Genomic DNA, 115343 nt, shown 5'->3' on the forward strand with positions numbered 1-115343 from the left:
GCACCGGGTGGTCGCGGCGACCCCGCTCTCGCATTGGGAACGCGTCCTCGGCCCGCCCGAGCAGGCGGTGCGCGCCGCCATGACCGAGGCCATGCGCGGCCCCATGTTCGCGGGCTGGGCCGATGCCGCACTGGCGCAACGTAATCAAGCCTGGGCGCGGGAACTCTTCGCCGCCTACGCCGCACAGGAGGAGGGCGGCTCGGCCGGCGAGACGCTGCGCGAACTCTTCGCCCTGCAACCCCTGGCGGATCAGATCCGGCATCTGTGCCGCCTGGACAGCAGCTGGCTCGCCGAGATCGAATCGCTGTTGCGCGCCATGCCGCATCCGTGGCCCGGTCCCATGGCCGAACATGTGCTGCGCCTGCTGCTGGAACGCGCCCAGCTCAGCGCGGATCGCCCGGGCACGCCCAATAGCCTGCGGCCCGCCTCCTATCGCACCCTGTTCCGCGCGGCCTCGGCGCATTTCCCGGTGGACACCGCCGACATGGTGACCGCGATCGCCCGCAAATGCGGAGATCCGTACTGGGAGCAGGCTTTCGATCAACTCACCTACGACCTCACCCAACGCAGAGCAATGCTCGAGGAGCTGAAGTGACCACGATTTCATCGCAGGACGCCCTGCTGCGCCCGCATGCCGAACAGGCCTTCGCCGACGAACTCACCGCGCTCGCCGCCGCCGATGACCGGCCGCGCCCGCCGTCCTGGAAATTGTCGCCGTGGGCGGTGGTCACCTATCTGCTGGGCGGCACCCTGTCCGACGGCACCGTGATCAGCCCGAAGTACGTGGGCCCGCGCCGCCTCATGGAGGTCGCGGTCGCCACCCTGGCCACCGATCGCGCCCTGCTGCTCATCGGCGTCCCCGGTACCGCGAAAACCTGGGTGTCCGAACATCTCGCGGCCGCCGTCTCGGGTCGTTCGACGCTGCTGGTGCAGGGCACCTCGGGCACCGCGGAGGAGTCCATTCGCTACGGCTGGAACTACGCGCGCCTGCTCGCCGAAGGCCCGAGTGATGCCGCGCTGGTGCCGTCCCCGATCATGACGGCCATGCGCGCGGGATCCATCGCGCGCCTGGAGGAACTCACCCGCATCCCGTCCGATGTGCAGGACGCGCTCATCACGGTGCTGTCGGAGAAGACGCTGCCGGTGCCCGAACTGGGTTCGGAAGTGCAGGCGGCCAAGGGTTTCAACCTGATCGCCACCGCCAATGACCGCGATCGCGGCGTGAACGAGCTCTCCTCGGCGCTGCGCCGCCGCTTCAATACCGTGGTGCTGCCGCTGCCCGCCGGGGAGGATGAGGAGGTGGCGATCGTCAGCCGCCGGGTCGAACAGCTCGGCGCCGCACTGGAATTGCCCGCCGTGCCCGCCGCCGCCGAGGAGGTGCGGCGCGTGGTGCGGGTATTCCGCGAACTGCGTTCGGGCATGACCGAGGACGGCCGCACCAAGCTCAAATCACCGTCCGGCACGCTCTCCACCGCCGAGGCGATCTCGGTGATCACCAATGGTCTGGCGCTGGCCGCGCATTTCGGCGACGGCATCCTGCGCCCCGCCGATATCGCGGGTGCGGTGCTCGGCGCGGTCATCAAGGATCCGGTCGCGGATTCGGTGGTGTGGACCGAATACCTGGAAGCCGTTGTGCGCCAGCGCGCCGATTGGGCCGACTTCTACCGGGCCTGCCGCGAGGTGAGCTGATGAGCACCGTCACCACCACCGTGACGGCGGAGACCCGGATCTTCGGCATCCGCCATCACGGACCGGGTTCGGCGCGTTCGCTGCGCCTGGCGCTGGAGAAGTTCTCCCCGGACACCATTCTCATCGAGGGCCCGGCCGATGCCGATCCACTGCTCGGCTTCGTCACCGCCGACGGGATGGAACCGCCGGTGGCCCTGCTCGGCTACCACCCGGATGAGCCCGCCAAGGCCGCGCTGTGGCCGTTCGCGGTGTTCTCCCCGGAATGGCAGGCGATGCGGTACGGGGCCGAGAACACCGTGCCCGTAGGGTTTTTCGATCTGCCCGCCGCCATGACGCTCGCCCTCGAGACCGAGCCGGGTGACAGCGGCGACCCCCTGGCCGAACTCGCCGCGGCGGGCGGTTACGACGATGCCGAGCGCTGGTGGGACGCGGTCGTCGAATCCTCCTCGGACGCCGACATTTTCGATGCCGTGAACGAGGCCATGACGGCGCTGCGGGAGAACGCCGATATCGATCAGCACACGCTGCGCCGCGAGGCGCATATGCGGCAGGTCATGCGAAAGTCGTTGAAGGACGGCGCACAACGCCTGGCCGTCGTGTGCGGGGCCTGGCACGGTCCGGCGCTGTCCGGCAAGCTCGGCCCGGCCGCCGCGGATGCCCGCGTGCTCAAGGGCCTGCCCAAGGGGAAGGCCACGCTGACCTGGGTGCCGTGGACACATTCCCGGCTGGCCTCGTCCTCCGGGTACGGCGCGGGCATCACCTCGCCGGGCTGGTATCACCACCTGTTCACCCAGACCGACCAGCCCATCGTGCGCTGGCTCACCAAGGTCGCGGGCATGCTGCGCACGCATGATCTGCCGGTGTCCAGTGCGCACATCATCGAATCGGTAAGGCTCGCCGAGACTCTCGCGATCCTGCGGGAACGGCCGCTGGCCGGGCTGTCGGAGGTGACCGAGGCGACCCGCGCGGTGCTGTGCGACGGTGACGAGACCATGCTGCGCCTGGTCAGCACCGAAATGGTGGTGGGTGAGGCGCTGGGCGCGGTTCCGGAGGGCACGCCGACCGTTCCGCTGGAGGCGGATCTGCGCGCGCAGATCAGGACCCTGCGCCTGAAGCAGCAGGCCCTGGAGCGCGTCATCGACCTGGATCTGCGCACCGAGCGGGATATGGCGAAATCCCGGCTGCTGCACCGGCTTCGGCTGCTCGGCATCGGCTGGGGTCAGCTCACCGACAGTCAGGTGCGCAATACCGGCACCTTCCGGGAGACCTGGACGCTGCGCTGGCGACCCGAGCTGTCCATCGCGATCGTGGAGGCGGCGCGCTGGGGCACCACGCTGCGCACCGCGGCCGAGGCGAAAGTCCTTGATACGGCGGCGAATCCGGAGGCCACGGTCGGCCAGATGTCGGCCGCGCTGGAATCGGCGCTGCTGGCGGATCTGAGCGGGGCCACCGACGGCCTCATCACCCGCCTGGAATCGGTCGCGGCCCTTGATCACGACATCACCCACCTGCTGGCCGCGCTGCCCGGCCTCTTGCGCACACTGCGCTACGGCGATGTGCGCGGCACCGATTCCGCCGCCCTGACCAGGGTGGCGGACGGCCTGCTCATCCGCGTCTGCGCGGGCCTGCCGAGCGCGGTCACCGGCCTGGACGCCGACGGCGCCGCCGAACTCCGCACCCTGATAGACGCTGTGCACCTGGCGCTTTCGGCCCGCGAGAACGAATGGGCGACCACCACCTGGCTGACCGCCCTGCGCATGCTGGCCGATCGCGACGATATCAACGGCACCCTGATCGGCCGCGCCGTCCGCCTGCTGGCCGACGCGGACATCATCGACGCCGCCGAATCCGCCCGCCGACTATCCGCGGCCCTGTCGGTGGGTCACAGCCCCGTCGAGAAAGCCGCCTGGATCGACGGCTTCCTCGGCGGTCGCGGCCTGCTCCTGGTACACGACCGAAACCTGTTGAGCCTCATCGACACCTGGCTCGCCGGACTGGACGACGACCAGTTCGTCGCCACGCTACCCCTGCTGCGCCGCACCTTCGGCGCGTTCGAATCCGGTGAGCGCCAAGCCATCGGCCAGGCGGTGCGCAATGGCGGGCCCGCCTCCTCCGTTTCCGGAGGTACCGAATACGACACCGTCCGTGGCGAACTCGCGCTCCGCGCCGTCGCCGAAATCCTGGGGGTAACGGGATGACCGAGCCGAAGACCGCCGATGACGCACAGTCCCGGCGCTGGCGATTGGTGCTCGGCGGGGCGGCCGAGGCGAGTGTGGGCGGGCTCGGCGGGGCCGAGGATGTGGCCATGGATCGGGCGCTGGGGGCGCTGTATGACGCGGATGCGCGCAACGGGGCGAGCGGGCGCAGATCCGGTGGGCTGGGTGGGTCCGCGCCGCAGGTGGCGCGGTGGCTGGGCGATATTCGGCGGTATTTTCCGTCGACGGTCGTGGAGGTCATGCAGCGCGATGCGGTGGATCGGCTGAATCTCACCGAATTGCTGCTGGAGCCCGAGCTTTTGGAGGCGGTCGAGCCGGATGTGCATCTGGTGGGCACGCTGTTGAGCCTGAATCGGGTGATGCCCGAGACCACCAAGGCCACCGCGCGCACGGTGGTGGAGAAGGTGGTGCGGGAGATCGAGCGCAGGATCGCGGCGCAGACCATCGCCGCGGTCGGCGGCGCGCTCAATCGCGCGGCGCGGGTGTCGCGGCCGAAACTGCGGGATATCGACTGGGACCGCACCATTCGCAAGAATCTCGCGCACTATCTGCCCGAACAGCGCACCGTGGTGCCGGAACGACTGGTCGGGTACGGGCGCAAGGCGCAGGCGGTGCGCCGGGACGTGGTGCTGGCCATCGATCAATCCGGGTCCATGGCGTCGAGCGTGGTGTACGCGTCGGTGTTCGGCGCGGTGCTGGCCTCCATGCGCTCGCTGAAGACCTCGCTGGTGGTCTTCGATACCGCCGTGGTGGATCTGACCGATAAGCTCGCCGATCCGGTCGATGTCCTGTTCGGCACCCAATTGGGCGGCGGCACCGATATCAATCGCGCCATCGCCTATTCGCAGTCGCTCATCACCCGCCCGGCCGATTCCCTGTTCGTGCTCATCTCCGATCTCTACGAGGGCGGGGTGCGCGCGGAGATGCTTCGCAGAATTCGCAGCATGAAGGAATCGGGCGTGCAGGTGGTGGTGCTGCTGGCCCTCTCCGATGAAGGCGCACCGTCCTACGACCGCGATAACGCCGCCGCGCTCACCGCGCTCGGCGTGCCCGCTTTCGCCTGTACGCCGGACCGTTTCCCGGATCTGCTCGCGGTCGCTCTCGATCGCGGTGACGTGCAGCGGTGGGCGCATGTGAACGCCGGGCAGGCGGGCTGAGATATACAGCCGTGGAATGTAGCGTCTGAGGCGGCCGCGACCCGCACGGTAGGCTGCCAACCTGATCTGACTCGGAAACGGGGGCTCGACTGTGCGCTCTGGTGATGTGTTCGCCGGTTTCGTCATCGAACGCGAACTGGGCCGCGGCGGTATGGGGTCGGTGTACCTGGCCCGGCATCCCCGCCTGCCGCGCAAGACGGCGTTGAAACTGCTGAATCAGGAAATGTTCACCGATGACGAGATTCGCGCCCGGTTCATCCGGGAGGCGGATCTGGTCGCCCAGCTGGATCATCCGAATATCGTCACGGTCTACGACCGCGGCACCGAGGGTGAACAGCTGTGGATCTCCATGCAGTACATCGACGGTGTCAACGCCTCCGCCGTCAAGGCCGCTTCCCTGCCGCCGCTGCGAGCCGCGCAGATCGTCTCCGAGACGGCCAAGGCCCTGGATTACGCGCACGGGCGCGGCGTCCTGCACCGGGATGTGAAGCCGGCGAATATCCTGCTGGCCCGCTCCTCGGGCGGTGCGGGCGGGGAACGGGTGTACCTCACCGATTTCGGCATCGCCCGCCTGCGCGATGACACCGGTCATCTCACCCAGACCGGCACCGTGACCGCGACCCTGGCGTACGCCTCACCCGAACAGTTGACCGGGGCCACCATCGACGGACGTTCGGATCAGTACGCGCTGGGCTGCACGCTGTTCCAATTGCTCACCGGCGTGGTGCCGTTCGAGGGCACCAGCCCGGCGGCGGTGATTCGCGGACATCTGCAGCAGACGCCCCCGCCCGCCAGTCCGCTGCGGCCCGAGCTGCCGCGCGCCATCGACGGGGTGCTGTCGCGGGCGCTGTCCAAGCGTCCGCAGGACCGCTTCCGGTCCTGTGCGGAATTCGCCGCCGCGGTCGATCACGCGCTGACCGCGCGCCCGGTGCCGCCGCGGCAGCCGACACCCGCGCGACCGCAGCCGATCGTCGCGCCGCCGCCGGTCGTCCCGCGGCAGCCGACACCGGTGCGGCCGCAGCCGGTGGTTCCGGCCCCGCAGCAGCAGCGGCCCATGTCGGGATCCAATCCCGTTCCGCTGTATCAGAATCCGGTGCAGCCGAATCCCAATCCGGCGTATCCGAATTCGGGTGCGGGATACCAGAATCCCGCACCGCCCTATCAGAATCCGGTCGTGGCCCCGACACCCAATCGGCAGAATCCGGTGTCCGGTCCGGCGTACCCGAATCAGCAGCACCAGCCGAATTTCGCCCCGCAGTCCACGGGGCAACCGGCCTACCGTGCGCCCGAACGCAATTCGAGCCAGATCGGCTGGATCATCGCCGCCACCACGGTAACCCTGGTGCTGATCATCGTGGTGGTAACGGTGATCCTGTACAACCGCTGACCCCTACACGTCCGCGATGGCCGCCAGCGGCGGCGTCCGGGCCGCGCGCACCGCGGGCCACAGCGCCGCCAGCACGCCGACCACGCCGGAACTCACCACCATGAGCACGATCTGACCCCACGGCACCGAAATGGTGGCCAGGCCGAGATCCTTGAGCGTGCGCAGGAATCCGACGCCGAGCACCAGCCCGAGCGCCACCCCGACCACACCGCCGAAGATCGCGATCAGCATGGATTCCAGGTAGATGGTGCGCCGCACCTGCGGCCGCTGCATACCGACCGCGCGCAGCATGCCGATCTCACGGCGTCGCTCCACCACCGACAGCGCCAGGGTGTTGACGATGCCGAGGATGGCGATCACCACCGCCAGGGCCAGCAGGCCGTACAGGATGGCGAGCATGGTGTTGATCTGCTTGCCCTGCGCGCCCTTGAAATCCTCACGGTCCTGCACCTGCACCACGGCCCACTGATCGACTGCCTTCTCCAGATCGGTGCGCATGGCCTTCAGATCCGCGCCGGGCTGCGCGGTGATGAGCACGATGAAGTTGGTGCGGAAGCTCACCGGCATCACCTGGTTGTACAGCGCCATCGGCGCGACCAGCGGGCCGAGCAGCTGGGTGTCCTTGTAGATGCCGACGACCTGGACCTGGTAGTTCTTCTTGTCCAGGCTGGTGATGTCGACCTGCTGTCCGACATGCCAACCGCGGTCGCCCGCTTCGGTTTCGGACAGCATGATGCCGTTCTCACCGAGATTGTCGCTGCCCTGCACGATGTCGTAGCTCAGCACCTTGTTCAGCGGCCCCTCGGGCACGGTGCCGAGCAGCTGATCGTCACCGGCCTTGAACGTGACGCCGTGGAACTGCACCACATCCGCTACGCCCGGCACCTTCTGCACGACCGGACCGGCCGCCAGCGGCACGCCGACCAGACTGTTGGTGGGCCCCTGCAGGATGTAGTCCGCCTTGACGCCCTTGTCCACGACCTCGCCGATACTGGCCTTGGCCGAAGCGCCGAGCATGCCGATGGCGGTCACCAGCATCAGTCCGAGGGTCAGCGCGAAAGCCGTTGCGGCGGTGCGCCTCGGATTGCGCAGCGCGTTATTGCGCGCCATCCGGCCGACCGGGCCGAACGGGCGCACCAGCACGCTGAGCACCTTCACCACCGGCTTGGACAGCGCCGGCGAGGCCAGCAGCACCGCGAAAATCAGTGCCAGCGCACCGATTCCGACGGTGAGCGCGGCATTGCCGCCGGTGTGCTGAGCGCCCAGCACCACCAGCACGATGCCGACGACGGCCAGCACCGCCCCGATAGCGGTGCGAATGCGATTGGATTCCGCGGCGGAACTGAATTCCGCGCGCATGGCCTCGACCGGCGGAATGGTCGCCGCCCGGCGGGCGGGCGCGTACGCGCTCAACACCGTCACCACGACGCCGACACCGAGCGCCACCAGCACGGTGCGCGGCTTCAGCGCCATCGATCCGGTGGGCAAGCCCAGGTCGAAGGCGTTGAGCAGCGCCGACAATCCGAACGCCAGGCCCACACCGGCCGCCAAACCCAATGCGCTGCCGATCAATCCGATGATCAACGCCTCGCCGACCACGGACTGCCCCACCTGCTGCCGGGACGCGCCGACCGCGCGCAGCAGCGCCAGCTCCCGAAGTCGCTGTGCGACAAGCATGGAGAAGGTGTTGTAGATGATGAAGGTGCCGACGATCAGCGCGATCGCGCCGAAGGCGAGCAGGAAGTAGTTGATGAACTTGAGGGCGTCGCCGATCTGCTTCTTCATGTCCTCGCGGACCTGATCGCCGTCCTGCACCTTGTAATCCGGGAAGGTTTTGGCGATCTGATCGCGCAGCGCGTCCGCGTTCACGCCGGGCTTGGCGGCGATATCGACGAAGGCCACATGCTGGCCGTCGGTGAACAGCTGGCGGGCCTGTGCGTCGTCGAAGTACAGCTGGATGAATCCGCCGGTATTGCCGGCCAGTTCGTAGATGCCGCTGACCGTGACGTCGATATTGCCCTTGGACGGGACGAGCACCTTGGTGGTGTCGCCGACGTGCAGACCGGCGCGATCCGCGCCGCTCTTGTTGATGGCGACCTGTCCGGTCTGGCTCGGCGGCACGCCCTCGATGAACTTGTCCGGTTCGGCGACCGACTTGTCCGGCGGCAGATACGAGATGCCGATCGTCGGCGCGCCACCGGTCTGCACGGCCTTGCCGTCCTTGAGCAGCACCACCGAACCGTTGACCGACGGCGCGACCGCGCGCACCTGATCCATGGCCGTGATCTTGTCCACGGCCTCGTTCGGAATGCCCAGGGACTGGCGCTCTTTCGGGCTCACCCGGACATCGACGCCCTTGGCCTGATTGGCGAAGATGCTGTCGAAACTGCTCTGCAGGGTGTCGGTGAAGACGAAAGAGCCCGCGATGAAGGCGGTTCCGAGCACCACCGACAGCACCGTCAGGAACAGCCGCACCTTATGCGCGGCGAGGTTGCGCAAGGCAACCTTGCGCATGGGACTACCGGACATCAGTTGGTCTCCAGCGACTTCATCTTGTCGAGCACGGAATCGGCAGTGGGCGAACGCAATTCATCGACGATCCGGCCATCGGCCAGGAACACGACGCGATCGGCGTACGAGGCCGCACGCGGATCATGGGTCACGATGACGACGGTCTGGCCGAATTCGTCCACGGCCGCACGCAGAATCGAGAGCACCTCGCCCGAGGAATGCGAATCCAAGTTGCCGGTCGGCTCGTCACCGAAGATGATTTCCGGCTTGCCCGCCAGGGCTCTGGCGCAGGCGACGCGCTGCTGCTGGCCGCCGGACAGCTCACTGGGCCGGTGGGTGAGGCGGTCATTGAGGCCGAGCCGCTTGACCACGGTCGAGAGCCACTCCGCATCGGGTTTGCGACCGGCGATATCCAGTGGGAGCGTGATGTTTTCCAGCGCGGTCAGGGTGGGCACCAGGTTGAACGCCTGGAAGACGAAACCGATGCGATCGCGGCGCAGCTGGGTCATGCCCTTATCGGACAGTTCGGTGAGGTTGGTATCGCCGATGTGCACGCTGCCCCCGGTCGCGGCGTCCAGCCCGGCCAGGCAGTGCATCAGGGTCGACTTACCGGAGCCCGAAGGCCCCATGATCGCGGTGAACTCCCCCTTGGCAAAATCTGCCGACACCCCGTCGAGTGCCCGGACCTGCGTATCGCCGGAACCGTAGATCTTCATCAGATCGGTCGCGCGCGCGGCGACCGCGCCCGTGCCCGTGTCGAGCCCGACGGAATCCGAGACATTCGAAGTCATGCCGTCCAGTGTGTCGGTCTTCGCAGGCAGATGCCATCCGGGAACACCCCGAGCCGTCTACCCTCAGTGATTCCTTAGACGGTCAAGCGACCGATCAGGGCCGGTAGAAGGACATTTCCGGCATCGCATGCCGCGGCGATGCCCACCGAACTCGGGGCACGCCACCGGAGCACACCTGGCGGCACTGCGCGGCACACCGGCGACACTGCCGGGAAAATACCCTCAGTGCTGCCAGAACGGGACCGCGGGCTGCGGCGTGTTGTATTCCGGCGTCGCGCTCGCGGTACCACCGGACGGTTCCGGCACCGATTCGGTGGTGGTGTCCTGGTAGTACTCCTCGGTGGTCGTGTACGCCGGGGCGGGCGGAGTGGTGAGACCCGGTGAACCACCGCCGCCCGTGCGCATCTGATCGATCGCCAGCAGCACTACCACCGCGATCAGCAGCGGAATCAGGATGAGGGCCAGCAACCACATCAGGCAGCCCCGCGCCCGTGACTTCTTCTTGGGCTTCTTGCGCGGCTGCGGAAACACCTGGGTTCCCGACTTCGGCATCGCCTTCGTGGCCGAGCGCGCCGCCGACGGCTTCACCGGTGGCCGGGTGGGTGACGGCGCGGCATAGGCGGCAGCGTACGGCGTGCCCTGTGCCACAGCGCCATTGGCCGAAGTCGCGACCGGCTTGCCCAGCGCGGCCGACGCGTGCTGCGGTGTGGCGGGCCGGCCGCCCTGCGTCATGAAGGGCCGCGGGGGCGTGTTCGAACCGGCCGCGCCGCCCGGGGTGAAACCGGGCTGACCGACCATCGGATTCCGCGGGCCGGAGTGCTGCCCCGCCACCTGCGTGGGCCCGCCGTCCAGGGCCTGCTGTGCGGCGGTGGCGAATTCGACGCAGGAGCCGAAGCGCGCGGGTGGCTGTTTGGCCATGGCGCGGGCCATCACGGCGTCCAGGGCGGGCGGGAGACCGGGGCGCAACGCGCTTACCGGGGGCGGCGGCTGTTGCAGATGGCCCTGCATGATGGCGACCGGATGCTGCGCGTCGAACGGGACGACACCGGTGAGCAGCCGGAACAGCGTGCAGGCCAGCGAATATTGGTCGCAGCGGTGATCCAGCGGCTGCCCGGAGAGCTGTTCGGGGGCCGCGTACGCCAGGGTGGCGGTGAACGAGCCGGTCTGGGTGAGTTTGGTGCCCTCATCGCGTAGTCGCGCGATGCCGAAGTCCGCCAGGAAGATTCGCTCCTCACCGTCGGAGCGTTCGATGAGAATATTGGCGGGCTTCACATCTCGGTGCAGCACACCCTTGCGATGCGCGAAATCCAGCGCCTTCGCGGTCTCGGAGATGATCCGGACGGCTTGCCGCGGTGGCAGATTCGCCGATTCCAGCGTGGACGCGTCCGGCCCGTCGATGTACCGCATGGCGATCCACAGCCGCTCGTCATCGAAACCGCGATCGAACAGCGGCACGATATTCGGGTGATCCAGCCGCGCGACCACATCACCCTCGCGCTCGAATCGCGCCCGAACCTCGCTGTCGCCGAACAACTCCCGATTCAGCAGCTTGATCGCCACCAACCGTGGCAATCGCGGATGCCGAGCCAGATATACCGACCCCATGCCACCACGGCCGAGCTCACGTTCGATCAGATATCCGGCGAACGTCTCCCCGCTGCGCAGCACAAGCACCCTTCCGTGTCCATTAGCCTCCGCTGCGCTGCGGCTGTTCGCGGCCCCAGGGAGTCGATCACCACCTCGGTGAGGCAGGCGGGAGCGAGCTTAGTTCAGGGGTGCGGAACGCCACCAGGTCAGCACTTCATCGATAGTGCCGACGACGCCGTCGGTGTACATGAGGTACTGGCCGCGGTTGGCGTCACCGGTGAAGGCGGTGACCATGCGCGGGCGATCGTCACCGGTGAACTGGTAGTTGGTGTACGCCTTGCCGCCGCTGGTGTCGGAGCTCTTCTTGTCCGGGTGCAGCGCGCTCGCCGCCGCCTGCGCCTTGGCCGCTGAGGAGTAGGCGTAGATGCGGTAGAACGGGTCGGCGTTATTGCCGCCGCCGAAGCAGCGCCATTGCACCGCCCAGTCGCCGAAATCGGGTTCGCCGTCGGACTTGTCCGGCGGGCTCTTGGGATCGGCCAGCCAGCAGGTCGCGCCGTTGTAGCCGGTATCGCCGGTCTTGTTGGCGGGCACCAGGCGCGGGAATTCCTTGCTGATCGCCGAGGAGTCGACCGGCTTATCGGAACCGCCCGGGTTCGCGGGCGGCGCCGAACCGCTGGGCTTACCGCTCGCGCCCGCGCTCGTGGTACCGCTCGAGGTGGTGCCGGTGTCACTGCTCTTGCTGCCGAGTGCGGCCAATCCGATGACCGCCACGACGACCAGCACGAGCACGCCCACGATGATGCCGACGATGAGTCCGGTGTTGGACTTCTTCGGCGGCTGTGGCGGGCGCTGTCCGCCCATCGGGCCGCCCATGCCCGGCGGCTGTCCCGGCGGCGGCCCGCCGTAGTTGTACTGCGGCGGACTCGTGTACTGATTCTGCGGCGGGCTGGTGTACTGGTTCGTCGGCCGGTTCGGGGTCTGGCCGTACAGCGGCTGCGGTGTGGGGGTCGCCGTATTCAACTGTGTCGCATACGGATTCGGCCCGACCGTGGGCGCGGGCGCGGCGGTGCGCGGACCCGAGGTGTACATCGGCCCGTTCACCGTCGGGGCCGGTCCGCCGGTCATGGGCATGCCTTGCTGGCCCATGGTGGGATGCGGTCCCTGGGTGTGCATGGGCTGACCCTGCTGCGTATGCACGGGCGACGGCGGCGTGGTGCGCGGATTCACCAGCGGCAGCGCGGGCGAACTCGGCGAGGCCAGCGCGTGCTTGGCGGCGGCCGCGAAATCGGCGCAGCTGGCGAAACGCTCCTCCGGGCGCTTGGCCATGGCCTTGTTCAACACCAGATCCAGCGTGGGCGGCAGGCCCGGGCGCGCGCCGCTCAGCGGGGGCGGCGGCTGCTGTAGATGGCCCTGGATGACCGCCGCCGGATTGGTCGCCGAGAACGGCCCGGAACCGGTGAGCAACCAGAACAGGGTGCAGGCCAGCGAATACTGATCCGAGGTGCCGTCCAGGGCGGAACCGGTGAGCTGTTCCGGCGAGGCGTAGGCCAGGGTCGCGGTGAAGGTGCCGGTCTGGGTCAGATGGCCGCTGTCATCGCGCAGGCGGGCGATGCCGAAGTCGGTGAGGTAGACGCGTTCGCCCTTACCGCCGGTGGAGCGGGCCAGCAGGATATTGGCGGGTTTGACGTCGCGGTGCAGCACCTCGTTGCGGTGCGCGTAGTCCAGCGCGTCGGCGGTCTCGGAGATGATCTGCACGGCCCGCTCGGGCGGCAGCGTCTGCGGATTCACGCTGGAGGCATCGACACCGTCGATGTACTGCATGGAGATCCAGAGCTGCCCGTCCTCGAGCCCGCGGTCGTAGACGGTGACGATATTGTGGTGGTCCAGCTGGGCGACCAGATCCGCCTCGCGCTCGAAGCGCGCGCGAACCTCCTTGTCGAACACCATTTCCCGGTTCAACAGCTTCAGGGCGGTCAGCCGGGGCAACCGGGGATGCTTGGCCAGATACACCGAGCCCATGCCCCCGCGCCCCAGCTGCCGCTCGATAACGTATTCCGCAAACACATCACCGCTGGACAGCATGTCTAGCTCCCACTTCCTACGTCTGCGCCGGGACCCACCAGCGCGCGACGTACCGCAAACGATCGGCATGATCGTGCTCGGGCCGATCCGGAAATCACCGAAACCATAGCGCAATCGAGTCCTACGGAACTATCTCTGCGAATCCCGCAAGCGCAACAAGAGTGAGCACGATCTCCTGTCGGAGGGCGGTTATATGGTGTTCGGCATGCGCATAGGAGCACACGTTCGGCAGGACGGCGATCCCATCGGCTTCGGGGAGAAGCTGGGGGCCGACGTCATCCAGATGTTCGTGGTCGATCCGCAGAGTTGGGACAAACCCGCGCCGCATCCGCTGGCGGCGGAGATCAAGGCCAGTCCCATCGATGTGGTGGTGCACTCGTCGTATCAGATCAATGTGGCCAGCCTGAACAATCGGCTGCGCATGCCCTCGCGCGGCGCGGTGGCGGCGCAGGCGAAGGCGGCCGCGGATCTCGGCGCGTTCGGGCTGGTCGTGCACGGCGGGCACGTCCGCAAGGACGAGGAGATGGTCGAGGGAATCCTCAACTGGCGCAAGCTCTTCGAACGCCAGCAGGACAAGGGCGGGTTCGCGGTGCCGATTCTCATCGAGAACACCGCGGGCGGAAATCACGCCATGGCACGGCATTTCGACGATATCGGCCGATTGTGGGACGCGGTCGGCGATTTCGGCGCGGGGTTCTGCCTGGACACCTGCCACGCCTGGGCGGGCGGTGAGGAATTGCTCGGCATCGTGGATCGGATCAAGGCGATCACCGGGCGCATCGACCTGGTGCACCTGAATTCCTCGCGGGACGACTTCAATTCGGGCGCGGACCGGCACGCCAACCTGGCCGACGGCACCATCGACACGCAGCTATTGGTCGAGGTCTGCAAGGCCGTGGATGCCCCGATCATCCTGGAGACGCCCGCCGAGGGCGTCGCCGAGGATCTGGCCTTCCTCCGTGAACAAGTCGGATAGGCATACGCCTGCGCTTAGCCCGGGTAACGGCTTTCGATCCGGCTGCGCCTAAACCTGTTTCGGACGCTGGGCCGATGGTGTGCTCGAACCACGCAATCGTTCGAGCGAAAGGCCCAGTATGTCCGTCGATTACGCCACCTCCACCGCCACCGTGGTGAAGCTCGGCAGCAAGATCGGTGCCCGTATCGACGGCGTCCGGCTGAGCGGCGAGCTGGATTCCGAGACCGTCAAGGTGATCCAGGATGCCCTGCACGCGCACAAGGTGATCTTCTTCCGCGGCCAGGAGCATCTGACCGAGGACGGTCAGTACGAATTCGCGCAGCTGCTCGGTCAGCCCACCACCCCGCATCCGACCGTCACCTCGCGGGGCGTGAAGTCGCTGCCCATCGATTCGGAATACGGCCGCGCCAATAGCTGGCACACCGATGTCACCTTCGTGGATCGCATTCCGAAGGCGTCCATCCTGCGTGCGGTACACCTGCCCTCCTACGGCGGCTCCACCACCTGGGCCTCGACCACCGCCGCGTACGAATCGCTGCCGGAGCCGCTCAAGGCGCTGGTGGAGAACCTGCGCGCCCGGCACACCAACGCCTACGACTACGCGGCCGATCGCAGTGACACCCACGCCCCGAACGAGCAGGGTAAGGCATACCGCGCGGAGTTCGAGTCCACCTACTACGAGACCGAGCACCCGGTGGTCCGCGTGCACCCGGTCACCGGTGAGCGCACCCTGTTGCTCGGCCATTTCGTGAAGAACTTCGTCGGGCTGTCCGCCGCCGAATCCGCCGCGCTGTTCCAGCTACTGCAGAACCGGGTCACCAAGCTGGAGAACACCACTCGCTGGAACTGGCAGCTCGGCGATGTCGCGATCTGGGACAACCGCGCCACCCAGCACTACGCCGTCGACGATTACGACGGCCAGCCGCGCCGCCTGACCCGCATCACCCTCGCCGGCGATGTCCCGGTCGACATCCACGGCAATCCGAGCACCATCATCACCGGCAATGCCGAGCACTACTCGGTCATCGAACAGGTCGCCCCGCGCGCTGCCTGACGAAAACCCTTCCCGGCGTGATGTTCTTGCGTGCGCCATGCCCGGGAAGCCCGGCCGATGCGACCTCCCATCTCTCGAGGGTCGCATCGGCCTTTCGCGTATCCGGGGTTCGCACGGGTCGTCGCACGACCGGAGCCGACCGCCCGGTCGCGGGCTCGAGGCAGAATTGCGCGCATGGAGATTCGGCCGCTCGACGGTGTGCGGGTTCTGGAGCTGGGTAATTACGTGGCCGCGCCGACAGCGGGCCGGATCCTGGGGGACTTCGGGGCCGAGGTGATCAAGGTCGAGCGGCCGAAAACCGGTGACGAGCTCCGCAATTGGCGGCTCTACGGCGGCGACACCTCCATGCTCTATCGCACGGTCAACCGGAGTAAGAAGTCGATCACGCTGGATCTGCGGACCGAGGCGGGGCGCCGGATCGTGCTGGATCTGGTGAAGCGGTGCGATGTGCTGCTGGAGAACTTCCGCCCCGGCATGCTGGAGAAGTGGGGGCTGGGGCCGGACGCGCTCAACGCCGCCAATCCGGATCTGGTGATCACCCGAATCTCCGCCTACGGGCAGACCGGGCCGCTGGCACAGCGGCCGGGATTCGCGGCGGTGGCCGAAGCCGTCGGCGGATTGCGGGAACTCGTCGGTGATCCGGATCGGCCGCCGGTGCGAGTCGGGGTGTCGATCGGCGATTCCATCGCGGGGATCTACGCCGCGTTCGGGACCGTCATGGCGCTGTTCCAGCGCGAGCGCCGCAATGATCGGGTTCCCTTGGAACAGCGCATCATCGATGTCGCGCTCAATGAATCCATCCTGTCGGTGATGGAATCGCTGGTGCCCGATTACCTGGCCTACGGCATCAATCGGGAACGCGTGGGCGGGCGCATGGAGGGCATCGCGCCCAGCAATGCCTATCCGTGCGCCGATGGGTACAGCATCATCATCGGCGGTAATGGCGACGCGATCTTCCAGCGCTATATGCAGGTGATCGAGCGGCCGGATCTCGCGAGTGATCCCGAGCTCCAGGACAATGCGGGTCGCTGGCGAAATCGCGAGCGGCTGGACGCCTCCATCGCGGAGTGGACTCGATTGCGCACGCGCGATGAGGCGCTCGCGCTGCTCGAGGCGGCCGCCATTCCGTGCGGGCCCATTTACACCGCCGCCGATATCGTCGCCGACGAGCAGTACCGGGCGCGCAATATGATTCAGAACTTCGCCGTCGATGTGGGCGAGGCCGAACCCAAGCAGGTCGGGTTCACCGGCATCGTCCCGGTGATCGGGGAACAGTCCCTGGATATTCGCAATGTCGGCCCCGATCTGGGTGAGCACACGCACGAGGTGCTCTCCGGACTGCTCGGCATGTCCGATCTCGAAATCGACGCTCTGGAGGGCCGATGACCGCACTGGCGAACGGCATACTGCGCGATGTGACGCTGCGCGACGGATTGCAGCTGACCGGGAAGGTGCTGCCCACCGAGCGCAAGGTGGAGATCGTGCGCGAGCTGCTGGCGCTGGGGGTGCCGGAATTGGAGATCGGTTCCATGGCGCGCCCGGATCTGGTGCCGCCCATGGCCAATACCCTCGAACTGGTGGCCGCGCTGACCCCGGAGGAGCTGGAACGCTGCTGGGTGTGGGTGGCGACGCCGCGGCATGTGGAGAAGGCCGCCGCGGCGGGGGTGCGCAATTTCCAGTACTGCTTCTCGGTCTCGGATTCGCATAACAAGGCGAATATCGGGCGCACCACCGAGGAGAGTCTGGCCGCGATGCCCGCTGCCGTGGAGTTCGCGCGGGCGGCGGGCGGGCGGATTCAGCTCTGTCTGGCAACGACTTTCACATGCCCGTTCGAGGGTCCGGTGGATCCGGAGCGGGTACTGGCCATCGCGCGGGACCCGCGTGCGGAGGGGTCGGCCGATATCGTGCTGGCCGACACCCTCGGGCAGGCGCATCCCAGGCAGGTGACGGCACTGGTGAGCGCGGTTGTCGCACAGGGGCACTGGGGCACCGACGCGCATCGAATCGTCTTCCACGGGCACGACACCTGGGGTATGGGCGTGGCCAATTCGCTGGCGGCGCTCGGTGCGGGCGCAAGCGTCCTTGACGGGTCACTGGGCGGGCTCGGCGGCTGCCCGTTCGCACCGGGGGCGTCGGGAAATACCTCGAGTGAGGATCTGCTTTTCGCGACCCGGCCGGAATGGTTCACACCGGCGGCATTGGCGGCACTCGTGCCGATCTCGGAGCGCCTGCTCGCCGAACTCGGGGAGCCGAATAGGTCGCGAACGGCCGAGGGCAGCCGGTCGGAGGCCGCCGCATTCGAATGGGTTATTCGCAGGCAGCCTTGAGCTTCAGCGCAATTGCGAGTTCGGAGAATGCGTCTGCGAGTTCCGCGGAATGCGTCAGTGTTTATCGGCGGCCGCGGCCGCGGCGTCGGCACGCAGTTTGAGCAGAATCAATCCGGCGGTACAGGCGAGAATCAGCCCGGCGACCGTGACTTCGACGCGTAGACCGGCAATCCCGAGCACCGCGCCGACAACTCCCCCGAGGAAGATCACCCAGGCGGTGGTGCGAGCCAGAATTGTCCACCAGCGCGACGATTCCGAGGCCGCAGGCTCCCCCGTACGCGCTATCGCGCGCTGCGGGGATGTCGAGAATGCACCCATCATCCACTCCTCGATGACGCCCGCCGAGTTCGGCGAACCAGGTGCGCGTCTCTCGGCAAATTTCGGGCGTCTCACGTGTAACTTTGGACACACATTACGGCTCGGCAACGAAATGTCCATGCGACACGTGCGCAGAACACGCGGACTTTATTGATTCGATATGTGAATCATTGCTGTTTGAGATATTGTTGTGCCTTGCGCTTTCGCCGGGGTTGTCGTTGAAACGGACCGACCACCCGCCTGGCACCGCGGTACCTCCTCCGTTAGGGTGAGCCCACTCGAGACGAATCAGGAGTGCTCCCCATGGCAGGCAGCAACGTCGGCGCGGACCCGCGCGACGCCACCCCGTGGCGGCGGCTACCCGCTCCCGTGGCGGGCGTCGCGGCCGCCGTCGGCGCGGTCTCGCTCGGCCTGGTACTCATCGGCGCGTGCGGCCTGGGCGGCCAGGACACCTACGTCGCGCCCCCGCCCTTGAACGCGGATCTGCAAGCGGCGCCCGTGGTTTCAGCCACCAAGAACGGCACCACCACCCCGGCCGTCGTGATCCCGCCCTCCCCCACCTGGCGGGTGGCGGCCGACCAACCCCCGCGTCACTCCCCGATCTCCTCGCTCCCCACGACGGACCCCAAGGACGCGAACCCGGACGCGGAATCCCCGACCACGGCGTCCCGCACCACGCCGCTGCATCCCAGCACCACCCGCCCGACCACCACGCGGCCGCGTCCCACCACCGATAACCCCGCTCCCACAACGGAATACACCCGCACCACCCCACCCGCCACGACGGAACCCGCGATCGCGGTCCCGACGACGGAGGACGATTCACCCGCCAGCGGGTAGACCACGCCAACGAATTCGCGCCCCGCATCAGTGCCGATGCGGGGCGCGAATTCGTTTGCGGTGAGCTAGAACTCGACCAGGGTGTAGTCGCCGACGCGGTCGGTGAGGACGCGCAGGTGTTCCAGATCGCCGCCCAGGGTGCGGGCGATGGCGGTCAGGCGAGCCACGTAGTGGCTGACCGGGTATTCGGTGGTGATGCCGATACCGCCGTGCATCTGGATCGCCTCCTGGCCGATGTGGCGAGCCGAGCGGCCGACCTGGAGGCGGGCGCGGGAGGCGACCACCGGATCGGTGACATCGTCGGCCACGGCGGCGGTGGCGTACAGGCTCATACTGCGGGCCAGCTCCAGCGAGACGTACATATTGGCGGCACGCTGGCTCAGGGTCTGGAACTTGGACAGCGTGACGCCGAATTGTTTACGGGTCTTGAGGTATTCGGTGGTCAGGCGCAACGCCTCCTCCATCGCCCCGAGGGATTCGGCGCAGAGAGCCGCCTGCGCCTGGGCGGTGGCCACCGCCACCGCCGCCTGGGCATCGGCATTGTCGCCGAGCAGTTCGGCCCGGGCCGAGGCGAATTCCACCTGTGCGCCGCGACGACCGTCGAAAGTGCGGAAAGGCTTGCGGGACACGCCTTCCGCATCGGCCGCCACCAGGAACAGGCCCAGGCCGCCGCCGGGGAGTTCGGCGCTGACCACCAGCTCGTCGGCGCAATCACCGTGCGGGACCGGGTTTTTGACACCCGTCAGCGCGTAGCCGTCACCTGATGGAACGGCGGCGGTGGTGAGTTCGGTTGCGGGCCAGCGGGTACCGGGCTCATCGTGCGCGAAGGCCAGCAGCCTGGCGCCGCCGACCAGCTCAGGCAGCACCCGCTGCCGCTGTGCCTCGGTGCCCGCGGCCGCGATCAGCGTGCCGGGGATCAGCACCGCGTCGAGGATCGGCTCGGGCGCGAGGCGGCGGCCGACCTCCTCGAGCACCACCATGACCTCGACCGGTCCCGCGCCGACGCCGCCGTCCTCCTCGCTGAAGGGCAGGCCCAGCACGCCGAGTTCGGCGAGCTGACGCCAGACATCGCGATTCCAGCCGAGTTCGGTATCGGTGACCTTCAGGCGGGTTTCCGGATCGTAGGCCCGCGCGAGCAGATCGCGGACCGTGTCGCGCAGCATGACCTGTTCATCGGTGAGTTCGAAATCCATGGCGGCAGCTCACAATCCGAGGATGGTGGAGGCGATGATGGTGCGCTGCACCTCGCTGGAACCTCCGTAGATGGTTGTCTTGCGGTAGTTCAGATAGCTCGGACCGGTGCGCTGCGCCCAATCCGGCGACGCGATGCCCTCGGTCTCGACCGGAAGCGCGTCCGGCCCGGCGATATCGAGCAGCAATTCCGTCGCGGCCTGCTGCAATTCGGAACCGCGCAGCTTGAGCACCGAGGAGGCCGGATTCGGCTTGCCATCGGAAGGCTGGGAGACCACGCGGGCCAGGGTGAGCTCCAGGGCCAGCAGCTCGTTCTCCAGTTCGGCGATGCGCGCCGCGAACACCGGATCCTCGAGCAGTGTGCCGCGACCCGACTTGATCTGCGCCGCATACTCTTTCGCGACACCCAGCTTGACCTTGGTGCGGCCGACGCCGGTGATGCCGGTGCGCTCGTTGCCGAGCAGGAATTTGGCGTAGGTCCAGCCCATGTTCTCCTCGCCGACCAGCTGATCGGCGGGCACCCGGACATTCTCGAAGAAGACCTCGTTGACCTCGTGATGCCCGTCGATCAATTTGATCGGGCGGATGGTCACGCCGGGGGTCTTCACATCGAAGAGCAGCATCGAGATGCCGGCCTGCTTCTTCACCGTCGGATCGGTGCGCACCAGGCAGAAGATCCAGTCGGCGTACTGGGCCAGGGTGGTCCAGATCTTCTGGCCGTTGACGATGTAGGAATCGCCGTCGCGCACCGCGGTGGTACGCAGCGAGGCCAGGTCCGATCCGGCGTCCGGCTCGGAAAAGCCCTGGCACCACCAGATGTCGAGGTTCGCGGTCGGCGGCAGGAAGCGCTGCTTCATCTCCTCGGAGCCGAACTGCGCGATCACGGGGCCGATCATCTGGGCGTTGAAGGTGAGCGGTTCCACCACCGACGCCAGCTGCATCTCGTCTTCCCAGATGTGCAGCTGCATGGGGGTCCAGTCGCGGCCGCCCCAGGCAACCGGCCACTTGGGGACGGCGTAACCGTGCTGGTTGAGAATCCGGTGCGTGGTGACGATGTCATCGCGGGAGAGTTCGCGGCCGTACTTGACGCGGTCGCGGATCTCCGCCGGGATCTCGGTCCGGTAGAACTCGCGCAGTTCGTCCCGGAATTTCACCTCGTCGGGTGACAGGGCAAGTTTCATCGCATCTCCCAGCGTCGCTGTCGTATCGAGTTCGAACTTACCCCCCGGTAATAGCGGGCTTGTCGCCTGGATCACAACAGCGGGCCACTCGGCCCGGCGGTTCCCAGCCGGAGCTGGTACGTTGCCGAGAAGATCAGGCACGTTCCCGCCCGCGTCACGCGGCGAAAGACGCTCGCCTGCCACCACATCCGGTATCCGAGAGTTCGCAGGAGCAGCACGAGTGAACGGCAGCACCCTTCCCCGGCGCGCCGCAGCGGTCGCCGCCATCGCCGCCACGGCGGTCCTCGGTGCGACCAGCACCGCCACCGCCGAGCCGAAAGTTCCGGGCGACACTCCGGTCGGCATCGCGGTCGCCCAGCTCACCCAGGCCGCGGGCACCGATCAGGACGCGCTGAACGCGGTCGCGTCCACCGCCAAGACCGCACAGCTGGTCGCCGCCGCCGGACTGAAGAACATCGGCTTCACACCGTTCGGATATCAGGCCCCGACCCTGGGCTGCGGCTTCAACCTGCCATTCACCATGACCGCCGCCTCCGCGGTCTCCGGTCAGCCCGGTCCGGACAACGGCCTCTCCGGCCCGCCCGGAACCCTGCGCTTCCAGGCCGCGCCCGCCACCGTCGGCATGCCGCTCGCCTCCGGCCTGAACGTGGCCTGGCTCAACGTGGGCAACGGCCGCAGCGGTATCACGCCCCTGGACGAGCAGACCGAATACAACCTCCCGGCCCTGGCCAAGACCGTCGACACCGGCCCCGGCACCGTCGTCGCCTCGCTCTGGGGCAGCATCGACTATCCGGGCTCGCGCTGCCTGGTGCTGCCCACCGTCGGCCTCTTCACCGTCGCCGACCTCCCGGTGACCCCGCCCCCGGCGACCACGGATCCGGCCGCCCCCGCCACCACTCCCGCCCAGGCCCCCGCCGACACCGGCTCGGCAGGCAGCGGTTCGGCAAGCACCGGCTCCAGCGACGCCAACTGAAACACCCCATAGAACAACAAATGCGCCCCGGCTCACAGCCTGGGCGCATTTTGTTGGCGCCGTAACGCGCTCGCGCCCGGGCTCTTTCGCCGCGCCGGGCAGGCGGGCGAAAACAGCTGGGCGGGTGCGGTTTACGAGCGGGGCTTGCGGCGGGTATCGGCCCGCTTGAACTCACGATCACTGGGACCGCGACGGGGCGCGCGGCTCATGGAGCGCTGACCCGGCGCACCGGAGTCGAGCTGGAGCTGAATGAGCTGACCGCTGATCCTGGTGCGGCTCAACGCGTTCAGCGTCTCCTGCGACAGATCGGCGGGCAGTTCCACCAGGCTGTGATCCGGACGGATCGAGATATGCCCGAAGTCGCTGCGGCGCAGGCCGCCCTCGTTCGCGATGGCGCCGACGATCGCGCCCGGCGCGACCTTGTGCCGCTTGCCGACCTCGATGCGGTAGGTGACCAGATCCGCACCGGTCTGGCGGTGCTGGCTCGGGCCGCCCTCGCGGGGACGACGCTCACGGCGATCGCCCTCGAAGGACGAACGCTCACCGCGATCACCGCGCTCACGCCGGGGCGCGGGCTCGGGATCGGGCTCCATGAAGAAGTTGTTGCCGTCGTACGAGCCGATCGCCAGCGCGGCCGCGATATCCACCAGCGGGATATTGTGCTCGCGCTCGTAATCCTCGATCAGCTTGCGGAACAGCGGCAGATTCGCCGAGGAGAGATTCTCGGTGATGGTGTCGCCGAACTTCGCGACACGCTGCGCGTTCACATCATCGACGCTGGGCAGCTGCATCTCGGTCAGCGGCTGGCGGGTGGCGCGCTCGATGGCATCGAGCAGGCGACGCTCGCGCGGAGCCACGAACAGCAGCGCCTCACCCGAGCGGCCCGCGCGACCGGTGCGGCCGATGCGGTGCACGTACGACTCGGTGTCGTGCGGAATGTCGTAGTTCACGACGTGCGAAATGCGATCCACGTCCAGACCACGCGCGGCCACATCGGTGGCGACCAGAATGTCGAGCTGGCCGTTCTTGAGCTGCCCAATGGTGCGCTCACGCTGTGCCTGCGCGATATCGCCGTTGATGGCGGCGGCGGAATACCCACGCGCGCGCAGCTTTTCGGCCAACTCCTCGGTCGCCTGCTTGGTGCGCACGAAGATGATCATGGCCTCGAAGGATTCGACCTCGAGGATGCGGGTCAGCGCGTCCAGCTTGCGCTGGTACGACACCATCACATAGCGCTGACCGATATTGGTGTTGGTGGAGGTCTTGGTCTTGACCGTGATCTCCACCGGATCGTGCAGGTACTGCTTGGCGATCTTGCGGATCACCGGCGGCATGGTCGCCGAGAACAGCGCCACCTGCTTGGTGTCCGGGGTATCGCGCAGAATGCGCTCCACATCGTCCTGGAAGCCCATCTTCAGCATCTCGTCGGCCTCGTCGAGGACCAGATACTGCAGCTGGGTCAGATCGAGCGTGCCGCGCTCCAGATGGTCGATGACACGACCGGGCGTGCCGACCACTACGTGCGCGCCCCGGCGCAGGCCGGACAGCTGCACGGCGTAGTTCTGACCGCCGTAGATGGGCAGCACGTTCAGACCCGGAATATGCGTGGCGTACCGGCCGAACGCCTCGGCAACCTGGATCGCGAGCTCACGCGTCGGCGCCAGCACCAGCGCCTTGGGCGACTTGCCGGTTACTTCCAGCCCCATGAGGATCGGGATGGCGAACGCGGCGGTCTTACCGGTGCCGGTCTGCGCGAGACCCACCACATCCGCACCGCTCAGCAGCGGGGGAATCGTCGCAGCCTGGATGGGCGATGGCGATTCGTAGCCGACATCGGCGATGGCCCGCAAAACGCGGTCATCGATACCGAGATCAGCGAAGGACGGGCCGTTCGCGTCCCTCTCGTCGTCAGTGGGAACGCTGTCGGCCGGTGAGGTACTCATTGACCAGGAGTTTACTGCCTTACCCTGGTCGGTCCGACCATAGGGTGAATAGGCTGGACCGTGTGCAACCGGACAACCCGCCCTCGGCCGTCGCCGCAGCCCCCCTCCCGTCGGCCTCCGGACTGGGTCACGCCGAACCAGCTCCGGTGCGCAACTACGTAACCGGCACGGTCACAACGCCGGAACCGAGCAGTTCGGGGGCGACGACCGTCGTCGTTCACGAACCCGAGCCGCAACCGCAACCGAGCGTCGGCGCGGCGGATGCCAGAGCCATTGACATAGCCGTGGTGCAGTTCGCGCCCGGCACCGACACCGTGGCCAATCTCACCGCGTTGCGTGCCGAGGTACAGGCCGCCGCCGAGCTCGGCGCCCAGCTCGTGATCGCGCCCGAGTACTCGATGTACTCGGTGCTGCGGCTCGATGCGGGCGCGGTCGCGGCGGCGGAACCGCTCACCGGGCCGTTCGTGAACGGATTGCGCGGTATCGCAGCCGAATTCGGGGTGCACCTGGTCGCGGGCGTGCTCGAAACGCCGGGCGGGGATCAGCCCGAAGGGCTCATCTACAACACGCTCGTGGCCGCGACGCCCAATGCGGAATTCGCGGCGGTGTACCGCAAGGTGCATCTGTATGACGCGTTCAAATCGCGGGAATCCGATGTAATCCTGCCCGGGCCGCTGGACCAGGATCCGACATTCACCATCGATGGCATCGTGTTCGGTATGCAGACCTGCTTCGACCTGCGGTTCCCCGAAGGAATTCGGCGGATCGCGGCGGCGGGTGCGCACGTGCTGGTGCTGCCCGCGCAATGGATTCCCGGGCCGGGCAAGGTCGATCAGTGGACGACGCTGCTGCGGGCGCGGGCCATCGAGAACACCATTTATGTGGCGGCGTGTGATCAGGCCGCGCCCAATGGGTCGGGGGCGTCCATGATCATCGCGCCGACCGGTGCCGTGCTCGCCGAACTCGGCGATCAGCCCGGTATCGCGACCGCGCGGGTGGATCTGGATCACCTCGCCGAGGTTCGCACCACCAATCCGAGTCTGGCGCTGCGCCGCTTCACCATTCGCGGGGAGTAGTTCGGATTTTCCGCGGCGACAGCCCGGTTACTGACCGGATGTGCCAGAAAACCGGGGCGTCCCGGGGCGGCAACTAGACTGAACAGCAATGATGTATCCGGATCGGGGGACCGCCGGGCGAGCGCTGGGTGGGGTGCTCGGACACCTCCGCGCGGCGGATCCATTGATTCTGGGACTGCCTCGGGGCGGGGTGCCGATCGCGGTCGGCATTCGCGCGGTGATCGGCGGGGATCTCGATGTGCTGCTGGTGCGCAAACTCGGTGTGCCCTGGCAGCCCGAACTCGCCATGGGGGCCATCGGCGAGGACGGGGTACGGGTGCTCAATGCCGACGTCGTACTGAACACCGGCGTCACACCCCGGCAGTTCGCCGAGGTCGAGGACCGCGAACGCGTCGAACTGGAACGGCGACGGCAGATACTGCGCGCCGACCCCCCGATCCCGTTGAAGGACCGCACCGTGATCATCGCCGACGACGGCATGGCCACCGGCGCGACCGTCGCCGCCGCCTGCGAGATCGCCCGCCTGCACGAACCGCGCCGCGTCATAGTGGCGGTACCGGTGTCCTCCGCCGAAGCGCTGCACCGCATTCGAGCGCTCGCCGACGAAGTCGTCTGCCCGCTGGTACCGCGCGAACTCGGCGGCGTCGGCGGCGTCTACCTCGACTTCCACCAACTCGCCGACGACGAGGTCGTTCAACTCCTCACCGAATCGCGTTGACGCCGTCGGAGATTCGATCACCTGAAGCTCGTTGCCGCCGAGGGTGATCCGGTGGATCAGTGAATCTCGGTGATGCCCTTGCGGTGTCGCTGCGCGAGTTCGGCGTAGTAGGACGGATTCACCTTCACCCAGAGTTCGGCGGGCGTGCCCGTGATCGGCTTGCGCACCTGCGCGGGCGATCCGGCGGCCAGCACCCCGTCCGGAATCTCGGCCCCCGGCGGCACCAGCGAATGCGCCGCGATCATGGTGCCGCTGCCGATCTTCGCCATATCCAGCACCGTGCTGCCATTGCCCACAATCGATTCCGCGCCCAGCGTCGCACCGTGGAACACCACCGCGTGCGCGATCGTGGACCCCGGCCCGATCTCCACCGGCACATCCTCCGGCACGTGAATCACGGCATTGTCCTGCACATTCGCCCGCTCGCGAATAATGATCGGCGCGAGATCGGCCCGCAGCACGGCCCCGTACCACACCGACGCCCCCGCCTCGACCCGCACGTCCCCGATCAATGTCGCGGTCGGCGCGATGAACGCCGTCGGATCAACCGTCGGCCGCTTACCCTCGAATTCATAAAGTGGCACCCCCGCACCGTAATCCCCCACCCTGCCCAACGGTTCGACATCACCGGCCACCCACCCGAACCACCACCGCGAGACCACTCATGCGCCTGGTACACAAACAGCGTCGGAACTCCTCCGCAGCCGATCCAGCCGCAATTGCCAGTCACCGCCAGGTTGACTCAGCGAACGGCAAACCTGCCGACCCAGTCCGCGATATCAGCGCTGACCTCCGCGTGCACCGGCTCATGCAGTAGGTCGTGCCCGGCGTCGGCGTATTCCCGGAACTCCGCTGCCACGGTTGCGGCCCACGCTCGCACCGGTTCGATCGGCGTGCGCCGATCATCGACTCCGTGCACGAACAGCACTGGAAGCCTCTCGGGCACAACCGGTCCCGTCGCGGCCCCCGATCGCGAGCCGCCACCTGCGGTCGAGGCATTGCCGCGTGTGGTGGGAGTGTCCTTGCCCCGGGCGGACTTCGGAGGTTTGCCTTCCAGCACCGCGCGCGGCGTGCCGCAGAGGATCAGCCCGGTGAGCGCAGGTGCGAGTGGGCCGAGCGCGGCCATAGCGGTGGCTGCCCCCAGCGAATGCCCCATGAGGAACAGCGGGACGGAATCGGCTGGGGCCTGATCGAGGAATGCCCGTGCGTCAGCAGACAATTCAGGCAAAGTACCTGGCCGTTCGGCGTCGCCCTCGCTGAGTCCGTGGCCGGAGGTGTCCAGGGTCCACAGTTCGATGCGAGCGGGCTCCAGGGTGCGGGCGAAGCGGTGGTAATGGCCGCTGTGCTGGCCGGTGCCCGGCAGCAGCGCGATTCTTGCCGCGGGATCGGTGACCGGCCAGCGGCGGTAGTGCAGCCGACCGCGGCCACCTTCGAAATACGGCATCCGGCGATTCTCGCAAACGCCGCGCGGCGAGAGTTCGGCCCGCCGAGCAACGCGCCCCGCGCTCGCCCAATCGGGTGATGGCCGTGAACAGGTCCGCACGATCAGGTACGCGCGGAATTCCGCGCGGGCGAGGCGATGGGCTCGAACCTCAGCGGGTCGAAAGTTGGTCCGATTCGACCGAATCGGCGGGTCAGGAGGGTGCACCGGCGGGAAGGGCGGGGTGACGACACGCCGGAAAGGCGGGTGAGGTTTCCAGGGGGCTACCGGCCTGGACAGGGGCGGGGTGACGGCGGGCGGGTGTGAGTCGTGTTGTCCCGCAACGTGGCCCGGCAATCCGGTGAAATCGACCGGGGGCTGGGCCGGGGAGCGGGGGTGTGCGGGGGCTACCTGGCCACGCGGGATCGGCTGTGGAGTCACTACGCTATGGCGCGACTCGGCACGTAATGGCGTGTGCGGGTCGCGGGTGTCGGGCGGAGAGACACAGGAGGGCCGCGATTGATTCTGTTCGGTGATCGTGTCGTGTGCAGCACCGGTGACCTGGTGTCGGCGGCGCGTTGTGAGTTCGCGCTGCTGCGCGGGCTCGACGCCGAACTGGGGCTGGTGACGTCGATCGGATATCCGGCGCCCGGTGTGCTGACGCATGCCTGGGATCGGGCGGTCGAACATCGGCTCGCGGAGCTGCGGGACCGGTACGGAAACAGGGTCGTGCGCGTGCGCGTCCCCGGGGTCGAACAGTGCGCGGACGGATCCGTCGACGCGGAGGCGGCGGTCGCGGCGCTGCGGGATGCGCATGAGCAAACGCTGGCGGCGCTGCGGGGGCAGGCCGAGGCGGTCGCCGGGGCGGTCGTATTCGACGGGGAGTTCGCCACGCGCTGCGATTTCCTGGTGCACGACAGCGATCCGGAGACCTATGACTATCTGCCCGCGGCGGTGGTCGGGCGGAGCGGGCGGATTCCGGCGCTGCTGAGCCTGGCCGCCATGGCGGATGCGTTGCGGCGGTGCGGTTTCCGGCCCGCCGCGCGGGCCCGGCTATGGGTGGACGGTGTGGCCGGTACGCATTCGCTGGCCGATATCGCCGTCGTGCATCAGGCGCGCCGGGATCGGCTGCACCGGATTCTCGAGGCCAAGCTCGGGGAGCTACTGCCCGTGCAGTGGGGCGATCGTCGGTTCCTGGCCTGCGGCAGCTGCCCCACCTGTACCGCCGAACTCGAATCCCGCCGCGATCTGCTGCTGGTGGCGGGTATGCGGCCCGCCACCCGGGCGCAGCTCCGTGATGCCGGAATCACCACCGTGCAGCGGCTCGCCGCCGCCGATGCCACCGTCACCGGTGTGCCGGGCCCGACCTTCAGCACCCTGCGCCGGCAGGCCGAACTGCAATTGGAGCGGGCGAGCACCGGCCATCCCGCACACTCCCTCATCGATGCCGGGGCTCTGGCCGCACTGCCGAAACCCAGCCTCGGCGATCTGTTCGTCAGCCGCACCGCGCCCGATCGGATCGAGGTGTGGTCGAACTGGTCCGCGGATCGCGTGCACACCTTCGTCATTCACACCGGTGACGATGTCTCGGCCACCGATACCGCTGCGGCACAGGATATTTCCCCCTGGACCGATGACGCCGACGCCCTGCTGGACTTCCTCACCGAACGCCAGTGGGAGCATCCGGATCTGCGCATCCACCACTACCGCGGTGATCTGCGCCCGCTGCTGAGCACGATCGGCGAACGCTATCCGGACGGCGAAGACGTTGTCGCCGAACTGCTTCCGGCGCTGGTCGACCTCTACCCGATCGTCCGCGCCGCCATGATCGTCGGCGAACGCTGCTACGACCTGCGCCAGCTCCCCCCGAATCAGGTCGGCGCCACCGCTCCCCCGGCTCCCGGCGGGCTGGCCGGCAGCGGACCCGAAGATGTTCGGCGACTGCGGGATTGGCTACTCGAGGTGGCGCGCGAGCATAACGTGACACCGGCCCGGCGCATGTCCTACGACTATTGGGAAACCGGCCCCGACGAGGTCGAGGCGGCGCTGCGCGAATTCGCCGAGACCGGCTATCGCGATGGCCGCGAACGCAGTTCGGCGCAGATCGCCGCCGCGTTCACCGCGGCGGCGGCCGGTTACTTCCGGCGCGAACGGCAACCGCTGCGCTGGGCGCATGACGATCGGCTGGATCATCCCGTGGAGGAGTGGGCGGAGACGCCCGGCGTACTGGTCGCCGACTGGGGCACCGTGGATACCAAATGGCACAGCACCGATCACCGGCCCATGCGCCGCTATCTGACCTTGACCGGCAGGCTCGGCACCGGCGACGCACCGAAGCCGGGCACCCGGGTGCTGACCCTGTACGACCGCTCCGCACCCGGTCTGACCGCCCTGGCCGGTCAGCGCGCGGCCGCGCACGCGACCGTGCTGGGCTGCGCCCTGGACACCAATTTCGAGGATGTGGTGCGCGTCGTCGAACTGCTGCCGGACGGCTGCGAACCCTATGACGAACTGCCCACCGCCATCGCGCCCTGCCCGCCGGGCCGCAGCGAATACCTGGAGGAATCGCTCGAGGACATCGCACACCAGCTGCTGGTGACCCTGCCGGAGGTGCCGGACAACGCCGTCTTCGATCTGCTGTGCGGCCGCCCGCCCCGGCTGCGCGAGGGCAAACCGCTGCCCGAGGTCTTCGGTGATCACGCCGCCGCCGTCACCGCCGCGATCCTCGAGCTGGAGGACTCCTATATCGCGGTGCAGGGCCCGCCCGGCACCGGTAAGACGGCCACCACCGCGCGCGTGGTGGAAAGGCTTGTGACACGGTACAAATGGCGCGTCGGCGTAGTCGGCCGCACGCACGCCGTGGTCGAGCATGTGCTGGACGCGGTGGTGCAGGTGGGCGTGCTGCCCGAACTGGTCGCCAAAGCCGAAGCGCAGTCGGTGGCCCCGGAATGGCTGCCCATCGACGCCGCCAAATATGAGCGCTTCCTCGACAATGCCGTCAATGGCGGTGTGGTGGGCGGACTTTCGACGGATTTCGCCGATCCGAGCCGCATCGCGCGGGACGGCCTGGACCTGCTGGTGATCGCCGACGCCGGGAAATACCCGCTCGCCGATGCGGTCGCGGTGGCACTGTGCGCGCGAAATCTGCTGCTGGTGGGCGATCCCGCGCCCGCCGGCGGGCACGGCATTCATCCGGAGCCGGTGCATGATTCGGTACTGGGCCGCCTGGTCGGCGCGCATCGCACCCTGCCGTCAGCCTTCGGCTACTTCCTCGATCGCACCTGGCGCATGCATCCGCGCGTTTGCGGCCCGGTATCGCGACTGCGCTATGACAATCGGCTGCGGTCGAACGAAACCGTCACCCTGGCAAGGGAACTCGAGGGCATCGAGCCGGGCGTGCGGACGATCACCATCGAACATCACGGCAACAGCACCGAATCCGCGGAGGAGGCCCGCGAGATCGTGCGCCAGGTGCGCAATCTGCTCGGCCTGCCGTGGCAGACCGGGGCGGTCACCCGGCGCCTGCATCCGCACGACATCGTGGTGGTCGCGCCGTATCACGCGCAGGTGGCGCGCATTCGAACCCAGTTGTCCCGCGCCAGGATCGAGGATGTGCTGGTCGGCACGGCGGACCATTTCCAGGGCCGCGAGGCCGCGGTCGTGCTGGTCTCCATGGCTACCTCCGCACCCAAGGACGCCCCGCACGGCATCGGCGCGCTGGTGTCCAGACACTGGCTGACCAGCGCCATCTCCAGAGCCATGTGGGCGGCGATCATCGTCCGCTCACCGCTGCTCACCGAATACCTGCCGACCACGGCGGCCGAACTGTCCGATCTCGCCGCGGTCCTGCAACTCGACCGCGTCTGAACGGGATTCGGCGTCAGCCGAAGTTCTGGCCTTCGCCGCGGTAGCTCGGCACCTGGGTGCGCTCGCCGTCGGCGACGAGCTGCACCTGGTTGAAGCGTTCGAGGAGTTCGCCCGCCTTGGCGTGCCGGAACCAGACGCGATCACCGATGGCGAGGTGGTCCGCACCGGTGAGCGGGGTCTGCACCTCGCCAGCGCCTTCGGTGCCGATCAGACTCAAACCCTTGGGCCACACCGGTTTCGGGACGCGCGTGGCCCCGGCCGGGCCGGAGGCGATGTAGCCGCCGGAGAAGACGGTGGCGATGCCTTCGGCCGGATGCCGCAGCACCGGCATGGCGAAGTACATCGCTGGGCGCGGAGCCAGATTGCGGTAACCGTCGAAAAGCGTTGGCAGATATAGCCCGGAGCCCGCCGTCACCTCGGTGACATCGGGATCGGAGATGCTCACCTCGATGGACCCGGTACCGCCGCTGTTGACGATCTCGAGTTCACCGATCTCGGTGCGCACCGCCTCGACGACCTGCCGCCGGCGTCGTCCGATCTCGAAGGCCGACGCCTTCTTCACCAGTCGCACAGCGGGATTGGTGTCCGGCAGCCCGGCGATCTGCGCCTCGTAGGTCATCACGCCGACCACCCGGAACCCGCGCCGCCGCGCCGCACCGGCGACCCGGGCGGCGTGTTCGGGGGAATGAATGGGTGAGCGCCGCACGCCAAGATGCAGCGGCCCGATGCGCAGTGAGGCATCCACATCGATGCACACCCGGGGCGCGGGCTTATCGCTGCCGACGGCGGCGCGAATGAAGTCCAGCTGGTCGAGATCGTCGACCATGAGCGTGATCGCGTCCAGCAGCACCGGATCGGTGGCGAGTTTGGCCAGCGAACCGCGATCGACGGTGGGATAGCCGAGCAGAATGTCCCGCGCGCCCAGTCCGGCCAGCCAAATGGCCTCGGCGAGCGAATAACCCATGATTCCGGCGAATCCGCCGGATGCGGTGAGGTCGCTGCCGAGCACCTCTTCGAGGACGGCGCGGCAGCGCACGGATTTACTCGCCACCCGGATCGGCACTCCGCGGGCGCGGCGTACCAGATCGGCGGCGTTGGCGCGCAGGGCGGCCAGGTCGACGGCGGCCAGGGGCGGGTCTAGCTCGGCGGTGGCCGCGTGCAGCCCCGCGATCGGCGACGGTTCGCTCACAAGTTCATTCGACCACGAAACTGGTCATGCGTCCAGCAATTCGGAAAGTTGGCGCGCGACACCGGAGCAGCCCCGCAGGGAATGCGCAGCGAAAGATCGAAAACAGAGGTAAGAGCGCCGGGTCAGAGGTCGAGCGCCTTGGTGGACAGGTACGACACCAGGTCATCGAGCACGACCAGCGATATCTCGTCATCGCAGTCGGCCAGCCAGCGCAGCACCATGCCCTGGATCACCGCCACCAGATACGCGGAGATCGCGTCCACCGGTTCCAGCCACTGCGTACCGGACCGCTGCGCACACAGCTCCAGGAACGCGGTCACCTCCTGATCCAGGTCCCGGAACATGGCCGACGCCACCGGATCCGGCACACAGACCGATTGACCGCCCTCCCAGCGTCGGCGCAGTACCGCCAGCGTGCCCTCATAGGCGCGTAACTGCCGGTCCGGCGAGGACTTCAGAATCGGCCAGAGGGTGCTCACCCCCGCGTGCAGCAGCACTCGCAGGGCACGGCTACCGGTGATGTCGAGCGAATCGGCGGCCTTTTCGATCGCCTCGGACATGGCCGATCGCAATCCGACCTGGACGATTTCTCCACTAGCGCTCAACGACGACTCCCTTTGGCGAAAAAGATTCGCGCATCTTGCTTGCGCGGCTCGCTCAACGGGTTTGCAGATCAGCACTGATCCCCGAGCAGGACCCGGGCGTACCCGTTCAACGGGTCTCAACGATACGTCTTTTTCTGGGTCGATGACCAGCTTTGATAGCCGGTTTCGTACCGGAAGATTGTTTCGTTACCTAATCGCTACTCGTCCGCGATCGAATGGGAATCGTCGAAATTCATCGATCGCCCGGTAAACCAGGCATTAGAACCGCTTGGTATTTTATGAAAGCCAGTACCGCTAAAGATAGCGAGTGTGCGCGAACCCACACGTCCGAACCCGCCACGCCCTCGCAACGCGCCGGTAGCGACACGAAATTCACGTCCACTAGCCGGATTCGACATCCTCCGTTCGGACGCCCACCGATAGCCTGGCCGAGTGACTTCAGCGCGCCACGACCCCCTCCTGATCAACGGCACCTTCAACTTCCGCGATGTGGGCGGCGCCCGCACCACCGCGGGCGCCTCCGTGCGCGATGGAGTGCTGTTGCGTTCCGCCCAGCTCAGCCGCCTCGACGACCAGGGCCACGCCCGGCTGCTGGAACTCGGCGTCACCGATGTGCACGACCTGCGCGGGTTCGCCGAAATCGACCTCATCGGCCACGACTCCCTCCCCGACCAGGTCCGCCTGCACGTCACCCCCTTCGACCCGCGCATGGGTGAGACCCCGCCGCACGAGGCGCGCCGCAGTGTCACCGCGGCCAATCACATGCTCGAGGTCTACCGGCTCTTCCCGGCCATGCCCGAGGCGCACAGCGCGATCAAGGCGCTGGCCGATTCGGTGCTCACCGGCACCGCCCTGGTGCACTGCGCCGCCGGCAAGGACCGCACCGGCTGGGCCGTGGCCACACTGCTGCGCGCGGTCGAGGTCACCGAGGAGGACGTCTACGCCGACTACCTGCTCAGCAATGACGCGGTCCCGGTACTGCGCGCCTACATGGCGGGCGATACCGATGAGGAACTCTCCGACGATCTGCTCGGCGTACGCCCCGAATACCTCGAATCGGGCACCAACACCATGAATGAGATGTACGGCGGCATCGACGGCTACCTCATCGAGGTCGGCATCGACACCGCCCAGCGCGACGCCCTGCGCACCCGCCTGGTCGGGTAAGCACCGCACACGACACAGGGCCGCGACCGGCAAGGTCGCGGTCGACGCTGTCCGTTATTCGGCGCGGGAGCGGCGGACCAGGCCGTCCGGGTCGATGCTCACGTGGTTGCCGGTATGGAACCACGCGCCGGTGAAGCGGGATTCGGTGGTCTGCGGGTCGTTCCAGTAGCGGGGGGCGACATTCGGGCCGCGGCAGAGGAGTTCGCCGTGGCCCGCTTCCGCGCGCGGACCCCAGAGCGCGAGTTCGGTTCCGCCGAAAGGGAATCCGAGGACATCGCGGGCGGCCGCGCCGTCATCGCGGGCCAGGCCGATACCGCTGGTTTCGGTGGCGCCCCAGACCGACCACTGGCGGGCCTCGGGGAAGATCTCACGTAGATCGGCCGCCACCGAATCCGAGGTGGAATGGTCGGCGGCGGCGAGTTCGGCGCGGTGGCCCGCGCTGCAGACCTGGCGCACCCGATCCAGGCGCAGGCCCGCAAGTTCGGGCAGTAGGCCCGCAAAGATTCTGGGGGTCGCGGAGACCATGTCTATTCGTTCCGCGACAAGCGTTTTCGCGATCACCGCCGGATCCGGGGCGAGCACCACGGTGCCGCCGACCGCGAAGGTGGGCAGCAACTGATCCACACAGCCGCTGGCGTGCGCGAGCGGCAGCAGCACCAGATTGCGCAGCCCCTCGCTCGGCAGATCGAGCGTGCCGACCACGGAACGGATTGCGGACAAAAGGTTTTCGTTGGTCAGCTCCACACCGCGCGGCCCGATCTCGGCGCCGGGGCTGGTGTAGCAGAGCAGCGCCAGCTCACCCAGCGACGCACCGTCATCGATGAACGCCGCGCCATCCGGCAGCGCCTCGCGGTAATTAGCCGCGCTGCCACCGCCGTCCAGCATGTAATCGGCATCGGCATCGCGAATCACGCGTTCCGCCAACGCATCCGGCAAACCGTCATGCACCAGCACCGGCACCGCGCCGGACAGCAGCGCGCCCAGAAACGCCTGCACCCAGCGCGCGCCCACCGGCATTCGCACTGCGACCCGGTCTCCGTAACCGATTCCGTGCTCCTGCAATCCTCCTGCGATCCGGGAGGCGGAGTACCAGAGCTCCCGGTAGGTGAGGCGGGGGCCGCCGATCTCGACCACCGCCTCCCGCGCGGAGAAGTTGTGTACCTGCACATCCAGCAATTCCGTGAGCGCCGGGGTCAGGTTCCCGTAGCGCAGGATGCCATCGGCACCGCGCGCAACCGGGTTGTCGCACCAGGCATTTCGCGAGTGCGGGTATTCGACCAGTAACTGCGACATCCGTCCCTCCGAGCGCCTCGAGCCTGCAGGCACCAGTGACTATATGATGCACATCACATCCGTGGGCGGATTGTCGGCAAACGTAGTCGAGACGTCACGGCACGGAAACGACTAGCGCCCGGTGTACGTGGCTTTCCCCGGGCCGACGTCGAGGAAACTCTTGACCGCACCGCGCAGATCATCGGTGGCGAAGAGCTGGCCCGAGACCTGCGGCGTCACCGAATCCGCATGCGCCACACCACCGGAACGCCAGGCGCCGATGATCTCCTTGGTCGCCGCGTGCGCGCGCGTCGGGCCGTCGGCGAGCCGCGCCAGCAGTGCGCGGGCGGCGGTGTCGACATCCTCGTGCACCGCGTTGACCACACCCCAGTCCGCCATCGTCGACGCGTCGTAGAGGTCACCGGTCATCACGAATTCGCGGGCGCGACCCGAACCGGCGCGCTCGGCCAGCCGCTGCGGGCCGCCCATCGATGGGGTCAGGCCGACCACCGTCTCCACCAGACCGAACTTGGCCTTGGGCGCGGCCAGAATGATGTCGCAGGCCAGCGCGATCTCGAAGGCCGCGGTCAGGGTCAGGCCGTGCGCGGAGAAGATCACCGGACAGGGCAGCGCCTCCAGCGGATGGATGATGCGCGCGAACAGCGTCTGCCACAGCTGCGCGCCCTCGGCCATCGAAAGTCCGTCGAACACATGCACGTCCACACCGCCGGACACCAGCTTGCCCTCGGCGCGCAACAGCACCGCGCGCGGAGTATCGGTCGCGAGTTCCCCGATATCGTCGGCGAGCGAGTCCAGCAGGGCCTGGTCGAAAAGATTCAGCGGCGGATGCGCGATGGTGATGATCGCGGCCTGCGCGCCGCCCTCGGTGACGATGCGTTCCAGACGGGTGGGCTTCGAGTCGGTCATGAACTGAATGTATGCGCAGTCACATCCCCGGGATAGATCGGATCCGCAGCGCGTCGCGGAGCACCGCCGCCCGCACCGCCGATCTGCAAGACTGATCCGGTGACCACCTCGGAAGCCGAAAACGGCGCGTACGTCGAGCCGGGCGAGTTCAAACGCGATACCAACTACATCACCACGCGGATCACCGCGGACGGACGCGACGGCTACCCCGTCGAACCCGGACGGTATCGGCTGGTCGCGGCGCGGGCCTGCCCGTGGGCCAATCGCACGCTCATCGTGCGACGGCTGCTCGGACTGGAATCCGTACTGTCCCTCGGGCTTTGCGGACCCACGCATGACAAGCGCAGCTGGACCTTCGATCTGGATCCGGGCGAGGTGGATCCGGTGCTCGGCATCCACTTCCTGCGCGATGCGTATCTGGCCCGCTTCCCCGACTACCCGCGCGGTATCACCGTGCCCGCCATCGCGGAGATCGCGACCGGGCAGATCGTCACCAACGACTACGCGCAGATCACCCTCGACTTCTCCACCGAATGGACCGAATACCACCGGCCCGGTGCGCCCCAGCTCTACCCCGAGGACCTGCGCGCGGAGATCGACACCGTCAACAAGCGGGTCTACACCGAGGTCAACAATGGCGTCTACCGCTGCGGATTCGCGGGCGACCAGGCCGCCTACGACGCCGCCTACGACCGGTTGTTCACCGCGCTCGACTGGCTCGAGGAACGCCTCACCGGCCAGCGATACCTGGTGGGCGACACCATCACCGAAGCCGATGTGCGACTGTTCACCACGCTCGCGCGATTCGATCCGGTGTATCACGGGCATTTCAAATGCAATCGGCAGAAGCTCACCGAATTCGAGGCGCTCTGGGCGTACGCCCGGGATCTGTATCAGACCCCGGGATTCGGTGACACCACCGACTTCACCCAGATCAAACAGCACTACTACATCGTGCACACCGATATCAATCCGACCAGGATCGTTCCCGACGGCCCGGACCTGGCCAACTGGCTGACCCCGCACGGCCGGGAAGCGTTGGGCGGCAACCCCTTCGGCAAAGGCACGCCGCCCGAGCCGCCGCTCCCCGCCGAGCGGGTACCCGCCGGGCACCAGCCCGCCTGACACCGTGCGACAGTGTTCCGGCCACCCCGCGCGGCCGGAACCGGGTCAGCGGGTTTCGCCGCCGTAGGTGCCGAAGCTCCAGTACACGCCCTCGGGATCACGGCAGACGAAACCGCGTGACTCGTAACCTTCTTCATCGCGGAGTTCGCGGGTGATGTTCGCGCCCGCGGCCTTCGCCCGGGCATAGATGGCATCGGGATCGGGCACCACGATGTAGATCGAGCCGACCCCGGGCGGCTGGCAATCCAGAGCCATCCCCTCGCGGGACGAACCGAGCATGATCGCGCCGCCGGCGGGCCAGGCCAGTTCGGCGTGCGCGACGATATCGCCGTCATTGTGGCGGGCGACGGTCTCGAAACCGAAGGCCCGCTCGAGGAAGTCGATCGCGGCCGTGGCGTCGCGGTAGACCAGGGTCGGCCACACCAGAACGGTGCCGGTGGGCGCTGCGGTGGAAGCTGCTGATGTCGTCGTTTCGGTCATGACCTCAGCCTGCTATCCCGGCGGGCTGCTGGTCTTGGACGAATGGGAACTCCTCGCGCTCACGCCACACCGACGGCGGGAGCCCGGCGAGTTCACGCCACTCACGGGCCATATGCGCCTGGTCGTAGTAGCCGGAGCGGATCGCGACCTCGGCCAGCACGGGCGGTTCCGGCAGGCGCAGCGTGGCGTGCGAACGCTCGAACCGGGCAATGCGCGCGAGATCCTTCGGGCTCACGCCGAGTTCGGCACTGCATCGATTGCCGAGATGCCTTCGGCTCCAGCCGATCTCATCGGCCACCGCCGCCACCCGCACCGCCGGATCCGGTCCGGCCAGCAGGTCCCAGGCCCGCACCAGCTCCGGATCCCACCGCACGGGGCGCATGCGGCGCAGCAGGATCTCATCCAGAATCTCGAAACGGCGCGGCCATTGCGCGGTGCCCGCGAGCCGCTCCCGCAGTTCCCGCGCGGACGGCCCGAACACCTCGGACAGATCCACGATCCAGGAACCCAGCGCCGAGACCGGCATGCCGAACAGGGCGCGACAGCCCAGCGGGGTCAGAGCCAACTGCACGCCGTGCTGATAACCGTTGTGCGCGATCAGACACGGCCGGGTGGTGAGGCCGCTGGCCAGCATCTCCCAGGTTCCGCCCGGCTGATCCGGATGTGAGGAGACCGGCACCTCGATCGGCTCGTCGATGGTGATGATCACCGTCAGCACCGATGCGGGCATCCCGATATGCGTGCCCGGATCGAACCCATGCAACAGGTAGCCCTCGTATCCGAGGACGTAAGGGCGCAATCGCGGATCCGGGATTCCGCTCGCGCCTTCCGACACACCCGCCACGAAGCCCACGATATGCCGCGTGTCCGACAGGGGTAAGGAGTGATCCGGCGACCTTCGGGAGAACTCCCGGAACTCACCCACGTCCGGCCCGCATGCGCGCCGCGAAAACGGCTATGCCTCCAGGTGACCGGTGAAAGTCTCGTCGAGGCTGAGCCGCGCTGAGACGGAACCGGCTGGTCTCGCGGATCGTTGAAGCCGTGCAATAGAGTTTCGGTCGGAGGACCGCGCGAATGTTAGGGGTATGGCGATGTTCAAGGCCGGGCTCGAGAAGACAGTCGTCTCGCTGCTCGACAATGGGGCGCAGGTCCAGGCCCCCGCTGTCGCGAAGTATGTCGGGAAGCTGCGTGATGGCCACCCGGGCGAATCCCCCGCGCAGATCATTGCCCGGATCGAGAAGCTGTACCTGACCGCCGTCACCGGCAGCGGTACCGCCGTCGGCGCGACGGCCGCCGTGCCGGGCGTCGGCACCATGGCCTCGATCGCGGCCATGAGCGCGGAGACCGCGTTCTTCCTCGAAGCCTCCGCGGTCTACACCCTCGCCGTCGCGGCCGTGCACGGCGTCGCGCCCGATGACAAGGAACGCCGCCGCGCCCTGGTGCTGGCCGTCGTCATGGGCGAGAGCGGTATGGAGATCGTGCAGAAGAGCGTCGGCAGCTCCGCCAAGAACTGGGGCACGCTCATGGCCGGGAAGATTCCGGGCATCAGCGGTATGAACGACACCCTGCTCAAGCGATTCGTCATGCAGTTCCTCGCCAAGCGCACCGCGCTCATGGCGGGCAAGGTGATTCCGGCCGGAATCGGCGCGGCCATCGGCGGTTTCGGCAACCGCGCGCTCGGGCACGGCATTATCGACAACTCGCGCAAGGCTTTCGGCGCACCGCCCGCGGTGTGGCCGCAACCGCTGGTCATCGACGCCGATCCGTTCCCGGCCGTGGAATCCGCGCCCCGGACCAAGCAGCAGTGAGCCCGGCGCGACCGCTCGCCTTCGCCGCGGCCGGGCTGAGCAAGAGCTTCGGCACTGTCACCGCCGTCGACGATGTGAGTTTCGTGGTGCCCGCGGGCAAGGTCGCGACGCTCACGGGCCCGGCCGGTGCGGGTAAGACCACCGTGCTGCGCCTGCTGCTCGGCCAGCTGAGCCCGGACTCCGGTACCGCCGAACTCGGCGGTCCGGCCGCCGCACCGCGCGGAAAGCAGGTGCTGGGCGCGGTGCAATCCCCGCGCGGACTGCATCCGGCCCGCACCGTGCGCGGGCAGTTGAGCGTATTCGCCGCGGCCGCGGGTGTTTCCGGTGAGCGGATCGACGAGGTGCTGGCGCTGACCCGCCTGGACACTCTCGCGCAGGAGTTCACCCGTGCCCTGCCGCCCGGTGCGCACACCCGCCTCGCGCTGGCGATCGCCCTGCTCGGCAATCCGCCGCTGCTGCTGCTCGACGATCCCTTCGACGGGCTCGACGGGGCCGAAACCGCCTGGCTCAGCGAATATCTGCGCGCGCACGCCCGGCGCGGCGGCACCGTACTGCTCACCTCCCGCACCCTGAGCACGGTACTGCCGGTCGCCGATGAGCTGATCGTGCTGGACCGCGGCAAGATCACCTATCAGGGCAGCCCGGCACGGCTGCGCCGCAATCACCCCGATCGCCTGCTGGTGCGCGCCAGCAGCCCGATCGCCCTGGCAACGGCCCTGGCCGCGGCGGGCTTCACCGACGCCGTCATGCGCCCCGACGGCCGCCTCGCCGTCGCCGAAGCCTCACTCGCCCAACTGGAATCGGCCGCCTCCCAGGCCCGCGTCCAGCTCACCGAGATCACCCCGGAACATATCCACCCCGACCAGGTGCTGGCCGCCCTGGCCCACACCGCCCCCGCGGCCCAGCCCTACCCGGCCCCCACCATGTACGGAATGCCGCGTTGACCGCAGCGCGCGCGAAGGGCCCGCGCGCTTCCGCATCGGACGCCGCGTCCGCACCGGCCGAACGTGCTCATGACGCTGTGGCGGGATCGCCGATGATCGGCCGGACCCGTCCGGCCGGTGGCCAGCTACGAGAGGATTTTCGATGATTCTGGATGTCGTGCCGGATTCTGTACTGCGGGCGGCGGATTCGGAGTTTCGGAAGATCACCTCCCTGCGGGTGAACCGGCGGGTGGCCGGGGTGCTGGTGGGGTACGGGGTGGTGGCGTTCGCGATCATGGGGCTGAGCTTCGAACCGGCGGATGCGGCGGTGCGGGATCGATTCCTGTTCACGACCGGGTCCGCCATCGCGCCCGGACTGGCGTTACTCGCGGCGGTGGTGCTGGCGGCGATGCTCGGGGCGGTGGCCTCGGGTGATGAGTATCGACTCGGGTCACTGGGGTTGAGCGCGCTGTTCACCCCGGACCGCACTCTGCTGTTCGGCGCGAAACTCGGTGTGACGGCGGCGGTTTCGCTGGTCGTCACGCTGGGGCTGGAAGCGCTCGGCGGTGCGGCGCTCCTGCTGTTCGGGCGGGATCGGGTGCCGCTCACCGCGAATCTGCTTGCCATCTTCGGCGGGGTCGCCTTCGCGGTGATCTGCTGGTCGATTATCGGTGCGGCACTGGGCTTTCTGCTGCGGACACCGGTGCGGGCGATCGCGGCCATGATCGCGGTGGCGGTGCTCGAGCCGCTGGTGTGGATCACCGCGCGGGCCGTCGGCTTCGGCGGACTGGCGAATATCCTGCCGATCTCGGCGACCGTCGGTGCGATCACCAATGGGGCCTACGCCAAGGGCGCGTTCATCGCGCCCACCCCCGCCGCCATCGCGGTACTGCTGATCTGGACCGGCGGCGCGGTCGCGGCGGCATGGTGGTTCTTCACCCGCCGCGACCTGTGAGACCCGTTCCGGCAGTTCGGATTCAGTCGGTGCCGCGGTCGGCGAACAGGCGACGCCACACCTCGTGATCGGTGCGCGGACCGCCCGGGGTGTCCGCACCGTACTTCGCGATGAGAGCGGGTAGATCCAGCGGTGAGGTGGGCGCGGCCATGGTGGTCAGTTCCTCCTCGACGGCGGAATCCGGTACCAGCCAGCACACTTCGAATTCGATACCGTCCGGATCGGCGGCGTAGAGCGCCTTGGTGGAGCCGTGATCCGAGGCTCCGTTCAATGCGCCCGCGGCCGACAGCACACCCTTGACGCGCTGCAATTCGGCGAGCGTGTCCACCTCCCAGGCCAGGTGGTACAGGCCGACCCGGCCGGTGCGATGCGCGACCGACGGATCCGGCGACTGGAACAGGCCGAGATCATGATCGTTGGCCGAACCCGCCGCCTGTAGGAACGCCGCACCCGGGAACCCGCCCGGCAGCCGGCGGAAGCCGAGCACCTCTTCGTAGAAGGCCACCGACCGCTCCAACTCGGCGACGAACAGGACGGCGTGATTGAGACGCTGAATCGGCATGAATCCAGCGGACCACGCCATCGCGCCCCCGCACAAGCGCGAGTCCGACTTCGCGCACCGACACGCCCGCGACCCCGGGATTGTCGGTGGGCGGGAACAAACTGGGGGGAGGGCCGTCGTTACGGCACTAGGTGAGCGTGATGAAGGTGGATGAGGCCGGGGTGGAGAAAAACGGGGTGAACCAGGCTCGAACGGGCGCGACGACGGCTCGCGGGGACGCGGCTGCCACGGGAGCGCCCGAAAACGCGGCTGTCGGAGCGGCGGCCGGTCCCGGGTGGCTGCGCCGCCTCTGGGAGCGCTGCCGTGAACATCCCTGGCTGCTCGCGGGTATCGCCGTCGCGGTGCTGATCGGTGCGGCGGTCGAGGTCACCGGGCCGCTGCTGGCCAAGCGCGCGCTCGATGGAGCCACCGCCGGGAACACCGGCATCATCACCGCCATGGCCGGGCTGCTGGCGCTGCTGGCCGTCGGCCGCTTCCTGTCCTCCTTCGGCCGCCGCATGGCCGCCGGGCAACTCGCGCTCGATGTGCAGCACGAATTGCGCGTGGATCTGCTTGCGGCGCTTCAGCGTTTGGACGGTCCCGGCCAGGACGCGTTGCGCACCGGGCAGGTGGTGTCCCGCTCCATCAGCGATCTGACCCTGGTGCAGGGCCTGCTCGCCATGGGTCCGTGGTCCTCGCTCGCGGTACTGCAATTCGTGCTCGCCGCGGGCGTCATGCTGTGGCTGTCCCCGCCGCTGGCGCTCACCGCACTGCTGGTGGTGCCGGTGCTCGCGCTGGTCGTCTATCGCGTCCGCCCGCGGCTGTACGCGGCCACCTGGTCGGCGCAGCAGCGTGGTTCGGATCTGGCCCAGCATGTCGAGGAGACCGTCACCGGCGTGCGCGTGGTGAAGGGCTTCGGGCAGGAAGCCCGCATGGTGGATCTGCTCGAACGGCACGGCCGCAAGCTCTATGCCGAGCGCATGCGCGCCGCCCGCATCGATGCCAGATTCGGGCCGACGCTGTCCTCGGTGCCGCAGGCCGGGCTGGTGGCGGTCATCGCCGCGGGCGGTGTGCTGGCATTGCACGGCGCGATCGGGCTGGGCACCCTGCTGGCCTTCACCGCCTACCTGTCCACCATGACCAATGCCACCCGCACCATCTCCATGGTGGTGGTGATGGCACAGCTCACCCGCGCCGCCGCCGAACGCGTGCACCAGGTCATCGACAGCGCGCCCGAACGCACCGATCCGGAACATCCGGTGGCACTGCCCGCCGGGCCGCTCGGTATCGAGATCTCCGGTCTCACCTTCGGATTCGATCCGAAGCGGCCCATTCTCGACGACTTCGATCTGACCGTGGCCCCCGGTGAGACGGTGGCGATCATCGGTCCGGCGGGTTCGGGTAAATCCACGCTGTCGCTGCTGCTCCCCCGCTTCTACACCCCGGATTCCGGCCGGATCTCGCTGTACGGCAACGATTCCCACGCCGATATCGCCGACCTGCGCGCCACCGAACTGCGCGATGCCGTCGGCGTGGTCTTCGACGAGGCCTTCCTGCTGTCGGACACCATCTCCGCGAATATCGCGCTGGGCCGCCCCGAGGCGACCGAGGACGAAATCCACACGGCCGCGGTCCAGGCCGCCGCCGACGAATTCATTCGCGCCCTGCCCAACGGATACGACACCGTGGTCGGCGAGCGCGGCCTCACCCTGTCCGGCGGTCAGCGCCAGCGCATCGCGCTGGCCCGCGCGCTGCTGGCGAACCCGCGCATCCTTATCCTGGACGACGCCACCTCCGCCGTGGACGCGCTCACCGAGGCTGCCATCTTCGCCGCGCTGCCCACCGATTCCGGGCGCACCACCCTCATCCTGGCGCACCGCGAATCCACCCTCGCCCACGCCGACCGCATCATCCGCCTGCCCGCTCCGGGCGGGGAATCCACACCTGGCCCGGCAATCGCGGCACCCGCGCGCACCGGACTGGAGGCCGACGCCGGGCTGGATCCCGATACGCCGCACGAGGTTCGGAAATCGCTGGCGCAATTGCCCGCCGCGAACGAGCTGCCCGAGCTCGATCCGGCCGAGCTGCGCGAGCCGGATACCGAATTCCGGTTGGGCAAAGCCATGCGGCCGGTGCGCTGGCTGGTCATCGCCGCGGTACTGCTACTGGCGGTGGATGCGATTGTCGGAGTGGGCTTTCCATCGATCGTGCGGTACGCCATCGACTCCGGCGTGACCAACCATGACGGCGCGGCATTGGCCAAGGCCGCCGTCATCGGTGCGGTGCTGGCGGGCGTCGGCTGGCTGGCCGCCTCGACCGCGCTGGTGTGGGGTTCCCGCGCGGGTGAGCGGGTGCTGTACGGCCTGCGGGTGCGCAGTTACGCGCATCTGCAACGGCTCGGACTGGACTATTACGAGCGCGAGCTGTCCGGCAAGATCCTGACCCGCATGACCACCGATATCGACGCGCTCTCCACCTTCCTGCAAACCGGAGTGCCCGATGCGCTGGTCAGCGTGCTCATGGTGCTCGGCATCGCGGTGGCATTGCTGGTCATCAATGCGCAACTGGCGCTGGTGGTTTTCCTGTCGCTGCCGCCATTGCTGTTGGCCACCTGGTGGTTCCGCCGGGTCTCCGATGCCGCGTACACCGAATCGCGTGAGCACGCCGCCACCGTGAACGGCGATTTCGCCGAGAATGTCGCGGGTTTGCGTGCGGTGCAGGCGAATCGGCACGAGCGGCGCTCGGCCGAGCGCTTCACCGGCTATTCGCACCGCTATCGCGTGAGCCGGATGCGGGCGCAGCGCGCCATCGCGCTGTTCTTCGCGTTCGTCGGCGCATGGGCCGATCTGGCGTTGGCCGCGGTCGTGTTCATGGGTGCGCGCGAGGTCGCGAACGGCGTCACCACCGCGGGCACGCTGGTGGCGTTCGTGCTGTATCTGGAGCTGCTGTTCGGCCCGATCCATCAGCTCTCCCAACTCTTCGACGGTTATCAGCAGGCGCGAGTCGGATTGCGCCGCATCGGGGAACTGCTGCGCACCCCGTCCTCCATCGCCGCCGATCCCGCCGACGCGGTCGCCGTGCCCGGCCGCCTGCGCGGTGAGGTGGTCTTCGACGATGTGCGCTTCCGCTATCCGGGCACCGACACCCCCGCGCTGGACGGTGTCACGCTGCGCATTCCGCCGGGCACCAGCCTCGCGCTCGTGGGTGCGACGGGCGCGGGGAAATCGACCATCGTGAAACTGCTGGCGCGGTTGTACGACATGCCCTATGACGGAAATCACGATCGTCGGCACGGTGATATATCCGGCTCGATAGCCGATTCCTATGGGACGCATCGCATTACCGCCGAAACCGGCACGATCAGCGTGGATGGCGTCGATATCCGCGACTATCGGCTCACCGACTATCGATCGCGGCTGGGCGTCGTTCCTCAGGAAGCTCACCTGTTCACCGGCGACATCGCCAGCAACATTGCATTCGGCAAACCTTTTGCGAATTCAGCGGAGATCGAGGCGGCCGCCGCGGCGGTCGGCGCACTGGACGCCATCAACGCGCTACCGCTGAAAATGCGCCAGCCGGTGGGCGAACGCGGCCGTGGACTCTCGGCCGGACAGCGTCAGCTGATCGCACTGGCGCGCGCCGAACTGGTGCAGCCGGATCTGCTGCTGCTGGATGAGGCCACCGCGGTCCTGGATCCGGCTGCCGAGGCATCGGTGCTGGTAGCAAGCGAATCGGTCACGCAGGGGCGGACCGCGGTGATTGTCGCGCACCGCCTCGCGACCGCCGCGCAGGCCGATCTGATCGCCGTGGTGGCCCAGGGCAGGATCGCCGAAATCGGCACTCATGAAGAACTGCTATCAACACACGGCGGGTACTCCCGCCTCTGGGCTGCGGCACAGGCCACCGAAGGAATATTCTCAGTTGAGGACGAGTCGTCACTAAGGAACGTGTCCGCTCGGTGGTAGTCCATGCCCATGGGCTTACGGGGGTGGGCATATCCTCAGAGGGGGCGCGTCGGCGCGCATCCGCCGATTACCCGTGCCGGGCACGTCACAAACGTCGCAGCGCGAAGAACGAAATGAGGCGAACACCTGCTGTGAGCAGCTCAACAGACCAGTTCGGACAGAACCAGTGGCTTGTCGACGAGATGTACCAAAAGTACAAGCAAGACCCGTCGTCGGTCGATGAGAGCTGGCACGAGTTCCTCGCCGATTACTCGCCGGAGTCCACTCCCGGCGATACCGGCAACGGCCAGCCGGTTACCCCGGCGACAGCTGCGGTAGCTCCCCCTGTCACCCCGCCGCCCGCGGCCCCCGCGGCGCCGAAGGCCACGCCGAGCGTCGCACCGTCCACGAACAGCGTGCCGACCTCGGTCGCGAACAATGCGCCCGCCACCAATCCGGCCCCCGCCGCGCTGGCCACCCCCGCGCCCGCGGTGCGCACCCCGCAGACCACCCCGGCTCCGGCCTCCAACGCCGCCCCCACCACGGGCGCGCCCAAGGCCGCGACCGCCGATGAGACCAAGATCCTGCGCGGACCGGCGGCGGCCGTCGTCAAGAACATGTCGTCGTCGCTGGCCATCCCCACCGCCACCAGCGTCCGGGCCTTCCCGGCCAAGCTGATGATCGACAACCGGGTGGTCATCAACAACCACCTCGCCCGTACCCGCGGCGGCAAGATCTCCTTCACCCATCTGCTCGGTTACGCGATCGTGCAGGCGGTCAAGGCGTTCCCGAACATGAACCGGCACTTCGCCGAGATCGACGGCAAGCCGAACGCGGTCACCCCCGCGCACACCAATCTCGGCCTGGCCATCGACCTTCCGGGCAAGGACGGCAACCGTTCGCTGGTGGTCGCGGCCATCAAGAACACCGAGACCATGACCTTCGCGCAGTTCCACAGCGCGTACGAGGACATCGTGCGCCGCGCGCGCGACGGCAAGCTCACCGCCGACGACTTCTCCGGCGTCACCATCTCACTCACCAACCCGGGCACCATCGGCACCAACCATTCGGTGCCGCGGCTCATGCAGGGTCAGGGCGCGATCGTCGGCGCGGGCGCCATGGAGTACCCGGCCGAATTCCAGGGCATGAGCGATGAGCAGCTCGCCGAAATCGGCATCGGCAAGCTCATGACGCTGACCTCGACCTACGATCACCGCATCATTCAGGGCGCGGAGTCCGGCGATTTCCTGCGGACCATCCACAACCTGCTGATCTCGGACGAGTTCTACGACGAGATCCACCACGGCCTGGGCGTGCCCTACGAGCCCATCCGGTGGCGCAAGGACATCAAGGAACGCGGTATCGACAAGTCGACCCGCGTGCAGGAGATGATCGCGGCGTACCGCAACCGCGGTCACCTGATGGCCGACACCGACCCGCTGCGGCTGGTGAAGGACAAGTTCCGTTCGCATCCGGATCTGGATGTCACCCAGCACGGCCTGACCCTGTGGGATCTGGATCGCGAATTCAATGTCGCGGGCTTCCACGGCCAGGAGCGCATGAAGCTGCGCGATGTGCTGTCCATCCTGCGTGACGCGTACTGCCGCCACGTCGGTGTGGAGTACACCCACATTCTGGATCCCGAACAGCTGCAATGGATTCAGGACCGGGTCGAGCAGAAGCACGCCAAGCCGACCGTCGCCGAGCAGAAGTACATCATGTCCCGGCTCAACGCGGCCGAGGCGTTCGAGACCTTCCTCGCGACCAAATACGTTGGCCAGAAGCGCTTCTCGCTCGAAGGCGCGGAGTCCGTCATCCCGATGATGGACGGCGTCATCGATCAGTGCGCCGAGTACGCCCTGGACGAGGTCGTCATCGGTATGCCGCACCGCGGCCGCCTGAACGTGCTCGCGAATATCGTCGGCAAGCCCTACTCGAAGATCTTCACCGAGTTCGAGGGCAATATGAACCCGGCCGCCACGCACGGCTCCGGCGATGTGAAGTACCACCTGGGCGCGCGCGGCACCTACATCCAGATGTTCGGCGATAACGACATCGAGGTCTCGCTGACGGCCAACCCGTCGCACCTCGAGGCCGTCGACCCGGTGCTGGAGGGTCTGGTTCGCGCCAAGCAGGATCTGCTCACCAAGGAAGACCTGGTCACCAAGGGCGAAGAGGCGCGCAGCTTCTCCGTCGTGCCGCTCATGCTGCACGGTGACGCGGCCTTCGCCGGTCAGGGTGTCGTCGCCGAGACGCTGAACCTGTCCGGTCTGCGCGGTTACCGCACCGGCGGCACCGTGCACATCGTGGTCAACAACCAGATCGGCTTCACCACCGCGCCCGAGTACTCGCGCTCCACCGAGTACTCCACCGATATCGCGAAGTTCATCGGCGCGCCGATCTTCCATGTGAACGGTGACGATCCCGAAGCCTGTGTGTGGGTTGCGAAGCTGGCCGTCGACTACCGCCAGCGGTTCAACCGCGACGTGGTCATCGACATGATCTGCTACCGCCGCCGCGGCCACAACGAGGGCGACGACCCCTCGATGACGCAGCCGAACATGTACGACGCCATCGACACCAAGCGCTCGGTCCGCAAGGCCTACACCGAGAGCCTGATCGGCCGTGGCGATATCTCCATGAAGGAAGCCGAAGACGCCCTGCGCGACTACCAGGGGCAGCTGGAGCGGATCTTCAACGAGGTGCGCGAGCTGGAGAAGTACGTTCCGGAGCCGTCCCCGTCGGTTGAGGACGAGCAGAAGATGCCGACCACGCTGGTCACCGCGGTGGACAAGACCGTGCTGCAGCGCATCGGCGATTCGTTCGTGAACGTGCCCGACGGCTTCAATGTGCATCCGCGCGTCAAGCCGGTCATGGAGAAGCGCCGCGAGATGGCGTACGAGGGCAAGATCGACTGGGCCATGGCCGAATTGCTGGCCTTCGGTTCGCTCATCGACGAGGGCAAGGCCGTTCGCCTGACCGGTCAGGATTCGCGTCGCGGCACCTTCTCGCAGCGGCATTCGGTGATCATCGACCGCAAGACCGGTGGCGAGTACACCCCGCTGCACAACATCGGGTCCAAGAATCCGGGTTGGTTCGCGGTGCACGATTCGGCGCTGTCCGAATACGCCGCCGTCGGTTTCGAATACGGCTATTCGCTCGGCAACACCGACGCACTGGTGTTGTGGGAGGCGCAGTTCGGTGACTTCGTCAACGGCGCGCAGACCATCATCGACGAGTTCATCTCCTCCGGTGAGGCCAAGTGGGGCCAACTGTCGGAGGTCGTGCTGCTGCTGCCGCACGGTCACGAGGGTCAGGGTCCGGACCACACCTCCGGTCGTATCGAGCGCTTCCTGCAGCTGTGCGCCGAGGGTTCGATGACGGTGGCGGTTCCCTCCACCCCGTCGAACTACTTCCACCTGCTGCGCCGGCACGCGCTCGACGGCATCCGCCGTCCGCTGGTGGTCTTCACCCCGAAGTCCATGCTGCGCAACAAGGCCGTGGTCTCCGAGGTCGAGGACTTCACCGACAACAAGTTCCGTTCGGTGCTCGAGGAGCCCACCTACGAGAGCGGCGACGGTGATCGTTCGAAGGTCAAGCGCGTACTGCTGACCTCCGGCAAGATCTACTACGAGCTGGTCGCGGAGAAGAACAAGAACAAGCGCGACGACGTGGCCATCGTGCGCGTCGAACAGCTCTACCCGATCCCGAAGTTCCGCCTGAACGAGGCGCTGGAGGGTTACCCCAACGCCACCGATCTGGTGTGGGTCCAGGAAGAACCGGCCAACCAGGGCGCATGGCCCTTCTTCGGCCTGAACCTCCCGGAGATCCTGCCCGCCCGCTTCGCCAAGCTGCGTCGCATCTCGCGGCGCGCCATGTCGGCCCCGTCCTCGGGTTCGTCGAAGGTGCACGCGGTGGAGCAGGCCGAGATCATCGGCGAGGCGTTCGCACCGACCGTCTAGCACAACCGTTTTCACGTTCCGGGCCGGATTCCCACACGGGAACCGGCCCGGCGCCGTTTGTCCCCTAGCTGGCGCGTTACATCCCGTTCGGCGCGAATGTACTGGTCATAGGCTCGGATTCATGAAATCGATCAGTACCGATATTCAGATCGACGCCACACCGGAGCAGGTGTGGGCGGTGTTCAGTGACTTGGAGAGTTACAGCGAGTGGAATCCGTTCATTCGGGAGGCCAAGGGGACGCTCGCGGTCGGTGAGCGGCTGGAGCTGCGGATGTATCCGGTGACGGGGCGGCCCATGGGTTTCAAGCCCAAGGTGCTGGTTGCCGAGCACGCGAAAGCGGTCACCTGGAAGGGGATCGTGTTGGTGCCGGGGCTTTTCGACGGCACCCACAAGTTCACGATGCAGGCTCGGGACGGCGGAACGCGGTTCGTACAGGCGGAGGAGTTCGGCGGGGTGCTGGCTCCGTTCATGGGCGGCACCATCGCCGGCACCATCGAGAGTTTCGAGCAGTCGAACGAGGCGCTGAAGAAGCGGGTGGAACGATGACCACTGTCCAGCCATCGCTGAACGCGGCCGTGCTGAAGAGCCTGCTGCACAACGGAATCGTGCATCGTGCGCTCGCGCTGGCGGTGGCGACGATCGTGCTGATCGCCGTTCATCATCCGACCTGGGTGCCGTACGCGGTGAGCCTGTACGCCATCTGGAATGCCGTCGCCGTCACCCTGAACGCGGCGAAGGCGGCGCGGGCCGCGAAGTCGTGAGGTGCGCTCAGGCGGCGCGCCGGAAGGCGTCCGGGGTCTGCCCGGTCCAGCGCTGGAAGGCGCGCCGCAGGGTGCGATGGTCGGTGTAGCCGAGCCGTCCGGCGATGGATTGCAGCGAGAGGTCGGTCTCGCGCAGCAACCGGGTGGCACGCTCGAATCGCACCGCCTCCAACTCCTCTCGCCACGTCGTCTCGTGTTCGGCCAGCCGGCGTTGCAGGGTGCGCGGGCTCATGGCCAGCCGGTGCGCGACCTCCTCCAGCGAGGTGCCGCGGCCGTGGCTGTCCGCCAGCGCCTCCCCGATCGCACCGCGGAAGCTCTCGCGCCAATCCGGCGCGGGCCGCGCGCTGTCGATGATCGAGCGCGCGTACATCCGCATGACGCGCTGCAGCTCGGGATCGAAAGGTCTTGTGGCGGGCTCGGATTCGGCATCGAGGAAGGTGATTCGATTCCCGCCCTGACCGAAGTGGATGTTCCCGGTCCCGAACACCTCGTCGAGATGTCCGTGCCGCCGCGGCGCGGTATGCGCGAAATCCACTCGTACGGGCCGTAATCCGTCCCCGCGTGCGTCTCGCGCGCGGCGCAGTATCAATCCGAGCGCGTACTCGTTGATGGTGTTGTCCACCTCGGTGCCGGTCGAGAGGTTGTCGTGCTGCACCGTCAGCCGAGATCCGTCCTCCACCACCGCGATTCGCGCGACCGGATCGCAGATGACGCTCAGATACTCCCCCGCGTCCGCGAAACCCGCCGCGAGTGTCGGCGCTCCGGTGACCAGGTAGTCCCACACGTGCAACCGCCCTCGATCCGCCGCCGCGATGGCCCGCGCACCCCCGCCCACCGGATCAGCCGCCGCGATGAGCTCCCACACCCGCAGCAGCGATGCGGTCGGAAACCGCGTCAGATCATCATCGACCCCGGGTCCGGTCACCCCCTCGATGAAGGCCAGCTCATGCTCGGCAACCCCGGACTCCCGCGCCACACCCACCAGCAACCGCATCACATGTGACGCCACCGAATCCCTGACCACGGCGTCAGCCTACCGATCGGCCTGTTTCCCGTCCTGCCCCGAAAGTGACTGGCGCGGTGCGCTATCCGGACCCAACGCGCACCGTCCGGACCCACTGTGCGCCAGGGCACAGTGGGTTGTGCCCGCCATGTTCCACGTCGTATATTCCACGTGGAATATTTGGAGCGGAACAGGAGGCCGATATGACCGGCAAGCAGGCGAGTGCGACGCTGACGCCTTTGGCGATCGCGGTGCTCGCGCTGCTGGAAGAGAAGCCGATGCATCCGTACGAGATGTATCAACTCCTGATGACCCGGCACGAGGACGAGCTGGTGAAGATCAAACCCGGCTCGCTCTATCACACGGTGGCGCGGTTGGCGGAGCAGGAATTGGTGGTGGCCGAAGGGACAGATCGGGCCGGTAATCGCCCGGAACGAACCACCTATCGGATCAATCCGGCGGGCCGGGACAACTTGCGCGCCCGGATCACGGAAATCCTCCGTACTCCGGTAAAGGAGTACCCGATTTTTCCGCTCGCCATGGCCGAGGCGCACAATTTGCCGGTGCACGATGTGATCGCACTACTGCGTGAACGCGTCACCTGGGTGGACGGCCGAGTCGCCGAGTTCGAGGCGCTGCAGGACTGGGTCCGTTCCCGCCGGGTACCGCGGCGGTACTGGATGGTCATCGAGTTCCTGCACGTCTCGAATGTCACCGAGGCCGGTTGGCTGCGGCAGGTGATCGCCGAACTCGAATCCGGTGAACTGCCGTGGTCCGATTTCGATCCGGCGACCGGCGAGCGCATCCCGAGCTGCGATGACGATGACGACGATCGGCTCGGCGCGGACTGGGGCGCGGGCCTGAGTCAGGCGGATCTGGCAGCCGTCCGAAAGGGCGTGGCCCCCTGACAAACCGCGAAAATCAGTCCCCCACACAGACTTTCATCCCTAGATAGGAAACACATGTCCACTCAACGCAATCCGTGGCTGGCGCTATACGCGCTGGTCGTCGGGTTCTTCATGATCCTGCTGGACATGACCATCGTCGCGGTGGCCAATCCGGCGATCAAGGAGGACCTGAACGCCGATATCAACAAGGTCATCTGGGTCACCTCGGCCTATCTGCTGGCCTACGCGGTACCGCTGCTGGTGACCGGGCGGCTCGGAGATCGCTTCGGCCCCAAGAACATCTACCTGATCGGCCTGACGGTCTTCACCCTCGCCTCGCTGTGGTGCGCCATGTCGACGAGCATCGAAATGCTCATCGCGGCCCGCGCGGTGCAGGGTCTGGGCGCGGCCCTGATGACCCCGCAGACCATGGCGGTAATCACCCGCACCTTCCCGCCGGACAAGCGCGGTGCGGCCATGGGTCTGTGGGGCGGCGTCGCCGGTCTGGCGACCCTGGTCGGCCCGATCCTGGGCGGCGTGCTGGTGGACTGGCAGGGCTGGCAGTGGATCTTCTACGTGAACGTGCCGATCGGCATCATCGCGTTCGTGCTGGCGGCCTGGCTGGTGCCCGCGCTGGAGACGCACGAGCACAAGTTCGACTTCGTCGGCGTGGCACTGTCCGCGGTCGGCATGTTCCTGCTGGTCTTCGGTATCCAGGAGGGCGGCACCCGGGATTGGGACGCACTGATCTGGCTGATGATCGGCGGCGGCATCGTGGTGCTCGGCCTGTTCGTGGTCAATCAGGCGCGCAATACCGGTGAACCGCTGGTGCCGATGAGCCTGTTCAAGGATCGCAACTTCTCGCTGTCCAGCCTGGCGATCGCGGCCATGGGCGCGTCGATCACCGCGACCTTCGTGCCGTTCTACTTCTTCCTGCAGCAGGTGCACGGCATGTCGCCGACCAAGTCGGCGCTGGTGCTGGCCCCGATGGCGATTCTGACCGGTGTGTTCGCGCCGATCATCGGCAAGATCTCGGATCGGATGCCGCCGCGCGTGCTGCCGACCATCGGTTTCGCGGTGTTCGCGGCGACCATCTTCGGTTTCTCCGCGCTGATGAAGCCGGACACCTCGATTCCGCTGTTCCTGGTCATCGGCGGTATCGCCGGTATCGCCAATGCCTGCATCTGGGCGCCGCTGGCCACCACGGCCACGCACAACCTGCCGATTCAGCAGGCCGGTGCGGGCGCGGGCGTGTACAACACCACCCGTCAGGTGGGTTCGGTGCTGGGTTCGGCGGCCATCGCGGCGCTGATGTCCTCGCGGCTGTCGGCGCAGCATCTGCCCGGCGGGCCGGTGATGGAGGGCGGCGGCAGCGGTGGCGGCAAGATTCCGCCGGAGGTGCTGGACAAGATCAGCACCGCGCTCAGCCAGTCCATGATTCTGCCGGGCTGCATCCTGCTGATCGGTGTGGTGGCGTCCGCGCTGTTCGTCGGGCACGGCAAGAGCGATCACCGGCAGGCCCCGGCTCCGGAGAAGGTCGATATCGCGGGCTGAATCAGCCTGTGCGACAGGGGATCCGCATCAATAGACGAGCCCGTACAACCGGGTCCAGTCGATGCGGATCTCTATCGGCATATCTATCAGCGTCTCACCACCGGTGGGCGTGAGGCGCCGGTGCGGGCGATAGTGCCCGAGCACCAGCACGTGGGTCTGGATCGCGATCACATGATCGCGGTCCAGATACACCAGCCAGAACCACGGAATGCCCGCGAGCGCGTATTCGGCCTGTTTGTCGGCGGTGTCCACGCGTTCGGTCAGCGGTGACACCACCTCGATCGCGAGTTTCACGCGCGGTGCGGGCAGCACCCCGGAAACCGTTGGGGCGCAGGTGAACAGCGCGACGTCCGGGCGGCGCAGCGTGACCCGCGGCAGCTCCCAGAGCAGTACGTCCTTATCGGTGCCGACGTAAAGCGGACCGTCGCTGTACTGCCCCATATGCGAGATGGCGGCGACCTCGAGCATGGCGGCCAGGCGCCGGGCGGCATTGCGATGCGGCTGCGGTGCCGGATCGGCGCGCACCACATCACCGTTCACCACTTCGACGATGCGGCAGAAGTCGCGGGGTAGCTGCTTCCAGACATCGAGGGTGATCGGTTCGGGCTGCAGGTTTTCCGCCCGCGCCCACTCCAGCACTCCGGTCATATGGCGCTCCTTGATCGGGCGTCGAACGGCCTGGGCGATCGTAAACCGTGGGCGCGGGCAAAAAGGCCGTTCGGCATTTTCGCCACTCCGACACTCCGAATAACCGGTGGTTTGCGGTATTTCAGCCGATGCGCACGAACCGCGACGCGTAACCGGTCGCCCCGTCGGGCACCTCACCCGCTTGATCGGAGGTCTGCACGACGCCCGCACCGTCGGTGCTGCGCGCCCAGATGGTGTGCGGGCCGGACGTGGCGTCCCAGTCGAATGCCCATTGCCGCCAGGTGTCTATCGACGGTTCGGCGGCGAGCCGCGCGGGCTGCCATGCACCCTGGTCTATCCGCACTTCCACGGCGCTGATGCCGCGATGCTGCGCCCAGGCGACGCCCGCCACCGTCACCTTGCCCGCCGCCAGTTTGCCGCCGGCCGGGGTGTCGATGCGGGTTCCGGTCTTGATCGGGCCGCGTTCGGACCAGCCGCGCCGGGTCCAATACGCCTGTGCGCGATCGAATCTGGTGATCTCGATATCGGTCACCCATTTGGTCGCCGAGACGTAGCCGTACAGACCCGGCACCACCATGCGCACCGGATAGCCGTGCGCGGTGGGCAGCGGTTCGCCGTTCATGCCGACCGCGAGCATGGCATCGCGGCCGTCGGTGAGCGCGGCCAGCGGACTGCCCGCGGTGAAGCCGTCGATACTGCGGGACAACACCATATCGGCGTCCGGATGCGGACCCGCTTCCGCGAGAATCTCATCCAGCCGATAGCCCAGCCAGCTGGCATTGCCGATGAGATCGCCGCCCACGGGATTGGAGACGCAGGTGAGCGTCACCAGTTTCTCGATGGCCTGCCGGGAGCCGAGATCGGCGTAGTTGAGCCGGATTTCGCGATCCACCATGCCGTGGATGCGCAGCGACCAATCGTCCTTGCTGACCTGCGGGACGGTCAGCGCGGTGTCGATGCGGTAGAAATCGCTGTTCGGCGTGAGATACGAAGACAGGCCCGGGATTCGGAGATCGGCGGCCGGATCGACCGCCACCTGCGGCCCCGACGGCGGCGGCAATCGCACCTCCGCCCGCTCCCCCGAGACGTCTCGTTTCCGCAGTCCGAGAACACGTCCCACCAGACCGGCCGCCGCACCGGAGGCCACTGCGATGCCGATCCCGCGCATGACCAGTCGGCGCTCCACCGCTACATCCGGATCCGCTTCCGCGGCGGCGGTTTCCGAGCCATCGGCGGGTGCCACCGCGCCCGCGCTCGCCGCATCGAAATCCTCGATGCGCCGAATCAGGCTGCGCAGCACCGCGATTCCGGCCCACGCACCCAGGAGCGCGGGCAGCGCCCAGGTCCAGGACGCGTCCGCGCGCGTTACCGCCGCGATAACCGCCAGCAGCCCGAAGGCCGCGAAGAGCGCGGAGCCGATCGGGCGCTTCACCCGCTCGGCGAGTCCGGCCAGCCCGGCCACCAGCACCGCGACCACGCCCATCGAAATGAACAGCACCAGTTTGTCTTTGGTGCCGAAGGTGCCGATCACCCACTCGCGCACCCCATCCGGGGTGTGATCGACGATCAGCGATCCGATCGCCTGCAATGGCGTGCTGTCCGGACTGATCAGCACCGCGACGATCTCGGCAACCCCGAGGGTCACCGCGGCGGCGGCTACGCCACCGGCAATTCGAAGTTCACGACCGGCCACGAATTCGACCCTACTGCGGGATCGGGCCACCGCACCGGCCACAGAAATGACATTCCGATGACGCCGGAACTCCCCCGGTCAGCGGTATGAAAAAGGCGCTGCCCCGGAAGAATCCGGTGGCAGCGCCCAGTCCGAACGAAGATCTAGGAGTAGATCGCCTCGACGTCCTTGGCGTATTCCTTCATGACCACGTTGCGCTTGAGCGAGAGCTTCGGGGTGAGCTCGCCGCCCTCCTGGGTCCAGTCGACCGGCAGGATGCGGATCTTCTTGATCGCCTCGGCATGCGACACCAGCTTATTGGTGGCGGCCACGGCCTCGTTGATCTCCGCGACCAGCGCCGGGTTCTCGATCAGGTGCTCGATGGTGGTCTCGGGCGGAATGTTGTTGCGCTCGCGCCACTTCGGCAGCGTTTCCTGATCCAGGGTGATGAGCGCGCCGATGAACGGCTGCCCGTCGCCGACCACCATGACCTGGCTGATCAGGGGGTGCTGGCGCAGCGAATCCTCGAGCATGGCCGGGGAGACGTTCTTACCGCCCGCGGTGACCAGGATTTCCTTCTTGCGGCCGACGATGGAGATGAACCCCTTCTCATCGATCGCGCCCAGGTCACCGGTCTTGAACCAGCCGTCGGCGTCGAACGCGTCGGCGGAGGCGTCCGGGTTGTTCCAGTAGCCGGAGAATACGACCGGTCCGCGGATGAGCAGTTCGCCGTCCTCGGCGACCTTCGCGCCATGGCCCGGCAGCGGCTGGCCGACGGTGCCGACCTTGATGTTCTTGGGGGTGTTGACGCTGACGGCCGCGGTGGACTCGGTCAGGCCGTAGCCCTCGTAGATGGTGACGCCCGCGCCGCGGAAGTAATGGCCCAGGCGCGCGCCGAGGGGTCCGCCGCCGGAGACCGCGGAACCGCACTGCCCGCCCATGGCCTCGCGCAGCTTGGCGAACACCAGCTTGTCCAGCACGGTGTGCTTGAGCTTGAGTACCAGTCCGGGGCCGCCGGTCTCCAGCGATTTGCTGTAGTCGATGGCCACCTCGGTGGCGTAGTCGAAGATCTTGCCCTTGCCGCCGTCGTGCGCCTTCTGCTTCGCGCCGTTGAACACCTTCTCGAATACGCGCGGTACCGAGAGGATGAAGTTCGGCTGGTACGCGCCGAACTGGTCGACCAGCGTGGACCAGTCGGAGCTGTGCGCGACGGTGACGCCCGCGTCGAACGCGGCCAGCGCCACGGCCCGCGCGAAGACGTGCGCGAGCGGCAGGAACAGCAGCGACTTCTGGCCGGGACGCAGGAATTCGCTCATGGCGGAGCGGTCGGCGGCCGATTCGGCGTACAGGTTGGCATGCGAGAGCATGACGCCCTTGGGCCGTCCGGTGGTGCCGGAGGTGTAGATGAGGGTCGCGGGTGAGGCGGCCTTGACCTGGGCGCGGCGCTCATGCACGACGCTGTCGTCCAGCTCCGCGCCGCGGGTGGTCAGTTCGGCGATGGCATCGCTCTCGATCTGCAGCACCTCGCGCAGATCACCGAGTCCGCCTTCGATTTCGGCGATGGTGGCGCGCTGCTTCTCGTTCTGTACGACGATCGCCTTGGTGGCGGAGTCGGACAGGATCCAGCGGATCTGCTCGGCCGAGGAGCTGTCGAAGATGGCGACGGTGCAGCCGCCGGCCGCCCAGATGGCGAAGTCCAGCACGACCCACTCGTAGGAGGTGGCGGCCATGATGGCCACCCGGTCTCCGAGTTCGATTCCGGAGGCGACCAAGCCCTTGGCCACACCCGTGACGGCCTTGGCGAACTCGACCGCCGTGACGTCGTTCCAGCCGCCCTTACCATCGGGAGTGTTGAAGACGACCAGGTCCGGGGTCTTCTCCGCATGCCGGAACGCACCGTCCGACATATTGGCGCTCTCGGGGATGGTGTAGGTAGCCGGGACTTCGAACTCTCGCATCGCTGCCCTTCCACAGTGGGTTTACTCGCGGGTAATTTACGCCACGCTTACATGTCACACCCGGCAGCCCGCCCGAACCTGTTCTATCGAACTGTTCGAACGGGCTTCACAAACCGTGCAACCACTATCCTATGGAACGGGTTTGCGCAGGTCGAAGGGCTTGGCGCAGGAACTCGCCGAGTTCCCGGGTAATGCCCTCGGCGGGCGCCACCAGGGACGCCTGCAATTGGGACACGTGCCAGAGACCCTCGGTCTCGGTGAACCTGGTCTCCACGCCCGCCGCGCGCAGTTTCGCGGTGAGCCGGGTGCACTGGTCGTGCAGCAGCTCGGACTTATCGGCCTGCACATAGGTGGGCGGCAACCCGTGCAGATCGGCGAGCAGCGGCGCGTAACCGGTGTCGAGGCCGTCACCGGCACCCAGATAGGCGGCGGCACAGGCCCGCGACCACGGCTTGTTGATGACCAGATCCCGGGTGCGCTCGGGGATCTCGTTGGGATCGCCCCACGGCGCGATGAGCCCGAGCGCGGCCGGGGTCAGTCCGTGCTTATCGCGCAATCGGATCGCCAGCGCCAGCGCCAGCCCGCCACCGGCCGAATCCCCGCCCACCGCAATGCGTTCGGGCTTGTAGCCGAAGGCGATCAGCTCCAGGAACGCCGCCTCGGCATCGTCCAGAGCCGCCGGAAACGGATGCTCCGGGGCCAGGCGATAGTCGAGAACCTGTACGGGACAACCGGTTTCACGCGCCAGATAACCGGCGAGCGCCCGATGCGTGGCGGGCGAGCCGACCGTGTAACCGCCGCCGTGCAGATACAGCAGGGTGGCGCTGTCGGTGGCCGGGCCGAGCGTGACCCGCTCGGCCGGACGACCACCCAGGCGCACCTTCTCGTAATGCGTACCGCGCGGAGCCCGTTGCAACGGCGCGCCCAGATCCATCAGGGCGCGCTGCACCGAGAAGGGCAGCGTCTTGTTCAGCATGACCCGGAATACCGGATGCAGGACCGCACGCGCGAGCGGCAACGGCAGATTCAGCTGTGGCATAACCAATTCCCTACGGCAGGAAGCGCTTCTGTACGACGGCGGAGATGCGCTGGTAGTACGAGCCGGTGCTGCGCACGAACAGATCCAGCAGTTTGGCCTCCCAGCCGATCAGCACGCGGCCGTGACCGCGGGCCACGCCCTCGGTGATGGTCTGCGCGGCCATGGCGGGGGTGTGCATGGCGAGCTTCTTGTCGAACAGAGTCGCCAGGTTCTGCTGGTTCAGGCCCTCGGAGACCGTCGCGTTGCGGGCGACGGCGGTCTTGATGCCGCCGGGGTGCACGCAGGTGACCTTGACGGGCTTACCGCTCATGAGCATTTCCTGGCGCAGCGCCTCGGTGAAACCGCGCACCGCGAACTTGGCGGCGTTGTACGCGCTCTGGCCGGGCACGGCGATGAGACCGAACAGGCTGGAGATGTTCACCACGTGACCCGAACCGGATTCGATCAGGTACGGCAGGAATGCCTTGGTGCCGTTGACGACTCCGTAGAAATCGACGTCCATGATGCGGTCGATGTCCTTGAACGCGGTGTCCAGCACATCGCCGTGGTGCGCGATTCCGGCGTTGTTGTAGATCTGGTTGACCTTGCCGAAATGCTTCTTGACCTCATCGGCGTAGACCAGCACGGCCTCGCGCTCGGCCACGTTGAGCCGATCGGATTTGATCTCCACACCGAACTTCTCGCACAGCCGCACGGTTTCGGCCAGGCCCTCGGTGTCGATATCCGACAGCGCGAGTTTCGCGCCGCGGCGGGCCAGGTTCTCCGCCAGCGCGCGGCCGATGCCGGAGCCGGCGCCGGTGATCACACAGACCTTGTCCTTGAAGTAAGCATCGTTGCTCACGGTTACCACTTTCGGTTGTTCGGGCGCTGCCGGAGGTTAGGCGGCGGTCCGGGCGGAAGTTGAAGTCTCATAGGCCGATACGTCGAACTTCTGGAGCAGGCTCCGGAAGCGGAAAGTGAAGTCCGGCCAGAGCGTGGTGTTGTTGCCGTGCTTGTCCATGTACCAGGAGGCGCAGCCGCCGGTGCTCCAGACCGCGCCGCTCAGCTTCTGCTGCAGTTCGGCGTTGTATTCGTCCTGCACATCCTTGCGCACTTCGATGGTGCGCACGCCCAGGCGGTCGATGGTGGCCACGGCGTCGGCGATGTAGTTGATCTGCGATTCGATCATGAACACCATCGAGGTGTGACCCAGGCCGACGTTCGGGCCGAGCATGAAGAACATATTCGGGTAGTTGTGGATCGCCGAACCCTTGTAGCCCTGCTGACCGATGCTCTCGAAGACCTCGGCCAGGGTGCGGCCGTCGCGACCCGAAATGGTGTCGTAGGCAGGGGAATCGGTGACGTGGAAGCCGGTGGCCACCACGATGGCGTCCACTTCGCGCTCCACGCCGTCCTTGGTGACGACCGAACCGGAGCGGATCTCCTGGATGCCCTCGGTGACGACGTCGACATTGTCGCGACCCAGCGCCGGGTAGTACTCGTTCGAGATGAGCATGCGCTTGCAGCCGATGCGGAAGTTCGGCGTGACCTTCTTACGCAGCTCCGGATCCTTGACCTCGATGCGCAGCTTGGCGCGCGCCACGGTCTCCAGGATCTTCATGGCGGGCGGGAACTTGGCCAGGCCGACCACCTGGGTCTCGCGCGCGGCGTAGATGGCGGCGCGGGACAGCGCCTGCGCGCCCGGAATGTATTTGAAGGCAAGCTTTTCCGGCAGCAGGTAGGGCCGGTCCGCGCGCGGCAGCAGCCACGGGGCGGTGCGCTGGTACAGGTCCAGGTGCGCGACCTGCTTGGCGATCGACGGCACGATCTGGATGGCGGAGGCGCCGGTGCCGATGACTGCGACGCGCTTACCGGTCAGATCGGCATTGTGATCCCAGCGCGCGGAGTGGAAGATCTCGCCCTGGAAGTCGTTGATGCCCTTGATATCCGGCAGGTTCGGCTCGCACAGCGCGCCGACGGCGGAGACCAGGATATCGGCGGTGAAATCACCCTGCGAGGTCTGGATCTCCCAGCGGGCGGTGTCATTGTTCCACTGCGCGCCGGTCATATCGCAGTTGAACAGGTGCTTGTCGCGTACGTCGTACTTATCGGCGACGGACTTGATGTAGCCCTGGATCTCCGGCTGCTTGGAGAACGAGCGGGACCAGTCCGGGTTCAGCGCGAAGGAGTACGAGTACAGGTGCGAGGGCACATCGCAGGCCGCACCCGGGTAGGTGTTGTCGCGCCAGGTGCCGCCGACATCATTGCCGCGCTCGAGCACGAGATAGTCGGTGCGACCCTGCTGACTCAGCCGAATGGCCAGGCCCAGGCCGGAAAACCCGCTGCCCACGATGATGATGTGGGAATGCCGGGCGGCCCGGTTGTCGACAGCTTTGTCTGTAACCTTGCGACTCATGTACATCAGCGTAGGGTCTTATTGAGTAGGAGTCAATAGTATTGACTCACGTTCAGTAAGATTTCGCCATGACCCGAGGAGCCAAGGTGAGCAAGCCGGACGCGGGTGCCAAACGCACCCGGCTCAGCCCCGACGATCGACGCCTGCAACTCATCACCCTGGGCGCGAACATGCTGCGCGAACGATCCCTGGAGGAGGTGTCGGTCAGCGAGATCGCCGAACAGGCCGGCATCTCGCGCGGCCTGCTGTTCCACTACTTCCCCACCCTGGGCGATTTCCACCTGGCGATCATCGCCTACGCCAACGCGGAACTGCTGGAACGCACCACCCCCAATCCCGCGCTGCCGCTGGCGGAGATGCTGCGCGATTCGGTCGAACGCTATGTCGCCTACGTGGAGGAGAACCGCACCCCCTACCAGGCCCTGCTGCGCGGACCCATCAGCGCCAGTCCGGAACTGGTCGCCATGGTGAACGCGCACCGCCTCGCCCAGGTCGAGCGCATCCTGGCCGAATCCCCCATCCCCGTGGAGGATTCGGATATGCCGCGCCTGACCCTGGCGGTCCGCGGGTGGATCGCCTTCGTCGAGGAAACCACCCTGACCTGGCTCCGCGAGGCCCCCATCACCCGCGAGGCGCTGATCGACCTGCTGGTCGAATCGCTGCCCGCGCTGGCGCTCAACTCCACGCTCGCCGCCGCCCTGCTCGAGTGACGGCCAGCTCGGTAACGGGCGCGATGACCCGGGTATCGATTGCGCGCGAGGCTGTTTCGGGCCAGTAGCCGGTGACCGCGGTCGCCATGAGCGCCGCCGCGAGCGGACTGTGCGCGCGACTCAGGGTCAGAAACAGCCGTTCGGCGGGATTCCAGTCGTATTCGGGTTCCAGTGTCGACATCGGTGCCCTCCCATATCTCGTGTATCACCAGGCCACGAGAGTGCCACCGGACGAACCCGCCCCGCGCCTGAAAAATCCGGCCGCGGAGTAGATTTCAGAGAATTTTCACTCCAGCTCCGCGTAGTTCCGCAAACCTTCGAGATCACGCACCACGACATGCCTGTTGCGCAGGCAGACCAGCCCCTTCAGTTGCATTCGCTTCATGGCCAGCCCGACCGCGTCCTCACCCGCGCCGATGAGATTCCCGAGCTCCTCATAGGAGAGCCGCACGGTGATCTCCACGCCGGATTCGCTGGGGCGGCCGTAGGATTCGGCGAATTCCACCAGTAACCGGGCCAGACAGCGCCGCACCGGCCAGCCACCGAAATCCAGCCGCCGCTGATCCGACCACGCCAGCCGATCGGCCAGCGTGCGGCACAGCGTCTGCCAGCCGTCCGGATGCTCGTTGAGAAACGACAGGAACATATTTCCCGGAATGCAGTGCGCGATCGTCGCCGTGCAGACGGTCGCGGTGGCCGAGCGCACCGAATTCGGTGTCAGCGCGCCCAATTCCCCGATCACATCGCCGCTCACCCGAATGACGAACAGCGTCCCGGCGTCCGCGGTGATCTTCACGCACGCCGATACGCTCGTATCGCGCGAGCGCAGCACGTACACGGTGTTCCCCGGATCCCCCTGCCGCATCAGCAATGTCCCCGGTTTGCAGTACCGCTCATGCCCCAGCCCGAGCAACTCCCGCCGCGAGCGCGGACTCAACCGCGCCAGCAACGTGTTCTCCGGCCACGGCCAAGAATCCAAATCGACCATCGAATCCAAATCCGCCTAGTTGGAATCGTCCCCGAAACTCAACGGTAAGCGAGCTTTCCGGGAACGGAACCGCAACTCACATCACAATCGGCGATACCTGCGGCGGATTCGGCGGCCCGATCCGGATTCAGAGCGCGTGCGCGTCCAGCCAGGTGCGGGCCAGGTCCGCGGGGACCGCGCCGTTATCGCGGATCTGGCGGAGCATATCGGCGAGGTCGACGGTGGTGAGTTCGCCTGCGACATAGTTGAGTTTGCGGAGCTGGGTCGATGTCAAGGCGGCCTTACGGATCACCGGGACCACCATGGCGGAGCGGAAGGCGTAGGACGGGTCGGCCAGGGCGGTCAGGTCCGCACCGCCGCCGGGGAGGTAGGACGGCGGGCCGGACAGCACCGCCAGCTGGATTTCACCGGTGGACAGTGCTTTTCGAGCGTCCTCGGCGGTGCGGAAGGTGACCGGGTGCGCGACGGCGCAGCCGTAGACCGCTTCGAGGGGAGCGAGCACATCGCGCTGCGGATCCAGCGGCGCGCGCATCGGATCCAGCGCGGGGCCGGTGGCGATGCCGATGGTCAGCTCGGGACAGCGCGGGGCCAGCTCCTTCAGCGACGACGGGTAGACCTCGGTGCGGGTGGCATCGGCCACGACGACCGGGCGCAGATCGGTGCCGTCGGCCGGATCGCCGACCGTGAGCCCTTCGGGCAGAGCGGCATTGAGCGCCTTGACCACATCGTCGGGCTTGTTCGCCGTCGAGGTGGAATCGAGCGCGGTGAGCAGATCACCGGTCACATCGGCGACCGCTACGACGGTGCCCGCGTCGAGCGCGGCGAGCTGACCCGGGCGCGCGCCCAGACCACGGTGCACGGCGGTGCGCGCGCCGGTGCGCCCGAGTGCGTTCGCATAGATCTCGGCGAGCAGACCCGACTGCGCCGAATCACCCGCGCCGATGGTCAGCGCGGGCGCGTCGTCGGTACCGCACGCGAGGGTTGCCAGTGCCACCGTGACCGCCAGCGCGGTGGACAGCAGGGCTCGCCGGGGGGCGCGGGAATCCGTTCTGCCGAACATTCGCAACAGTCTGCCGCGCGCCGGGCGCGAACTCCGGATCGGGTGGCCCCGAGCGTGTCTCACCAGCCGATATCGGAAATCGTGCCGCGGCACACGGAGAAACCAACCCGAGGTAGGCAACGTTCGCGCGGCAAACCGGGCAGTATGAACACTCAGGTTGGTTCCCCCGACGCGATCCGCACGGGGAATCCGAATGGCCTCGCTCGGAAGGACGACAGTGCATTCGCTAATCTCCACGCGCGCCGGCGGCAGGCGCACAGCCCGCACCGTGCTACGTATCCTCGCCGCGGCCGTCGCGCTCGCAGCGGCCATGGCCGCATCCGCCTGCGGCGGCGACTCCAATCCACTCGGCGGCAAGAGCGACTGCGGGGGCGGCACCGATACCCTCACCGTCGGCTCGGCCAACTTCCCGGAATCCGAAACCGTCGCGGACGTGTATGCGGAAGCATTGCGCGCCAACGGTTTCCAGATCACCACCAAGCTGAATATCGGCAGCCGCGAGGCGTACGTGCCCGCGCTGCGCGAATGCGCGATCAGCCTGATCCCCGACTACACCGGCAACCTGCTGCAGTACCTGGACAAATCGTCCACGGCCACCGCGCCCGCCGATGTGAACACCGCTCTCACCAAGGCGCTCGGCACCGAGCTCGGTATCGCAACCCCCGCTCCCGGTGAGGATTCCGACGCCGTCGTGGTCACCGGCGCCACCGCCGAACGCTGGAATCTCAAGTCCATCGGCGATCTCGCCCCGCATTCGTCCGAGGTCAGCTTCGCCGCGCCCGCCGAATTCGCCGAGCGCCCAGGCGGTCTCCCCGGCCTGAAGAAGGTCTACAACCTCGATATCGCGCCCGCCAAGTTCAAGGCCATCGCCGACGGCGGCGGCCCGGCCACGGTGCGCGCACTCACCGACGGTCAGGTGACCGCCGCCGACATCTTCACCACCTCGCCGTCCATCGCCGCCAATAACCTGGTGGTACTTGCCGATCCGCTGCACAACTTCGCCGCACAGAACGTGGTGCCGCTGTTCAACACCGCCAAGAAGAGCGACAAGCTGATCGCCGTCCTCGATGCCGTCTCGACCAAACTCACCACCGCCGAACTGATCGGGCTCAATACCGCGGTCTCCGGCAGCGCCAAAACCGAACCCGCCGCGGCCGCGAAGGCGTGGGTGCAGGCGCAGGGGCTGAACAAGCCGATCGGCTGATAGGGGAAATACGGTGTCCGACATCGAATTCAGCGGGGTCAGCAAGACCTACCCGGGCGGGACAGTGGCCGTCCACGATTTCGACCTGCGCATCGAATCGGGGTCGTTCACCGTATTCGTCGGTCCCTCCGGCGGCGGCAAGACCACCGCCATGCGGATGATCAACCGCATGATCACTCCCACCACCGGCACCATAACCGTTGCCGGACAAGATATTTCGACGATCAACCCGGTACAGCTGCGACTCGGCATCGGATACGTCATCCAGAACGCCGGACTGCTGCCGCACCGCACCGTGCTCGACAATGTGGCCACCGTCCCGGTGCTGCGCGGCGCTTCCCGTCGCGCGGCCCGCAAGGCGGCGCTCGAGGTGCTGGACCGGGTCGGACTGGATCGGGAACTGGCGCAACGCTATCCGGCACAGCTGTCCGGCGGTCAGCAGCAGCGCGTCGGCGTGGCCCGGGCGCTGGCGGCCGATCCGCCCATTCTGCTGATGGATGAACCGTTCAGCGCCGTCGACCCGGTCGTGCGCACCGAACTCCAGGCCGAGATGCGGCGACTGCAGGCCGAACTGCACAAGACCATCGTCTTCGTCACGCACGATATCGACGAGGCCATCCGACTCGGTGACCGCGTCGCCGTCTTCGGCGCGGGCGGGCGACTACAGCAGTACGACGAGCCGCAGCGCGTACTCTCGCAGCCCGCAACGGATTTCGTCGCCGGCTTCGTCGGGCGCGATCGCGGTTATCGAGAACTGTCGTTCCGCAGCGCCGCCGCGGTACCACTGCACGAACTCGCCACCATCACCCCCGAGGAAGTCACCGGGGTACGTCTGAGCAAGGGCGAATGGCGGCTCGTCATCGATCCGGAACGGCGTCCGCTCGGCTGGATCGACACCACCGGCGTCGAGGCCGTGCGCGCCGGACAGCCGCTGCAGAGCAATATGGCGGCGGGCGGCTCGCTGTACCCGCCGGACGGTGATCTGCGCCAGGCATTGGACGCCGCCATCTCCTCACCCTCGGAAATCGGTGTGGCGGTGCAGGATTCCGGCGCGGTGCGCGGGGCCATCCTGGCCGCGGATGTGCTGGAACAACTCTCGAACCAGCGCGCCGCCGAAGACGCCGAACGCAATCGCGCCTTCTTCGAGGAGGAGGCGGCCAAGTGAGGTATCTCCTCGACAATTTCGCGGAGATCGCCGGATACGCCCGCACCCACCTGTATTTGGCGCTGCTGCCGCTGCTCATCGGACTGCTCATCGCGATACCGGCCGGAGCGCTCGCGCACCGGGCGCGCTGGCTGCGCCGCGTCACCACCACCGCGGCGGGCATCGCGTACACGATTCCGTCGCTTGCGCTGTTCGTGATCCTGCCGCCACTGATCGGCATCTCGGTCATCGATCCGCTGAATGTGGTTATCGCACTGACCATCTACTCGGTCGCACTGCTGGTGACCGCGGTGCCCGCCGCCCTGGATTCGGTGCCCGCCGAAGTCCTCGACGCCGCCGACGCCATCGGCTACACCCGGCTGCGCCGCACCCTCACCGTCGACCTCCCGCTCGCCCTACCGGTTTTCGTGGCCAACCTGCGCGTGGTCGCCGTCACCAATATCTCCATGGTGACCGTCGGCGCGCTGATCGGCGTCGGCGGACTCGGCAAACTCTTCACCCAGGGCTATCAGCGCGACTACCCCGATGAGATCGTCGCGGGCATCATCGTGGTGCTGGTGCTGGCGCTCGTCATGGATCGACTGCTGTATGTGCTCGGCCGACTCGCCACCCCGTGGCTGCGCACCGGCGGACGCATCCGCCGCGCGAAAGGCATTGCGGCATGAACCTTTTCCTCGACGCCTGGCATTACCTGAGCACCGGCTCGAACTGGTCCGGTCCCACCGGCATCGGTAAGCGCATCGCCGAACACCTCTGGTACAGCCTGCTCGCGGTCGGCCTGTCGGTGGCCGTCGCACTGCCCATCGGGCTGGCGGTCGGGCACACCCGGCGCGGATCGGCGCTGATCGTCGGCTTCGCCAATGCCATGCGCGCCCTGCCTACCCTGGGCCTGCTCACCTTCGTGGTGCTGCTACTCGGTCTCGGACTGTTCCCGCCGATTCTCGCACTGCTCACCGTCGGCATTCCGCCGCTGCTGGCGGGCACCTACGCCGGAATCGCGAATGTCGATCCGGTCGTGGTCGACGCCTCACGAGCCATGGGCATGACCGAACGCCAGGTGCTGTTCCGGGTGGAGTTGCCCAACGCGCTGCCGGTCCTGCTCACCGGGCTGCGCGCGGCCACCCTGCAGGTGGTCGCGACGGCCACCATCGCCGCCTATGTGAACCTGGGTGGACTGGGCCGCTACATCTTCGACGGCATCGGGCTCTACAAATACGATCGCGTACTCGTCGGCGCGATTCTGGTGGCGGCGCTCGCGCTGGCCCTGGACGCGGTGCTGGCCTTCGCGGTGTGGCTGTCGGCCCCCGGCACCGGCCGATTGCGCCGCACGCCACCGCCCGTCACGGCGGCCGCACAACCGATCAGCTGACCGGTCGCGCATTGACCTCCGGTGTGACTTGGGACACGATGGCAGATGGCCCGAAGCACCATCCACTCTTCAGGAGGTCTGCGTGAAAGCCATGAAAGCCCGCGACATCATGCACCGCACGGCGGAATGCATTCCGGCGGACGAAACCCTCGACCGCGCCGCGCAAATGATGCGCAATATGGATGTCGGCGCACTCCCCATCTGCAATAACGACCGCTTGATCGGCATGCTCACCGATCGTGACATCGTCGTCCGCTGCATTGCCGAGGGCCACGACCCCTCCCGGGTCCGCGCCGGCGACCTCGCCCAGGGCACACCCCGCTGGGTCGACGCCGACACCGACGTCTCCGCGGTGCTCGACATGATGGAACAGAACCAGATCAAGCGCCTCCCCGTCATCGACGTCGCCAACGGCAAACGCCTCATCGGCATGATCTGCGAATCCGACCTCGCCAAGAACGTCACCGATAAGCAGCTCGCCGAATTCGTGGCCGCGGTCTCCATCCCGCACTAGTGCTCGGAGGGGGTACGCACGGCGGTGGAATCCCGCCATGAGTACCCCTCGATCGCCATCGCCAGCTGATTCACAGGGAGCGGCTGGAGAATGTGCCGGTGCAACCGGGACGAATTCTTGTGGTCGAGGACGCCGAAGCCATCCGCGCGGCCGTCGCGGCGGGACTGCGCGCCGCCGGGCACGAGGTGCTCGGACGAGCGGACGGAGCACTGCTGGAACAGGATCTGGCGCAGTTCCGGCCCGATGTGGTCGTGCTCGATGTGATGCTGCCCGGGCGGGACGGGTTCGCACTGCTGGAGGTGGTGCGAGCGCGATCGGCGTCCGGGGTACTCATGCTGACCGCGCGCGACGGCGTCGAGGATCGGGTGCGCGGACTGCGCGCCGGATCGGACGACTACGTGGTGAAACCGTTCGAGCTGGCCGAGGTGGTGGCACGGGTGGACGCGCTACTGCGGCGCATGGGCCGGGCCCGGACCCGGATCACCGTGGGGGATCTCGTCGTCGACGTCGACTCCGGCAGTGTGCGGCGCGCGGACATTCCGGTGGCGCTCACGGCCACCGAATTCAAACTGCTCACCTATCTGGCCGGGAACCGGGATCGGGTGGTGACCAAGACCCAGATCCTCACGGCCGTCTGGGGTTACGACAATTACGACCCCAATCTGGTCGAGGTGAACGTGAGCGCGGTGCGCCGCAAACTCGAGGAACACGGGGATCGGCTGCTGCACACCGTGCGCGGGCTCGGGTACACGCTGCGGGTGGGCGAATAGGTGCGCACGGTATCGCTGCGCAGGCGGGTAACCCTCACCACCGCAATCGTTTCCGGCGTGGTGCTGGTGGCGGTGGCGTTCACGGTGCACGCGCTGTTCGGGCTGGTGGTGAATCGCAGCGAGAACACGGTGCTCACCGATCGCGTGCAGTTGGCGAAACAGCTGGCGCAGGAAGGGGTTTCGCCCGACGATCTGATCGCGCGGGTCGACACCCGGTCGGTGCGGGCGCGGCTGATGCTGCCCGACGGGCGCGGATTCGGCAGCCTCACTCGCAAGAACGCCGAGGACAGCGCGGTGAAATCGCGCACCGTCAAGCTCACCGGCGGACAGTTGGACGGCGGCCGCCTCACCCTGCAAATCGACACCCCGCTGCTGTCCCGCGTGCAGGACCGCCTCGGCATCCTGCTGAGCCTGGCCACGACGGGTGCCATCGCCGTCATCGCCGCCGGGCTCTGGTTCGGCGTGCCGCGCGCCCTCGCACCGCTGGACGCCATGACCCGGCTCGCCCGCGATATCGCCCGCGGCCAATTCGGCCGCCGCCTGACCCCGTCCCGCACCGATACCGAATTGGGGCGCACCGCAGCGGCTTTCGACGAAATGCTGGACACCCTCGAAGGCGCGCTGCACGCCACCACCGCCGCCGAAGCCCGCGCCCGCGCCTCCGAACAGCGCATTCGCACCTTCGTCGGCGATGCCGCCCATGAACTCCGTACGCCGGTCTCCGGCATCCGCGCCCTCGCCGAAGCGGTCATCCAGCATCCGGCCGACGCCGATCCGGAAGACCTTCAGCGCATGCACCTGCTCCTGGTGCGCGAAGCCGTCCGCGCGGGCCGCCTCATCGACGATCTGCTCGATCTGGCCCGCATCGACGCCGGATTACAACTCCACCGTGTTCCCACCGATCTGCACACCCTGGCCGCAACCCAACTCGATCGCATGCGAATCCTGCACCCGGGCACAACCTTCCGCCTCGAAGGCGATCCGGTGACGGTGACGGCCGACCCCGAACGCATCACCCAAATCCTGGCGAACCTGCTGAACAACGCCTGCCAGGCCATGAACGACGCATCGGGACCGACCGATCGGCAGTACCTCCCCACCGTGCGGATTCGCCTGTGCGCCACAGGCGAATCCGCCGAACTGGCTGTTATCGACACCGGCCCCGGCATTCCCGCGGCCGACCGCGAACGCGTCTTCGATCGCCTGGTCCGCCTCGACGCCGCCCGCGACCACCGGACCGACGGCTCCGGCCTCGGCCTGCCCATCGCTCGCGGCCTGGCCCGCGCCCACAACGGCGACCTGACCTGTGAACCGCCCCCTACCGACTGCTCCGGTGCGGTCTTCCTGCTCCGTCTCCCCCGCGACTGAGCCCAGCGGGCTATGGGCCATTGGCGGGTGGAGCTGAAGATCGGCTGAAGATGGGGCCTGGATTCAGGGGATCCTCAGGTCGCGGGGGCAGATTCGGTGGGACCGATCCCCTCAGGTAGGAGTGAGTATGAAGCGCAGCATTGCCGCCGTCGTCGCCGGTGCGGCCGGATTCGCCGCCATCGCGCTGGCGGTGCCGGGCGTGGCATCGGCCGACGGCCCCGATTGCAGCCCGGCGGCATTGAGCGCGGCCCGCGCCGACGCGAAAGGCAAAGTGCAGGCGTACCTTTCGAGCCATCCGGACGCGGCCGCCGAATTCGCCAAGATCAAGACCCTGCCCAAGGATCAGCGCCGCGCCGAAATGCAGGCGTACGCCGCCGCACACCCGCAGGACGCCCAGGCCATCAAGGACGCCCGCCAGGCCGTACGCGACTACCGCGCCAACTGCCACAAATAATCCACGACGCCGACGGAACCGACCGGCGGGCACCGACTTCCACGGTGCCCGCCGGTTTCGTATCAGCCGCGCACCAGGCCGTTGCGGTAGGCGTAGACCACCGCGTGAATGCGGTCGCGGACACCGAGTTTGGCGAGGACGCGGGAGACGTGGGTTTTGACGGTTTCCTCGCCCACACCCAGTTCGGCGGCGATCTCGTAATTGCTGCGGGCATCGGCTACCAGGAGCAGGACTTCTCGTTCGCGGGCGGTGAGCTGGGCGAGTTCCGGGGGTTCGGCGGGCGGGGCCAGTTCGGTGGCGAAACGCGTTGCGAGCCTGCGGGTCATGGAGGGGTCGATGACCGCGTCACCGCGCACCGCCACGCGAATGGCCGCCACCAAGTCTTCGGGTGGGAGACTTTTCAACAGGAAGCCACTGGCCCCGGCGGCCAAAGCGCGGGACAGGCTGGCCTCGCTGTCGTAGGTGGTGAGCACCAGCACACGCGTACCGCCCGCTGCCACAATGGCTTCGGTGGCGGCCAGGCCGTCCAGCTTCGGCATGCGCACATCGAGGATCGCCACCTCCGGCCGCAGCCGGGCCGCAGCCTCGATCGCGGCGCGACCGTCCGCCACCTCGGCCACGCATTCCAGATCGTCCTGCGCGTCCACCACGGCCCGCAGCCCGGACCGGAACATGGTGTGATCGTCCGCGATCAGCACCCTTACGCTCATGCCGCTCCAATCGGTACCGAAACCACGATGTCCCAACGACTTCCGGTGCGATCCGGCCCCGATACCACGGTGCCGCCGAACAATTCGACACGCCGCCGGATGCCGTCCAGACCCCGGCGCACCCCCTCGGGAACCTGCGGCACCGTGGCGATGGGATTGGTCTCGCGGATCTCCACCCGCGTCGGCCGATAGCCGATCTCCAATCGCGCGGGCGCGCGGCCGTGCCGCAGCGCGTTGGTGAGCATCTCCTGCACCACCCGGTACAGCATCACGTCCAGCGAGCCGGGCAGCACCGGTGGCTCGCCCGAAATCTCCACGCGCACTTCGAGTCCCGCCGAGCGCACCCGCTCCAGCAGATCCTCGATATCGGCCAGTCCGGGCTGGCGCTGTCCGTCATCGTCATGCCCGTGCAGCAGATCCAGTTGCCGCCGCAGATCCACCATGGCCGACCGGCTGCTCGACTCGACCGCCGTCAGCGATTTGGTAGCCCCGTCGGAATCGGTGCGGGACAGCGCTATTCGCGCCACCCCGGCATGAATTCCGATGGCGCTCACATGATGTGAGATGACATCGTGCAGATCCCGGGCGATGGCGGCCCGCTCCTCGGACAGCGCGCGTTCCAGCGCCGCCCGCTGCTCCTGCTCCCGCAACCGCTCCCGCTGCTCCAATTCGGCGATATAGGCCCCGCGCGCCACCGTATTGCGTCCCACCAGCCACGGCACATACCCCGCGACAATGGTCACGATGAGCAGCTTCCAATCCCGAGAATCATTGCCGCCCACCAGAATATGCGCCAGCGCCGCGCCACCCGCCAGCATGGCGACCGTCAGATAGGAAGTCGCACCGGTCAGCCACGCCCCCGCCCGATACCCCGCCACCAGGAACCCCACATCGGGTATCCGGGCGTGCAACGCGTAATGCTGTACGAACGCCCCGATCCCCAATTTCACCAGCACCTGCGCGAACGCCGCGTACGCCGCCGTGGACGGTGGGGCCGCCAGCGCCAGATCCGCGAGCACGATCCCCACCGCCAGCAGCGCCGCCATACCGGGCGCAGCCCCGAACGCACCGCACACCACCAGCTGCATGCTGTCCACCACCGCCGCGACCACCGCCACCAGCAGCGACTGGCGCGCCAGCGACCTGCTCACATCCACCGCGCACCACCTCCGTCGTCATGATTGTGCGCGACGGTACCCCCGAGACCCCCGATCCCCCGTGTGGGGGACGCGGAATCCCCCGTCGGCGCGACGATTCGGCTCGCCGGGCTGATTAGCGTCGAGATATGCCCGCCGAGCAGGAACGTCCCGTTCAGGAGTCCCCATGAGTCCAGACCTGTTCATCTACGCCGTCCCGGCATTCCTGCTGCTCATGCTGGTGGAATGGTTTGCCGACCGGCGCGATCCGGATCGCCCCGCGAATGGCATGTCCGGCCGGGACCACGCCGCCAACATCGCCACGTACACCATCGGGCTGCTGTACCAGTTCCCGATCCACACCCAGCGCATCGGCACCATGTGGCGGCCGATCGAATTCCTGTTCAACACCCCGGCGCACCACCGCGTCCACCACGGCTCCAACCAGCCGTACCTGGACACGAATTACGGTGGCGTCCTCATCATCTGGGATCGGCTGTTCGGCAGCTTCGCGGCCGAGTCCGAGCCCATCGCCTACGGCCTCACCAAGAACATCGGCACCGACAACCCGATCAAGGTGAACTACGCCGAACTCATGAACCTGGTCCGCGACGTCCGCACCGCCCGCACCTGGAAGGGCCGCGTCGCCTACATCGTCGGCCCGCCCGGCTGGACCGAATCCCCCGCCGAACAACCCGTGAAAACAGCCGTCCCCGTTTAACAGTTCGGCCCCCGCACCGGAAAGGTGCGGGGGCCGAATCGTTTACAGCTGCTGCCTACGCGACACCCTCGGCACGCGCGGCCGCGCCCACGGCCGCGGCGACGGCCGGAGCCACGCGCGGATCCAGCGGGCTGGGGATGATCCGATCGACGGCCAGCTCATCCGCGACCACCGCGAAGATGGCATCGGCGGCGGCCACCTTCATACCCTCGGTGATGCGACGCGCGCCCACATCCAGCGCGCCCTTGAACACGCCCGGGAACGCGAGCACATTGTTGATCTGGTTCGGGAAGTCCGAGCGACCGGTCGCCACGATGGCGGCGTACTTGGCGGCCACATCCGGGTGGATCTCCGGATCCGGGTTCGACATGGCGAACACGATGGACTCGGGTGCCATGGAGGCGATGAGCTCCTCGGCGACGGTGCCCGCGGACAGACCCAGGAACACATCGGCCCCGGCCAGCGCCTCGGCCGGACCGCCGGTGATGTTGCGCGGGTTGGTGCGCTCGGCCAGTTCGGCCTTCACATCATTGAGGTCACCGCGGTCACGGCTCACGATGCCCTTGGAGTCCAGCACCACGATGTCCGAGACACCGGCGGCCAGCAGGATATTGGTGCACGCCACACCGGCCGCGCCCGCACCGGACACGACCACCTTGAGGGCGGACATATCACGACCCTGCACCGCGGCAGCGCCCTTGAGGGCGGCCAGCACCACAATGGCGGTGCCGTGCTGATCGTCATGCATGACGGGGCAATCCAGCGCCTCGATAACGCGCTTCTCGATTTCGAAGCAGCGCGGGGCCGAGATGTCCTCGAGATTGACCGCGCCGAAGCTCGGGCGCAGCAGAATCAGCGTTTCGACGATCTTGTCGACATCTTTGGTGTCGAGCACGATCGGAATGGAATCCAGACCGGCGAACTTCTTGAACAGGGCCGCCTTGCCCTCCATCACCGGCAGCGAGGCGCGCGGGCCGATATCGCCCAGGCCCAGCACCGCGGTGCCGTCCGAGACGACCACGACCAGGCGCTCGGCCCAGGTGTAGGTCTTGGCGAGGGATTCATCGGCGTGGATGCCACGGCAGACCTGCGCCACACCCGGGGTGTAGGCGATCGAGAGGTCGCGCTGGGTCTCCAGCGGCGCGGTGAGTTCGACCGAGAGCTTGCCGCCCAGGTGGCCCGCGAAAATCTCTTCCGTGGTGATGTCGGAAAGGTTCGCAGTATTGGTCGCGGGGTTTGCCGTGGGGGCATTCACTGCTTCAGTCACGGATGACACGATTTCACTCCATCTCGGTGCGGACTCAACCGTTTGACGGTTACCGTTCGGTAATAGGTAATGGGGGTTTCGATACTCGTTTTTCGGGCGCGTCGGCCATCACCGCGGGCCACTTCGAAAACCTTGCCACCACATCGTGGCAATGGGCACAAAGTATTACCGATCGCGGGAAGCGTGTCTGCGGACAGACAACACGGCGCTGCACAGATCGTCGAGCTGGAACCGGACGGGTGGTCCGGGCGATATCGCCGGGGTGATCAGAGTCAACCCGCGCGTCGCGGACCGTAATCACCGAGTGGCCCCGGACCGGGCGGTGGCTGCGGCCGGGGGTCGTCACATTCTGCCAGTAGCGTCGACGACGCGCCAAATCGCCCCCGGCCCATCGCGCGCGTTCACCATCAACGAAGCCTAGGTGAGCCGAATCACCCGCAGGTTAAGGGAAACTCGCACGTCCGGCCGCGACTGCGGAGAACTGTCACAACGCGATACCACCCGCCGCCGTGAGCTGTCGCGCCCGATTGGCAGCGGCGCGGTGAGATCGAGCCCGAACCGAGCCTTGCGAATCAGGACGCCTCGGGCGCGGCGGTTTCCACGGGTCCGCGCATGGTGCGCGGCGCGGCGGTGCGCTCGGGCCGCACCCAGACGCTGTCGAGACCGCCGGTGAGCAGGCGGACGCGCCAATCATCGGTCCCGCCCGGATGATCCGTGCGGCGGTGCATACCGCGGGTTTCGGTGCGAGCCAGCGCGCTGTATTTGGTCCAGCGCGCCACCGCCAGCAGGGCCGCGGCCTGGCGGGCGTGCAGGCGGGTCGCGCCCTTGCCGCCGAGGTCGTATTCGACGCCGGGCCACATACCGTCGAGTTCGCCGATGCTGTCCCGCAGACTGCCGTCACTGCGCCAGTAGCTGCGGCGCAGCGGCAGCGTGTGCTCCTGCACCAGCCCGACCACCGCGCGCGGATCGATGCGCGCCCGATCGGTGAGCCCGACCCCCGGAACCGGGCGTGTCTTACCGAGTTTGCGGCGAGTGCCCGCGAACCGCGCCGCCGCCCGTCCGGCCCACACCCCGGACGACACCGCCCAGGCCCCGTGCTGTCCCCCAAAGCCGGAAACCGCGCCGGTCACCGGCTCGCGCGTGGTGACATCACCGGCCCCGTAGAGCCCGGGAACCGTGGTGGCGCAATCGGGTCCGGCCAGCCGCAGCCCACCGGTCCCGCGCACCGTTCCCTCCAGCACCGCGCGCAGCGGCACCCGCCCGGAATTCGCGCGCGCCGACAGCGTGTCACCCTCCGCGCCGAGCAGCTCCGCGGCGCTCGCGTCGGAGAGCTCGTCGAGGGCGGCGTAGACCCGGCGGCCGCCGGCGATGGCCGCGAACGCCCGCGCCCGCGAACCCACGCCCTCATCGCAGAGCACCGTGCGCGATTCGTCGTACAGGGTGGCGAAATGCCTGATCTCATCGGTGCGGAAGGAGCCGGGCGGACGCTGGCCCGATACCGAGGCAGGCCCCGAACCACCGGCCGGGACAAGCGAATACGCATTGGAGAACTCCATGCCGGAGAGTTCGGCCCCGGCTTCGGCGCCCATCAGCAGGCCGTCGCCGGTATCCACGTCGGTGCCCGCGCCCCCGGACAGGAAGGCGCAACCACCGGTGGCGATGATCACCGCCTTGGCGCGCAGGGACCAGCTGCGGAACTCACCGTCCGCCGTCACCCCCGCCGCCCCCGAGACGATGCCGTCACCGTCGGTGATCAGCTGCAATGCCGGATGGTGATCCAGGATCCGGACCCCGGCGATGATCATGCTGCGGCGCAGGCGGCCGAGATATTTCGGCCCGTCCAGATGGATGCGGGTGGGCGGGCCGACGCGGTCGCCGTGTGAGCGAAGTCCCCCGTGCACGAGCTGTCCGACCCGCCGATGCGTCTCCTCCAGTACCCGATATATCCACTCCGGATCGCCGAGTCCGCCGCCGTGTGCGAAGTTCTCCGAGACCGCCTCATCGCGCAACCGGCCCGGCGGAATATTCCACAGCGTCGCCCCCACTCGCGCGGTGGGACCGCTGGAACCGCAACGCGCCTTGTCGACCAGTAGGACGCGGGCGCCCGCCGCCGCCGCGGCGAGCGCGGCCCAGGCCCCGGCGGGACCGCCTCCCAGCACGAGCACATCCGCGTCGAATTCGGTCATATCGACAAATGTTCGTCGACCGTTCAACTGCCCGCAACTGTTATGCGTATTTCAATTCCACCACTGTGTCCACAACAACATTCCAGCTACCGCAAAAACTATCGCACATCCGGAAAAAGCCGCAATTCCCTGACGTCTATCAGCAAATACCTGGGCGGTCACAATCACCACCGCCGCACCGATATGCCACGCCAGATCGGAAGCCCCGGGGCCCGGAAAATCACGCTGCGCGCCCATGATCGCCGCGCCGACGACCGTCAGCACCAGGATCACCGTGCCGCCCGCGATGAGTCCGCTCAGACCCCGGAGCACCTTCATACCGCCACGCCCGTCCCGATCATGCGGTGATCACCGGAACCCCGCTCGCCTTACCCACCAGCTCCTCGAATTGCGCCGGATCCGTGGTGAATTCGCCGAGCCGGATGGTCTTGTTGCGGCCGTGGTAGTCCGAGGACCCGGTGGTGAGCAGGCCGAGTTCGGCGGCCAGCCCGGCCAGCACCTCACGGTCCGCGGCGCTGTGATCGGGATGATCGAGTTCCAGGCCGCCCAGACCGAGCGCGGTCAGCTCACGAATGTGGTCCAGCGCCAGCAGCCGGCCGCGCTTGCGGGCGCGCGCGTGCGCCACCACGCTCACCCCGCCCGCCGCCTGCACCATCTCCACCGCGCGCTGCAGCGGCGTATCGGCCTTCTCCACGTAGTACCGGCCGTCCGAGGCCAGCAGATCCTGGAACGCCGCGTCGACCGTCGGCACCACGCCCGCCTCCACCAGCGCCCGCGCCAGATGCGGACGGCCCGCAGACGGTCCCGCGGACGCCATCACCGCGTCCGGATCCACCGGCAGGCCGTCGGCCGCCATCTGCTCGGCCATGGCCCGCAATCGGATGATGCGCTCACCGCGCAGGCGCTCGCGCTCCTGCGCGAAGACGTCATCGGCGGGATCGAACAGATACGCCAGCAGATGCACCGCGACCGGCCAGCCGTCCTCGCCCCGGCCCACGCACGACATCTCCATACCGCGCACCAGCGTGAGCCCCGGGGGCAGCGCGTCCACCGCCTCGGCCCAGCCCGCGGTGGTGTCGTGATCGGTCAGGGCGACCACGTCCAGTCCGGCGGCCGCGGCATTGCGGATCAACTCGGCCGGAGTGTCGGTGCCGTCGGAGGCATTGGAATGGGTGTGGAGATCGATGCGCACACGGTCCATCTTGCACGCGGCCCGCCGCCGATCCCGGGCAGCCGGTCCCGAGCGCGCGCATCGCGAGCGCGGCGAGTCCCGCAAACTAGACTCCGGCAGGTGTCCTCGATACCGCAATTGCCCTCCTTCCGCTGGCCGACCCGGACACCGGCGCATCCGCATCCCGCCAAGCCGAAGCACGGCGCGAACGTGGTCATCGACTGTGCGGTGTACGTGGACGGCAAACGGCTGACGGCGCACTGCACCTATGACGAAGCGCTGGCCGAGGTGCGCGAGCGCGGTGAGGGTTATGTCTGGCTCGGTCTGCTCGAACCCAGCACCGGGCTGATGACCGATGTGGCGAAATCCTTCGGTCTGCACGAGCTCGCCGTCGAGGACGCGGTGAGCGCGCATCAGCGGCCCAAACTCGAACGCTACGACGACATTCTGTTCCTGGTGCTGCGCACGGTCAGCTATCACGTGCACGAACTCAACAGCGTCAGCGAGATCGTGGACACCGGCGAGATCATGATCTTCCTCGGCCCGGATTTCGTGATCACCGTGCGGCACGGCGATCACAGCGGATTGGCCGGTGTGCGCAGGGAATTGGAGTCGACGCCGAAACAGCTGGCACTCGGCCCGAGCGCGGTGCTGCACGCGGTCACCGACAATGTCGTGGACACCTACACCGAGGTCACCGCGGCCATCGAGGATGATGTGGACGCCATGGAGGAGGCGGTGTTCACGCCCGCCGCCGACATCATCATCGAGGCCATCTACCAGCTCAAACGCGAGGTGGTGGAATTGCGGCGCGCGGTGAAACCCCTTGCGCTGCCGCTGCAATTGCTCACCCACGACCCGAAACTGCCGCTGCCCGCGGAGATTCGGCGCTATATGCGCGATGTCACCGATCACCACACGGCCGTCACCGAGCAGATCATCGACTTCAACGAATCGCTCAGCGCGCTCATCAATGCCGCGCTGGCGAAGGTGAGCGTGCAGCAGAACACCGATATGCGAAAGATTTCCGCGTACGCGGCCATGGCGGCGGTGCCGACCATGATCGCGGGCATCTACGGCATGAACTTCGACCACATGCCGGAATTGCGGTGGACCTTCGGCTATCCGCTGGTGTTCGGCATCATGGTGCTGCTGTGCGCCGGGCTCTATGTGAACTTCCACCGCAACAAGTGGTTGTGATTACAGCGAGGCCGCACCGCGATCCGCGTCGCGCACATCGATTTTCGCCTCGGTCCAGGCCTCGCGCAGTGCCGCGGCCCCGCGAATGCGCACCCAGGCCGCCTCGGTCGCGGTGATCGGCGTCGCGGCCAGAAAGCGTACGGGCTCAGCGGGTTCGGGCAATTCCACGGCCGGAATATCGCTCTCGCCGAGCAGTACCGCAGTGAACGGCGCACCGGCCCAGATCGGTTCGCCCATATCCAGCAGCGCATCCGCCTGCAGCACAATGCCTTCCACCGACGGCGAGGCCACCAGCACGGCCAGCGTCTTGGTGAGCCCGCTGCCCGCGCCCACCCCGCCGCGCAAGGTCAGCGCCAATTCCGCGCGCGGCCCGCGCACCGGATCGGCAAGCGCCGCAGTCGGATCCGTCATGGGGTGACGGGAGCCGCCGAGCGTCACGTAGTGCACCAGATCGCCATCGGGAATCCGCAGGATATCGATGGGCTCCAGCCCGAGAAAGGTCACCGACGCGGCGTCGGCGGTTGCCACACCGAAATGCCCGAGCACCCCGGCCCGAACGGTATTGATCACATCCATGAGCTAGATGGCCAGCCTGGCGAGCATGTCCCGGGCCTGTTCGGCGGCCTTCGGATCGCACAGCACGTCATAGCGCCCGGCCACCAACTGCATGGTGGAGGCGAAATCGCGCTGTCCGCGGGTGGCGGCGTACGGGATGGTGGTGGAGATGACGCCGAAGACGATGCCGCCGATCAGGCCGACCAGAATCGCGCCGCTGGAGGAGAACAGGCTCAGCAGCAGGCCGATGAACAGGCCCAGCCAGGCGCCCGACACCACACCGCCGCCGATGACCTTGCCCCAGGTCAGGCGGTAAAGCACGCGTTCGACCTGCATGAGGTCGACGCCGACGATGGTCACGTTCTCGACCGGGAAGGAATTGTCGGCCAGGTAGTCGACGGCACGCTGGGCCTCGGCGTAGGTCGGATAGGAGCCGACCGGCCAGCCGGACGGTGGCGTCGGCAGGCCCGGACGGTTCCGGCTCGCGTTCCCCAAGGGATTCGTCATATCTCCATCATGCTATTTCGAGTCGTCGGACGGGGCATCGAATCGCGTGGTACGCGTCATTTTCGCGGCTCGTCCTTTATCAGCGATCACCTGCGCCATCTTGGCGCTGGCCTCGTCGATCATCTCGTCGCCGAGCATGACCGCGCCGCGAGCTCCGCCCGCGGCCGACGTGTGAAAAGCGTACGCGTCCAGAATTTCCTCGGCGCGGTCGTAGTCCGCCTGACGTGGGCTGAAGATCTCGTTACCGGCCGCGATCTGATCCGGATGCAGCACCCATTTGCCGTCGAAACCCAGTGCGGCCGTGCGAGAGGCGTTGCGGCGGAAGCCTTCCACATCGCGCACCGCCAGGTACGGGCCGTCGATGGCCTGGAGTCCGTGCGCGCGGGCGGCGAGCAGGATCGTCATATAGATGTGGTGATACGCGTCACCGGGCTCGTACCCTTCGGGCTGTTCGCCGACGACCAAGGTGCGCATATTGATCGAGGCCATGAAATCGGCCGGGCCGAACACCAGGGTCTGCACGCGCGGGCTCGCGGTGGCGATGGCGTCGATATTGCGCAGCCCCAGCGCGTTCTCGATCTGCGGTTCGATGCCGATCCGCCCGACCGGTAAGCCGTTGGTCTTCTCCAGCTGGGTCAGCAGCAGGTCCAGGGCCTGCACCTGGCCGGCGTCGGTGACCTTGGGCAGCAGCAGCGCGTCGATGCGGTCGCCCGCGCCGTCCACCACGGCGATGACATCGGCGTAGGTGTGCTCGGTGGTCCAATCATTGACCCGCACAACGCGAATCTGCTCGCCCCAGCCGTCCGAGTTCAGCGCGGCCACGATATTGGCGCGGGCCTGTGCCTTGGCCGCGGGCGCGACCGCGTCCTCGAGGTCGAGGAACACCTCGTCGGCTGCCAACCCCTTTGCCTTCTCGATCATTCGGGGGTTGCTGCCGGGGACGGCGAGCACCGTACGGCGCGATGTCATGAGTCACTCCTTCTACGTCCGCGCTCGTGGCGCGACATTTCGGGCAGCCCGGACCCACTAGCCTTGACACTCATGGCAGCGACGAGAGTTTTCGCCGCCCGGCTCGCGGGCTTGGTGGTATTGGGACCGGACGGGGAGTCTATCGGCCGCGTCCGCGACCTGGTGATCTCCATCCGCTATGACCAGCGGCAGCCGCGTGTTCTCGGCGTGCTCGTCGAACTACCAACGCGCAAACGGATTTTCGTGCCGATGCTGCGGGTGCAGGCGATCGATCCGGGTGCGGTGACACTGACCACCGGCACCATCAGCGTGCGGCGCTTCGAACAGCGCGCGAGCGAGATGCTCGCCATCGCACAGATTCTCGATTCGACGGTGCGGGTCGACGATCCGGAACTGCCGCAGCTGGCCGATACCGAGGTGGTGGTGGTCGATCTCGGCATCGAACAGTCCCGCACCCGCGATTACGTGGTCTCCCGGGTCGCGGTGCGCGAACGGCGACGGCTCGGCGTCGGTTTCGGGCGGCGCGGGGCGGTGCACGTGGTGGATTGGGCGCAGGTGCGCGGGCTCACCCAGACAGAGCTGAACCTGCCCGGACAGGACGTCACCCAGCTGCTCACCCAGTTCGAGGGCATGCGGCCCGCCGATGTGGCGCATCTGCTGCGCGAGTTGCCGCGCAAGCGCCGGATCGAGGTGGCGGCCGCGTTCGACGATGAGCGACTCGCCGATGTGGTGCAGGAATTGCCGGAAGCCGATCAGGTGGAGCTGCTGGAGCAGCTCGGCGTGGAGCGCGCGGCCGATCTGCTCGAGGCGATGGATCCGGACGACGCGGCCGACCTGCTCGGCGAATTGCCCGAGGGGGAAGCGGAATCGCTTCTGGCGCTTATGGATCCGGAGGATTCCGAACCGGTCCGGCGACTGCTCGAATTCGCGCCGTACACCGCGGGTGGTCTGATGACCTCCAAGCCGGTGGTGCTCACTCCGGCCACCACCGTCGCCGAGGCGCTCGCCCGCGTCCGGGATCCCGAGCTGACGCCCGCACTGGCCACCATGGCCTTCGTGGTGCGGCCGCCGACCGCCACACCGACCGGTCGCTATCTCGGCTGCGTGCACTTTCAGCAACTGCTGCGCGAACCTCCGGCGAACCTGGTCGGCGGCATTGTCGACGCCGATCTGGTGCGATTGCGGCCCGAGGCCCCGCTCACGGCCGTGACCCGGTATTTCGCTACCTACAATCTGGTGTGCGGTCCGGTCGTGGACGCGGAGAATCATCTATTGGGGGCGGTCACCGTGGACGATGTGCTCGACCATCTGCTGCCCGAGGACTGGCGCGAACAGGATCAGGACAACCACGATATGCACGGCGTTCCGCTGATCGACGGCACCGGAGGCCGCGCATGACCGATCGCACCGAGAAGTCCAACGCCCGCCAGCGCCTGGAATCGCCCATGGAGACCCGCTTCCGCGGATTCGATTGGGACGCAGAGGCTCTCGCGCGCAGTAGCGAACGGGTCGCGCGCTTCCTCGGCACCGGCCGCTATCTGGTGATCCAGACGGTGATCGTGATCGTCTGGATTCTGCTCAATGTGTTCGCGCTGCGGCTGCAGTGGGACCCGTACCCGTTCATCCTGTTGAATCTGGCGTTCTCCACCCAGGCCGCCTACGCCGCGCCGCTCATCCTGCTGGCACAGAACCGGCAGGACAACCGCGACCGCGTGGCACTCGAGGAGGATCGCGCGCGATCAGCCCAGACAAAAGCCGATACCGAATTTCTGGCGCGCGAGCTCGCTTCGCTGCGACTCGCCGTCGGCGAGGTGGCGACCCGTGACTATCTGCGCCGAGAGTTGGATGATGTCAAGGATGCGCTGGTCAGGTTGGAGAAACTGGCCACCGACGGCGAGATCGTGAAGGAGCGGAAACCGAAGAAGAGTAGCGATCGAAAGAGGGCGGAGGTCGCAATTTCGCCGCAAAAAGATGGCGACTAACCGCACAAGCTGTACCCAACAAGCTTACGGATGGGTAACCTGGATCACGTTGTTCCGAGCGACCGACCCAGACACCCGCATTTTGCGGCCGTCGTCACCGGGAAACGGCCGCACGACTGAGGGGATTGTGTGGTGGGCAAGAGAATATCTGCACCGGTGACCGCATCGGCGCTGCTGATTGCGGGCCTGGTCACCGCGGGTTCGGCCACCAACACCACAGTGCACACCGAGGCGCCGCAGGCCGCGCCCGAAGCGCTTCTGGCGGCCGCCGCGTCCGATACCGGATCCGGAAACGCCGTCCAGAACGCCTCGGATCAGACCGTCGGGCTGGTGCCCGCCGCGCCCGAGGCGCCCCGCAAACTCAGCGCAATGACCCCGCCCGCCGACGGCAGGCTCGGCGGCAATGTGCAGCTGCAGAACATCGCGCTGCCCGGCGGCACCGGCGCGCTCGGCATCCCCGAGCTGGTACTGGCCGCCTACCGCAATGCCGAACTGGCACTGGAATCCTCGACGCCCGGCTGCGGGCTGCCGTGGAATCTGCTCGCCGGTATCGGGCGCATCGAATCGCTGCACGCCAGCGGCGGCCGCACCGATGCCGCGGGCACCACCATCTCGCCCATCTACGGTCCGGCGCTGGACGGCACCCTGCCCGGCAACGAGGTCATCAAGGCCACCAACGGCGGCTACGTGCGCGCCGTCGGACCCATGCAGTTCCTGCCGAGCACCTGGGTCAACTACGCCTCGGACGGTAACGGCGACGGCGTCTCCGATCCGAACAATGTCTTCGACGCGGCGCTCGCGGCGGGCAAATACCTGTGCTCGGGCGGATTGGATCTGCGCGATCCGGCCCAGCAGCTGCGCGCGGTGCTGCGCTACAACAACTCGATGTCGTACGCGGCCAATGTGCTCAGCTGGTCGAACGCGTACAAGACCGGCGGCACGCCCTCGGCCGTGAACATCTCCGCGGACATGATCCCGCCCGGCGCGCTCACCGCCGGACCGGATATGACGGCGGCCTCGGTCAATATCCCGGCCACCACCACGACCACCACCACCACGGACGCGCCGCCGAGCACCACCCGGCAGACGCCCACCCAGGTGATGATCAATATCCCGGGCCTGCCGCCCATTCCGTGCGGCATCTTCTGCCCCGCGCCCGTGGTGCCCGCGAATCCCTGTGAGTCCGTGAACCTTCCGCCCACCGAGACCAAGCCGGACGCCAAGCCCGAGGACGGCGTCCAGGTCGGCGCGCAGGACAAGACCGATCAGGACAAGACCGCCGGCGAACAGCAGTTCGGTCCGGACGGCAAGCCGATCGAGAAGACCACCACCTGCGCCCAGCCGCAGCAGCAGGATCCGGCCGCGCAGGCGCAGCAGCAGCCGAACAATCAGCCCGCACAGCCCGCCAAGACCGATGAGCCCGCGCCCCCCGCGCCGGAGCCCGCGCCCGCACCGGAATCGGTGGATCCGACCACCCCGGCCCCGGGCATCACGCTCCCGTTCGGCATCACCATTCCGCTGCCCGCGCCGCCCGCCCCGGCGGTGCCGTAATCCATTGCGGCCGTTGGCCTCATCCGCCGACGTCCGAAGAGTTACAGTTGAAGACCGATATTCGGCCGCAGCCCCGGGGCTGCGGCCGAGTCGTATCGGTACGGGTGCGACAGCTGCCCGGTACAGGCGCGAAAGTTCGTCCGGCACAGGCACGACAGGCTGTCCCATTGACGCCTTTAACCACTCAGGCGTAATCGAATCATCAGGAAAGATTACGAAGTAGTAACGGAACGGTCTCGAATGATGTAGCTTGGTCCTCACTGCGTCAACCGGTTCGCGAGAACCGACGGCAATGGAGGGTCAGCACCAAGTGGGACGTCATCGCAAGCCCCCGGTTCCGACGATTCGCCGCGGATCGGTCATCGCCCTCACCAGTCTCGTCCCGGCGGTGGGCGCCACCATCTCCGGCGCGGCGGACAGCGGCAATATCGTCAGCGGCCTGACTTCCGCACTCCAGCACGAGTTCTCGTCCGACGCGGACGCGGCGCTACCCAGACCCGAGGCGGCCGCCGCGCCGGTCGCCGTCCCGGAAGTCATGCTCCGCGAGGCCAAACAGGTTGTGCCCGTTGGCCCCCCGGTGGTCAAGACAGTCGCTCTACCCGAGGGCCGCGTGCCCGCCGCCCTGCCCGCCGGCCCGATCGGAATGCCCGGCATCGCGGAAAACGCCTATCAGAACGCGGAACGCATTCTGGCCGTGGAGAATCCGGCCTGCGCCATGCCGTGGTCCCTGCTCGCCGGTATCGGCCGGGTCGAATCCACGCACGCCTTCGGCGGTAAAGCCGACGCGGATGGCAACCCCATCGATCCGGTCTACGGCCCGGTCCTGGACGGCAGCCTCTGGGGCAACAATGTCGTGCACGACACCGATGGCGGTGAACTCGACGGCCTCGCCGGTTACGACCGCGCCATCGGCCCCATGCAATTCCTGCCGCAAACCTGGAAGCACTACGCCGCGGACGGTAACGGCGACGGCGTCGCCGATCCGCAGAACCTCTTCGACGCCGCTCTCACCGCGGGCAAATACCTCTGCTCCGGCAATCTCGATATGCGCGATCCGGCCCAGCAGACCCGGGCCATCCTGCGCTACAACAACTCCATGGCCTACGTCGCCAACGTGATGGCCTGGGAAACCGCCTACTCCACCGGGATCGCCCCCGGCGCTTCCGCCCTCCCCCGCATCTGAGTCGGCGCCCGTCGTCGTCGCGCGGTGCCCGCGTCAGCGGTGCGCCCGGCGCAATGGGGTCGGCCGCCCGCTACCCGCGGACGTCCGGAGCGTGATTTCGCGGTGCCCGCATGGCGTAATCGAGGATCGGTGGCGCGATCGCCGAGCGCGCGCGAGCGCACACGGCAGCTCGGGGCAGCCGAATCATTCCCCGCCGATGGGCGCGAGACGGTCCCCGTGACAGCGCGGCTGGCCCGAACTCCTAAGCTTTCGGTATGCCAGTGGTAACGGAATCGGATGTGCGGGGCGCGCTCGCGAAGGTGAACGACCCGGAGATCCGGAAACCGATCACCGAGTTGGGCATGGTGAAGAGCGTCGAGGTCGGCGCGGACGGCAGCGTTCAGGTCGTCGTCTATCTGACCACCTCGGCGTGCCCGATGAAGGGCCAGATCACCGAGCGGGTCACCAAGGCCGTCAATGACGTGCCCGGCGTCGGCGCGATCAATGTGTCCCTCGATGTGATGAACGATGAACAGCGGACCGAGTTGCGCAAGAAATTGCGCGGCGACAATGCCGAACCGGTCATCCCGTTCGCCCAGCCGGGCTCGCTGACCCGCGTGTACGCGGTCGCCTCCGGTAAGGGCGGCGTCGGAAAGTCCAGTGTCACCGTGAATCTCGCGGCCGCCATGGCCGCCAAGGGCCTGTCGGTCGGCGTGCTGGACGCGGATATCTACGGACATTCCGTGCCGCGCATGCTGGGCACCGATCAGCGGCCCACCCAGGTCGAGCGAATGATCATGCCGCCCATCGCACATGACGTGAAGCTCATCTCCATCTCCATGTTCACCCAGGGCAATACGCCCGTGGTGTGGCGCGGCCCGATGCTGCACCGCGCACTGCAGCAGTTCCTCGCCGATGTGTTCTGGGGCGATCTGGACATCCTGCTGCTGGATCTGCCGCCGGGCACCGGCGATGTCGCCATCTCGCTCGCCCAGCTGATCCCGAACGCGGAGATCCTGGTCGTCACCACCCCGCAGCTGGCCGCCGCCGAGGTCGCCGAGCGCGCGGGATCCATTGCGCTGCAGACCCGTCAGCGCATCGCGGGCGTGGTGGAGAACATGTCCTGGCTGGATCTGCCCGATGGTTCGCGCATGGAGCTGTACGGCTCCGGCGGCGGACAGACCGTGGCGGACAACCTGACTCGCGCGGTCGGTGCGAATGTGCCGCTGCTGGGCCAGATTCCGATCGAGCAGGAACTGCGCGAAGCGGGCGACGAGGGCACCCCCATCGTGCTGTCCGCCCCGGAAAGCGCCTCCGGCAAAGCCCTGCTGGAAATCGCGGACAAACTCGCGGTCCGCCGCCGCGGCCTCGCGGGCATGTCCCTCAACATCGACACCACCCGCCACCTGTAGGCCGCCGATCGAGATATGCAACGCGACAACTGATCTCGCAACGATCGGGGTAACTCGTCGGGGACGTCCAAAATAGGTGGCGCTCCTAACCGGTAGCACGCGTGCGAAAATAGCGACGGCTCTCAGCCGGGCGCCAAAGTCCCGGAGAGGCGGGTCGACGGCTGTTTTCCGCCGGGGTGAGGTGCGGTCGCGCCCGCGTCGGCACCTAAGCTCGGGAGCATGCTCACGCTGCTTCTGTACGTGCTGATCGTCGGCCTGGTAGCCGCCCTGCTGTTCCTGGTCGTCAGCGCGCTGTTCGGACGGTCGGAAGAGCTCGGCCCGCTACCGGAGAACACCACCGCGACGGTCCTGCCCGCCGAGGGCATCAGCGGTGCGGATGTGCGTGCCCTGCGCTTCCAGCAGGTGATCCGCGGCTACAAGGCGGGCGAGGTCGACTGGGCCCTCACCCGCCTGGCAGCGCGCATCGACGAACTCGAAACCCAGCTGGCGCACGCCCGCTCCGGCGCGCACCTCGCGGGTATCGCCATATCGCCCAATGGCGCTCCGATTCCCGCCGAACCACCCGCACCCCGCCGACTGGCCCCGGACGCGCTCTCCGGCGCAGCCGCGCCCGTTCCCGAGGTGCTCCCCGCCGCCGACCCGGCCCCGCTCTCGGGCGACCACGGCGTGAGTGGCCAACCCGCCGTGCCGAGCCCGGCGGCCGAGCCCGGCACCCCCGGCAGCACCGAGCCGGGTGCGCGATGACCGCGGCGGCGAAGCCGGGCGGCACGGCGGCACCGAAGCCGCGCGCGGCGAGCCCCAAGCCCGCGAAGCCCGCCCCCGAGCCGGGTGACGGCCGGACCCGCTGTGGGTGGGCCGACGGGTCGCAGTTGTATCGGGACTACCACGATCAGGAGTGGGGTCGCCCGCTGCACGGGGATGACGCCTTGTTCGAGCGGGTGTGCCTGGAGGCGTTCCAGTCGGGGCTGGCGTGGATCACGATTCTGCGCAAGCGCCCGGCCTTCCGCGCGGCGTTCGACGGGTTCGTGATCGAGCGGGTGGCGGAGTTCGGGGACGCGGATGTGGAACGCCTGATGGCCGATCCGGGCATAGTTCGCAATAGCGCCAAAATCCACGCCAGCATCCACAACGCGCGGGTTGCTCGCGACCTGGGACGATCCCTGGACGAGCTGCTCTGGTCCTTCGCCCCGGCCTCGGGAAAACGGCCACGCACCCTGGCCGATGTGCCCGCCGTCACGGTCGAATCCACCGCTCTCGCAAAAGAACTGAAGCGGCTCGGATTCAAGTTCGTAGGACCCACTACTGCGTACGCACTCATGCAGGCGACGGGGATGGTAGACGATCACATCGCCGATTGCTGGGTGAATGTCAGGACTCCATGAACGCCACAACGGTCGGTTTTTGGAACTCAGGTACCCGCCCCGATCCGCGATAGGGAAGAATGGTCATGGTGTAGCCCGCCACATGTCGGCGGGCTGCCTGGTTGGTGACAACTGGAGTTCCATGAAAGTGCGCAGATATTCGCGCAGATCTGGAGGGAGCAGAGGATGGCGGCCATGAAGCCCCGCACCGGGGACGGTCCCCTCGAGGCAACCAAGGAAGGGCGTGGAATCGTCATGCGGGTTCCACTCGAGGGTGGCGGGCGTTTGGTCGTCGAGCTCACGCCGGAGGAAGCTGCGGCACTGGGTGACGAACTCAAGAGTGTCACCAGCTAGTTGCCAGACTTGCCTGTGCCGGTGAGCAACCCGCCCTCCGGGGCACTCGGAGACTCGGCCCCCGAACCCCGAGGATCCGGAGAGCAGCCGCTCACCGGCATATCGGTTCACAACGCATACCCCCTCGGCCCGGCCGATCGCCTGATCGCCTGCGCCGACCTACTGTCCTGCCCGGAATGCGGCCGGGACCTCGGCCCCCGCGAGCACACCCTGCGCTGCCCGCGCGGGCACAGTTTCGATATCGCCAAACAGGGCTATATCAGCCTGCTCACCGGCGCCTCCACCAAGATGACCGGCGATACCCCTGCCATGCTCGACGCCCGCGCGGCCTTCCAGCGGGCCGGTCACTTCACCCCCATCGCCGCGGCCCTGGCGGCGTCCGTCGCGGCCATGCCCGCACCTCCTCGAACCGCACACGCACGCGACAGCGGCATGACACGCCCGGGCGCGGCTGTGACCGCGGCCTCGAGGGCACGGCTCGCGGCGACCCTCCTGCCGATCCGCGAGAGTGGCCCGATTACCACCGCGGCGACACCCGGAACTGCAGCCGCGGTACTGGAGATCGGTGCGGGTACGGGTTACTACCTGGCTATGGCCCTGGATGCGGTGCCCGGCGCGCGCGGGCTGGCGTTGGATGTGTCCAAACCGGCGGTGCGGCGCGGTGCCCGGGCGCATGAGCGAGCCGGGGCGGTGCTCGCCGATGCCTGGCGAGGGCTGCCGGTGCGCACGGGGGCGGTCACGGCGGTGCTGTCGGTTTTCGCGCCGCGCAATGCGGAAGAGGTTGCCCGGGTGCTGAATCCGGGCGGGCGGTTTTTTGTCGTCACCCCGACGCCGCGGCATTTGACCGAGTTGATCGAGCCGCTCGACATGGTCCGCGTGGACGCGGGCAAAACCGAGCGACTCGCCGATTCGCTGGAAGATCGCTTCGAACTGCTGGACCGCACTCCGGTCGAGTATCGAATGTCATTGACGCACACCGATATCGCGAATGTGTCCGCGATGGGACCGTCCGCTTTCCACGCGGCCGAACAGCGCGCCGAACGCATCGCGGCCCTGCCGGATCCGTTCGAGGTGACCGCGTCGGTGACGGTGTCGGTCTATCGCCCACGCGGCTGATTCGGCAGCAGATCCAGCAGATTGCGCACCAGCGGCCGGTTGTCGTCGGCGCGGTGCGCGGTGTAGATCGTGGTGGCGGCATCGGTCCCGGCGAGCGGGATGATGCGCACCGATTCGGGTGCGGTGAAGGTGGCGCTGCGCGGTGCGACGGTGACCCCGAGCCCCGCCGCGACCAGATACAGCAGGATCGTCCAGTTGGTGCCCTCCTGCACGATGCGCGGCCGCTGACCGGATTCCAGCAGCGGTGCGAGGTTCTTGTCATAGGCGCGCCCGCCCGCGGCGCGCGGATAGAACACCATCGGATTGGTGACCAGTTCGGCCCCGGTGATGCTGTCCCGGTGCGCGTCCGGATGGTCGGCGGGCAGGATCGCCACGAACGGTTCGGTGATCAGCGGGGTGGTGACGGTGCCCGGCTGTTCGTCCGGATCGCGCACGATGGCCAGATCCAGCGCGCCGTGCGCGAGCCGTTCCATCAGATGGCTGGTGAACCCTTCCACCAGGTCCACCTCGACCAGCGGGAAACGGTCCCGGAAGGCCCGTACACCGCGTAGCGGTTCCAGCGGCAATACCGAGGGCACGAAGCCGAGGTACAGCGTGCCCTGACTGCCCTGGCCGATCCGATGGATTTCGGCGAGGTCGCGTTCGGCATGCCCGAGCAGCGCCCGGGATCGCTCCAGCAGTACGGTCCCGGCGGCGGTGAGCGCGACGGTGCGCGAGGTGCGATCGAAAAGCCGGGCGCCGAGCAGGGTTTCCAGCCGCTGGATCTGCTGGGTGAGCGCGGGCTGTGCGATGTGCAGCCGGGCGGCGGCGCGCCCGAAGTGCCGTTCCTCGGCGACGGCGCGGAAGTAGCGCAGGTGCCGCAGCTCAACCCCTTCGATCATAAGTTCAACATATCAATCCGAGCTATCAAGTATTGGACGTTATAGGTGCAGGCGGGACATGCTGAACGGGTGACTCAGCAGACGGATTCCCTCGCCCCGGAGCAGCGCGCGATCACGGTCGAGCCGATGACCACCGCCGCCGACGCGCGCGCCTTCAAGGACCTCAATCTGGAGTGGATCACCGAACTCTTCGCGGTCGAGGCCGCGGACCTGGTCACCCTGGACCATCCGCGGCGCATCGTCGACGAGGGCGGTCGGGTGCTCATCGCCCGCGCCGGTGCGGAGGCCGCGGGCTGCGTCGCGCTCGTCGCCGAGGGTCACGGCGTCTTCGAACTCTCCAAAATGGCTGTCTCGCCGCGCTTTCAGGGTCGCGGTATCGGCCGGGTGCTGCTGCGCGCCGCCATCGAGCAGGCGCGGGCGCTGGGCGCGACCTCGCTGATCCTGGCCAGCAATTCGAAACTGGCTCCGGCGGTGCACCTTTACGAATCGATCGGCTTCGTACACGTGCCGCCGTCGGAACTGCCGCCGACGCCCTACGACCGCGCCGACGTGTTCATGCGCTACGTGCTCTAGTTCTTGCGCACCAGGTCGTAGATCTTCGCGGTCTGCGCGGCGATGCGGTCCCAATCGAATTCGGCGATGGCGCGCGCCCGTCCGGCCGCACCCATGGCGGCGGCGGTCGCGGGATCCGCGGCCACCTGGTTGACGGCCCGCGCGAGCCCCCGTTCGAAGGCGTCCGGCGCATGCTCGTCGTAGTGCACCAGCCGCCCGGTGGCGTCCCGATCCACCACCTCCGGAATGCCGCCGACATCGGAGGCGACCACGGCGGTGCCGCAGGCCATCGCCTCGAGATTCACGATGCCGAGCGGTTCGTACACCGAGGGGCAGACGAAAACCGTTGCGGCGGCGAGCACCTGGCGCACCAGTTCGGTGGGCAGCATCTCGCGCACCCAGAACACCGCGTCCCGGGTCTTGCCGAGTTCGCGGACGGCTCCGGCCACTTCGGCTTCCATGGCGGGCGTATCGGCGGCCCCGGCGAGCAGCACCAATTGAATATCCGGATCCAGATACCGGGCGGCGGCCAGCAGGTGCGAGACGCCCTTCTGCCGGGTGATGCGCCCGACGAACGCCACCACCGGCCGATCCCGCCGCACCCCGAGTTCGGCGAGGATGTCGCGGGTATCGCGGGCGGGACCGCCGGGATGCCAGACCTGTGCGTCGATTCCGTTGTGCACCACATGCACTTTCGCGGGATCGATATCGGGATAGGCGGCGAGCACATCGCCGCGCATGCCCTTGCTCACGGCAATCACGGCATCGGCGTAGGTCATGGCATTGTGCTCGGACCAGGAGGACAGCCGATAGCCGCCGCCGAGTTGTTCGGCCTTCCAGGGCCGCCGGGGTTCGAGCGAATGGGCGGTCAGCACATGCGGAATCCCGTACAGCTCCGCGGCCAGATGTCCGGCCAGTCCGGTGTACCAGGTGTGCGAATGCGCGACGTCGGAGCCACCGGCGGCATCGGCCATGCGCAATTGCGCGGACATCATCTGCAGAGCGGAGTTGGCGGCGTACAGCATCGGATCGGCCTGGTGCACCACGGCATCGGTGCGCTGCACCCCCATGCAGTGCACCGTCACATCGCACAGCGCCCGCAGGCGCGGGATCAGTTCGGTGACATGCACTCCCGCCCCGCCGTACACCTCGGGCGGGTATTCGCGGGTCATCATCGCGACTCGAAGTTCGCGCCCGCCGTCCGCGCCGTAACTCACCGATTCAAACTACAGCCTGCCACCGGGCGGCTCGGGCCCACATCGATGAAAGAAAACATAGAGTTCACGACCCGGCCCGCGGTTCGCCGTCCCGCGTGCGGCGCGGCGCGGGAACGCGGCGGCGGAGTGGAGCGGCGACGAACCGCGGCTTGCGAGGCCGTGAACACGCGACGCGGCGGGCGACGCAGACGGACACGTTCATTCAGGGTTCCGCTATACCCGGTAGTTTGGCGAGTGTGAGGAGCCAGCCGCACGTACTCGGGATCGTGCTCGCCGGTGGCGAGGGCAAGCGACTCTTTCCGCTCACCAAGGATCGCGCCAAGCCCGCGGTGCCGTTCGGCGGCGCGTACCGGCTCATCGATTTCGTGCTGTCGAATCTGGTGAACGCCGGTTATCTGCGGATCTGTGTTCTCACCCAGTACAAATCGCATTCGCTGGACCGGCATATCTCGCAGACCTGGCGGCTGTCCGGGTTCGGCGGCGAGTACATCACCCCGGTGCCCGCGCAGCAGCGGCTCGGCCCGCGCTGGTACACCGGCAGCGCGGACGCCATCATGCAATCGCTGAACCTGATCTATGACGAGGACCCCGAGTACATCGTGGTCTTCGGCGCGGACCACGTGTACCGGATGGATCCGGAGCAGATGGTGCAGGCGCATATCGAATCCGGTGCGGGCGTCACGGTGGCGGGCATCCGGGTGCCGCGCAGTACCGCGAGCGCGTTCGGCTGTATCGACACCGACGAATCCGGCCGCATCACCGGCTTTCTGGAGAAGCCCGCGCATCCGCCGGGCACGCCGGACGATCCGAATGTCACCTTCGCCTCGATGGGCAATTACGTCTTCACCACCAAGGTGCTGGTGGACGCGATCCGCGCGGACGCCGATGACAACGATTCCGATCACGATATGGGCGGGGACATCATTCCGGCCCTGGTGCGCGCGGGCGCGGCCTCGGTGTACGACTTCGGCGGCAATGAGGTGCCCGGCGCGACCGATCGCAGTCGCGGCTACTGGCGCGATGTGGGCACCATCGACGCCTTCTACGAGGCGCATATGGATCTGGTGTCGGTGGATCCGGTCTTCGATCTCTACAACCGGCACTGGCCGATTCGCGGCGCCATGGAGAATCTGCCGCCCGCCAAATTCGGCCGCGGCGGGCTGGCGCAGGAGTCGATCGTGGGCGCGGGCAGCATTCTGTCGGCGGCCACGGTCCGCAATTCGGTGCTGTTCTCCAATGTGATGGTGGAGGACGGCGCGACCGTGGAGGGCAGTGTGCTCATGCCGGGGGTGCGGATCGGCCGCGGCGCGGTGGTGCGGCACGCGATTCTGGACAAGAACGTGGTGGTGTCCGAGGGCGAGATCATCGGTGTGGATCTGGATCGCGACCGGGACAGATTCGCGCTCAGCAATGGCGGGGTGGTCACGGTCGGCAAGGGCATCTGGGTATGAGAGCGGCCGCGACGCGCGGGTAACGGTGGACAGCCGCCCATCCGGGTCCGAAAATCGGTGGGTGGAGCGCTGCCCCGCCGGGCCGCGCGGGAGGGAAGACCATGAACCGCGCAACGAGGGTCCTGACCGCACTCACCTGTCTGGCCCTGACGGCCACCCTGTCCGGGTGCGCGCAGAAGGGTAAGGCCGTCGCCGGGGAAATGGACGTCCGCACCCTGGACGCGGGCACCTACGCGGTGAATCGATTCACCTACGACCGCAATTCGAACGGCAACGGCCCGATGCTGGAGGGCATGCGGATGGCGTCGGCGGTGGTGCCGACGGTGCAGATCGATCCGAGCCTGAAGATCGGGCGCGGCGGCATCGTGCTGACCAATATCAATGATGTGGTGACCGTCAGCCACCTGTCCTCCTCCGCCAAACCGGTACTGCAGAATCGCGGTTTCGTGGCCGGGTTCGCCATGAGCGGTTCGGATCTGCCGGACCCGGCCGGATCCAATGCCCCCGACCCCGCCAGCACCACGGCCACCATCCGACTGCTGCGTTTCCCGTCGGCCGACAATGCCAAGCTCGCCGCCAAGGAGCTGGAGGACGCCGATTTCGGTGTGGCGCTCGATCAGAACAAGAAGCTGACGCTGGCGGACTATCCCGATGCCTTCTCGCACTGGCGGCCCGGTGTCGGCAGCATCGGTGTGGTCATGGCGCGCAAGGAATTCGTGATCTCCATCTTCATCTCCCGGCCCAAGGCGGAGCAGGGGGATCTGCTGTCCTGGGCGAAGAAGACCCTCGACGCCGAGGTGCCGGTGGTGGACGCGTTCGCCCCGACGCCCGCGGATCAGATCGATGCGCTGCCCGTCGATCCGGATCGGCTGCTTGCTCGAATCCTGGTGCCCGACAGGGATTCTCACACCCCCGACCCGGACAACTTCGCGGTGTACGGCGCCAATATGCTCATTCACCCGGCCGGTGACGAGAGCCTGCGGCAGCGGCTGGTGAACGATACGGGCATGGACGCCATGGCGCTCACCAAGGACGGCTATCTGTTCCGCACCCGGGACGCGCGCGGCGGTATCGATCTCACGGCGGGGCTGATCAGCAGTCTGGGCGAGACCGCGATCGGCGCGCCCGACAAGGTGCCGGACACCAAATGCGTACAGCATCGCGCGGATAGCACGTCGTACCGCTGCTACGTGGTCTACAAGCGTTATGTGGGCGTGGTGACCGGCAGCAGTCCGGACGAGGTGCAGAAGAAGGCCACGGCGCAGTACGTCCTGCTGGCCAACAGCCTCTAGACCCGCACGGATCAGAAGCGGATGACGTCCTCGTCCAGGGCGCGCCAGGCGGCGGGCCGGGACGGGCGGTGCGTACCGTGCGCGCATTCGGAATCCGGTGCGGCACCGCGATTGTCATGCGGCAGCACGGCATGCCCGGTGCGCGGCAGCGGATTCGCGGCGCGCCGCGGGCGACTGTCGTCCCGGAATCGATAGTCGCGGAATCCGAACGGCTGCAACAGCGCTCGCAGGAATTCCGCGCCATCGGCGGGCAGTATGGTGCGCTCCTCGCCGAGCACGTCGACGCCCTGGTAGTACCAGACGCGCGCGACCAGCCCCTCGACCGGATCGACCGCTCGAAAACTGACCTGCCCGTCCGAGTTCAACCGGAATTCGGCGATGCGTCGCCATCGTCCGGACTCGCGCAGATAGAGACCGACAACGGCCGGGGTCCGCTGACTCATGAAAACCTCACTGGTCGCGCTTTCCCCTGGAGTATCCCGATCGACGCGGGGTAATCCTGCTGTCCCGAAGGACAGTTCAGTTCTGGTAGACGGGCGATACGGTGCGCCCCCCGCAGAACGGTTCACAGGGCCCCGGTGTCGAGGGCACCACATGCGATTGACCATCGAATCTGGCTCCGCTCACCAGCAGCAGCACCAGTAACGCGGCGAAGACGACCAGCCCGAACATGATCAGTGCGGGCCATAGCCAGCCTGCCGGCAGATGAACGCCGAGCATCAAACCTTCCATGCCCCACCTCCTTATTTCGTTCCTTACTCTCGTTTACCACCTGCGGCCCATTCGAATCCACCCCTGCGACTGCCCCAGCACTGCCCCTGCCGGAAATGCCGAAGGGGCCGCGAACCGCCGGCAACGGTTCGCGGCCCCTCCGGCCGGTTCAGCGCAGGTCGCGCCTGCGGAATCCGATGAGCCCCAAGGCAATCAGCGCGGCCGCGATGACCAGCAGAATCAGCACCGGCACGAGGTCGAAGGAGGCACCGGGCACCTTGGGCAGATGTTCGAACGGTTCGAGGTCGCGGAGCCATTGCGGGGCACCGGAGATCGCGCCGAGCAGGAAGACCGCGATGGCGGCGGTCAGCACGCCCCACGCCACCGGGGTCCAGCGCGGCGCGAGACCGAACAGCGCCACCGTGATTCCGGTGAATATCCACACCGCGGGCAGTTGGATCAGCGCCGCGCCCAGCACATCGGCCAGTTTGCCGCCGACGTCACCGGCCGCACGCCCGTATACGAAGCCACCGAGCAGACCCGAAACACACAGTGCCACCGCCGGTCCCAGCAGAGCGAACAGCAGATGCGATGCGGCCCAGCGGGTTCGCGATACCGCACCGGTGAGCAGGGTTTCGGCGTGATCGCTGCTCTCCTCCGAATGCAGGCGCAGCGCCGCCGATACCGCGTAGGCGGCCGCCGCCACGCCGATCATGGTGAAGGCGTAGCTGATCATCGAATTCTCCAGCGAGGCCGAGCCGCCCATCCGGGTGATCAGATCGCGAATCGCCTGGCTGCTGCCCAATTCGTCGCCGATGCCGTGGATCACGCTGCCGATGATCAATCCGTACAGGCCGAGCCCGACCGTCCAGGCGATCAGGGTGCCGCGCTGCAACCGCCAGGCCAGTCCGAACGGTCCCGCCAAACCGGGTCCGGCGGTGGCCGCGCCCGGGCGTTCCGCGATCAGTCCCGCACCGATATCCCGGTGCCGCAGTAGCGAATACGCGATGACGGTCAGCACGATCACCGCCGCCGCGTGCAACAGCGGCACCGCGAAGTGATTGCCCGCGAACGGCCGCACCTGCAGCGACCAGCCCTGCGGCGACAGCCACACCAGCGGGCTGGTGGGCCCGTCTCCGGCGCGGGCGTCACCGATGGCGCGCAGCGTGAAGGTCACCGCGAGCACCGTGAAGGCGATACCGCGGGCCAGCCGCGCACTGGTGGTCAATTGCGCGCACACCGCGGCCACCGAGGCGAACACCAGGCCCGATCCGGCCAGCGCGAGCCCGAAGGCCAGCGATCCGGTCCTGGCGTCGTCACCGGTGAGCTTGCTGCCGGACAGGCTCAGGAACCCGATCAGGCCGGTGGCCAGCGCACCCCCGTAGCCGAGGATCAGCGCCGCGGTGAGCCCGGCGTAGCGCCCGACCCGGGTGGCGGCCACCAATTCCCCACGGCCCGTTTCCTCTTCGGCGCGGGTGTGCCGGATGACGGTGAGAATGGTGGCGATGGCGATGAGGCTGTAGAACATCCCCGCCTTCCAGATGCCGACCGCGCCGAGGCTGGTGTTGTACACCGGCCCGTACATGGCCAGCTGGGCCGGACTGGCGAGAATCGAGTTGGCGAATCCGGCGCGGTCTGCCTCGTCCGGGTACACGCTGACGATGCTGTTGATGTACACGCTGCCCAGCGGCAGCGACAGCAGCAGCACCCACAGCGGCAGCACGATGCGATCGCGGCGCAGGTACAGCCGCAGCAATTGTCCGGTGCCGGTGAAATCCGTTGACCGCAAGGGGCTTTCGATGGCGCGAGGCGCGGTGATGGCGGTCATTTCGCGGCCCGCTGCAAATCGGCGGAGTCGCGGCCGGATTCCGCGGCGTCCTCGCCGTTGAGCGAATAGTGCCGCAGGAAGAGCTCTTCCAGCGTCGGCGGCTGGCTGACCAGACTGCGCACACCGGCGTCACCGAGCACCTTGATGAGCTCGCCGAGATGTTCGCTGTCCACCTGGCAGTGCAGGGTATGCCCATCCATGGTGATGTCCGCGACGCCCGGAATCCGGCTCAGATCGCCCGGGTCACCGATCATTTCGGCGGTGATGGCGGTGCGGCTCAGATGCCGCATCGAGGCCAGCGTGCCCGATTCCACCGTGCGCCCGGCCCGGATGATGGTGACGCGCTGGCACAGCGCCTCCACCTCGGACAGGATGTGGCTGGACAGCAGCACCGTGCAACCGCGCGCCGCGGCCTCGGTCACGCATTCGCGAAATGTCTGCTCCATCAAGGGATCCAGACCCGAGGTGGGTTCGTCGAGCAGTAGCAGCCGGGCCTCGGACGAGAACGCCGACACCAGCGCCACCTTCTGCCGATTGCCCTTGGAATAGGTGCGGGCCTTCTTGCGCGGATCGAGTTCGAACCGGTCGATGAGATCGGCGCGCCGCCGCTGATCGAGTCCGCCGCGCATGCGCGCCAGCAGATCGATGGTCTCACCGCCGCTCAGGGACGGCCACAGCGTGACATCACCGGGCACATAGGCGATATCGCGATGCAGGGCGACCGCGTCGGTCCACGGATCCCGGCCGAGCACCTCGGCGTCACCCGAGGTGCGGGCCAGAATGCCCAGCAGCACGCGAATGGTGGTGGATTTTCCCGCGCCGTTGGGCCCGAGGAATCCGTGTACCTCCCCCTCCGCGACCTCCAGGTCGAGACCGTCGAGGGCGCGCACCTGTCCGAAATTCTTGTGCAGATCTCGGACCGAGATGGCCGGGGTGGCCGGTGTGTTCATCGAATCTCCTTGTAGGAAACGACAGGGGGTATTACCGCTGTCGAGTGAGGGTGTCCAGCGCCATCGAGTCGGTGAGCAGCCCGTTGGTGTAGATCTCGAGGGCGGGCAGGGTCATGTGATCGGCGTACTCGCGCAATGCTTTTCGATAGTCGATGCGGCCTTCGTGCTGGGCCGCGTACAGCTGCAGGAACATCACCATGCCGCCGCCGTTGGTGGTGGCGATGTATCTGGCGGTGGCCTTCAAATCCCTTGGGGGACGGTAGGTTCCGGCGGCGACACCGGCGATCAGGTACTGCTCGACATCCTCGACCATATGCTCGAAGAAGCTGGTCAGCAGATCACCGCCGGATTGGAAGCTGCGCAGCATATAGGCCATATGCGGGGCGAATTCCTCGATCTCGGCCATCTGTTCCAGCAGCCCGTTGGGTGAAGGACGCTGTGCGAATTCGACTTTCGCGGCCCGGATGACATCCCGGACGTGATCGTCGCACGCCGCGCGCAACCCCTCCTTGGACCCGAAGTGGTGGTTGACCAGACCCGGCGAGACGCCCGCCGCCGCCGCGATGGCCCGCACCCCCACCCCGAAGCCCTGCTCGCCGAAGGTGGTGATCGCGGCATCGCGAATCCGGGCCCGGGTGGTCAGATCCTCAGAGGCTGAACGCATGTTCAATACATTAAACACTCGTTCAATGCGATGGCAAGAGCGCACGCCGAAAGAAACCGTCAAAGGTCCGAAAACAAGCGCGAACGCGGATGTTCCACGCGCGGAACACCTCCCCCGCAGCAGCTGCTGCTACGCGGAAAGTCCCCGCGTGGACAAAACTATCCGCAGGTCGGAGGCGGTAGAGCAGAAATCAGCCCCGCGATGCGCAGAGCAGTCCGTCGCCGACCGGAATCAGCACACTGGTGAGCGCCGGATCCTCGGCGATGGCCCGCGTGGCCGCACGCACCGCCTGGGTCTGTGGATCGCGCTGTGCCGGATCGGGCACCCGCCCGCCGAGCAGCGCGTTGTGCAGCAGAATCGCCCCGCCCTCGCGGAGTAATCGCACCGCCTGCGCCACGTACTGCGGATGCTCCAGCGGCGCGGCATCGATGAACACCAGGTCGTAGGCCCCATCGGCCAAGCGCGGCAACACATCCAGCGCCCGGCCGTTGATCAGCCGGGTGCGCGCGGGCGCGATATCGGCGGACCGGAACGCCTCGCGCGCCGCGCGCTGATGTTCGGGTTCGGAATCGATGGTGGTGAGCGTGCCGTCCTCGCGCATGCCGTCGAGCAGCCAGAGGCCGCTCACCCCGGCCCCGGTGCCGACCTCCACGACCGCTCGCGCACCGAGCAATTGCGCGTACATACTGAGAAGTGCGCCCACCGACGGGGGTACCGGTGCGGCGCCGAGTTCGAGGGCGCGTTCGCGCGCGCTGATCAGAATCTCGTCCTCGGCGACGGATTCCTCCACGTAGGCGAGGTTGCGCTGCAGGTTCGATGCCGCGGGAGTGAGGCTCACGGCTATGAGGCTAATGGCGCGGAACCGGGAAAGCCCGGCGGCGACCGGCCGGTGTGGCGATTTTTCTCAGGTGTCCCTCAGCCTGCGCATACGACCACCACATCGGGACCGGCAAGAGTATTGCCAAGTCAGGCCAGCGACAGTCGGTCCGGCGGGCGGGGAACACACGACCAACCAGGTCGGTTGTACCCGGCAGTCGGAACTTCGGTCCCGAGTAGGAGGTAATCCCATCCACATGGTCGACGCGGCGCGTGAACCCGCCATCCTGCCCACGCAGGACTTGAACTCCGTGCTGGACGGCACCACCGTGCCGGAAAGCGAACTCGACGAGGCTGCCCTGAGCGGCACCGCGGCCTTCGATGCCACCGGTGACCGCACCATGATGCCGACCTGGGACGAACTGGTCCGGGAGCACGCCGACCGCGTGTACCGCCTGGCCTACCGCCTCACCGGTGATCAGCAGGACGCAGAGGATTTGACCCAGGAAACCTTCATCCGGGTGTTCCGCTCGCTGCAGAACTATCAGCCGGGCACCTTCGAGGGCTGGCTGCATCGCATCACCACGAATCTGTTCCTGGATATGGTGCGGCGCCGCAATCGGATTCGCATGGAGGCGCTGCCCGAGGATTACGACCGGGTGCCGTCCGAGGGGCCGGGCCCCGAGCAGGTCTATCACGACGCGAATCTGGATCCCGAGTTGCAGGCGGCGCTCGATTCGCTGGCGCCGGAGTTCCGTGCCGCGGTGGTGCTCTGCGATATCGAAGGTCTGTCGTACGAGGAGATCGGCGCGACGCTCGGGGTCAAGTTGGGCACCGTGCGCAGCCGGATCCACCGAGGACGTCAGGCACTCAAAGAACACCTTGCGCATAATGGAGTGGAGCGGCGCTTCGCCGCCCCCGAGAACGCCAGGTGACCCGCCGGGCCCAGCGCCCGAACACCGGCATTCCCGATGCAGCCGAGGTGTCCCGGAAGGGTGTGCAGCTTATGAGTGGCGAGGACAGAACGCCGCGTCCGCCGCGTTTCGCCCCCACCGAGCATCTGGCCAGTGAGGCCATTGCCGCGTATGTGGACGGCGAATTGCGGATGAACGCGTACCTGCGTGCCGCTCACCATCTTTCCGTCTGCGTGGAATGCGCGGCCGAGGTGGACGCGCAGCAGCAGGCGCGCATTGCGCTGCGGCAGTCCTCGGATCAGATTTCCGCGCCGATGCGCCTGCACGATTCGCTGAGCCGGATCCCGCTCTCGGAACTTCCCACGGCGGAAACGCTGAATGCGGATCGCGGAACTTTCGCGCGCGGCGCGAACTTCGTCGGGCTGCGCCAAGATTCGTTCGACAGCAAACGGTGGACATCCTGGTGGCGCAAGTAGAGTTCATCGCGTGACCACCGAATCGAAGAACACGGGCCCGGTTCCGGGTGACGGGCCCGCGGCGAACAACCTGCAGAATTCCGCGCAGGCTTCGGATTCGGCGGCCGATCGGGGGAACCTGAGGCCGTCGGACGCACCGGTCCTGGGACCGCGGCCGGTAATGCGGCCGCATGTCGACACGCATACCGCACGCGCCTTCCGCCGCCCGAGTGGGCAGAACGGCTCGTTCTCACCGCGCACGGCAGCCGCCGCGGCCGCTGCCGCCGCCACGGACGGCCCGCAGGTGCAGAATCGGCCGCCGGACGCGGTGCTGGCCGAGGCGTTCGGCCGTCCCGCCGGTTCACAGGAGCTCCTGCAGCGCGATCCCGAGGCCAAGGCCGAGACGGCCGCCGCGGCCGGGCCCGCCGATCCGTGGCGGGATCCGAATTCCGCTGCCCGCCTTGGTACTCCGGCCGTGGGCACCCCGCTGCCGCCGCCGCTGACGCAGGGCCGCCAGATCAGCGCCCGGGAGGTGCTGTTCGGCGGTAAGGTCGCGCCCGCGGCGCTGGCCATTCTGGCCGTGATCGCGCTGGTCGTCGGGTTGATGAGCGGTTTGCTGGGTGGTCTGGTCGGCCGGCTCACCGCCGAATCGGCGCTGACCTCGCGCAAAGTCTCGTTGCAGTCCGCCGATTCGACGAATGTGGCGCACGGCCAGATTTCCAAGGTCGTGGACACCGTCATGCCCGCGATGGTGACCGTGCGCGCCTGGGTCGGCGATTCCGGTTCCACGGGTTCGGGTGTGGTGATCGACGGCGCGGGTTACATCGTCACCAATAATCACGTGATCTCGCTGGCCGCCAATGACAAGAGCGGCAAAGCCCAACTGCAAGTGGTGTTCTCGGATGGCACCCGGGTGCCGACCAGCATTGTCGGCCGCGATATCAAATCCGATCTGGCGGTGCTGAAAGTCGATGTGAAGAACCTGTCGGTGATTCAGCTCGGCAATTCCGATGATGTGAAGGTCGGCGACGATGTGCTGGCCATCGGTTCACCGCTGGGCCTGGAGAAGACCGTCACCTCCGGTATCGTCTCGGCGCTGCACCGCCCGGTGAAGGTGGGCGGCGAGGGCACCGATACCAATGCCACGCTCGACGCCGTGCAGACCGATGCCGCGATCAATCACGGTAATTCCGGTGGCGCCCTGGTGGATATGACGGGGCGGCTGATCGGCATCAACTCGGCTATCAAGTCCGAGAGCGGTGGTTCGGTCGGTCTGGGCTTCGCGATTCCGGTGGATCAGGTGAAGCGGATTTCGCAGGCGCTGATCCGGGACGGGTCGGTGCATCATCCGCGCCTGGGCGTGAGCGCCAAGACCAAAATCGTCGCCAATGACGTGATGAGCGGTGCGGCCGTGGCCGATGTGCAGGCCGGTAGCCCGGCCGCCAAGGCGGGCATCGTGGAGGGCGATGTGATCGTGAAGGTCGGCGATCGCGATGTCACCGGCCCGGAGGAATTGACGGTCGCGGTGCAGTCGAATGAGATCGGCCAGAAGGTGAATGTGCGCCTCATTCGCGACGGCCGCGAAGTCGATGTGCCGGTAACCCTGGAATCGGATTAAGGCAGAATAGGTACCGTGTTCAGCAATATCAGCTGGGGCGAGCTACTTATTCTGCTCGTCGCCGCCCTTGTGATCCTCGGCCCGGAGCGGTTGCCCGGCGCCGTGCGCTGGACAACCAATGCGCTGCGGCAGGCTCGCGACTATGCGAGCGGTGCGACGCAGCAACTCAAGGACGAGTTGGGGCCGGAGTTCGAGGAGATCCGCAAACCGCTGGAGCAGTTGAACGAACTCCGCGGTATGAATCCCAAGACTCTGGTCACCAAACATCTTCTCAATGGCGACGATTCGTTTCTGACCGGAAACTTCGACAAGCCGGTCACGGCCGCGAGCAGCGGTTTCGAGGATTACTCCATGCCGAAACCGCAGAAACCGCTGGAGCGCAACGAACGTCCGCCGGTCGATCCCGACGCCACCTAGACCAGCTTCGTCAAGCGGTCTAGACGCATGGGGCTGTTCAGGTATCTAGACTGCCTCCATGTCAGCCGACGAGGTGGCACGGGTGTTTGCGATCGAGGACAAGGTCGAGCGCCTCAAAGCCGCCACCGACGGCGTGGCGGCGGCGCAACAGCAGATCAATGAGCTCACGCGTATACGCCGCGCCGTAATCCGCGAACTACATGCCGAGGGCTGGACGTTCGCCAGAATCGGTGCGGCCGCCGGACTTTCCCGGGCCCGCATCCATCAGGTGAGCACGCAGGGCCCGGTACCGGAGGGCCTGTTCTTCGGACACGGCCCGCTCACGATTCTCACCCCGGACGTGCGCAGCACCACGCGCGCCATCGCCCTGGTGGGCGCGCCGGACGCGGCCGCGCCGCATCGCCTGGTGGAGCTGCTACGCGAACTCGGGTTCACCGCGGCGGTACAGCGCTTCCTGCCCGGGCGGCCGCTGGATCTGGACCGGGACGGACTGATCGTGCTCGGCGGCCCCGAATTGTCGCCCAGTCTGCGCTATCTCGTCGCCGCGGACCCCCGGCTGCGCCGCACGGTGGCGCGCGCGGGCCGGGTGCGCCGGGGTATCGAGGATCGGGCCGCACGGCGCGTATACCGCCCTGGCGGCACCGAACCGTACGACATCGCGTACCTGGCCCGGCTCCCCCGCCCGGACGGTAAGGGAACGGTCCTTGTCATCGACGGATTGCATCCCCCGGCCTCACTGGGCGCGATCCGTTTGCTGGCAACACGATTGGCGACGCTGCACGAGCGCGCGGCCACCCACCCGTTCTCGGCGGTGGTGGGCGTGCGCTACGACCGCAATACCGGTGAGCCGATCGAGGCGGACCTGCTCACCCCGATCTACCGGCACGACCGCTGAGTCCCGGTCGCGGACGCGACCGGGACGCCGGGATCGTTATGCGGCAGCCCATTCCGGGCGCAGGGTGTTCATCGGCGGGCGATCCTCCAGCGACACATCCGTGGAGCGTGCCGTGAATTCGCCACTGATCAGCGGGAATTGGGTCAGCGCGGCACCCGAGTCGGAGACCCCGGCGCGCCCGAGCACGGTGCCCAGGATCTGCCGGCTCATCACCCCGAGTTCGGACAGCGGGCGGTTGCGGTGCTGGCGCACACCGAGATTCACCTGTCCGATGGCGGACAGTCCGAGCATGTCGTGGGTATCGAGCAGCAACCCGATCTCCACGCCGTACCCGGGTGCGAACGGCACCGCGGTGAGCAGTTCGCGGGTGCCCGCGTACTCACCGCCCAAGGGCTGCAGGACATTCGACAGCGCCGGGCGCAGCGCCGACAGCAGTGGGCGGGCCACCAGTTCGGTGACGCGGCCGCCGCCGTTGTCGTCGATGGTCGCGCCCTGCCGCAGCGGCCGCCGGTAATACGCCTTCACCAGGTGCATTCCGTCGACCGTGAGCAGCGGCCCGAGCAGTTTCGGCACGAACATCGGGTCCGGGTCGATGAGATCGGAGTCCACGAACGCCACCAGATCACCGGAGGTGACGGCCAGTGAGCGCCACAGCACCTCACCCTTGCCCGGAACCGGATCGAGTTCGGGCACCGCCTGTTCGCGGGTCACCACGCGCGCTCCGGCGGCCTGTGCGAGCTCGGCGGTGGCGTCGGTGGAACCGGAGTCCAGAACGACGAGTTCGTCCACCAGCGTGCCCAGCAGGGGCCGGATGCTGGCCACCACGGTCGCGACCGTGGCTTCTTCGTTGAGTGCGGGCAGGACCACCGAGACGGTGCGGTCGCCCTTGGCGGCCACGAGTTCCTCGACGGTCCATTCGGGGCGGTCCCAGGTATTGCTGGTCACCCAGTCGGTCACCTTGTTCATGCCAGACCTCGCAGGGTTCGGGCGGGTGGGCGCAGGCCCTGGATCGCGGCGATCATGTCCACCACGCGTCGGGTGGCCGCTACTTCGTGTACCCGGAAAACTCGAGCACCCGCCGCGGCCGACCATGCAGTCGCTGCCAATGTGCCCTCCAATCGCTCGGATAGCTCGACACCAAGAGTCTCTCCGATGAAATCCTTATTACTCAGCGCCATCAAGACCGGCCATCCGGTATTCACAAGAACGTCCACAGAACGCAACAAATCGAGCCCGTGATACGTGTTTTTCCCGAAATCATGCGTGGGGTCTATCAATATCGAGTCTTTGGAAACTCCCACCGCGACCGCATTCTCGGCGGCCGCGACAACGGTTTCGGTGACCTCGGTCACTACATCGGTATAGCGCACCCGATGCGGACGGGTCCGCGGAATGGCTCCGCCGGTGTGACTGCACACAATTCCGGCGTTCAACTCGGCGGCGACCTCGACCAGTCCCGGGTCGGCCCCGGACCAGGTGTCGTTGATCAGATCCGCGCCCGCGTGCACGGCGGCCCGCGCGACATCGGCCCGCCAGGTGTCGATACTGATCAGCAGCTCGGGAAATCGCTGCCGGATAGCGGCGACGAACGGCACCACCCGGCGCGCCTCCTCGGCGGCATCCACATCGCTACCGGGACCGGCCTTCACTCCGCCGATATCGACGAGATCGGCGCCCTCGTCCACCGCCCGGGTGACCGCGGCCATGGCCGCCTCATCGGAGAAGGTCGCACCCCGGTCATAGAACGAGTCCGGCGTCCGGTTCACGATCGCCATCACCAGCGCCCGATCCGTCGCCACCGGCTTTCCGCACAATGTCGGCAACGGCGCACACATGCCCTCGACTGTACCGACACGTGTCCAGCTGATGCTGGGCAGCCGACCGGATTCCGGCCGCCGCCCGGGCCTCAGCCGCGCGGAAGTTTGCCCGCGGCCACCTCGGCCGCGTATTCCGGGTAGATCGGGACATAACCGTCACCGCGCCCGGTCAGCACGTACAGCGTGCTGATGTCGTCCGTGCCGAGTCCCTGGGTGCGCAGTTCCACCTTGCGGGACTTGAAGGTAGAGGTCTGCTCCAGTTCCGGGACCACCCGAATAACAAGGGGCACAGCGTAAGTGGGCAGGCGATCGTAGAGCGTTTTCGCGGCGACCTTACCGTCGAAGGTCGCGCCCTCGGCGAGGGTGATCGCGGCCATGCCGGCCTTGCCGTCCGCGCCCGGGATATCCACGCCGTAGACGACGGCCTGGAGCACGGCGTCGATACCGTCGAAAGCGCCCTCCACCTCGGTCGTCGCCACATTCTCGCCCTTCCAGCGGAAGGTGTCGCCGAGCCGGTCCACGAAGGCGATATGACCCCAGCCCTGATTGCGCACCAGATCGCCGGTGTCGAACCAGCAGTCACCGGCGGTGAAGCCGTCCCGCACCAGCTTGGATTCGGTTGCGGCACTGTCGGTGTAGCCGTCGAAGGGGGAACTGGTGGTGACCTTGGCCAGCAGCAGGCCCACCCGGCCCGTGCCGATGCGGCGCAGTTTGCCGTCCGGGCCGCGCTTGGCTTTGCCGGTGGCATCGTCGTATTCGACGACCGCGAACGGCAGCGGGGTGAAACCCGCTGTGCGCGAAAGGCTGAACGCGTTGATGAAGGCGACATTGCCCTCGCTCGCGCCGTAGAACTCGACAATGCGCTTGATACCGAAGCGATCCCGGAATTCGTCCCAGATCTCCGGGCGCAGGCCGTTGCCGACCGCAAGCCGGACCCGGTGCTGCCGATCGGTGCGGCGGGCGGGCTGATTGAGCAGATAGCGGCAGAGTTCGCCGATGTAGATGAAGGCGGTGGCCTGATTGGCGATGGCCTCCTCCCAGAAGCGGGAGGCCGAGAACTTGCGTCCCAGTGCGAGTGTCGCGCCGCCCGCGACCACCGAGGACAGCGCGACGGTGAGCGCGTTGTTGTGATAGAGCGGCAGGCAGCAGTACAGGGTGTCGCCGCCGTCCAGGCGCACGCCCAGACCACCGACCCCGGCCATGGACTTGGTCCAGCGCATATGGGTCATCACGCTGGCCTTGGGCAGGCCGGTGGTGCCGGAGGTGAAGATCAGGTAGGCGCGTTCCTTGCCCAGAATCTGTTCGCAGACAGTGGGATTCGCGGCGTCGGCGGTGCGGGCGGCGGCCTCCAGATCCTTGGACCAGAGCACCGCGGGGCGCAGTTCGGTGAGCGTGTCCAGGGCTTCGGCGCATTCCTCGCCGATCACGTCCAGCACCGAGTTCAACAGTCCGAAGCTGTGCTGCAGCACGGCATCTCGCTGATTGTGGTTCAGGAGTCCGGCCGTGGCACCGAGTTTCACCACCGCCAGCACGGTGAACAGCGCCTCGGGCCGGTTGGTCATCAGGACCCCGACCACATCCCCGCGCTTGACGCCGTGCGAGGCCAAGACGCTCGCGTACCGGTTCACCTCGGAATTGGCTTCACCCCAACGGTATTCGCGGCCTTCGAAGCGCAGGAAGGCGCGCTCGGGATGTTTGGCGGCGGCCCGCTGGAAGAAGAGTCCGATGGAAGCCTTGGAATCGGATTTCACCAGCATGTGCACGGCATTGCGGGTCATGCCCGGCAGCTGTACCGCCATACCGGGCAGGCTGCGCACCAGATCCACCAGGCTGACCGTCGAACGGGCGTCGTTGTTCACTGCGCGGGGCTCCTCACCGGGTCGTGCTCGTGGTCACACCCTGACGGATACACCCTTCGTTGTCGAGTGAAACCCGATAGTCCCGCACAAAATTGTCAGATGCACCGCCCGTGACGGCGCAATCTGTCAACTTCAACAGCACTCAGTGCCCGGGCTCCACAGCACTCAGCGCCCGGGGCGCAGCGCCTCGAAAGCCTCGGCCAGATCACCGGTCACGATCACCCGGTCCATCGCCTCGCGCCCGGCGTAACCGCGTTCGCGCAATTCCTCCAGCCAGGCGAACAGCCCGCGATAGTGCCCGTCCGGATCCAGCACCACCACGGGCTTATCGTGCATGCCCAGGTAGGCCCCGGTCCAGGTTTCGAAGAACTCCTCCAGGGTGCCGATGCCGCCGGGCAGGGTCAGGAAGGCGTCGGCGCGCTCGTCCATGACCTGCTTCCGCTCGCGCATGGAATCGGTGACGATGAGTTCGTCCGAGTCCACATCCGCCATCTCACGGTGCACCAGCTTCTTGGGGATGACGCCGACGGTTTTCGCGCCCGCCGCGCGCGCCGCGGTGGCGACCGCGCCCATCATCGAGACATTGCCGCCGCCGGACACCAATTGCCAACCGCGACGGCCGATTTCGGCTCCCACCTGGCGAGACAGCTCCAGTGCGGCGGGATCGCCGACGCTCGCCGAGCAGTACACGCAGACCGAATACGAATCGCTCACCACTGATCTCCCTGTGCCGCGGCATCCATTTCGGCGCGCTGTTCGGCGGCCGCGAGCACCAGGCGCACCACCTCGTCCACACTGTCGGTGACGTGCAGCAGATTCAGATCGCCGGGCGCGATCTTGGCCGAGCCGAGCAGTGACTCGCGCAGCCAATCCACCAGTCCCGACCAGTATTTGGTGCCGAACAGGATGATCGGGAACTGATTGATCTTATGCGTCTGCACCAGCGTGAGCGCCTCGAACAGTTCGTCCAGGGTGCCGAAACCGCCCGGCAGGCAGACGAAGGCCTGCGCGTACTTCACGAACATGGTCTTGCGCGCGAAGAAATACCGGAAGTTGATGCCGAGATCGACCCACTCGTTGAGGTGCTGTTCGAACGGCAGCTCGATCCCGAGCCCGATCGAATAGCCGCCCGCCTCGGAAGCACCGCGATTCGCGGCCTCCATGGCCCCGGGCCCGCCACCGGTGATCACCGCGAACCCGGCCCGCGCCAGCGCACCGCCGATCGCGACGCCCGCCTGATACTCCGCCGATTCCGGCACGGTGCGCGCGGACCCGAAGACGGCGACCGCACGCGGCACCTCCGCCAAAGCCCCGAAACCCTCGACGAATTCGGCCTGAATGCGCAGCACCCGCCACGGATCGGTATGCACCCAATCCGCCGGTCCCCGCTCATCCAGCAGATGCTGATCGGTGGTCCCGATCCCGACCTTCCTATCCCGGCGCAGCATTATCGGCCCACGAAACCGTGGACTCTTCGAACCCGGGATTTCAGCCTCAGCAGACATGCAGGCAACGTTATCTGCCTCCGCTTCGCTCCGGCGGGCCGGTACTCGTCCCGAGGGGATTCGAGGCGAGGGAGTCTCCGTCAGGCCTTATCGCCCAGGAGGTAGCTGCGGAGCATGGAGGTGACCTGGGTGATCTGGTCGACGGGGAGGTGTTCGTCGCGTTTGTGGGCGAGGTTGGGGTCGCCGGGGCCGAAGTTGACGGCCGGGATGCCGCGGGCGGCGAAGCGGGAGACGTCGGTCCAGCCGTATTTGGCGCGGACGCCGCCGCTGCCGTGCAGGTGCACGATCTCGATGAGGTCCTTGGCGGCGGGGGCGGTCAGGCCGGGGAGTGCGCCGGGAGCACCGTCGGTGCGCTCGAAGCCCAGGTCCAGGCCCGAGAAGACCTCGCGCACATGCTCGGTCGCCTCGTCCAGGGTGCGGTCGGGGGCGAAGCGGAAGTTGACGTCGACCTCGGCCACATCGGGCACCACATTGCCCGCGACGCCGCCGGAGACGCGCACGGCGGACAGGCCCTCGCGGTAGACGCAGCCGTCGATATCCACTTCGCGCGCTCGGTAATTCGCCAGCCGCTCCAGAATCGGGGCGAGCCGGTGAATAGCGTTGTCGCCCAGCCACGCTCGCGCGGTGTGCGCGCGCACGCCGGGGGTGGTGAGCCGAACCCGCAGCGTCCCTTGGCATCCCGCTTCGATCCAGCCGCCCGACGGCTCACCCAGTACGGCGAGGTCGCCCTCCAGCCATTCGGGTAGTTCGCGTTCGATGCGGCCGAGGCCGTTGAACTCGGCGGCGATCTCCTCGCAGTCGTAGAAGATCAGGGTCAGATCGTGCACCGGTTCGGCGACGGTGGCGGCCAGGTGCAGGAAGACCGCGTCACCGGATTTCATATCCACGGTGCCGCAGCCCCACAGCTGCCGTTCGCCGGTCGCGCTGACCTCGAAGCGGCTGGGCACATTGTCGGCGATGGGCACGGTGTCCAGATGTCCGGCGAGGATGACCCGGGTGGCCAGACCGCGATTGGTGCGCGCCAGCACGGTATTGCCGTGCCGCAGGATTTCGAAGCCGGTGGTCTGCTCACGCAGGGCTTTTTCGACGATATCGGCGATGCGGGTCTCGTCCTTGGAAACGCTGGGAATGTCCACCAGAGCGGCAGCGAGGTTGATCGGGTCGGCGCTCAGATCGATGGTCACCCCTTCCACCTTAAAGGAGGTGTAATCTCCGCTCCCGGTATGGCGGCGGCCGTGGCACAAAAAGGCACAATTCGGGACGAATTTCGCGGCCGGTAATCTTTACCGACGTGAGCACTCAGGGAGCAGTAGCAGTCGGCCTCGCCACCATCACCGCCAACGGCACGGTGCTGGACACCTGGTACCCGTATCCGGAACTGGGTGCGGTGACCGATACCGGCACCAAGCGCCTGGACGCCTCCGATATCGAGTACGCCAAGTTCGCCGAGGCCGCCGGAGTCGACGAGGCCCGCCGGGTCGAGACGGTCGTGGTGCGCACCAGCATCGCCGATCTCGATGCCGCGCCGGTCGACACCCACGATGTCTACCTGCGCCTGCAACTGCTCTCGCATCGCCTGGTCAAGCCGCACGGCCTGAATCTGGACGGCATCTTCGGCCTGCTCGCGAATGTGGTGTGGACCAATTACGGTCCGTGCTCGCTGGAGGAGTTCGAGCTGACCCGTCTGAAGCTGCGCTCGCGCGGCCCGGTCACCGTCTACGGCATCGACAAGTTCCCGCGCATGGTCGATTACGTCGCGCCGTCGGGCGTGCGCATCGCGGACGCCGATCGGGTGCGCCTGGGCGCGCATCTGGCCTCGGGCACCACGGTCATGCACGAGGGTTTCGTGAACTTCAATGCCGGCACGCTCGGCAATTCCATGGTGGAGGGCCGCATTTCCGGTGGCGTCGTGGTCGGCGACGGCTCCGATGTGGGTGGCGGCGCGTCCATCATGGGCACCCTGTCCGGTGGCGGTAAGCAGGTCATCTCGCTCGGTGAGCGCTGCCTGCTGGGCGCGAACTCGGGTCTGGGCATCTCACTCGGCAATGACTGCGTGGTCGAGGCCGGGCTGTATGTCACCGCGGGCACCAAGGTGACGCTGCCGGACGGCGCGGTCATCAAGGCGGCCGAGTTGAGCGGTAAGGACAATCTGCTGTTCCGCCGGAATTCGGTGACCGGCACGGTGGAAGCGGTGGCGCGCAAGGGCACCGGCATCGAGCTGAATGCCGCACTGCACGCCAACGACTGACTCGCTCCCGAACCGCTGGACCGCTATTCGATGCCGAAGGCGATGATCCGCTCCGGGGTGATGCGGATCAGCTCCGGTGTGCCGCCGGGGATATAGCTTTCGACGCCGCGCAAAGCCTGTGCGGTGCCGCGGATTTCGAGGCACCGCACGGTCCACGGGTCGACCGAGGGCACATCGTCGACGACGAAGGCGATCCGTTCCTCCTTGGCGAGGTTCCGGAACTTCTGCGACGCCCCCATATTGTGGCCGGCGATATCGATGGTGCCCAGGTCCGCGTTGTAGCGGAACCCGACGGGATTGTTCTGCGGTGACCCGTCGGGCCGGATGGTGGCGAGCCGGCCCAGGCGCTGGCTACCCAGATACTCGATCTGCGCGGGCGTCAGTGTTGCGATCATGTCCGCGACGTTATGACCTGAAGTGCGGTTCAGGTCAAGCGACACGGTCCGGGCGGGGCGATGTTCAGCCGAGCAGTTTCTTCTGCACCTTGCCCATGGCATTGCGCGGCAGCGCGTCCACCACGCGCACCTCGCGGGGCCGCTTATGTGCCGAAAGTTCGCCCGCCACATGGTCGATGAGTTGCCGGGCCACCGCATCCCCCGCATCGTCCCGTAGTACGACATAGGCGACGATGCGCTGGCCGAGGTCGTCGTCGGGGACGCCGATCACCGCGGTCTCGGCCACGGCGGGATGTCCGAGCAGCGAGGTCTCGATCTCCCCCGCGCCGATCCGATAGCCGCCGGATTTGATCAGGTCCACCGATTCGCGGCCGACGATCCGGTGCATGCCCTCCGCGTCGATGACCGCGACGTCTCCGGTCTTGAACCACCCGTCCGCGGTCCAGTTCTCGGCGGTCACCTCCGGCTTGTTCAGGTACCCGTCGAACAGCATCGGCCCTTGGACCTGAAGTCCGCCAACGCTTTCCCCATCGTGCGGCAGCACGTTCCCGGCCTCGTCGACCAACCGCGTCAGCACCCCGGCCACCGGCGTGCCCACCCACCCCGGCCGCCGCTCCCCGTCCGGCCGGGTGGACAGCGTGATCATGGTCTCGCTCATCCCGTACCGCTCCAGCGGTGCGTGCCCGGTCAATTCCCGCAACCGCTCGAACACCGGCACCGGCAGCGGCGCACTCCCCGAGATCAGCACCCTGGCCTTCGCCAATTCCTTTGCGGCGACGGCGTCTTCGGCGATCCGCGACCACACCGTCGGCACCCCGAAATACATGGTGCCCGGCGCGGCCGCATACGCCTCGGGCGTCGGCTTACCGGTGTGGATCACGGGGCTGCCGACCCGCAACGGCCCGAGCAGCCCGAGAATCAGCCCGTGCACGTGGAACAGCGGAAGCCCATGCACCAGAACATCATTCGATTTCCATCCCCACGCCTGCGCGAGCGCGTCCAGCCCGGCCGCGATGGCGCGACGACTCAACATCACGCCCTTGGGCGGTCCCGTGGTTCCGGAGGTGTACAGAATGAAAGCGATCGCCTCGGGCGCGGGTTCGGGATAGGTATGCCAGGACCGCGCGTGCGCCCGCACCGGAACCACCGGCAGCGCACTGCCTTCGGGCGCTTCCCCGAGCCACGCCTGCGCTCCCGAATCATCCAGAATGTGCGCCAATTCGGCGCTGCCCGCGTCCGGCGGCACCGGCACCACGGTGACGCCCGCGATGAGGCAGCCGATCACCGCCAGCACCGTGCTCACCGTGGGACGTGCGAGCACCGCGACCCGATCGGCCTGTGCGATGCGTTCGGCCACCGAGGTGGCCGCGCCGAGCAGATCACTGCGCGAGAGGCTCACCCCGGCGATGGTGACGGCATCGGGGATATCGTCCCCGGCCGCGACGGCGGCGGGATGCAAGGACCTCAGCAGGAGTGGCGACCCATAAGACACCCGCTCACGCTACCGAAGTCCCGGGTGCGGGCCGATACCGCCGGGCCGGGCACGAATCGGCCGCGATGGTGGCAAGTCGGTTGACAGGCGGGGCGAGTGGGTAAGACAGTTTGTGTACAACCTTCTCACTTCCGAGGATGTGGTCGACGATGACCAGACCCATGGCCGCGCAGCCGTACCACGGGCGGGCGGGCGAACCCGATATCGATATCCGGCAATTCATCGACGGGGCGGCCGGGCTGCTCGGCGGGGCCGCGAACGTGATCATGCAACTCGCGCATCCA

The 115343-nt window shown here is 67.4% G+C and carries 106 protein-coding genes and 1 pseudogene (2 of these 107 cut by a window edge); 55 read left to right on the top strand and 52 right to left on the bottom strand.

Translation table 11 applies throughout. The annotated features are described in order from the left end of the window. The 5 genes from AB0L82_RS23265 to AB0L82_RS23285 form a co-directional block, all read left to right on the top strand. A protein-coding gene (locus tag AB0L82_RS23265; protein ID WP_364639759.1) for an SWIM zinc finger family protein crosses the window boundary here: on the top strand, positions 1 to 595 show its 3' end. Its footprint begins 2552 nt before the window's first position; the window shows 595 of its 3147 coding nt (coding positions 2553-3147); its start codon lies off the left edge, out of view; the stop codon is at positions 593 to 595. After that, complete coding sequence (locus AB0L82_RS23270; protein WP_364639762.1) at positions 592 to 1689, top strand: AAA family ATPase; 1098 nt, start codon at positions 592 to 594, stop codon at positions 1687 to 1689. The genes AB0L82_RS23265 and AB0L82_RS23270 overlap by 4 nt, the downstream gene beginning before the upstream one ends. Then, positions 1689 to 3887, top strand: a complete 2199-nt coding sequence (locus AB0L82_RS23275; RefSeq protein ID WP_364639765.1) for a DUF5682 family protein — start codon at positions 1689 to 1691, stop codon at positions 3885 to 3887. The genes AB0L82_RS23270 and AB0L82_RS23275 overlap by 1 nt, the downstream gene beginning before the upstream one ends. Continuing rightward, the gene (locus tag AB0L82_RS23280; protein WP_364639768.1) at positions 3884 to 5062 is read left to right on the top strand and encodes a VWA domain-containing protein; all 1179 of its coding nucleotides are present in this window, start codon (positions 3884 to 3886) and stop codon (positions 5060 to 5062) included. Before AB0L82_RS23275 ends, AB0L82_RS23280 begins: the two co-directional genes overlap by 4 nt. A 91-nt stretch (positions 5063 to 5153) precedes the next feature. Then, positions 5154 to 6449 carry a protein kinase gene (locus AB0L82_RS23285; protein ID WP_364639771.1) on the top strand — a complete coding sequence of 432 codons (1296 nt, stop codon included), beginning with the start codon at positions 5154 to 5156 and terminating at the stop codon, positions 6447 to 6449. Positions 6450 to 6452: 3 nt separating this feature from the next. Here the strand turns inward: AB0L82_RS23285 and AB0L82_RS23290 are convergent, their stop codons facing one another. The 4 genes from AB0L82_RS23290 to AB0L82_RS23305 form a co-directional block, all read right to left on the bottom strand. Continuing rightward, complete coding sequence (locus tag AB0L82_RS23290) at positions 6453 to 8963, bottom strand: FtsX-like permease family protein (protein ID WP_364639775.1); 2511 nt, start codon at positions 8961 to 8963, stop codon at positions 6453 to 6455. 14 nt (positions 8964 to 8977) lie between these two features. Continuing rightward, positions 8978 to 9751, bottom strand: a complete 774-nt coding sequence (locus AB0L82_RS23295; RefSeq protein ID WP_364639778.1) for an ABC transporter ATP-binding protein — start codon at positions 9749 to 9751, stop codon at positions 8978 to 8980. Between the two features lie 222 nt (positions 9752 to 9973). Further along, on the bottom strand, positions 9974 to 11425 hold the full coding sequence (locus tag AB0L82_RS23300; RefSeq protein ID WP_364639781.1) for a protein kinase: 1452 nt from the start codon (positions 11423 to 11425) through the stop codon (positions 9974 to 9976). Between the two features lie 90 nt (positions 11426 to 11515). After that, positions 11516 to 13420 (bottom strand): protein kinase, encoded by a 1905-nt coding sequence (locus AB0L82_RS23305; protein ID WP_364639784.1) that lies wholly within the window; start codon positions 13418 to 13420, stop codon positions 11516 to 11518. Between the two features lie 205 nt (positions 13421 to 13625). Between AB0L82_RS23305 and AB0L82_RS23310 the strand changes: the two genes are divergently transcribed. The 4 genes from AB0L82_RS23310 to AB0L82_RS23325 all read left to right on the top strand — a co-directional run bounded on the left by AB0L82_RS23310 (position 13626) and on the right by AB0L82_RS23325 (position 17777). Further along, positions 13626 to 14396, top strand: a complete 771-nt coding sequence (locus AB0L82_RS23310) for a deoxyribonuclease IV (RefSeq protein ID WP_364639787.1) — start codon at positions 13626 to 13628, stop codon at positions 14394 to 14396. Between the two features lie 118 nt (positions 14397 to 14514). Next, positions 14515 to 15450 carry a TauD/TfdA family dioxygenase gene (locus tag AB0L82_RS23315; RefSeq protein WP_364639790.1) on the top strand — a complete coding sequence of 312 codons (936 nt, stop codon included), beginning with the start codon at positions 14515 to 14517 and terminating at the stop codon, positions 15448 to 15450. A gap of 174 nt (positions 15451 to 15624) precedes the next feature. Further along, on the top strand, positions 15625 to 16836 hold the full coding sequence (locus tag AB0L82_RS23320; RefSeq protein ID WP_364639793.1) for a CaiB/BaiF CoA-transferase family protein: 1212 nt from the start codon (positions 15625 to 15627) through the stop codon (positions 16834 to 16836). Further along, the gene (locus AB0L82_RS23325; protein ID WP_364639796.1) at positions 16833 to 17777 is read left to right on the top strand and encodes a hydroxymethylglutaryl-CoA lyase; all 945 of its coding nucleotides are present in this window, start codon (positions 16833 to 16835) and stop codon (positions 17775 to 17777) included. Before AB0L82_RS23320 ends, AB0L82_RS23325 begins: the two co-directional genes overlap by 4 nt. Before the next feature lie 54 nt (positions 17778 to 17831). On the opposite strand, the gene AB0L82_RS23330 is transcribed toward AB0L82_RS23325, so the two are convergent. Beyond that, positions 17832 to 18095, bottom strand: coding sequence for a hypothetical protein (locus AB0L82_RS23330; protein ID WP_364639799.1), 264 nt, complete (start codon positions 18093 to 18095; stop codon positions 17832 to 17834). Between the two features lie 303 nt (positions 18096 to 18398). On the opposite strand from AB0L82_RS23330, the gene AB0L82_RS23335 reads away from it, so the two are divergent. Continuing rightward, entirely contained in the window at positions 18399 to 18935 is a 537-nt protein-coding gene (locus tag AB0L82_RS23335; RefSeq protein ID WP_364639802.1) for a hypothetical protein, read from the top strand. A gap of 65 nt (positions 18936 to 19000) precedes the next feature. Here AB0L82_RS23335 and AB0L82_RS23340 read toward each other — a convergent pair whose 3' ends face one another. Both AB0L82_RS23340 and AB0L82_RS23345 read right to left on the bottom strand, forming a co-directional pair. Further along, positions 19001 to 20128: an acyl-CoA dehydrogenase gene (locus AB0L82_RS23340; RefSeq protein WP_364639805.1), complete on the bottom strand. Its 1128-nt coding sequence runs from the start codon at positions 20126 to 20128 to the stop codon at positions 19001 to 19003. Positions 20129 to 20137: 9 nt separating this feature from the next. Beyond that, entirely contained in the window at positions 20138 to 21307 is a 1170-nt protein-coding gene (locus AB0L82_RS23345) for an acyl-CoA dehydrogenase family protein (RefSeq protein ID WP_364639808.1), read from the bottom strand. Positions 21308 to 21527: 220 nt separating this feature from the next. On the opposite strand from AB0L82_RS23345, the gene AB0L82_RS23350 reads away from it, so the two are divergent. Then, complete coding sequence (locus tag AB0L82_RS23350; RefSeq protein ID WP_364639811.1) at positions 21528 to 22280, top strand: hypothetical protein; 753 nt, start codon at positions 21528 to 21530, stop codon at positions 22278 to 22280. Between the two features lie 131 nt (positions 22281 to 22411). Here AB0L82_RS23350 and AB0L82_RS23355 read toward each other — a convergent pair whose 3' ends face one another. After that, positions 22412 to 24223: a DEAD/DEAH box helicase gene (locus AB0L82_RS23355; RefSeq protein ID WP_364639813.1), complete on the bottom strand. Its 1812-nt coding sequence runs from the start codon at positions 24221 to 24223 to the stop codon at positions 22412 to 22414. A gap of 272 nt (positions 24224 to 24495) precedes the next feature. Between AB0L82_RS23355 and AB0L82_RS23360 the strand changes: the two genes are divergently transcribed. Both AB0L82_RS23360 and AB0L82_RS23365 read left to right on the top strand, forming a co-directional pair. After that, positions 24496 to 25299 (top strand): carbon-nitrogen hydrolase family protein, encoded by an 804-nt coding sequence (locus AB0L82_RS23360; RefSeq protein WP_364640487.1) that lies wholly within the window; start codon positions 24496 to 24498, stop codon positions 25297 to 25299. Between the two features lie 88 nt (positions 25300 to 25387). Beyond that, a complete protein-coding gene (locus AB0L82_RS23365) occupies positions 25388 to 26017 on the top strand; it encodes a phosphoribosyltransferase family protein (RefSeq protein WP_364639816.1) in 630 nt (209 codons plus the stop codon). Between the two features lie 56 nt (positions 26018 to 26073). On the opposite strand, the gene AB0L82_RS23370 is transcribed toward AB0L82_RS23365, so the two are convergent. Next, positions 26074 to 26601 (bottom strand): gamma carbonic anhydrase family protein, encoded by a 528-nt coding sequence (locus tag AB0L82_RS23370; protein WP_364639819.1) that lies wholly within the window; start codon positions 26599 to 26601, stop codon positions 26074 to 26076. Between the two features lie 158 nt (positions 26602 to 26759). Further along, positions 26760 to 27461: an alpha/beta fold hydrolase gene (locus AB0L82_RS23375; RefSeq protein WP_364639822.1), complete on the bottom strand. Its 702-nt coding sequence runs from the start codon at positions 27459 to 27461 to the stop codon at positions 26760 to 26762. 495 nt (positions 27462 to 27956) lie between these two features. Between AB0L82_RS23375 and AB0L82_RS23380 the strand changes: the two genes are divergently transcribed. Next, complete coding sequence (locus AB0L82_RS23380; protein ID WP_364639825.1) at positions 27957 to 31304, top strand: AAA domain-containing protein; 3348 nt, start codon at positions 27957 to 27959, stop codon at positions 31302 to 31304. A 13-nt stretch (positions 31305 to 31317) separates the two neighbouring features. On the opposite strand, the gene AB0L82_RS23385 is transcribed toward AB0L82_RS23380, so the two are convergent. Beyond that, the gene (locus AB0L82_RS23385) at positions 31318 to 32493 is read right to left on the bottom strand and encodes an amino acid deaminase/aldolase (protein ID WP_364639828.1); all 1176 of its coding nucleotides are present in this window, start codon (positions 32491 to 32493) and stop codon (positions 31318 to 31320) included. 122 nt (positions 32494 to 32615) lie between these two features. Beyond that, complete coding sequence (locus AB0L82_RS23390) at positions 32616 to 33098, bottom strand: TetR family transcriptional regulator (protein WP_364639832.1); 483 nt, start codon at positions 33096 to 33098, stop codon at positions 32616 to 32618. A 432-nt stretch (positions 33099 to 33530) separates the two neighbouring features. Between AB0L82_RS23390 and AB0L82_RS23395 the strand changes: the two genes are divergently transcribed. Further along, positions 33531 to 34265, top strand: a complete 735-nt coding sequence (locus AB0L82_RS23395) for a tyrosine-protein phosphatase (protein ID WP_364639835.1) — start codon at positions 33531 to 33533, stop codon at positions 34263 to 34265. A 54-nt stretch (positions 34266 to 34319) separates the two neighbouring features. On the opposite strand, the gene AB0L82_RS23400 is transcribed toward AB0L82_RS23395, so the two are convergent. Next, entirely contained in the window at positions 34320 to 35558 is a 1239-nt protein-coding gene (locus AB0L82_RS23400; protein WP_364639838.1) for an AMP-binding protein, read from the bottom strand. Positions 35559 to 35669: 111 nt separating this feature from the next. After that, positions 35670 to 36464, bottom strand: a complete 795-nt coding sequence (locus AB0L82_RS23405) for an enoyl-CoA hydratase/isomerase family protein (protein WP_364639840.1) — start codon at positions 36462 to 36464, stop codon at positions 35670 to 35672. 99 nt (positions 36465 to 36563) lie between these two features. Between AB0L82_RS23405 and AB0L82_RS23410 the strand changes: the two genes are divergently transcribed. Continuing rightward, entirely contained in the window at positions 36564 to 37589 is a 1026-nt protein-coding gene (locus tag AB0L82_RS23410; RefSeq protein ID WP_364639843.1) for a glutathione S-transferase C-terminal domain-containing protein, read from the top strand. Positions 37590 to 37634: 45 nt separating this feature from the next. Here the strand turns inward: AB0L82_RS23410 and AB0L82_RS23415 are convergent, their stop codons facing one another. Further along, positions 37635 to 38069, bottom strand: a complete 435-nt coding sequence (locus AB0L82_RS23415; protein ID WP_364639846.1) for a VOC family protein — start codon at positions 38067 to 38069, stop codon at positions 37635 to 37637. Positions 38070 to 38073: 4 nt separating this feature from the next. Next, positions 38074 to 38913 carry a helix-turn-helix domain-containing protein gene (locus AB0L82_RS23420; protein WP_364639849.1) on the bottom strand — a complete coding sequence of 280 codons (840 nt, stop codon included), beginning with the start codon at positions 38911 to 38913 and terminating at the stop codon, positions 38074 to 38076. Between the two features lie 247 nt (positions 38914 to 39160). On the opposite strand from AB0L82_RS23420, the gene AB0L82_RS23425 reads away from it, so the two are divergent. The 3 genes from AB0L82_RS23425 to AB0L82_RS23435 all read left to right on the top strand — a co-directional run bounded on the left by AB0L82_RS23425 (position 39161) and on the right by AB0L82_RS23435 (position 41755). Beyond that, positions 39161 to 39877, top strand: a complete 717-nt coding sequence (locus AB0L82_RS23425; RefSeq protein ID WP_364640491.1) for a hypothetical protein — start codon at positions 39161 to 39163, stop codon at positions 39875 to 39877. Beyond that, positions 39874 to 40821, top strand: coding sequence for an ATP-binding cassette domain-containing protein (locus AB0L82_RS23430; RefSeq protein ID WP_364639852.1), 948 nt, complete (start codon positions 39874 to 39876; stop codon positions 40819 to 40821). The genes AB0L82_RS23425 and AB0L82_RS23430 overlap by 4 nt, the downstream gene beginning before the upstream one ends. A 142-nt stretch (positions 40822 to 40963) precedes the next feature. Beyond that, positions 40964 to 41755 (top strand): ABC transporter permease, encoded by a 792-nt coding sequence (locus AB0L82_RS23435; protein WP_364639855.1) that lies wholly within the window; start codon positions 40964 to 40966, stop codon positions 41753 to 41755. A 22-nt stretch (positions 41756 to 41777) separates the two neighbouring features. Here AB0L82_RS23435 and AB0L82_RS23440 read toward each other — a convergent pair whose 3' ends face one another. Continuing rightward, positions 41778 to 42317, bottom strand: a complete 540-nt coding sequence (locus AB0L82_RS23440; RefSeq protein ID WP_364639858.1) for a VOC family protein — start codon at positions 42315 to 42317, stop codon at positions 41778 to 41780. Between the two features lie 140 nt (positions 42318 to 42457). Here AB0L82_RS23440 and AB0L82_RS23445 point away from each other — a divergent pair, with 140 nt between their 5' ends. The 4 genes from AB0L82_RS23445 to AB0L82_RS23460 all read left to right on the top strand — a co-directional run bounded on the left by AB0L82_RS23445 (position 42458) and on the right by AB0L82_RS23460 (position 50964). Beyond that, entirely contained in the window at positions 42458 to 46261 is a 3804-nt protein-coding gene (locus AB0L82_RS23445; RefSeq protein WP_364639861.1) for an ABC transporter ATP-binding protein, read from the top strand. A gap of 113 nt (positions 46262 to 46374) precedes the next feature. After that, on the top strand, positions 46375 to 50202 hold the full coding sequence (locus tag AB0L82_RS23450) for a multifunctional oxoglutarate decarboxylase/oxoglutarate dehydrogenase thiamine pyrophosphate-binding subunit/dihydrolipoyllysine-residue succinyltransferase subunit (RefSeq protein WP_364639864.1): 3828 nt from the start codon (positions 46375 to 46377) through the stop codon (positions 50200 to 50202). Positions 50203 to 50323: 121 nt separating this feature from the next. After that, positions 50324 to 50749 carry an SRPBCC domain-containing protein gene (locus AB0L82_RS23455; RefSeq protein ID WP_364639867.1) on the top strand — a complete coding sequence of 142 codons (426 nt, stop codon included), beginning with the start codon at positions 50324 to 50326 and terminating at the stop codon, positions 50747 to 50749. Next, positions 50746 to 50964 carry a hypothetical protein gene (locus AB0L82_RS23460; protein WP_364639870.1) on the top strand — a complete coding sequence of 73 codons (219 nt, stop codon included), beginning with the start codon at positions 50746 to 50748 and terminating at the stop codon, positions 50962 to 50964. The genes AB0L82_RS23455 and AB0L82_RS23460 overlap by 4 nt, the downstream gene beginning before the upstream one ends. 7 nt (positions 50965 to 50971) lie before the next feature. On the opposite strand, the gene AB0L82_RS23465 is transcribed toward AB0L82_RS23460, so the two are convergent. After that, on the bottom strand, positions 50972 to 51988 hold the full coding sequence (locus AB0L82_RS23465) for a helix-turn-helix domain-containing protein (protein WP_364639873.1): 1017 nt from the start codon (positions 51986 to 51988) through the stop codon (positions 50972 to 50974). A 182-nt stretch (positions 51989 to 52170) separates the two neighbouring features. Between AB0L82_RS23465 and AB0L82_RS23470 the strand changes: the two genes are divergently transcribed. Both AB0L82_RS23470 and AB0L82_RS23475 read left to right on the top strand, forming a co-directional pair. Continuing rightward, on the top strand, positions 52171 to 52875 hold the full coding sequence (locus AB0L82_RS23470; protein WP_364639876.1) for a PadR family transcriptional regulator: 705 nt from the start codon (positions 52171 to 52173) through the stop codon (positions 52873 to 52875). 54 nt (positions 52876 to 52929) lie between these two features. Beyond that, the gene (locus AB0L82_RS23475; RefSeq protein ID WP_364639879.1) at positions 52930 to 54408 is read left to right on the top strand and encodes a DHA2 family efflux MFS transporter permease subunit; all 1479 of its coding nucleotides are present in this window, start codon (positions 52930 to 52932) and stop codon (positions 54406 to 54408) included. A gap of 27 nt (positions 54409 to 54435) precedes the next feature. Here the strand turns inward: AB0L82_RS23475 and AB0L82_RS23480 are convergent, their stop codons facing one another. The 6 genes from AB0L82_RS23480 to AB0L82_RS23505 form a co-directional block, all read right to left on the bottom strand. Next, complete coding sequence (locus tag AB0L82_RS23480) at positions 54436 to 55056, bottom strand: Uma2 family endonuclease (protein ID WP_364639882.1); 621 nt, start codon at positions 55054 to 55056, stop codon at positions 54436 to 54438. A 121-nt stretch (positions 55057 to 55177) separates the two neighbouring features. Further along, positions 55178 to 56749, bottom strand: coding sequence for a molybdopterin-dependent oxidoreductase (locus tag AB0L82_RS23485; protein WP_364639885.1), 1572 nt, complete (start codon positions 56747 to 56749; stop codon positions 55178 to 55180). Between the two features lie 143 nt (positions 56750 to 56892). Continuing rightward, on the bottom strand, positions 56893 to 58686 hold the full coding sequence (locus tag AB0L82_RS23490) for a long-chain fatty acid--CoA ligase (protein ID WP_364639887.1): 1794 nt from the start codon (positions 58684 to 58686) through the stop codon (positions 56893 to 56895). Positions 58687 to 58810: 124 nt separating this feature from the next. Beyond that, on the bottom strand, positions 58811 to 59725 hold the full coding sequence (locus AB0L82_RS23495; RefSeq protein WP_364639889.1) for an alpha/beta hydrolase: 915 nt from the start codon (positions 59723 to 59725) through the stop codon (positions 58811 to 58813). Positions 59726 to 59735: 10 nt separating this feature from the next. Next, on the bottom strand, positions 59736 to 60566 hold the full coding sequence (locus AB0L82_RS23500) for an SDR family NAD(P)-dependent oxidoreductase (RefSeq protein ID WP_364639892.1): 831 nt from the start codon (positions 60564 to 60566) through the stop codon (positions 59736 to 59738). 36 nt (positions 60567 to 60602) lie between these two features. Then, positions 60603 to 62120 carry an NAD(P)/FAD-dependent oxidoreductase gene (locus AB0L82_RS23505; protein ID WP_364639894.1) on the bottom strand — a complete coding sequence of 506 codons (1518 nt, stop codon included), beginning with the start codon at positions 62118 to 62120 and terminating at the stop codon, positions 60603 to 60605. A 68-nt stretch (positions 62121 to 62188) separates the two neighbouring features. Here AB0L82_RS23505 and AB0L82_RS23510 point away from each other — a divergent pair, with 68 nt between their 5' ends. Beyond that, the gene (locus AB0L82_RS23510) at positions 62189 to 62830 is read left to right on the top strand and encodes a TetR/AcrR family transcriptional regulator (RefSeq protein WP_364639897.1); all 642 of its coding nucleotides are present in this window, start codon (positions 62189 to 62191) and stop codon (positions 62828 to 62830) included. Here AB0L82_RS23510 and AB0L82_RS23515 read toward each other — a convergent pair. From AB0L82_RS23515 to AB0L82_RS23525, 3 genes are all read right to left on the bottom strand, one after another. Further along, on the bottom strand, positions 62796 to 63011 hold the full coding sequence (locus AB0L82_RS23515) for a hypothetical protein (RefSeq protein ID WP_364639900.1): 216 nt from the start codon (positions 63009 to 63011) through the stop codon (positions 62796 to 62798). The two genes, AB0L82_RS23510 and AB0L82_RS23515, sit on opposite strands and share 35 nt — an antisense overlap. A gap of 105 nt (positions 63012 to 63116) precedes the next feature. Beyond that, on the bottom strand, positions 63117 to 63818 hold the full coding sequence (locus AB0L82_RS23520) for a Crp/Fnr family transcriptional regulator (protein ID WP_364639903.1): 702 nt from the start codon (positions 63816 to 63818) through the stop codon (positions 63117 to 63119). Between the two features lie 127 nt (positions 63819 to 63945). Beyond that, entirely contained in the window at positions 63946 to 64878 is a 933-nt protein-coding gene (locus tag AB0L82_RS23525) for a glycine betaine ABC transporter substrate-binding protein (protein ID WP_364639906.1), read from the bottom strand. Positions 64879 to 65188: 310 nt separating this feature from the next. Between AB0L82_RS23525 and AB0L82_RS23530 the strand changes: the two genes are divergently transcribed. The 8 genes from AB0L82_RS23530 to AB0L82_RS23565 all read left to right on the top strand — a co-directional run bounded on the left by AB0L82_RS23530 (position 65189) and on the right by AB0L82_RS23565 (position 71722). After that, a complete protein-coding gene (locus AB0L82_RS23530) occupies positions 65189 to 66082 on the top strand; it encodes an ABC transporter substrate-binding protein (protein ID WP_364640494.1) in 894 nt (297 codons plus the stop codon). 13 nt (positions 66083 to 66095) lie between these two features. Then, positions 66096 to 67247 carry an ATP-binding cassette domain-containing protein gene (locus AB0L82_RS23535; RefSeq protein WP_364639909.1) on the top strand — a complete coding sequence of 384 codons (1152 nt, stop codon included), beginning with the start codon at positions 66096 to 66098 and terminating at the stop codon, positions 67245 to 67247. Continuing rightward, on the top strand, positions 67244 to 67912 hold the full coding sequence (locus AB0L82_RS23540) for an ABC transporter permease (RefSeq protein WP_364639912.1): 669 nt from the start codon (positions 67244 to 67246) through the stop codon (positions 67910 to 67912). Before AB0L82_RS23535 ends, AB0L82_RS23540 begins: the two co-directional genes overlap by 4 nt. Beyond that, the gene (locus AB0L82_RS23545; protein ID WP_364639915.1) at positions 67909 to 68616 is read left to right on the top strand and encodes an ABC transporter permease; all 708 of its coding nucleotides are present in this window, start codon (positions 67909 to 67911) and stop codon (positions 68614 to 68616) included. The genes AB0L82_RS23540 and AB0L82_RS23545 overlap by 4 nt, the downstream gene beginning before the upstream one ends. Positions 68617 to 68707: 91 nt before the next feature. Continuing rightward, the gene (locus AB0L82_RS23550; protein ID WP_364640497.1) at positions 68708 to 69130 is read left to right on the top strand and encodes a CBS domain-containing protein; all 423 of its coding nucleotides are present in this window, start codon (positions 68708 to 68710) and stop codon (positions 69128 to 69130) included. Positions 69131 to 69228: 98 nt separating this feature from the next. Next, entirely contained in the window at positions 69229 to 69900 is a 672-nt protein-coding gene (locus AB0L82_RS23555) for a response regulator transcription factor (protein ID WP_364639918.1), read from the top strand. Further along, positions 69901 to 71268, top strand: a complete 1368-nt coding sequence (locus AB0L82_RS23560) for a HAMP domain-containing sensor histidine kinase (RefSeq protein WP_364639921.1) — start codon at positions 69901 to 69903, stop codon at positions 71266 to 71268. 127 nt (positions 71269 to 71395) lie between these two features. Next, positions 71396 to 71722: a hemophore-related protein gene (locus AB0L82_RS23565; protein ID WP_364639924.1), complete on the top strand. Its 327-nt coding sequence runs from the start codon at positions 71396 to 71398 to the stop codon at positions 71720 to 71722. A gap of 62 nt (positions 71723 to 71784) precedes the next feature. Here AB0L82_RS23565 and AB0L82_RS23570 read toward each other — a convergent pair whose 3' ends face one another. Next, complete coding sequence (locus AB0L82_RS23570) at positions 71785 to 72432, bottom strand: response regulator transcription factor (protein WP_364639927.1); 648 nt, start codon at positions 72430 to 72432, stop codon at positions 71785 to 71787. Then, positions 72429 to 73589 carry a histidine kinase gene (locus AB0L82_RS23575; RefSeq protein ID WP_364639930.1) on the bottom strand — a complete coding sequence of 387 codons (1161 nt, stop codon included), beginning with the start codon at positions 73587 to 73589 and terminating at the stop codon, positions 72429 to 72431. The genes AB0L82_RS23570 and AB0L82_RS23575 overlap by 4 nt, the downstream gene beginning before the upstream one ends. Positions 73590 to 73755: 166 nt before the next feature. Here AB0L82_RS23575 and AB0L82_RS23580 point away from each other — a divergent pair, with 166 nt between their 5' ends. Beyond that, positions 73756 to 74289 carry a sterol desaturase family protein gene (locus AB0L82_RS23580; protein WP_364639933.1) on the top strand — a complete coding sequence of 178 codons (534 nt, stop codon included), beginning with the start codon at positions 73756 to 73758 and terminating at the stop codon, positions 74287 to 74289. Positions 74290 to 74344: 55 nt separating this feature from the next. On the opposite strand, the gene AB0L82_RS23585 is transcribed toward AB0L82_RS23580, so the two are convergent. The 4 genes from AB0L82_RS23585 to AB0L82_RS23600 all read right to left on the bottom strand — a co-directional run bounded on the left by AB0L82_RS23585 (position 74345) and on the right by AB0L82_RS23600 (position 78934). Further along, positions 74345 to 75556 (bottom strand): malic enzyme-like NAD(P)-binding protein, encoded by a 1212-nt coding sequence (locus AB0L82_RS23585; RefSeq protein WP_364639939.1) that lies wholly within the window; start codon positions 75554 to 75556, stop codon positions 74345 to 74347. A 572-nt stretch (positions 75557 to 76128) separates the two neighbouring features. Further along, positions 76129 to 77742 (bottom strand): FAD-binding protein, encoded by a 1614-nt coding sequence (locus tag AB0L82_RS23590; RefSeq protein ID WP_364639942.1) that lies wholly within the window; start codon positions 77740 to 77742, stop codon positions 76129 to 76131. A gap of 51 nt (positions 77743 to 77793) precedes the next feature. Continuing rightward, positions 77794 to 78060, bottom strand: a complete 267-nt coding sequence (locus AB0L82_RS23595) for a hypothetical protein (protein ID WP_364639945.1) — start codon at positions 78058 to 78060, stop codon at positions 77794 to 77796. A 19-nt stretch (positions 78061 to 78079) separates the two neighbouring features. Beyond that, on the bottom strand, positions 78080 to 78934 hold the full coding sequence (locus AB0L82_RS23600; RefSeq protein WP_364639948.1) for a PHP domain-containing protein: 855 nt from the start codon (positions 78932 to 78934) through the stop codon (positions 78080 to 78082). 189 nt (positions 78935 to 79123) lie between these two features. Between AB0L82_RS23600 and AB0L82_RS23605 the strand changes: the two genes are divergently transcribed. Next, entirely contained in the window at positions 79124 to 80113 is a 990-nt protein-coding gene (locus AB0L82_RS23605; protein WP_364640500.1) for a magnesium and cobalt transport protein CorA, read from the top strand. On the opposite strand, the gene AB0L82_RS23610 is transcribed toward AB0L82_RS23605, so the two are convergent. The 3 genes from AB0L82_RS23610 to AB0L82_RS23620 are packed head-to-tail and all read right to left on the bottom strand — an operon-like array spanning position 80114 to position 82144. Beyond that, positions 80114 to 80689 carry a suppressor of fused domain protein gene (locus AB0L82_RS23610; RefSeq protein ID WP_364639951.1) on the bottom strand — a complete coding sequence of 192 codons (576 nt, stop codon included), beginning with the start codon at positions 80687 to 80689 and terminating at the stop codon, positions 80114 to 80116. Between the two features lie 3 nt (positions 80690 to 80692). Then, positions 80693 to 81175, bottom strand: a complete 483-nt coding sequence (locus AB0L82_RS23615; protein ID WP_364639954.1) for a general stress protein — start codon at positions 81173 to 81175, stop codon at positions 80693 to 80695. Between the two features lie 12 nt (positions 81176 to 81187). Beyond that, positions 81188 to 82144 carry a CoA ester lyase gene (locus AB0L82_RS23620; RefSeq protein WP_364639957.1) on the bottom strand — a complete coding sequence of 319 codons (957 nt, stop codon included), beginning with the start codon at positions 82142 to 82144 and terminating at the stop codon, positions 81188 to 81190. Between the two features lie 72 nt (positions 82145 to 82216). Here AB0L82_RS23620 and AB0L82_RS23625 point away from each other — a divergent pair, with 72 nt between their 5' ends. The 9 genes and pseudogenes from AB0L82_RS23625 to AB0L82_RS23665 all read left to right on the top strand — a co-directional run bounded on the left by AB0L82_RS23625 (position 82217) and on the right by AB0L82_RS23665 (position 91082). Further along, complete coding sequence (locus AB0L82_RS23625) at positions 82217 to 83542, top strand: CBS domain-containing protein (RefSeq protein WP_364639960.1); 1326 nt, start codon at positions 82217 to 82219, stop codon at positions 83540 to 83542. Beyond that, positions 83539 to 84126 (top strand): DUF1003 domain-containing protein, encoded by a 588-nt coding sequence (locus AB0L82_RS23630; protein ID WP_364639963.1) that lies wholly within the window; start codon positions 83539 to 83541, stop codon positions 84124 to 84126. The genes AB0L82_RS23625 and AB0L82_RS23630 overlap by 4 nt, the downstream gene beginning before the upstream one ends. Before the next feature lie 156 nt (positions 84127 to 84282). Then, the gene (locus AB0L82_RS23635) at positions 84283 to 85677 is read left to right on the top strand and encodes a lytic murein transglycosylase (RefSeq protein ID WP_364639966.1); all 1395 of its coding nucleotides are present in this window, start codon (positions 84283 to 84285) and stop codon (positions 85675 to 85677) included. 310 nt (positions 85678 to 85987) lie between these two features. Next, the gene (locus AB0L82_RS23640) at positions 85988 to 86860 is read left to right on the top strand and encodes a lytic murein transglycosylase (RefSeq protein WP_364639969.1); all 873 of its coding nucleotides are present in this window, start codon (positions 85988 to 85990) and stop codon (positions 86858 to 86860) included. 254 nt (positions 86861 to 87114) lie between these two features. Then, on the top strand, positions 87115 to 88251 hold the full coding sequence (locus tag AB0L82_RS23645; RefSeq protein WP_364639972.1) for an Mrp/NBP35 family ATP-binding protein: 1137 nt from the start codon (positions 87115 to 87117) through the stop codon (positions 88249 to 88251). A 219-nt stretch (positions 88252 to 88470) separates the two neighbouring features. Beyond that, positions 88471 to 88740, top strand: a pseudogene (locus tag AB0L82_RS23650) (DivIVA domain-containing protein); the annotation flags it as partial. Positions 88741 to 88991: 251 nt separating this feature from the next. Further along, positions 88992 to 89633, top strand: a complete 642-nt coding sequence (locus AB0L82_RS23655) for a DNA-3-methyladenine glycosylase I (RefSeq protein WP_364639975.1) — start codon at positions 88992 to 88994, stop codon at positions 89631 to 89633. A 165-nt stretch (positions 89634 to 89798) separates the two neighbouring features. Then, positions 89799 to 89966, top strand: a complete 168-nt coding sequence (locus tag AB0L82_RS23660) for a DUF3117 domain-containing protein (RefSeq protein WP_006554284.1) — start codon at positions 89799 to 89801, stop codon at positions 89964 to 89966. Positions 89967 to 90110: 144 nt separating this feature from the next. Next, positions 90111 to 91082, top strand: coding sequence for a putative RNA methyltransferase (locus AB0L82_RS23665; RefSeq protein WP_364640503.1), 972 nt, complete (start codon positions 90111 to 90113; stop codon positions 91080 to 91082). On the opposite strand, the gene AB0L82_RS23670 is transcribed toward AB0L82_RS23665, so the two are convergent. Further along, a complete protein-coding gene (locus AB0L82_RS23670) occupies positions 91064 to 91963 on the bottom strand; it encodes a LysR substrate-binding domain-containing protein (RefSeq protein WP_364639979.1) in 900 nt (299 codons plus the stop codon). The genes AB0L82_RS23665 and AB0L82_RS23670 overlap by 19 nt on opposite strands. A 69-nt stretch (positions 91964 to 92032) precedes the next feature. On the opposite strand from AB0L82_RS23670, the gene AB0L82_RS23675 reads away from it, so the two are divergent. After that, the gene (locus AB0L82_RS23675) at positions 92033 to 92536 is read left to right on the top strand and encodes a GNAT family N-acetyltransferase (protein ID WP_364639982.1); all 504 of its coding nucleotides are present in this window, start codon (positions 92033 to 92035) and stop codon (positions 92534 to 92536) included. On the opposite strand, the gene glgA is transcribed toward AB0L82_RS23675, so the two are convergent. Continuing rightward, the gene (glgA, locus tag AB0L82_RS23680; RefSeq protein ID WP_364640506.1) at positions 92533 to 93690 is read right to left on the bottom strand and encodes a glycogen synthase; all 1158 of its coding nucleotides are present in this window, start codon (positions 93688 to 93690) and stop codon (positions 92533 to 92535) included. The genes AB0L82_RS23675 and glgA overlap by 4 nt on opposite strands. 278 nt (positions 93691 to 93968) lie before the next feature. On the opposite strand from glgA, the gene glgC reads away from it, so the two are divergent. Together glgC and AB0L82_RS23690 are read left to right on the top strand one after the other, a co-directional pair. Beyond that, on the top strand, positions 93969 to 95183 hold the full coding sequence (gene glgC / locus AB0L82_RS23685; RefSeq protein ID WP_364639985.1) for a glucose-1-phosphate adenylyltransferase: 1215 nt from the start codon (positions 93969 to 93971) through the stop codon (positions 95181 to 95183). Positions 95184 to 95284: 101 nt separating this feature from the next. Continuing rightward, on the top strand, positions 95285 to 96475 hold the full coding sequence (locus AB0L82_RS23690; protein WP_364639988.1) for a hypothetical protein: 1191 nt from the start codon (positions 95285 to 95287) through the stop codon (positions 96473 to 96475). Between the two features lie 11 nt (positions 96476 to 96486). Here the strand turns inward: AB0L82_RS23690 and AB0L82_RS23695 are convergent, their stop codons facing one another. From AB0L82_RS23695 to AB0L82_RS23720, 6 genes are all read right to left on the bottom strand, one after another. Further along, entirely contained in the window at positions 96487 to 96918 is a 432-nt protein-coding gene (locus tag AB0L82_RS23695) for a hypothetical protein (protein WP_364639991.1), read from the bottom strand. Between the two features lie 76 nt (positions 96919 to 96994). Next, a complete protein-coding gene (locus AB0L82_RS23700; protein WP_364639994.1) occupies positions 96995 to 97207 on the bottom strand; it encodes a hypothetical protein in 213 nt (70 codons plus the stop codon). A gap of 148 nt (positions 97208 to 97355) precedes the next feature. Next, complete coding sequence (locus AB0L82_RS23705; RefSeq protein WP_364639997.1) at positions 97356 to 99014, bottom strand: ABC transporter permease; 1659 nt, start codon at positions 99012 to 99014, stop codon at positions 97356 to 97358. Further along, positions 99011 to 99964, bottom strand: a complete 954-nt coding sequence (locus tag AB0L82_RS23710) for an ABC transporter ATP-binding protein (protein WP_364640000.1) — start codon at positions 99962 to 99964, stop codon at positions 99011 to 99013. The genes AB0L82_RS23705 and AB0L82_RS23710 overlap by 4 nt, the downstream gene beginning before the upstream one ends. A gap of 31 nt (positions 99965 to 99995) precedes the next feature. Continuing rightward, positions 99996 to 100628 (bottom strand): TetR family transcriptional regulator, encoded by a 633-nt coding sequence (locus AB0L82_RS23715; protein WP_364640003.1) that lies wholly within the window; start codon positions 100626 to 100628, stop codon positions 99996 to 99998. A 190-nt stretch (positions 100629 to 100818) separates the two neighbouring features. Beyond that, positions 100819 to 101466 (bottom strand): O-methyltransferase, encoded by a 648-nt coding sequence (locus tag AB0L82_RS23720; RefSeq protein WP_364640006.1) that lies wholly within the window; start codon positions 101464 to 101466, stop codon positions 100819 to 100821. A 235-nt stretch (positions 101467 to 101701) separates the two neighbouring features. Here AB0L82_RS23720 and sigE point away from each other — a divergent pair, with 235 nt between their 5' ends. From sigE to AB0L82_RS23745, 5 genes are all read left to right on the top strand, one after another. Next, positions 101702 to 102379: an RNA polymerase sigma factor SigE gene (sigE, locus tag AB0L82_RS23725; protein WP_364640008.1), complete on the top strand. Its 678-nt coding sequence runs from the start codon at positions 101702 to 101704 to the stop codon at positions 102377 to 102379. Positions 102380 to 102450: 71 nt separating this feature from the next. Further along, positions 102451 to 102834 (top strand): hypothetical protein, encoded by a 384-nt coding sequence (locus AB0L82_RS23730; RefSeq protein WP_364640011.1) that lies wholly within the window; start codon positions 102451 to 102453, stop codon positions 102832 to 102834. Between the two features lie 70 nt (positions 102835 to 102904). Further along, complete coding sequence (locus tag AB0L82_RS23735) at positions 102905 to 104431, top strand: trypsin-like peptidase domain-containing protein (protein WP_364640509.1); 1527 nt, start codon at positions 102905 to 102907, stop codon at positions 104429 to 104431. Positions 104432 to 104446: 15 nt separating this feature from the next. After that, entirely contained in the window at positions 104447 to 104848 is a 402-nt protein-coding gene (gene tatB / locus AB0L82_RS23740; protein ID WP_364640014.1) for a Sec-independent protein translocase protein TatB, read from the top strand. Positions 104849 to 104906: 58 nt separating this feature from the next. Then, complete coding sequence (locus AB0L82_RS23745) at positions 104907 to 105743, top strand: hypothetical protein (protein ID WP_364640017.1); 837 nt, start codon at positions 104907 to 104909, stop codon at positions 105741 to 105743. 36 nt (positions 105744 to 105779) lie between these two features. Here AB0L82_RS23745 and AB0L82_RS23750 read toward each other — a convergent pair whose 3' ends face one another. The 6 genes from AB0L82_RS23750 to dapE form a co-directional block, all read right to left on the bottom strand. Then, complete coding sequence (locus tag AB0L82_RS23750; protein WP_364640020.1) at positions 105780 to 106709, bottom strand: glucosyl-3-phosphoglycerate synthase; 930 nt, start codon at positions 106707 to 106709, stop codon at positions 105780 to 105782. Continuing rightward, positions 106706 to 107578, bottom strand: coding sequence for a dihydropteroate synthase (folP, locus tag AB0L82_RS23755; protein WP_364640023.1), 873 nt, complete (start codon positions 107576 to 107578; stop codon positions 106706 to 106708). The genes AB0L82_RS23750 and folP overlap by 4 nt, the downstream gene beginning before the upstream one ends. A gap of 71 nt (positions 107579 to 107649) precedes the next feature. After that, entirely contained in the window at positions 107650 to 109419 is a 1770-nt protein-coding gene (locus AB0L82_RS23760) for a long-chain-acyl-CoA synthetase (RefSeq protein ID WP_364640026.1), read from the bottom strand. Positions 109420 to 109584: 165 nt separating this feature from the next. Further along, on the bottom strand, positions 109585 to 110136 hold the full coding sequence (locus tag AB0L82_RS23765) for a TIGR00730 family Rossman fold protein (RefSeq protein ID WP_364640029.1): 552 nt from the start codon (positions 110134 to 110136) through the stop codon (positions 109585 to 109587). Next, a complete protein-coding gene (locus tag AB0L82_RS23770; RefSeq protein WP_364640033.1) occupies positions 110130 to 110924 on the bottom strand; it encodes a TIGR00730 family Rossman fold protein in 795 nt (264 codons plus the stop codon). Before AB0L82_RS23770 ends, AB0L82_RS23765 begins: the two co-directional genes overlap by 7 nt. Before the next feature lie 80 nt (positions 110925 to 111004). After that, the gene (dapE, locus tag AB0L82_RS23775; RefSeq protein ID WP_364640035.1) at positions 111005 to 112108 is read right to left on the bottom strand and encodes a succinyl-diaminopimelate desuccinylase; all 1104 of its coding nucleotides are present in this window, start codon (positions 112106 to 112108) and stop codon (positions 111005 to 111007) included. A gap of 107 nt (positions 112109 to 112215) precedes the next feature. Between dapE and dapD the strand changes: the two genes are divergently transcribed. After that, positions 112216 to 113172: a 2,3,4,5-tetrahydropyridine-2,6-dicarboxylate N-succinyltransferase gene (gene dapD, locus AB0L82_RS23780; RefSeq protein ID WP_364640037.1), complete on the top strand. Its 957-nt coding sequence runs from the start codon at positions 112216 to 112218 to the stop codon at positions 113170 to 113172. A gap of 23 nt (positions 113173 to 113195) precedes the next feature. Here dapD and AB0L82_RS23785 read toward each other — a convergent pair whose 3' ends face one another. Then, the gene (locus AB0L82_RS23785) at positions 113196 to 113567 is read right to left on the bottom strand and encodes a PPOX class F420-dependent oxidoreductase (RefSeq protein WP_364640040.1); all 372 of its coding nucleotides are present in this window, start codon (positions 113565 to 113567) and stop codon (positions 113196 to 113198) included. 64 nt (positions 113568 to 113631) lie between these two features. Beyond that, positions 113632 to 115059 carry an acyl-CoA synthetase gene (locus AB0L82_RS23790; RefSeq protein ID WP_364640043.1) on the bottom strand — a complete coding sequence of 476 codons (1428 nt, stop codon included), beginning with the start codon at positions 115057 to 115059 and terminating at the stop codon, positions 113632 to 113634. Positions 115060 to 115208: 149 nt separating this feature from the next. On the opposite strand from AB0L82_RS23790, the gene AB0L82_RS23795 reads away from it, so the two are divergent. Next, positions 115209 to 115343: the 5' portion of an oxygenase MpaB family protein gene (locus AB0L82_RS23795; RefSeq protein ID WP_364640046.1), read on the top strand. Its footprint extends 723 nt past the window's final position; 135 of the gene's 858 nt are visible here — the first part of the coding sequence; the start codon lies at positions 115209 to 115211; its stop codon lies off the right edge, out of view.

The sequence above is a fragment of the Nocardia sp. NPDC052001 genome (genome assembly GCF_040680615.1).
Classification (GTDB): domain Bacteria; phylum Actinomycetota; class Actinomycetes; order Mycobacteriales; family Mycobacteriaceae; genus Nocardia.

Coding starts and splice junctions, on each gene's coding strand:
- AB0L82_RS23455 (WP_364639867.1), top strand. CDS start 50,324: ATGAAATCGATCAGTACCGATATTCAGATCGACGCCACACCGGAGCAG.
- AB0L82_RS23715 (WP_364640003.1), bottom strand. CDS start 100,628: ATGCGTTCAGCCTCTGAGGATCTGACCACCCGGGCCCGGATTCGCGAT.
- AB0L82_RS23400 (WP_364639838.1), bottom strand. CDS start 35,558: ATGTCGCAGTTACTGGTCGAATACCCGCACTCGCGAAATGCCTGGTGC.
- AB0L82_RS23405 (WP_364639840.1), bottom strand. CDS start 36,464: ATGACCGACTCGAAGCCCACCCGTCTGGAACGCATCGTCACCGAGGGC.
- AB0L82_RS23610 (WP_364639951.1), bottom strand. CDS start 80,689: ATGGATGTGATCAATACCGTTCGGGCCGGGGTGCTCGGGCATTTCGGT.
- AB0L82_RS23700 (WP_364639994.1), bottom strand. CDS start 97,207: ATGGAAGGTTTGATGCTCGGCGTTCATCTGCCGGCAGGCTGGCTATGG.
- AB0L82_RS23695 (WP_364639991.1), bottom strand. CDS start 96,918: ATGAGTCAGCGGACCCCGGCCGTTGTCGGTCTCTATCTGCGCGAGTCC.
- AB0L82_RS23630 (WP_364639963.1), top strand. CDS start 83,539: ATGACCGATCGCACCGAGAAGTCCAACGCCCGCCAGCGCCTGGAATCG.
- AB0L82_RS23460 (WP_364639870.1), top strand. CDS start 50,746: ATGACCACTGTCCAGCCATCGCTGAACGCGGCCGTGCTGAAGAGCCTG.
- AB0L82_RS23440 (WP_364639858.1), bottom strand. CDS start 42,317: ATGCCGATTCAGCGTCTCAATCACGCCGTCCTGTTCGTCGCCGAGTTG.
- AB0L82_RS23580 (WP_364639933.1), top strand. CDS start 73,756: ATGAGTCCAGACCTGTTCATCTACGCCGTCCCGGCATTCCTGCTGCTC.
- AB0L82_RS23670 (WP_364639979.1), bottom strand. CDS start 91,963: ATGATCGAAGGGGTTGAGCTGCGGCACCTGCGCTACTTCCGCGCCGTC.
- AB0L82_RS23290 (WP_364639775.1), bottom strand. CDS start 8,963: ATGCGCAAGGTTGCCTTGCGCAACCTCGCCGCGCATAAGGTGCGGCTG.
- AB0L82_RS23505 (WP_364639894.1), bottom strand. CDS start 62,120: ATGAGTCGCAAGGTTACAGACAAAGCTGTCGACAACCGGGCCGCCCGG.
- AB0L82_RS23705 (WP_364639997.1), bottom strand. CDS start 99,014: ATGACCGCCATCACCGCGCCTCGCGCCATCGAAAGCCCCTTGCGGTCA.
- AB0L82_RS23550 (WP_364640497.1), top strand. CDS start 68,708: ATGAAAGCCCGCGACATCATGCACCGCACGGCGGAATGCATTCCGGCG.
- AB0L82_RS23275 (WP_364639765.1), top strand. CDS start 1,689: ATGAGCACCGTCACCACCACCGTGACGGCGGAGACCCGGATCTTCGGC.
- AB0L82_RS23330 (WP_364639799.1), bottom strand. CDS start 18,095: ATGGGTGCATTCTCGACATCCCCGCAGCGCGCGATAGCGCGTACGGGG.
- AB0L82_RS23320 (WP_364639793.1), top strand. CDS start 15,625: ATGGAGATTCGGCCGCTCGACGGTGTGCGGGTTCTGGAGCTGGGTAAT.
- AB0L82_RS23525 (WP_364639906.1), bottom strand. CDS start 64,878: ATGTTCGGCAGAACGGATTCCCGCGCCCCCCGGCGAGCCCTGCTGTCC.
- AB0L82_RS23310 (WP_364639787.1), top strand. CDS start 13,626: ATGCGCATAGGAGCACACGTTCGGCAGGACGGCGATCCCATCGGCTTC.
- AB0L82_RS23515 (WP_364639900.1), bottom strand. CDS start 63,011: ATGTCGACACTGGAACCCGAATACGACTGGAATCCCGCCGAACGGCTG.
- folP (WP_364640023.1), bottom strand. CDS start 107,578: ATGTGTGCGCCGTTGCCGACATTGTGCGGAAAGCCGGTGGCGACGGAT.
- AB0L82_RS23325 (WP_364639796.1), top strand. CDS start 16,833: ATGACCGCACTGGCGAACGGCATACTGCGCGATGTGACGCTGCGCGAC.
- AB0L82_RS23510 (WP_364639897.1), top strand. CDS start 62,189: ATGACCCGAGGAGCCAAGGTGAGCAAGCCGGACGCGGGTGCCAAACGC.
- AB0L82_RS23375 (WP_364639822.1), bottom strand. CDS start 27,461: ATGCCGTATTTCGAAGGTGGCCGCGGTCGGCTGCACTACCGCCGCTGG.
- AB0L82_RS23425 (WP_364640491.1), top strand. CDS start 39,161: ATGTTCAAGGCCGGGCTCGAGAAGACAGTCGTCTCGCTGCTCGACAAT.
- glgA (WP_364640506.1), bottom strand. CDS start 93,690: ATGATGACCCGCGAATACCCGCCCGAGGTGTACGGCGGGGCGGGAGTG.
- AB0L82_RS23335 (WP_364639802.1), top strand. CDS start 18,399: ATGGCAGGCAGCAACGTCGGCGCGGACCCGCGCGACGCCACCCCGTGG.
- AB0L82_RS23615 (WP_364639954.1), bottom strand. CDS start 81,175: ATGACGAATCCCTTGGGGAACGCGAGCCGGAACCGTCCGGGCCTGCCG.
- AB0L82_RS23435 (WP_364639855.1), top strand. CDS start 40,964: ATGATTCTGGATGTCGTGCCGGATTCTGTACTGCGGGCGGCGGATTCG.
- AB0L82_RS23625 (WP_364639960.1), top strand. CDS start 82,217: ATGGCAGCGACGAGAGTTTTCGCCGCCCGGCTCGCGGGCTTGGTGGTA.
- AB0L82_RS23730 (WP_364640011.1), top strand. CDS start 102,451: ATGAGTGGCGAGGACAGAACGCCGCGTCCGCCGCGTTTCGCCCCCACC.
- AB0L82_RS23620 (WP_364639957.1), bottom strand. CDS start 82,144: ATGACATCGCGCCGTACGGTGCTCGCCGTCCCCGGCAGCAACCCCCGA.
- AB0L82_RS23475 (WP_364639879.1), top strand. CDS start 52,930: ATGTCCACTCAACGCAATCCGTGGCTGGCGCTATACGCGCTGGTCGTC.
- sigE (WP_364640008.1), top strand. CDS start 101,702: ATGGTCGACGCGGCGCGTGAACCCGCCATCCTGCCCACGCAGGACTTG.
- AB0L82_RS23595 (WP_364639945.1), bottom strand. CDS start 78,060: ATGAAGGTGCTCCGGGGTCTGAGCGGACTCATCGCGGGCGGCACGGTG.
- AB0L82_RS23480 (WP_364639882.1), bottom strand. CDS start 55,056: ATGACCGGAGTGCTGGAGTGGGCGCGGGCGGAAAACCTGCAGCCCGAA.
- AB0L82_RS23415 (WP_364639846.1), bottom strand. CDS start 38,069: ATGACCGAAACGACGACATCAGCAGCTTCCACCGCAGCGCCCACCGGC.
- AB0L82_RS23340 (WP_364639805.1), bottom strand. CDS start 20,128: ATGGATTTCGAACTCACCGATGAACAGGTCATGCTGCGCGACACGGTC.
- AB0L82_RS23445 (WP_364639861.1), top strand. CDS start 42,458: ATGAAGGTGGATGAGGCCGGGGTGGAGAAAAACGGGGTGAACCAGGCT.
- AB0L82_RS23710 (WP_364640000.1), bottom strand. CDS start 99,964: ATGAACACACCGGCCACCCCGGCCATCTCGGTCCGAGATCTGCACAAG.
- AB0L82_RS23770 (WP_364640033.1), bottom strand. CDS start 110,924: ATGTCTGCTGAGGCTGAAATCCCGGGTTCGAAGAGTCCACGGTTTCGT.
- AB0L82_RS23690 (WP_364639988.1), top strand. CDS start 95,285: ATGAACCGCGCAACGAGGGTCCTGACCGCACTCACCTGTCTGGCCCTG.
- AB0L82_RS23655 (WP_364639975.1), top strand. CDS start 88,992: ATGACCGCGGCGGCGAAGCCGGGCGGCACGGCGGCACCGAAGCCGCGC.
- AB0L82_RS23365 (WP_364639816.1), top strand. CDS start 25,388: ATGATGTATCCGGATCGGGGGACCGCCGGGCGAGCGCTGGGTGGGGTG.
- AB0L82_RS23530 (WP_364640494.1), top strand. CDS start 65,189: ATGGCCGCATCCGCCTGCGGCGGCGACTCCAATCCACTCGGCGGCAAG.
- AB0L82_RS23750 (WP_364640020.1), bottom strand. CDS start 106,709: ATGAACAAGGTGACCGACTGGGTGACCAGCAATACCTGGGACCGCCCC.
- AB0L82_RS23305 (WP_364639784.1), bottom strand. CDS start 13,420: ATGCTGTCCAGCGGTGATGTGTTTGCGGAATACGTTATCGAGCGGCAG.
- AB0L82_RS23495 (WP_364639889.1), bottom strand. CDS start 59,725: ATGCCACAGCTGAATCTGCCGTTGCCGCTCGCGCGTGCGGTCCTGCAT.
- AB0L82_RS23590 (WP_364639942.1), bottom strand. CDS start 77,742: ATGACCGAATTCGACGCGGATGTGCTCGTGCTGGGAGGCGGTCCCGCC.
- AB0L82_RS23785 (WP_364640040.1), bottom strand. CDS start 113,567: ATGATCGCAACACTGACGCCCGCGCAGATCGAGTATCTGGGTAGCCAG.
- AB0L82_RS23345 (WP_364639808.1), bottom strand. CDS start 21,307: ATGAAACTTGCCCTGTCACCCGACGAGGTGAAATTCCGGGACGAACTG.
- AB0L82_RS23645 (WP_364639972.1), top strand. CDS start 87,115: ATGCCAGTGGTAACGGAATCGGATGTGCGGGGCGCGCTCGCGAAGGTG.
- AB0L82_RS23295 (WP_364639778.1), bottom strand. CDS start 9,751: ATGACTTCGAATGTCTCGGATTCCGTCGGGCTCGACACGGGCACGGGC.
- AB0L82_RS23565 (WP_364639924.1), top strand. CDS start 71,396: ATGAAGCGCAGCATTGCCGCCGTCGTCGCCGGTGCGGCCGGATTCGCC.
- AB0L82_RS23520 (WP_364639903.1), bottom strand. CDS start 63,818: ATGGTCGATTTGGATTCTTGGCCGTGGCCGGAGAACACGTTGCTGGCG.
- AB0L82_RS23745 (WP_364640017.1), top strand. CDS start 104,907: ATGTCAGCCGACGAGGTGGCACGGGTGTTTGCGATCGAGGACAAGGTC.
- AB0L82_RS23280 (WP_364639768.1), top strand. CDS start 3,884: ATGACCGAGCCGAAGACCGCCGATGACGCACAGTCCCGGCGCTGGCGA.
- AB0L82_RS23490 (WP_364639887.1), bottom strand. CDS start 58,686: ATGCGAGAGTTCGAAGTCCCGGCTACCTACACCATCCCCGAGAGCGCC.
- AB0L82_RS23660 (WP_006554284.1), top strand. CDS start 89,799: ATGGCGGCCATGAAGCCCCGCACCGGGGACGGTCCCCTCGAGGCAACC.
- AB0L82_RS23470 (WP_364639876.1), top strand. CDS start 52,171: ATGACCGGCAAGCAGGCGAGTGCGACGCTGACGCCTTTGGCGATCGCG.
- AB0L82_RS23570 (WP_364639927.1), bottom strand. CDS start 72,432: ATGAGCGTAAGGGTGCTGATCGCGGACGATCACACCATGTTCCGGTCC.
- AB0L82_RS23450 (WP_364639864.1), top strand. CDS start 46,375: ATGAGGCGAACACCTGCTGTGAGCAGCTCAACAGACCAGTTCGGACAG.
- AB0L82_RS23545 (WP_364639915.1), top strand. CDS start 67,909: ATGAACCTTTTCCTCGACGCCTGGCATTACCTGAGCACCGGCTCGAAC.
- AB0L82_RS23315 (WP_364639790.1), top strand. CDS start 14,515: ATGTCCGTCGATTACGCCACCTCCACCGCCACCGTGGTGAAGCTCGGC.
- AB0L82_RS23355 (WP_364639813.1), bottom strand. CDS start 24,223: ATGAGTACCTCACCGGCCGACAGCGTTCCCACTGACGACGAGAGGGAC.